The organism is Cellulosimicrobium sp. BMG9.23, from assembly GCF_059159985.1.
In genome coordinates this window covers 1-114,976 of the sequence record NZ_JBZGBZ010000010.1, presented here as the reverse complement: position 1 = coordinate 114,976, position 114,976 = coordinate 1, and the positions used below count along the sequence as shown (strand labels likewise).

Genomic DNA, 114,976 nt, shown 5'->3' with positions numbered 1-114,976 from the left:
ACCGTCTTGAGCTTCCCGCCGCGCGACGCGGGCATGACCGCGTACTTGAGCACCGCGAGGCGCATGACCGTGATGCCGAGCTCACGCACCAGGACGACGACCGGCACCCACCAGGGCAGCTCGCCGAGCGGCCACGCGAGCAGCACGAGCGCCGTGCCGATCAGGAGCTTGTCCGCGATGGGGTCGAGCAGCTTGCCGAGGTCCGTCACGAGCTCGTAGCGCCGCGCGAGATAGCCGTCGAGACGGTCGGACGCCGCGGCGAGGACGAAGGTCCCGGTCGCGACGAGCCGCCACGTCACGGAGTCTCCGCCGTCGACGAGGAGCGTCCACGCGAAGACGGGGACGAGGACGATCCGGATCATCGTGACGATGTTCGCGGAGTTCCACGGTGACGGGACGGCTGTGACCACGAACCCAGCCTAGGGGCAGCCGGGCGGTCGGCCGACCGCGGTACGCTCCCGCCCGTGCCACGCCACCAACGCCGCGGGACCCGGCGGCCGACGCGTGCCCTGGGCGCCGGTGTCGCGGTAGCGGTCCTCGCCGCCGCGGCCGGCTCGGGAGCCTCCGCCCTCGGCCGGGCCGCCGGACCTGCCCCGGCATCCGCGACGTCGCTCGCCGACGATCCCTCCGCCGGCGCGGCGGACGTCGCCCCCGAACCGGCCGTCGCCCCGGTACCTGATGCCGTCTTCACGATCGCCGCCACCGGCGACGTGCTCACGAACATGCCGGTGAACGTCTCCGCCCGGACGGCCGAGGGCTACGACTTCAGCCCACTTCTCGCGTCGCTCGACCCGTGGGTCCAGGGCGTCGACCTCGCGCTGTGCCACCTCGAGGTCCCGCTCGCGCCGCCGGGGACCGCGCCGAGCGGGTACCCGGTCTACGCCGCGCCCCCCGAGCTGGCGCGCGACCTGGCCGAGCAGGGCTGGGACGGCTGCTCGACGGCGTCGAACCACTCGGTGGACCGCTCGACCGCCGGGGTCGTGACGACGCTCGACGCGCTCGACGCCGCCGGGCTGGGTCACGTCGGGACGGCCAGGACCCCGGAGGAGGCCGCGGCACCGCAGCTCTACACCCTGACGCGGCACGGCCGGGACGTGACCGTCGCTCACCTCTCGGCGACCTTCGGCACGAACGGCCTCCCGATCCCCGCCGACGCGCCCTGGTCGGTCACGCTGCTCGACGCCGACGCTCTCGTCGCGAGCGCCACCGCGGCCCGCGCGGCCGGGGCGCAGGTCGTCGTCGTGAGCGTCCACGCCGGGGTGGAGTACACCTCGACGCCGAACGCGCAGCAGCTCGAGGTCGCCGCCGCGCTCGCCGGGTCCGGCCAGGTGGACCTGGTACTCGGGCACCACGCCCACGTCCCCCAGCCCGTGTCGCGCCTGCCCGGAGGGCCCGGCGGCACGGGCATGTGGGTGGCCTACGGACTGGGCAACCTCGTCTCCAACCAGGACGGCGACTGCTGCGACCCGCGCACCGACTCGGGCCTCCTGCTCACGGCGACCGTCACCCGGCCGGCCGACGGTCCGGCGTACGTGACCGGTGTCGACTGGACCCCGATCACGGTCGACCGGCGCGCCGGCCACCGCGTGCGGGCCCTCGTCGACGCGCTCGCGGCTCCCGGCGAGGGCAGCCTGTCGGTCGCCGCGCTGAGCGATCGTCTGGACCGGGTGCGCACCGCCGTCGGCACGGAGGCGCCGGAGCGGTCGCGGCCCTCAGCCCCTACCGGACCAGCGCCTCGGGTACGAGCCGGTCGTCGTCGATCACCCCGACCTGATCGAGGTGCGGTCTCGCTCAGCGCCAGCCCGGTTCGACGTCCGCACCGTCGTGGTACTCCTGCGCGACGGGCGGGCGATGACCGTCGGTGCCGTCGGAGTAGTCGCGCCCGGTGGCCGCGCCGCCCGGTGCGGCCGCCTCGGCCTGACCGTCGAAGACCTCCTGCGCGGGCTCGCCGCGGATCAGGGCGAGCGCTGACGGGAGCTCCTCCGGCGTGACGAGCACCTCGCGCGCCTTCGACCCCTCCGAGGGACCGACGATCTCGCGCGACTCCAGGAGGTCCATGAGCCGCCCCGCCTTGGCGAACCCGACGCGGAGCTTGCGCTGCAGCATGGACGTCGAGCCGAACTGCGACGTCACGACCAGCTCGGCCGCCTGCAGGAGCAGGTCCAGGTCGTCGCCGATGTCCTCGTCGACCTGCTTCTTCGTGACGGACTGCGCGACGTCCTCGCGGTAAACGGGTTTGAGCTGGGCCTTGACGTGCTCGACCACCGAGTGGACCTCGGACTCGGAGACCCACGCCCCCTGGACGCGCATGGGCTTGGCCGCCCCCATGGGCAGGAAGAGCGCGTCGCCCTGCCCGATGAGCTTCTCCGCGCCCGGCTGGTCGAGCACGACGCGCGAGTCGGCGAGCGACGACGTCGCGAACGCGAGGCGCGACGGGACGTTCGCCTTGATGAGCCCGGTGACGACGTCGACTGACGGGCGCTGCGTCGCGAGCACGAGGTGGATGCCCGCGGCGCGTGCGAGCTGCGTGATGCGCTGGATCGAGGACTCGACGTCGCGCGGCGCGACCATCATGAGGTCCGCCAGCTCGTCGACGACGACGAGCAGGTACGGGTACGTCGCGATCTTGCGCTCGGAGCCCGGGAGCGGCTTGACCTTCCCCGAGCGCACCGCGGCGTTGAAGTCGTCGATGTGCTTGTAGCCGAACGCCGCGAGGTCGTCGTAGCGCGCGTCCATCTCCCGCACGACCCAGTCGAGCGCCTCGGCGGCCTTCTTGGGGTTGGTGATGATCGGCGTGATGAGGTGCGGGATGCCCTCGTAGATCGTCAGCTCGACACGCTTGGGGTCGACGAGCACGAGCCGCACCTGCTCCGGCGTGGAGCGCATGAGGATCGACGTGATCATCGAGTTGATGAAGCTCGACTTGCCGGCGCCCGTGGCGCCCGCGACGAGGATGTGCGGCATCTTCGCGAGGTTGGCGACGACGTAGCCGCCCTCGACGTCCTTGCCGACGCCCATGACCATCGGGTGCTCGGTGCGCCGCGCCGCGGAGGATCGCAGGACGTCGCCGAGGACGACCGTCTCGCGGTCGGTGTTGGGGATCTCGATCCCGATCGCGGACTTGCCCGGGATCGGCGCGAGGATGCGCACGTCGGCGCTCGCCACCGCGTAGGCGATGTTGTTGGACAGCGACGTGATGCGCTCGACCTTGACCTTCGGTCCGACCTCGACCTCGTACCGGGTCACCGTCGGGCCGCGTGTGAAGCCCGTGACCTTCGCGTCGACCTCGAACTGCTCGAACGTCTGCGTGAGTGCCTCGACGACGCGGTCGTTCGCGGCCGAGCGCACCTTGTGCGGCGCGCCCTTGACCAGCGAGTCCTCGTTCGGCAGGAGGTACACGGTGTCGCCCTCGAGCATGGGCTGCACGCCGCGCGGCAGCGGCGCGCTCGGGGGCGGCGGAGCGGGGATGCCGCCCGGGCCGTCGTCGGGGGTGGCCGCGACGGCGCCGAGCCCGGTGGCCGCGGTGTCCTGCGCCGCGCCCGAGCCCGCGACCGGTCCGACTGCCGGGACGGCCTCGGTGGGCGCAGTCCCCGGGGCCGGGTCGTCCGCGCCCTTGCGACCCTTGCCCCGACGTGCCGCACCGTCCTCGTAGTCCAGGAAAGCTGCCGTCTCGAAGGCCTCGTCGCCGGCGAAGCCGCCCTCCGGCTTCTCGATCTCGGCGGCCTCCGCGGCCCGCTGGGCCTTCGTCTTGCGGGGCTTGCGGGGCCGTCGACCGGTCGGAGCGCCGTCCTCGCTGCCGTCGTGCCGAGACACGCCCGCGGCCAGCGGAAGCCCGTCCGCGTCCGTCTCCGCGTCCTCGTGGTGGTTGCCGGTGAGCGTGTCGTAGAGGCCACGCAGCCGGCTCGGGATGCGGTGGACGGGCGTCGCGGTCACGACGAGCAGGCCGAAGAACCCGAGGAGCAGGAAGATCGGGACGGCGAACCACTCGGTGAGGCCGGTCGTCACGGGCGTGGCGACGAGGTAGCCGATGATCCCCCCGGCGTCCTGCACCGCGGCGAAACCGCCGCGCGGGGCGGGCAGGTCCTCCGCGACGTGCACGAGGGAGCACACGGAGACGACGATCAGCGTGAGCCCGATCGCGACGCGCGAGTTCGCCTGCGCACGCTCGGGATGCCGCATGATCCGCACGGCGAGCCACAGGAGCAGGACGGGGACGGCGACCCCGGCGAGCCCGAACGTGCCCGCGACGACGGCGTGCACCACGTCACCGAACGTGCCGGAGATGCCCCACCACTCCCGGGCGGCCACGACCACCGCGAGGGCGAGCAGGAAGAACGCGACGCCGTCGCGTCGATGTGCGGGGTCCAGCTCTCTCGCTCCCTTACCGATCTTGCGGGTGACCGCCCCCACGCCGTGGGCCGCGCCGAGCCAGAGCCCGCGCAGCGCTCGCACGGGCCACGGGGGCTGCGACGCCGGTCGCCTCGCCGGCGCACGCCGGGTCGAGGTGCTCTGGCGACCGCCGCCCGCGCGCGACGCTCCGCGGGCCGTGGACGAACCGCCGCGCGACGCCGTCCTGGCGGTCGTGCTGCGGTTGGCCGCGGCCCGACGCGCTTGCGGGGACGTACGGGTCGCCATAGTGGTCCTAACCTACCCGTGGGGGACGACACGGGCGGGGACGCGCCCACGTGTGTCTGCGAGGGAGGTCGACATGACGGGTCCGGCACGGAGAGCTCCGGACGCCCGCCGCACGAGACCCCTCGTGGAGGTCGCGCGAGGTGTCCACGTCGCGACCTCGACGATCTGGACGACCACCTCCACCGTCGTCGTGACGCGCACCGGCGAGGCGCTGGTCGTGGACCCGGGCGTGACCGTCGCCGAGTGCGAGGCGCTCGCGGGCACGGTCGCGGCGCGCGGCTGGCGCGTCACCGCCGGGTTCTCGACACATCCGCACTGGGACCACGTGCTCTGGCACCAGGGCCTCGGCCGCGTGCCGCGGTGGACGACGGCGCGCGCGGCGGTCGACCTGCGGCGACGGCGGGGCGAGGTCCTGGCGGCGGCCCAGGCCGGCGCCCCCGGGCACGACCCCGCTCTCGTGGGCGTCCTCGACGCGCTCCCCGATGCCGCGGACGCCCTCCCGTGGCCCGAGGAACCGGTCGTCCCGCCTCGCGTCGTCGAGCACGACGCGCACGCGCCGGGCCACGCCGGGGTCGTCGTCGCGGGAGTCCTGCTCGCCGGCGACATGCTGTCCGACACCGAGGTGCCGCTCGTCGACACGAGCGCACCCGACCCGGTCGGCACGTACCGTGCCGCGCTCGACGTCCTCGAGGATGCGGGGCGCGACGTGCGGGTGCTCGTGCCGGGCCACGGCTCCCCCGCCGCCGGGCCGTCGGCCGTCGCTCGCCGGTTCGCCGCGGACCGCGCGTACCTCGACGCGCTGGAGCGGGCCGCGTCGGGCGGCCCCGCCGTCGAGGACCCCCGGCTGGCCGGCTACGTCGCCGACTGGCACACCGACCAGCTCGCGGCGCTGCGCTCCTGACGGCCGACGCGCTCGCGACGCGACGGCCGCGAGGTGTCACGCCGGGAGCAGGCCGAGCCCGAGCGTGACGACGCCTGCCGCGAGGACCGTGGCGCCCACCGGCAGCAGCACGACGGCGCGGTTGGGCACCTCACGCCCGGCACCGATCGCCGAGAGGAAGAACCCGGCGGGCATGACGATCGCGGCGACCAGGACTCCGGTCGCACCGAGCCAGCGCCAGAACCCGGTGAGATCCGTCGCCTCGGCGAGCAGGACGCAGACGAGCCCGAGGATGACGAGCACGCCGGCGTGCGCGTGCCCGGCGCGGAAGAACGACGTCTGGAAGCCGGTCGCGGCGACCTTGCCCGTGACCACCCGCACGAGGAACGCGCCGCCCGACTCGATGCCGACGACGGTGAGGAGGACGATGCCCGCGGTGATGCGGGCGGGGTCGGTGAGCTCGAGCACGGGGGACCTCCGAGGACGGCGGGACCTCGTCCGCCACTGCGGACGGGTTTGCGAACACTGTTATAGAACACCGTTCGCAAACCAGGGTCAAGGTCTCTAGACTTGGTCCGTGGCTCGCCCCCGACTGCACGACGACGCCCTGCGCGACCGCCTCCTCGACGTGGCGTCGCGCGCGATCTCCGAGCACGGCGAGGCCGCCGTCACCGTCCGGTCGATCGCGACCGAGGCGGGCACGAGCCCGTCCGCGGTGTACGCGCTGTTCGGCAGCCGCGACGACCTCGTCGCCGCTGTCTCCGCCGAGGGTTTCCGCCGGTTCGCCGCGTTCCTCGACGCCGTCCCGCGCACCGACGAGCCGGGCGCCGACCTCGCCGCGCTCGGCCTCGCGTACCGGGCCTTCGCGGTCAGCGACCCGCACTTCTACGCGGCCATGTTCGGGCGCGGCGTGCGTCCTGCGATCGGTGCCCCGGACGCCGTCGCGCAGCCCACGTTCGGCGTCCTGCGCGACGCCGTCGCGCGGGTCCTTCCCGGCGCCGGCCCGAGCCGGGTCCAGGACGTCGCGTTCGGTCTGTGGGGACTGGTGCACGGGCTCGCGTCGCTCGAGCTCTCCGGCCTCGTCCCCGGTGACGAGGCGGCACGCGAAGCGCACTACGCCGCGGCGACCGTCGCGGTCGGCCGCGCTCTCACCGCACCTGCGACGGCCTGACCCCGGAGCGCGGGTCGGGCCGAGGCACCCGGCACCCGCCCGACCCGCGCGCTCGTCGCCGTCAGGACCAGGGCGCCCCGGCCGGGTCGGGAGCCGCCGCGGCTCGCTGGCCGGCCGTGATCTCCCGGACCACCCGGACCCACATCACGAGTGCGAGGGCGACTGCGGCCGTACCGACCGTCTCGGCGACGGGCAGGATGGTGAACGTCTCGTACGCGCCGGCCGACGAGGACGACGTGAACTGGGCCTCGACGTTGGTCGCCAGACCGAAGAGCAGCCACCCGGCCCACCACCAGCCGAGGGCGACGCGCGGGTCGCGCACCGTGGCCGCGCGCACGTCGCGCACGACCTGGTACGGGAACCAGAACGCGACGACCGGCACGATCCACCCCAGCCAGGTCCATACCCGACTGCGTGCGTGGTGCGCCCTGGGCGAGACGGCCTCCGCGAAGGTGCGGCTCTGCCACAGCCACACGCACGTGACGATCGCCGCCGCGAGCTGCGCGGCCACGAGCACGCCGCCGACGGCGTCGCACGTCGTGAACACCTCGGCGCTCGGGATGCCGACCCGCGCCGCCTGCGCGAACTCTTCCGCCGCCGAGAACGACGTGAGCCAGGAGGCCGCCTGAAGCACCGTCACGGCCGCGGCCAGCACGATGCTCGCCGTGCCGAGACCTCCCGGCACCGTCGGGAGCGGCGTGTATCCGCCGTACGGGGCCCGGACGCCGTGCGCAGGCGGTGCGCCGTACGGGGCCTGCGCGCCGTACGCGGGCGGTACGCCGTACGCGGGCGGTACGCCGTACGCGGGCTGGGCGCCGTACGCGGGCGGACCGGGCGGAAGGTTTGGCGGCGGCCCCTGGGGCGGCCCCCCGTAGGACTCGTGGTGCGTCACTGCAGCCTCCTCGGGCTCGAGCGGGGCGCCAGCATAGCGATCCCGCCGAGCCCGAGGAGCACGTGTCCGGCGTCAGGCCTCCACGACCACCGGGACGATCATCGGTCGACGGCGCAGTCGGTTCGACACCCAGCGGCCGATGACGCGGCGCATCACCTGCTGGAGCTGATGCGTGTCCGTCGCCCCGCCGGCGATCGCATCCTCGAGCGCCTGGACCACGTCGGGCCGGATGCCCTCGAACACCGCGTCGTCCTCGGCGAAGCCGCGCGCGAGGATCTGCGGCCCGGCGAGCACCTTCCCGGTCGCGGAGTCGACCACGACGAAGACGGACACGAAGCCCTCCTCGCCCAGGATGCGGCGGTCCTTGAGCTCGGCGTCCGTGATCTCGCCGACGCTCGACCCGTCGACGTACACGTAGCCGCACGGCACCGCACCGACGACGGACGCCTTGCCGTCGACGAGGTCGACCACGACCCCGTCCTCGGCGAGCACGACCCGGTCCGCCGGCACGCCGGTGCGGACCGCGAGCGCCCCGTTCGCGACGAGGTGGCGGACCTCGCCGTGCACGGGCATGACGTTCTTCGGCTTGAGCACGTTGTAGCAGTAGAGCAGCTCGCCCGCGCTCGCGTGCCCGGACACGTGCACCTTGGCGTTGCCGCCGTGCACGACGCGTGCCCCGAGCCGAGTGAGGCCGTTGATGATCCGGAAGACGGCGTTCTCGTTGCCCGGGATGAGCGACGACGCGAGGATCACGGTGTCCCCCATGCCGACGGAGACCTTGTGGTCACCGTTCGCCATGCGGCTCAGCGCGGCCATGGGCTCGCCCTGCGACCCCGTGCACATGAGGACGATCTCGTCGTCGCGCAGCGAGTCGACCTTCTTGAGGTCGATGAGCACGCCCTCGGGCACGTGCAGGTACCCGAGCTCGGACGCGATGGTCATGTTGCGGACCATCGAGCGCCCGACGAGCGCGACGCGGCGGCCGTGGTGGTGCGCCGCGTTGAGGACCTGCTGGACGCGGTGCACGTGCGAGGAGAAGGACGCGACGATGATGCGCTTCTCCGACTGCGCGAAGACGTTGTCGAGCACGGGGCCGATCTCGACCTCGGGCGTGACGAAGCCGGGGACCTCGGCGTTGGTGGAGTCGACCATGAAGAGGTCGACGCCCTGCTCGCCGAGGCGTGCGAACGCGCGCAGGTCGGTGATGCGGCCGTCCATCGGGAGCTGGTCCATCTTGAAGTCGCCGGTGTGCAGGACCGTGCCGGCACCGGTGGTGACGGCGACCGCGAGCGCGTCCGGGATGGAGTGGTTCACTGCGACGAACTCGCAGCGGAACACGCCGAGCTGCTCGACCTGCCCCTCCTTGACGGCGAGCGTCACGGGCGCGATGCGGTGCTCCTTGAGCTTCGCCTCGACGAACGCGAGCGTCAGCTGCGACCCGACGAGCGGGATGTCGCGACGCAGGCGCAGCAGGTACGGCACCGCGCCGATGTGGTCCTCGTGGCCGTGCGTGAGGACGATCGCCTCGATGTCGTCCAGACGGTCGGCGATGTAGTCGAAGTCCGGGAGGATGAGGTCGACGCCCGGCTGGTTGTCCTCGGGGAAGAGGACGCCGCAGTCGATGACGAGCAGGCGCCCGTCGTACTCGAGGACGGCCATGTTGCGCCCGACCTCGCCGAGCCCGCCGAGGGCGACGATGCGCAGCCCTCCGGCCGGGAGCTCGGGAGGCAGGGAGAGTTCGGGATGGGGGTGGCTCATAGGGCCTCCTGTCGTGGCTGAGCCGATGGATCGATGTCTGGGTGGCCGCGCTACCGCGCGGCCGAGGCGACCGCGGGAAGCAGCCCCGCGGCCGCGAGGGCGTCGCGCACGAGCGCGACCTCCTCCTCGCTCGCCGCGACGTTGGGCAGCCGCAGGTGGCGGTTGTCGGTGATGCCGAGCAGCTCGACGGCGGCCTTGGCCATACCGGCCTGGAACCCGGCGCCGTTGAGCGCGTCGATGACGGGCACGGTGGTGAGGAATACCTCGAGGGCGCCGGCGTGGTCGCCCGCGTCGAACCGGCGGACGACCTCGGCGTACCGCGACCCGACCACGTGGGAGGCGACCCCGACGATGCCCGCCCCGCCGTGCGCGAGGAACGGGAGCAGCAGCGTGTCGTCCCCGCTGTACACGGCGAGACCGGTCGAGGCGGCGAGCGTGGCGGCCGCGTACACGTCGCCCGACGCGTCCTTCGTCGCGACGACCCGCTCGTGCGCGGCGACACGTGCATAGGTGTCGGCCGCGATCCGGACCGCGGTGCGGCCGGGGACGTCGTAGAGCATGACGGGCAGGTCGGTGGCGTCCGCGACGGCGACGAAGTGCCGGTAGAGGCCTTCCTGGTTCGGCCGCGAGTAGTAGGGCGAGACGACCAGCAGGCCGTCGGCCCCGGCCTCGGCGGCATGCTCGGCCATCCGCAGCGCGTGGTCCGTGTCGTTGGAGCCAGCCCCTGCGACGACCGCGGCCCGGTCGCCCACGGCCTCGACGACGACGCGCACGAGGTCCGCCTTCTCCGGGGCGTGGGTGGTCGGGGACTCCCCCGTCGTGCCGTTGAGCACCAGCCCGTCGTTGCCGTCGTCCACCAGACGCTCCGCGAGCCGTGCCGCCGCCTCGAGGTCGATGGCGCCGTCGGGCGTCATCGGGGTGATCATCGCGGTGAGGACGGCCCCGAACGGGCGCGCGGGGGTGGTGGGAAGGACCATGTGCACAAACTACCGTGCCGGACACCGCCGGGCGCTGCGCCGTCCGGAGGTTGGGGCGATACTCGGACCATGTCCCGTCCGGCGTCGGCGTCCCACCTGTCCCCCGCGCTCGTCGCGCACGTGCCCACGGGCCTGCTCGTGGACGGCCGCTGGGGACCGGCCGAGGGCGGGCGGACGTTCGAGGTCGAGGACCCGGCGACCGAGGAGTCGCTGTTCGACGTCGCCGACGCGAGCCCGGCGGATGCCCTGCGCGCCCTGGACGCCGCGCACCGGGCAGCGCCCGCGTGGCGCGCGACGCCGCCGCGCGAGCGTGGCGAGGTCCTGCGCGCCGTCTACGACCGGCTCGTCGCACGCGCCGACGACGTCGCGGCCCTCATCACGGCGGAGTGCGGCAAGCCGCTCGCGGAGGCCCGCGCCGAGGTGCTGTACGGCGCCGACTTCCTGCGCTGGTACGCCGAGCAGGCCGTCCGCGCGGAGGGTCTCGTACGCACGGCCCCGGCCGGCGGCAACCGGCAGCTGGTCCATCGCCGCCCGGTCGGCCCGGCCCTGCTCATCACGCCGTGGAACTTCCCCATCGCGATGGCCACGCGCAAGATCGGCCCGGCGCTCGCCGCCGGCTGCCCGGTCGTCATCAAGCCCGCACGCCTCACGCCCCTCACGACGGCGCTCGTCGCGGAGGTCATCCGGTCCGAGCTCGCCGAGCGCGGCCTGCCGGTGGGGGTCGTCAACGTCGTGCCCTCGTCGCGCGCGGCGGACGTCAGCGAGCCCCTGCTCGCCGACCCGCGCCTGCGCAAGCTGTCGTTCACGGGCTCGACGGCCGTCGGCCGCACGCTGCTGGAGAAGGCCGCGCAGCAGGTGCTGCGGACCTCGATGGAGCTCGGCGGCAACGCGCCGTTCGTCGTCTTCGCCGACGCCGACCTCGACGCCGCGGTCGAGGGCGCGCTCGTCGCCAAGCTGCGCAACGCCGGCCAGAGCTGCGTCGCCGCCAACCGCTTCCTCGTGCACGACGCCGTGGCGCGCGAGTTCGCGCAGCGCCTCGCCACCGCGTTCGAGGACCTGCGCGTCGGACCGGGCGCCGAGGACGGCGTGCAGGTCGGGCCGCTCATCGAGGCGAAGGCGGTGGACGCCGTCGAGGAGCTCGTCGGGGCGGCGTCCGACGGCGGCGCCCAGGTCCTCACCGGCGCGCGCCGGCCCCGCGACGTCGGGCACTTCTACGCACCCACGGTCCTGTCCGGCGTGGACCCCGACGCGCGCGTGGTCACCGAGGAGATCTTCGGTCCGGTCGCACCCGTGGTCGCCTTCGGCGACGACGACGAGGGCATCGCGATGGCCAACGCGACCGAGTACGGTCTCGCCGCCTACGCGTACACGACGTCGCTCGACCGCGCCGTCCGCGTCTCGGAGGAGATCGAGGCGGGGATGATCGGCATCAACCGCGGCATGGTCTCCGACGCGAGCGCGCCCTTCGGGGGCCTCAAGCAGTCCGGGCTGGGCCGCGAGGGTGGCGAGGCCGGGCTCGAGGAGTTCCAGGAGACGGTGTACGTCGCGCTCTGACCGCCGCGCCCTCTGCGACGGCCGTGGCGCGGACCTCGGGGACGGTTCACCGGAGCGTCGGCGCACGTTGGTAGCCTGACGCCGCCCTGCCTCGCCGAGCGCAGCGCACCCGCTCCCCCGCGCCGCCCGACCCTCCGGAGAGACCACGCCCGTGCCCGTCGCACACCCGCCCCGACCGCCCCGAACCTCCCGTCGCCGAGCGCGCGCGTCACGGCGGTCGGCTACATGATCTTCGCGTCCCGCTGGCTGCAGGCGCCGCTGTACTTCGGTCTCATCGTCGCGCAGGTCGTCTACGTGTGGCAGTTCCTCAAGGAGCTGTGGCACCTCATCGTGGGCGGCTTCACGGGCGAGCACGCGGTCGAGGACCCGGAGACGCACGAGATGGTCGCGCACGTCTTCGGCGCCGAGGAGATCATGCTCGCGGTACTCGGCCTCGTCGACGTCGTGATGATCTCGAACCTGCTCATCATGGTCATCGTCGGCGGGTACGAGACGTTCGTCTCGCGGATCCGGCTCGAGGGTCACCCCGACCAGCCGGAGTGGCTGAGCCACGTCAACGCGAACGTGCTCAAGACGAAGCTTGCGATGTCGATCATCGGGATCTCGTCCATCCACCTGCTGCGCACGTTCATCGACAGCCAGAACTACACGGGCACGCAGATGATGTGGCAGACGATCATCCACCTCGCGTTCGTCGTCTCGGCCCTCGCCCTCGCCGCGATCGACCGGATGTCCCTCACGGCGCACCAGCGCGCGGCGAACGCCGCCGCCGCGGGCGAGGGACCCGCGGACCCGCACGCGTGACGGAGCCGGAGGGCGTCGAGGACGCGGTCGAGGCCGCCGTCGAGGACGAGGTCCGCGGCGCCGTCCGGCAGGCCGTGTCCGTCTCCGTCGCGACCGGGCTCTACGGCGTCTCGTTCGGCGCGCTGTCGGTCGTCGCGGGGCTCGACGTCGCGCAGACGATGGCGCTGAGCCTGCTCATGTTCTCGGGCGGGTCGCAGTTCGCGCTCGTCGGCGTCGTCGGCGCGGGCGGCACGGCGGCCGCCGCGATCACCACCGCGGGTCTCCTGGGGGTGCGCAACAGCCTCTACGGCGCGCAGCTCGGGCCGCTCCTCGCGCTGCGCGCGTGGCAGAAGGTGCTCGGCGCGCAGCTGACGATCGACGAGTCCGCCGCCGTCGCGACGGCGCAGCGCTCGCGCCGTGCCGCACGCGTCGGCTTCTGGCTCACGGGCGCGGGGGTCTTCGTGCTCTGGAACCTCATGACCCTCGTGGGGGCGCTCGCGGGCGACGCGCTCGGTGACCCGCGCACCTGGGGACTCGACGCCGCCGCCGGCGCGGCGTTCCTCGCCCTCCTGTGGCCGCGCCTCGCGACGCGGGCCGTGCAGCTCACGGTCGCGGCCGCGGTCGTCGTCTCCGTCGTCCTCATCCCGCTCGTGCCCCCGGGCCTGCCCGTGCTCGCCGCAGCGGCCACGGCGATCGTCGTCGGGCAGGTCGAGGCCCGACGCCGCCCGCGGAAGGAGTCCTGATGTCCCCCGCCACCGTGTGGTTCGTCGTCCTCGCCGCCTCCGCGGTCTGCTTCGCGCTCAAGCTCGCGGGCCACCTCGTGCCCGAGCACTGGCTCGCCGACGAGCGCGTCGCCCGGATGGCCGCCCTCGTCACGGCCTCCCTCCTCGGGGCGCTCGTGGCCGTGCAGACGCTCGCCGCAGGGCAGGCGATCGTCGTCGACGCCCGGCTCCCGGCGCTCGCCGTCGCCGCCGTCGCGCTCGCGCTGCGCGCGCCGTTCATCGTCGTCGTGCTCCTCGCCGCCGCGACCGCCGCAGGACTGCGTGCGCTCGGCTGGGGCTGACCGTGCGCAGAGCTCGCCCGCCTAGGGTGGGTCCATGAGCCTCTTCCGCGAGACCGCCGACGTCTCCGTACGACCCGCGGTCCCCGGCGACGACGTCGCGATGACCGCGATCCAGGTGGGCGCGTGGCGTGCCGACCACCACGACGTGCTCGGCGACGACGTCCTCGACGCGCTGGACACCGTCCGCATGCGCGAGCAGTGGGCGGCCGCGATCTCGTCGCCGCCCGGTCCCGGATTCGGGGTGCTCGTCGCGTGCGACGGCGCCGACGTCGTGGGCTTCGCGGCCGTCGCGCCCGGCCAGCTCCTGGCGCTCGAGGTCGAGCCGCGGCACCAGCGCGGGGGCCACGGCTCGCGCCTGCTGGCCGCCGCCGTGGACCGGCTCCGGCGCGACGGCGCGAGCGAGGTCGTCACGTGGGTCCTCGACGGCGACGCCGGGCGCGAGGCGTTCCTCTCCGGCGCGGGGCTCGGACCGGACGGCCGGACCCGCACCCTCGCGACGGGCCTGCGGGACGTCGTCGAGCACCGGTGGGTCGCGGAGGTCTGACGGCCCGCCCTCGAAGGGCACGGGCAGCGGACCGGCCGGTCAGCGCGGACGAGTGCGGTACAGGCGCGCGGCCGAGCGCAGCGCCCCGCGGGCACGCTTCCGGTCCCCCGCGGCGTCGTACGCGAACGCGAGGTGGTACCAGGCCGCCCAGCTCTCCGGCTCGGCCTCGACCGCCGCCCGGTACGGACCGAACGCCTCGTCCGCGGCCGACCGGTCGATGCGTCCGCCCGGTGACCGCGGCAGGTCGTCGACGGGCAGCCGCCCGGAGCCGGCGAGCTCGTCCGCCATCCGCTGCACGGTCCCCGCGAGGAGGAACTCGCGCCCCACGAGGCCGACGACCAGGAGCGGCAGGACGAGCACGCCGGCACCGATCGCCATCGCGGCCGGCTCCCCGGTCCGGATCAAGGCAGCGGCGCGGCCCGCGACCTGCCACACGTAGAGCGCGAGCAGCGCGGTGACGAGCACCGCGCCGACGATCGCCTTCCACGGCCGGCGTGCCCGCGGCGCGACCGGGTCGCCGGCAGCGCCGGTCGCGTCGGGCAGGCCGTCGCGGCTCACGCGAGGTCCAGGACGTTCTCGAGGCCGACGGTCAGGCCCGGGCGCGACACGACCTCACGCACGGCGAGCAGCACGCCGGGCATGAACGACACCCGGTCGAACGAGTCCTGCCGGATGACGAGCTGCTCCCCGGGGTTGCCGAAGAGGATCTCCTCGTGCGCGACGAGACCGCGCAGCCGCACCGCGTGCACACGCACGCCGTCGACGTCGGCCCCGCGGGCCTCCCAGCCCGTCTCCGTGGCGTCGGGCGCGGGCCCGAGGCCCGCGTCGGCACGGGCCGAGGCGATCGCCGCGGCGGTGTGCCGCGCGGTGCCCGACGGCGCGTCGACCTTGTCCGGGTGGTGCAGCTCGATCACCTCGGCCGACTCGAAGTAGCGCGCGGCCTTGGCCGCGAACGTCATCGCGAGCACGGCGGAGAGCCCGAAGTTCGGGGCGATGAGGACGCCGAGACCCGGACGCCCGTCGCCTGCCGCGCGATCGAGGTGCTCGACGAGGCGGCCCCGGCTCTCGTCGGTCCAGCCCGTCGTCCCCACCACCGCGTGCACCCCGGCGTCGATGAGGGCGTGGACGTTCGCCTCCGTCGCGGATGGGACGGTGAAGTCGACCGCGACGTCCGCGCCGCCGAGCGTCGCGGCCGAGACCGTGTCGCCCGCGTCCAGTCGCGCGACGAGCTCGAGGTCGGGGGCGCCGTCGACCGCCGCGCACACGGTCGCACCCATGCGACCGGCGGCGCCGAGCACCGCCACCCGCAGCGGCCCGGCGGAGCTCTTCCCGATGGTGTCGTGCTCGCTGGTGCTCTGGCCGGTCGTGTTCTGCTCGCTCACGTGCGCCACCCTATCGGGCGCCCGGGCTCCGTCCGGGCCGCAGGGGACGACGACGGCCGCCCTCCCCGCAGGAAGGACGGCCGTCGTGACCAGGCGTGGAGGGAGCGCGCCCTCAGTCGCCGAACGGTCCGACGCGGACGACGGAACGAGCGCGCGAGGCGAGCTCGCCCGCCAGCTTGCGCACGTCGTCGGCCGTGACGGACCGGATCGCGTCGAGCGACTCCTCGAGGCTCAGCAGCTCGCCGTAGACGAGCTCGGCCTTGCCGAGCCGGCTCATGCGCGAGCCCGAGTCCTCGAGACCGAGGACCAGTCCGCCCGCGAGCTGGCCGATGCTGCGGTCCAGCTCGGCGCCCGTGATGCCGTCGTCGGCGAACCGGTCCAGCTCGCCGTGCAGCAGCGCGGTCACCTCGTCGACCTTCGACGGCGCGCAGCCGGCATAGAGGCCGAACGTGCCGATGCCGCCGTGACCGGACGCGAACGAGTACGTCGAGTACGCCAGACCGCGCTTCTCGCGGATCTCCTGGAACAGGCGCGAGCTCATGCCGCCGCCGAGGGCGGCGCTGAGCACCGACAGCGTGAAGCGGCGGTCGTCCGTGGCGGACAGGCCGGTGCCGCCGATGACGACGTTCGCCTGCTCGACCGTGCGCCGGATGGTCAGCTCGACGGCGTCCGTCCCGACCCCCACGAGCGCGGGGTCGTACGGGTCGCGCCGCGCCCGGGGTGCGGCGGACGCGTCGAGCGTCCATCCCCCGTCGGTCAGGGCGCGCGCCACCTGGTCCACGAGCACGTCGTGGTCGACGCCGCCCGCCGCCGCGACCACGAGGGTCTCGGGGCGGTAGTGCCACCGGTAGTGCTCCCAGACCGCGTCGCGCGGGACGGCGTTGATCGTGTCGGGCGTGCCGCCGATCGGCCGGCCCAGGGGGTGGCCGGCGAGGACGGCGGCGGCGAACTCCTCGTGGACGACGTCCGAGGGGTCGTCGTCGTTCATCGCGAGCTCTTCGAGGATGACGCCGCGCTCGGTCTCGAGCTCGTCGCCGTCGAGGCGCGCAGAGGTCACCATGTCCGTGATGACGTCGACCGCCATCGGGAGGTCGGTGTCGAGCACGCGCGCGTAGTAGCACGTGTGCTCCTTGCCGGTCGCCGCGTTGGCCTCGCCGCCGACGGCGTCGAACGCCTCGGCGATGTCCATGGCCGACCGGCGCGCGGTGCCCTTGAACAGCAGGTGCTCGAGGAAGTGGGTCGAGCCGAAGTGGCCGTCGGTCTCGTCGCGCGAGCCGACGCCGACCCAGGCGCCCATCGTGGCCGAGCGCAGGCCCGGCATCGACTCGGTGAGCACCCGGACCCCGCCGGGCAGGACGCTGCGACGGATGGTCGCACCGTCCTGCCCGGCGGTCAGCTCCGCCCCGGCCGTGCCGGCCGGGACGAGCGGAAGGTCCCAGGGCACGTCAGGCGTCCGCGCCCTCGACGGCCGGGGCCGCGTCGTCGGCGCCCTCTGCGGACTCCTCGACCACGGCGTGGAGCGAGAGCTTGCCGCGCGGGTCGATCTCGCCGATCTCGACCTGGACCTTCTGGCCGATGGAGAGCACGTCCTCGACGTTCTCGACGCGCTTGCCGCCCACGAGCTTGCGGATCTGGCTGATGTGCAGCAGACCGTCCTTGCCCGGGGAGAGCGAGATGAACGCGCCGAACGACGTCGTCTTGACGACGGTGCCGACGAAGCGCTCGCCGATCTCGGGGACGTGCGGGTTGGCGATCGCGTTGATCGCCGCGCGGGCGGCCTCGGCCGACGGGCCGTCGGTGGCGCCGATGTAGACGGTGCCGTCGTCCTCGATGGAGATGTCCGCGCCCGTCTCCTCCTGGATCTGGTTGATCATCTTGCCCTTGGGGCCGATGACCTCGCCGATCTTGTCGACCGGCACCTTCACGGAGATGACGCGCGGGGCGTTCGGGGACATCTCGTCCGGGACGTCGATCGCCTCGGCGAGCACGTCGAGGATCGTCAGGCGCGCGTCGCGGGCCTGGGTCAGCGCGCCGCCGAGCACCGAGGCGGGGATGCCGTCGAGCTTGGTGTCGAGCTGGATGGCCGTGACGAACTCGCGCGTGCCGGCGACCTTGAAGTCCATGTCGCCGAAGGCGTCCTCGGCGCCGAGGATGTCGGTGAGCGCCGCGTAGCGGGTCTCACCGTCCACGGTGTCGGAGATGAGGCCCATCGCGATGCCCGCGACGGCCGCGCGCAGCGGCACGCCCGCGTTGAGGAGCGACAGCGTCGAGGCGCAGACCGAGCCCATGGACGTCGAGCCGTTGGAGCCGAGAGCCTCGGACACCTGACGGATCGCGTACGGGAACTCCTCGCGGCTCGGCAGCACCGGCACGAGCGCGCGCTCGGCGAGGGCGCCGTGCCCGATCTCGCGACGCTTGGGGCTGCCCACGCGGCCGGTCTCACCGGTCGAGTAGGGCGGGAAGTTGTAGTTGTGCATGTAGCGCTTGCGCGTCTCCGGACCGAGCGAGTCGATCTGCTGCTCCATGCGGAGCATGTTGAGCGTCGTGACGCCCATGATCTGCGTCTCGCCACGCTCGAACAGCGCGGAGCCGTGCACGCGCGGGAGCACCTCGACCTCGGCCGACAGCGTGCGGATGTCCGCCAGGCCACGGCCGTCGATGCGCACGCCGTCCGTGAGGACGCGCTGGCGCACGAGCTTCTTCTGGAGCGAGCGGTACGCCGCCGACAGCTCCTTCTCGCGGCCGTCGAACCCGGCCTGGAGCTTGCCCACCATCTCGTTCTTGATCTCGTCGAGACGGTTCTCGCGGTCCTGCTTGTCCGCGATGGCGAGCGCGTCGCGCAGGTCCGCCGCGACCTCGGCCTCGACGGCCGCGAACGCGTCGTCCTGGTACTCGAGGAAGACCGGGAACTCGCGGACCGGCTTGGCCGACTGCGCGGCGAGCGATGCCTGCGCGTCGCACAGGGCCTTGATGAACGGCTTGGCCGCCTCGATGCCCTCGGCGACGACCTCCTCCGTCGGGGCGCCCACGCCCTCGTCCTTGATGAGGCCCCACGCGTTGTCGGTGGCCTCGGCCTCGATCATGGCGATCGCGACGTCGGTCGAGCCGTCGGCCGCGACGACGTTCCGCCCGGCGACGACCATGTCGAAGACCGCGCGCTCCTTGTCGGAGTACTTGGGGAACGCGACCCACTGGCCGTCGATCAGCGCGATGCGCACGGCGCCGACCGGGCCGGAGAACGGCAGGCCGGAGATCTGCGTCGACGCCGAGGCGGCGTTGATCGCGAGCGTGTCGTACGCGTCGTCCGGGTGGAGCGCGAGGACGGTGATGACGACCTGGACCTCGTTGCGCAGGCCCTTGACGAACAGGGGGCGCAGCGGGCGGTCGATGAGGCGGCAGGCGAGGATCGCGTCCGTCGAGGGACGGCCCTCGCGACGGAAGAACGAGCCGGGGATGCGGCCCGCGGCGTACATGCGCTCCTCGACGTCCACCGTGAGCGGGAAGAAGTCGAACTGCTCCTTGGGGTGCTTGCCGGCCGTGGTGGCCGACAGGAGCATGGTCTCGTCGTCGAGGTACGCGGCGACGGAGCCCGCCGCCTGACGGGCGAGGCGCCCGGTCTCGAACCGGACGGTGCGGGTGCCGAAGCGACCGTTGTCGATCGTGGCCTCGGCGAACTGGATCTCGGGACCCTCCATGGGTGCCCTCCCTTTCTCGAAGCGCCGCCCGGGTAGCCCTGTCGAGGGTTCCGGTCCGTGCCGTCGCGCGCGTGGCGCGCAGAGGGCTCCGGTCGCGCTCGACGCTCGGCGGTCTTCGATCGAGGTCCACGGCGGTGCCCGTCCGTCGTCCGGAGGACGACTCGAGACGGGGTCCGTGGGCCACTACCGAGGACCGAACGAGAGGCCGGCGGCGCAGTGGGTGTTCTACGGGTTCATCTCACCAGACCAGCCCGGTCCCCGCAGGGGACCGGGCTGGAGAGGGTGGTTCAGCGGCGCAGACCGAGACGCTCGATCAGGCTGCGGTAGCGGTTGATGTCGACCCTCTGCAGGTAGCCGAGGAGGCGGCGACGCTGGCCGACGAGGAGGAGCAGACCACGACGGCTGTGGTGGTCGTGCTTGTGCTCCTTGAGGTGCTCGGTCAGGTCCTTGATGCGCTGCGAGAGCATCGCGATCTGGACCTCCGGCGAACCGGTGTCGCCCTCGCTCGTCGCGTACTCGGTCATGATGCGCTGCTTCGTGGCAGTGTCGAGCGGCACGGTTCTCCTTCGGGTTCGTTGCGCGGCGCGTCAGGAGGAACTTCCTGAGGCTCTCTGGATCCGCGGCCGATCAGACGGCGCCACGATCTTACCAGGTGGACGCCTTCGCCCGGCCCGACCGGCGGCCCGACCGGCGGCCCGACCGGCGGCCCGACCGACAGTCCGACGCAGCACGACGGCGCGGCTCCCCGGGAGAGGAGGCCGCGCCGTCGGGCGTGGTGGTCGTCAGGTGGTCAGGTCACGACGCGTCGTCGTGGCCCGCGGTGCCGCCGCCGCGGAACTCCCCCGCGGCGTCGGGCAGCACGCCCGCGAACCGCAGCACGTCCGGCAGCGTGAGGACGAGCGAGCCGTCCTCGAAGTGCACGCCCTGCGCGGGCGTCCAGTGGTGGGTCGCGCGGAGGTACGACCGGTCGTCCTGGCGCAGCAGGTGGACGAAGGTCTCCGCGAGGATCCGGCTGCCGACGTCCCCGAGGAAGCTGCCGTCGCCCTGGAGCTCCGCCTCCTTGAGCACGTAGTACCACAGCGGGCTCCCGCCGCCGACGGAGCGCACCTTGTCCATGGCCTCGACGACCGGCTGCGGCGCGTTCTCCACGAGCCGCTCCGGCGACAGGGGCTCGAGACCGAAGGCACGGGCCACCGCCTCGCCGGTGGGCAGCCCGAGCATGTACCCGCGCAGCAGGTTGCGCTGCGCGAGCTGCTTCTGCAGCTCGCTCGCGATCGTCTGCGCGGTCGTCGGCGACTGCCCGGGCTCGAGCTCGATCTTCCCCTCCTTGATCATCGTCCCGAGCGAGGGCGCGAGGAACGTGTCGATCTTCTCCGCGGAGTGGAACGGGTTGGCGTCACCCTTGTCCACGAACTTCGACCAGTCGATCGGCCAGTTCGACGGGAGCACGGGGTTCGGCGGACCACCCTGGGTCAGGCCGCCACCGCCCGTGAACCGGAAGAGCTGCTCGAGCGTCGCGAGACCCGCGGGCCCGCCCGGTGTGAAGTTGACGTTGAAGTCGTACGTGTCGCGCACCATCGAGTGCCCGAAGCGGAACGCGGCGACCGCGAACTCGAGCGGCATCGCGATCGGGTGCCGCGGCCTGAAGAACGGGGCGTCCCCGAGCAGGATCGCGTCGAGCACGCCCGGCTTGGTGAGGGTGCGCAGGTAGTCGTTGACGACGAGCCACTGGTAGTGCCACCGCACGAGCTGGTTCGCCCGCTCGTACAGCCCGCGCTCGCCCGCAGCACGCACCCACGGCTCGAACTCCGCCACCCAGTCGACGACGGCGTTGTGGAACCGGATCATCGCGACGTGGAACTGTGCGACGACGAGGTTCTCGTCGTTGCGACCGTCCGGGATCAGGGGCCCTCGGTCGGCGCCGCGCGGGAGGTCGCGCTGCCGGTCGGGCTCCGGCGGGCAGAGCAGGAACGTGGGCCCCCCACCGGGGACGGCGAACGGCTCGAGGGGGATCCGCCCGAGCCGCAGCTTCGCGGAGCCCTCGACGAACGCCGCCTCGCTCCGGGTCGTCCCGTGGCCGGGATCGCCCTCGAACTTCGGACCGCTGCCGTAGAGCGAGTCGAGGTCGAGGGCGGGGTGCCTCGCGTTGCGCAGGCTCCTGACGACGACCTTCGGGTCGAAGACCCGGAACGGCACCCGGTCGATGTCCCCGAGCGCCTGGTTGCCGTCCGCGTCCGCGTCCTCGTCCGGACCGTTGGTGTTGAGCGTGATGTCGTGGTCGATGAACTGGCCCCAGTACGTGTACACGGCGGGGACGTGCGAGTTGCGGACCGCCGGACCGCCGCCGGGTGGCGGCGGGGGCGGGCTCACCATCGCGGTGCCGAGGGCCTTGAGGTGCTCGACGACGGCGGCCGTCGTGCCGTTGCCGTGCGCCAGGTGCGCGTTCGGGAACGTCGCGGCGAGCTCGGGGAAGAGGTAGTCGAAGGCGGTCGTCGAGTCGTAGCGGTGCTCGCGCAGGTCGCGGTAGACCGCGGCCTCCGCAGCGGGAAGGAGCGGCGCGTTCGACGTGGCGGGGTCGGTCGTCGCGCCGGGTGCGTCGTCGACGGCGGCGACGGTCGACCCGTGGCCGACGCTGCGCACCGTCCGGCCGATCGGGGTGGACGCCTGGTCGATCGAGTCGGGTGTGACGTCGTCGCCCGACGGGTTCTGCGGAGCCTCCATGGCTCTGCCTCTCTGAGAGCAGGGATGGAACGCTTGCGGACGTGCCCGGGGCTGTCGGGCGCCGTGACCGCGACCGGCACGCCACGTTCCGCGTGACGCACCTCACACGGAGAGGGAGCGGGCGGGGACCCGTCCGTGACACGGCGGCGAGCGGCCTGCTCGCGTGCCCTATCCGCGCCGCGGGGCGTGCGTCGCGATCGCGACCGCCGCGAGCGCCGCGACCGCCTGCACGACGACGAGGGCGGGCGTGACGACGCCGAGCAGCGCGGCGATCGTGAAGGGGACGAGGCTCAGCACGAGAAGGTCGGGGCCCTGGCGTGCGACCGCTGCGGCGTTCATCGGGATCGCGCCCATGGGCGTCGCGAGCAGCGGGCCGGACCAGTCCGGCGCGGGCCGCAGCGCGCCGCGCACAGCGCTCGCGCCGCACCCGACGCCGACGAGCGCGGCGAGCGCGAGCCACCCGGTGGAACCGGTGGCCAGCACGAGGGGGACGGCGCCGGCGACGAGGGCGAGGGTGGCGGTCGCCGCGGGGACGACGAGGCGCGCCGCCCGGACCGCGCGGGCGGACAGCGGCAGGGACGCGTCCAGCGCCGGCACCATCTCGGCGTGGCGTGCGCCGCCGGCGCCGAGCCCCGCCGCACGCATCCCCGCGAGGGCGACGACGATCGCGAGCCCGGGACCGGCCGCGAGGACGGGCACCTGGTGCGCGAGCACGAGCAGCGCGACGAGCCCGACGAGCTGCGTCCACGACGACGACGTGCGGACGAGCAGCGCCACGTCGGCGGCGACGACCGCGCTCCAGGGGCCCCGCACGGCACGGAACGCCCGGCCTCGGCGCGGCCGGCGGGGACGAGCACCGGCGTCGAGCGCGCGCCCGAGGTCGCGCGGGTCCACCGACAGCAGCGCCGCACCGAGCCGGTCGGACTCGCCGCTCCGGGCCGCGAGGACCGGCAGCCGGAGCCGGTCGACGCGCGACGACCAGAGCACGGCCAGACCTGCCGCGAGCGCCGCGAGGGTCACCGCGAGGGCCGTCAGGGTGGCCGAGGGTCCGAGGACGGGCAGGTGCAGCCCGGTGGTGACGAGCACGAGCCCGAGGACCGGGACGCCCGCCACGAGCGTGTCGCCCACGAGGACGGCCGTGCGCGACCCGCGATGCTGCACGAGGCCCGTGAGGGACACCACCACGACGGCGGCGGGCGCTCCCACGAGCGCGCCCGCGAGCACGCCCGTCGGTCCGGCGGCCGCGAGGAGTCCCGCGGCCGCCCCGCCGAGCGCGCCGGCGACGAGTGCCCACCCGACCGCCGCGCCGACCGACGGCAGGAGCAGCCCGCGGCGGTCGGCGGGCGTCGGCACCCACCAGTGCACCCCGGCGGTCCCGACGCCCGCGGGGCCGAGCCGCGCCGCGGTCGACGCCACCAGCCCGAGGAGGACGCACAGGACGAGCAGGACCACGACTCCCGGCGACGGCGGTCGGGCTCCACCGGTCCACGGGTCGAGGTCGCCCCCCAGGCTCTCGCCGAGGGTCCACGCCTGCTCGCTCGTCAGCGCGTCGCCCACCGCGGACACGGTGCCACCCACGAGCAGCCCGGCGAGCAGGACGGACACGACGACGTAGGCGACGTCGACGAGGAGCTGTCCGGGCCCGCGCCCCGCGTGCCGCGCGTGCCAGGTCGCGACACGGGCCGTGAGGCGCCGCAGCTCGCGGCCCGTGAGCTGCTCGTCGGGGGCCGTGCGCACGACCGGCGCGTCGACCGACGTCATCGGACCGCCGTGAGGACCCCGGCGAGGTCGTGACGGGCGACGTCGGTGCAGGCGTCCTCGCCGACGAGCAGCCCGCGCGCGCCCGTGCGGGCCGCGACCTCGGGGTCGTGCGTCGCGAGCAGCACCGCGACACCGCGCGCGGCCTCTGCGGCGATGAGGTCGGCCACGAGCCGGCGGGTGCCCGGGTCGAGACGCTGCTCGGGCTCGTCGAGCACGAGCACGTCGCGGGGGCGGACGAACGCGGTCGCGAGCAGCAGGCGGCGGCGCTGGCCGGACGACAGCTCGGTGGGCGCGGCGTCCGCGCGCGACGTGATGCCGAGCATCGCCATGACCTCGTCGACGGCGCCCCCCGCCTCCGCGACGCCGTGCCCGCGCGCGAGGAGCACGAGGTGCTCGCGCACGCTCAGGCCGGGGAAGTACGCGTCGTCGTCCCCGACGCCGGCCACGCGAGCGCGGAACGCGCGCTCGCGCTCGTCGACCGGTCGTCCGAGGACCTCGACCGTACCGCCGAGCGCGTCGAGACGGCCGAGCACGGTCTTGAGCACGGTCGACTTGCCGCTCCCGTTCGGGCCGACCACCGCGAGCACCTCCCCCGCCGAGAGCCTGAGGTCGACGGGAGCGCACACCGCAGCGTCCCCGTACCCCACGCGCAGGTCGCGCGCGACGACGGCCGCGTCCTCGCGCACGCGCCTCACTCCCCCCGGTCGGCGGCGAGCACGGTGCGGGCGCGCGCCACGTCGTCGTGCATCTGCGCGACGAGCGGCTCGACGCCGTCGAAGCGCAGCGTCGGCCGCAGGCGGTCGACGAGCTCGAGGACGACGTCCTCGTCGTAGAGGTCGAGGTCGGTGCGGTCGAGCACGTAGGCCTCGACGCGCCGCTCGAGGCCGTCGAACGTCGGGTTGGTGCCGATCGAGATCGCGGCGGGCAGCCGGACGTCCGGGTGCCCGGGGTCGGCGGCGGCGAGCTGTGGACGCTCGAGCCACCCGGCGTAGACGCCGTCCGCCGGGACCATGCCCGCGACCTCGCCGAGGTTGGCCGTCGGGAACCCCAGGTCGCGACCGCGCGCGTCGCCGTGGACGACGGCTCCCCGCACGCGGTGGTGGCGCCCGAGGATGCGTGCCGCCTCCCGGACGTCGCCCGCCGTGAGGAGCGCCCGCACGCCCGTCGACGACCAGCGGGCGTCGTGCCCGAGGTCGCCCTCGGTGACGGGGACGCCCTGGTGCTGTCCGACGTCGTCGATCGCGACGACCTCGAACCCGTGGCGCGTGCCCAGCTCGACCATCGTGGCGAGGGTGCCGGAGTTGTCCCGGCCGAACCGGACGTCGTGCCCGACGACGACGGTCCCCGCGTGCAGGCCGTCGACCAGGTACGTCTGCACGAACTCCTCGGGCGTCTGGCGCGCGAAGTCGAGCGTGTACTCGACGAGCAGGACCGCGTCGAGACCGGTGGCCGCGAGCAGCTCCATGCGGTCCGCGATGCCGGTGATGAGCTCGGGCGCCTCGTCCGGGCGGTGCACGACGGCGGGGTGCGGGTGGAACGTCACGGCGACGGCCCGGGCGTCGCGCGACCGGGCGAGGCCGACGATGCGGCCGAGGACCTGTGCGTGACCGCGGTGGACGCCGTCGAAGTTGCCGAGCGTCACGACCGTCGGGCCGAACCCCGACGGGACCTGGCTCAGGGCCGTCCACAGGTGCACGTGCGAGCTCCTCGGGTGTCTAGGGATCGGTCGCCCGGCCGGTGGCGTGCCGACGTGCTGCCGGGCGGGTGCTGCCGGGCGACGGGTGTCGCGAGGGTCAAGCCTGCCACGACGGGGACGGGTCGTCGTGACCGTGCGGGCCCTGCAGGACGGCCGGTCGTGTGGTCCGGGTCACGCGGGCGCGAGCACGAGGACGGGCCGCGCGAGGTCGGCGCCGCCGCGACGGGTGTCCTCGACGAGCGCGACGAGCGTGCCGTCGGGTGCCATCGCGGCCGTCGTGCCCGCGGCGCCCGACGCCGCGACCCACTGCCCGTAGGACAGCGCGACGGCCTCGGCGTCGGTGAGGTCGCGCACCGGGAACGTCGCGCGCGCCGCGTCGGCGAGCGGGACGGTGGCGAGGACCCCGTCCCGGTCCGCCTGCGCCTCGGCCTCCTCGAGGGTGACGGCGACGTCGAGGCCGTAGCCGCCGACCCGCGTGCGTCGCAGCGCCGTGAGGTGTCCCCCGACGCCGAGAGCTGCCCCGAGGTCCCGCGCGAGCGCGCGGACGTACGTGCCGGACGAGCACACGACGGTGACGTCGAGGTCGAGGACCGCGGGGGCGTCGTCGGGCAGGCCGCCCGCACCGGGCGCGACGACGCGCACGTCGTGCACGTCGAACCGCGACACGGTCACGGGGCGGGCCGCGAGCTCGACCTGCTCGCCCGCGCGGACGAGCGCGTACGCGCGCTTCCCGTCCACCTTGATCGCGCTCACGGCGCTCGGCGCCTGGAGGATGTCGCCCGTCAGCAGCGCCACCTCCGCGTCGATCGCGTCCCGCCCGACGCCGGACGTGTCGGCCCGGGCGACGACCTCGCCCTCGGCGTCGTCCGTCGTCGTGCTCACGCCGAGCCGCACGGTCGCCGCGTACTCCTTGTCGGCGCCGACGACGTACGTGAGCAGCTTCGTCGCCCGACCCACGCCGAGCACGAGCACGCCCGTGGCCATCGGGTCGAGCGTCCCGGCGTGCCCGACCTTGCGCGTGCCGGCGAGCCGGCGGACGCGACCGACGACGTCGTGGCTCGTCCACCCGCCCGGCTTGTCGACGACGAGCAGGCCGTCGGGCGCCGTCGGGCGCCGCGGCGGCGGCGCAGGCCGCTCAGTCCTCGGTGCGCTCATCGCCCTGCTCGGGCGTGCGGTACGGGTCCTCGTCGCCCGCGAAGGACTTGCCCTCGCGCAGCGCCGCGAGCTCGGCGTCGCGCCGCCGGGCCTCGATGAGCGCGGCGTCGAGGTGCGCCGCCGTCTCGGGCACGGAGTCCAGGTGGAACTCGAGCGTCGGCGTGAGGCGGATGCCCGTCTGCTTGCCGACCTCGGACCGGATGATCCCCTTCGCGCTCTCGAGCGCGGCGGCGGTCCCCTCCCGCTCCTCGTCGGTGCCGTAGACCGTGTAGAACACCGAGGCGTTCTGCAGGTCGCCGGTCACGCGCACGTCGGTGACGGTGACGAACCCGAGCCGCGGGTCCTTGATCCGCGTGTCGAGCATCTGCGCGACGATGACCTTGATCCGGTCGGCGAGCTTCCTCGCCCGAGGGTGATCGACCATGAATTTCTTCCTTTCATGCCGGGCGGCGCCGGCTCGAGTTCGTGACGACCGTACGCCGCGTCGTGGACGCCGGCCGAGCGGGGGGCGCACGCAGAGGACCGGGGCGCAGCAGGGCGGCGGCGGGTCGTGGTGGGTCTGGCGGGAGCCCACGAGGGACGAGCGGGCGGATGGTAGACCCGCCGCCGCCCTGCGGAGTCACGGCCCGGAGGTGAGCCAGCACCGCAGGTACGCCCGGGGGCGGCCACGAAACGTGACCGCCCCCGAGCACCGACGAACGTCAGGAACGCGGCTTCTCCCGCATCTCGAACGTCTCGATCGTGTCGCCGATCTGCAGGTCGTTGAAGGACCCGAGCCCGATACCGCACTCGTAGCCCTCGCGAACCTCGGTGGCGTCGTCCTTGAACCGCTTGAGCGACTCGACCGTGAGGTTGTCCCCCACGACCTTGCCGTCGCGCAGGACGCGCGCCTTGGCGTTGCGGCGGATCTCGCCGGACCGGACGATCGTCCCGGCGATGTTGCCGAACTTGGAGGAGCGGAAGATCTCGCGGATCTCCGCGGCGCCCAGCTGGGCCTCCTCGAACTCCGGCTTGAGCATGCCCTTGAGCGCTGCCTCCACGTCGTCGATCGCCTGGTAGATGATCGAGTAGAAGCGGACGTCGACGCCCTCGCGCTCGGCCAGGTCCTCGACGCGCTCGCCGAACTTCACGTTGAAGCCGATGATGATCGCGTTGTCGACCGTCGCGAGGTTGACGTCGTTCTGCGTGATGGCACCCACACCGCGGTGGATGACGCGCAGCTCGACCTCCTCGCCGACGTCGATCTTGAGCAGCGCGTCCTCGAGGGCCTCGACGGCACCGGACACGTCGCCCTTGAGGACGAGGTTGAGGGTCTCGACCTTGCCCTGCTGGAGCGCCTGCGTGAAGTCCTCGAGGCTGATGCGCTTGCGGCGCTTGGCCAGGAGGGCGGCGCGCTCGGCGGCCTCGCGCTTCTCGGCGATCTGGCGAGCGGTGCGCTCGTCGGGTGCCACGAGGAACGTGTCGCCCGCGCTCGGCACGGACGCGAGTCCGAGCACGAGGACCGGACGGGCGGGGCCCGCCTCGGTCACGGCGTTGCCGTGCTCGTCGAACATGGCGCGGACGCGGCCGTGGGCCGTGCCGGCGACGATCGCGTCACCGACGCGCAGCGTGCCGGACTGGACGAGCACGGTCGCGACGGCGCCGCGGCCCTTGTCCAGGTTGGCCTCGATGGCGACACCGCGCGCGTCCTTGTCGGGGTTGGCGCGCAGGTCGAGCGAGGCGTCGGCCGTGAGCAGGACGGCCTCGAGGAGGTCGTCGATGCCCATGTTCTGCTTCGCGGAGACGTCGACGAACATCGTGTCGCCGCCGTACTCCTCGGCGACCAGGTTGTACTCGGTGAGCTGCTGGCGGATCTTGGCGGGGTTGGCCCCCTCCTTGTCCACCTTGTTCACCGCGACGACGATGGGCACGTTCGCGGCCTGGGCGTGGTTGAGCGCCTCGATGGTCTGCGGCATGACGCCGTCGTCGGCGGCCACGACGAGGATCGCGATGTCCGTCACCTGGGCACCACGGGCACGCATGGCGGTGAACGCCTCGTGGCCCGGGGTGTCGATGAAGGTGATGGCGCGGTCGTTGCCCTCGTGCTCATGGCGGACCTGGTAGGCACCGATGTGCTGGGTGATGCCGCCGGCCTCGCCCGCGACGACGTCCGTCTGGCGGATCGCGTCGAGGAGCTTGGTCTTTCCGTGGTCGACGTGGCCCATGACGGTGACGACCGGCGGACGGGCCGCCAGCTCGTCGTCGCCCTCGGCCTCGAGCTCGGCGTCCAGGTCGATGGAGAACGACCCGAGCAGCTCGCGGTCCTCCTCCTCGGCCGAGACCATCTCGATGACGTAGCCGAGCTCGGACGCGAGCGTGCCGAACGTGTCCTCGTCGAGCGACTGCGTCGCGGTCGCCATCTCACCGAGGTGGAACAGCACCGTGACGAGGCTCGCGGGGTTGGCGTCGATCTTGTCGGCGAAGTCGTTCAGCGACGAGCCGTGGCGCAGGCGGACGACCGTCTTGCCGTTGCCGCGAGGAACCTGCACGCCGCCGAGCGACGGCGCCTGCATCTGCTCGAACTCCTGGCGCTTCGCCCGCTTCGACTTGCGCCCACGGACGGGACGTCCGCCGGCACGACCGAAGGCACCCTGGGTCGACCCGCGGCCTGCGCCACCGGGACGACCGCCGCCACCGGGGCGACCGGCGAAACCGCCGCCGGCGCCGGGGGCGCCGCCACCGCCACCGGGACGACCGCCGAAGCCACCGCGGCCTCCGCCGCCACCGCCACCGCCGGGACGACCACCGGGAGCGGGACGGTCGCCGGGACGGCCGACCGAGGTGCGGCCGGGCATCATGCCCGGGTTCGGACGGGGCCCGCCGGGACGCGGCGCGGGACGGGGACCACCGGGGCGGGGACCGCCCGGGCGCTCGCCACCACCGGCTGCGGCCCCGGCGTCGGTGCGCTCAGGACGGCTGCCCGGACGGGGCATGCCCTGGCTGGGCGCGAACGGGTTGTTGCCGGGGCGCGGGGCGCCGGGGCGGGGACCGCCCTGGCGCGGCATGCCCTGGCTGGGCGCGAACGGGTTGTTGCCCGGACGCGATGCAGCGGGCCGTGCGCCGGGACGCGGCGCGGGCGTGTTGGAGCCACCGCCCGGCTTGGGCGAGGCGGTCGGCTTCTGCGCGGGGGCAGGTGCCGGGGCCGGCGCGGGGGCCGGACGCTCTGCGGGTGCCGCCTTGGCCGCAGGGGCCTGCCGCGCGGGCGCCTCGGCGGCCGGGGCCGCCTCCGGCGCAGCGGCCGGGGCCTCCGGCGCGGGGGCCGGGCGCGGCTCCGCCTTCGGGGCGGGCTTGGGCGCTGCGGGCTTCGACGCCGCCGCGGGCGCCGGACGGGCGGCCGCAGGTCGGCTCGGCGCTGCTCCCCCGGCGGGGAAGGCGTCGCGCAGCTTGCGGACCACCGGCGGCTCGATGGTCGAGGATGCCGAGCGGACGAACTCACCGAGCTCCGTCAGCTTGGTCATGATGGTCTTGCTCTCCACCCCGAGCTCCTTCGCGAGCTCGTAGACGCGGACCTTTGCCACAACTCTCCTGTCTCGGCCCGCCCCGGACAGGGAGGACCGTCGTTAGTGCTGGGTGCTCATCGCTGGGTACTCATCGGGTGCCCATCGGCTTCTAACCCGCTTCCTTGTCGACGTGTCGTGCAGTGCGGCCGTGCGTGCGGCCACAGGGTGACCCGGCCCGGATCATCCGGGGTCCTGGTCGTGACGCGCGGTGTGTCCGCTCTCCTGCTGGGCCTCGATGACGGTGCGGACCGCGGCGAGGTCGAGCGGGCCTGCGTGTCGCAAGGCCCGCGGGACGGCCCGCCGGCGTTCCGCCGCCTCGAGGCACCGCGTCGTCGCGTGGAGCCACGCGCCGCGCCCTGGGAGCGACCGCCCGACGTCGAGCGCGAGCCGGGGCTCGTCGGTGCTCGTGCCGGACCGGTCGACGACCAGACGGAGGAGGACGGATCTCAGGTCGCGCTCCCGGCACCCGACGCACGTGCGGACCGGTCCCGACGCCGGAGTTCCGGGGGTCGGGGTGGGGTCCGTGGGCACGGTCGAGGCGCGGGCACGCGGCCCGGTCGATGACAGTCTAGCGCGCTGCCCCGCGGTACGTGACCGAGGCACCCTGCGCGCTACCGCTCCGCGGGCTCTCGACCCGCGGTCGGGGCGTCGCCGGCGGACGAGCCGCGGTCGGTGGGCGTCGCGCCCTCGCCGCCCTCGTCGGAGCGGATGTCGATCCGCCACCCGGTGAGCTTCGCGGCAAGTCGGGCGTTCTGTCCCTCCTTGCCGATCGCGAGGGAGAGCTGGAAGTCCGGGACCACGACACGGGCGGCGCGCGCCTCCGCGTCGACGATCGTGACGGACGACACACGGGCCGGCGAGAGGGCGTTCGCGACGAGACGTGCGGGATCGTCGCTGTGGTCGACGATGTCGATCTTCTCGCCCTGCAGCTCGGCCATGACCGCGCGGACGCGCGAGCCCATCGGCCCGATGCACGCGCCCTTGGCGCCGAGGCCCGGCACCGTCGAGCGCACCGCGACCTTGGACCGGTGGCCCGCCTCGCGGGCGATCGCCGTGATCTCCACGGAACCGTCCGCGACCTCGGGGACCTCGAGCTCGAACAGCTTGCGCACGAGGTTCGGGTGCGTGCGGCTCAACGTGATCTGCGCACCCTTCATCCCCCGCGCCACCTCGAGGACGTAGGCGCGCAGGCGCTCGCCGTGCACGTACTCCTCGGTCGGCACCTGCTCGTGCGGAGGCAGGACCGCCTCGGTCCCGCCGACGTCGACGAGCACGACGCGCGGGTCGCGGCCCTGCTGGATCACGCCGGCGAGGACCTCGCCCTCCTTGCCGCGGAAGGTGCCGAGGATCTGGTCGTCCTCGGCGTCCCGCAGGCGCTGCACGATGACCTGGCGCGCGGTGGACGTCGCGATGCGGCCGAAGTCCGCCGGCGTGTGGTCGAACTCGGGACCGTGCTCGACGGGGCCGCGCGGCGCGTCCTCGTCGTCGTCCTGCGACGGCGGCGCCGGCAGCTCCTCGCGGGCCCACACCGTGACGTGACCGCTCTTGCGGTCGAGCTCCACGCGCGCGCGGGCGTACGCGTCGGGCGTGCGGTGGTACGCGGACAGCAGGGCCTGCTCGATCGCGGCGACGAGGACGTCGAGGCTGATGTCCTTCTCGCGCTCCAGCAGCCGCAGCGCGCTCATGTCGATGTCCATCGATCAGACCTCCTCGTCGTGGGGACCGCGGCCCGCGGTCTCGTCGTCGGCTTCCGCCGTGTCGTCGGCGTCGAGCTCGGGCAGGTCGGCCTCGAGAGCGCGCTTCAGCTCGACCTGGACCTGCCCGCGCGCGACGTCCCCGAGGGGGACGACGCGGTCGGTCGTCGTGCCGCGCGGGCCGGCGACGTCGAGGTGCAGCCCCGCGTCGTCGACGGACCGGAGCCGGCCCTCGACGGACCCTCCGTCGGTCAGCACGAGCCGTACCAGCCGACCGCGCGCGCGCAGGAAGTGCCGACGCTCCGTCAGCGGCCGGTCGGTGCCGGGCGTCGAGACCTCGAGCGTGTAGGCGCCGGGGAGGGCGTCCAGCGCGTCGAGCGCGGTGGAGATCGGGCGCGTCGCCTCGGCCACCGCGTCCAGGTCGAGGTTGCCCTGCGCCTCCTCGGGGAGGTCGAGGACCACCCGGACCACGGACCGCGCACCGGCGCGGGAGACCGTGACGTCCTCGAGGAAGAGCCCTGCCTCGCTCACCACCGGCTCGAGTCCTCGCCGCACGCTCTCGCGGAGCGCGTCACCGCCCCTGCCGCCGGTCTCTCCAGCGGCCTGTCGGCCCGCCTGCCCTGCCATCACTCAGCTCCTGTCCGCTCCCACGCCGGGCACGGATACGACCGGTGTGTTGTTGTGCTGTCCTACGACCAGGGTCCAGCGTAACGACTCGCGCACCCGGAGCATGACATCATCGCCCCCGATGACACCCGACGCCACCGCTGCCCGCCCCGCACCCGGAGCCTCCGGGCGGGTAGCCCTGCGCAGCCCTCGGCCCTCCGTCCCCGGACGTCGCCACCGGCTCCCGGTGCTCGCCGCGCTCGCGCTCGTGGCGTCGCTGCTCGCCGCAGGCTGCGGTGTGCGGCTCGAGACCCCGGAGCCCACCGAGCCGAGCCCCGACGTGCACGAGGTCGTCCGCCGGACCGCCGTCGAGGACGCGCTCGCCGTCGAGGACCTCGCGGCCGCCGTGGCACCGACCGTCACCGACCCGACCGTGCTCGCAGCCCTGGACGAGGCGGGCCGCTTCGCCGAGCAGCACGTGCAGGCGCTCGGCGGCGTGTACTCCTCGGGCCTCCCCGTGCCGACGGAGACCGACGACGACGGCTCGACCGGACCGGTCGAGGTCACCACCTCGCCGGCGATCGGGGACGCGGGCGACGGGGCCGACGGGGACGACGGGGCCGGGAGCACTGAGGACGCCGGGAGCGGCGACACCGCGGGTGCCGACACGGGCGACGGGTCGTCCGACGGCGTCGCCGCGCCCACCACGGACGACGTCGTGACGGCGCTCGTCGGGGCGGCGCAGCGCACGCGCGCGTCCGCGGACCTGACCGAGGACGCTGAGCTCGCCCGCCTCCTCGCGTCGGTCGCGACGTCGGAGCACGTCTCGGCGCAGCGCCTCGCCGCCGCGACGGGTTCGGCGGCCGCGGCGGACCTGGACGTCGCCGTCGTCCCCGTCGAGGACGCCCCCTCGGGCGTCGGCGCCGCCGACCTCGCGACGCTCGTCGCCGGCGAGGACGCCGCCGGGTACGCCCTGGAGGTGCGCGGCGCGCAGGTGGACGGGGAGCCGCGCACGGCGGCCGTCGCCCGCGCCGCGCAGCACCGCGCGCGAGCCCAGGCGTGGGCGCTCGCCGCCGGGACCGACGGCACGGGCCAGGACCCGCGCCGGACCGCCTACGTCCTGCCCGACGACGAGGACGTCACGGCGCTCGCCCGCCGGCTCGAGACGGAGCTCACGGCGTCCTACGCGTCGCTCGTCGCGACCGCCGCCCCGGAGTCCCGGGGCGACGCGCTCGCGCTGCTCACCGACTCGTGGCTCGCCGCGCTCGCCTGGGGCGCGACCCCGGTGGCGTTCCCGGGCCTGCCGGAGCAGCAGCCCGCCTCCTGACGCACCCTGCCCCGGCGGTGCTCCAGCGGCGCCCCGGGTGACGCGCGGACGTCGCCGGTCAGACGAGCAGCGCGTCGACCTGCTGCACGACGCGCTCGACGGCGTCCGCCACCGCGACCTGCTCGGCCTCGCCCACGCGCGGCCGCACCTCGACGACGCCGTCCGCGAGACCACGGCCCACGACGAGCAGGAGCGGCACGCCGAGCAGCTCGGCGTCCTTGAACTTCACGCCCGGGGAGACCTTCGGGCGGTCGTCGTAGACGACCTCGACGCCGCGCGCCGCCAGCTCGGTCGCGAGGCGGTCGGCCTCCTCGAAGACGCTCGCGTCCTTCCCGGTGGCGACGACGTGGACGTGCGCCGGGGCGACGTGCGCGGGCCAGGCGAGCCCGGCGTCGTCGTGGTTCGCCTCGGCGAGCGCCGCGAGCACGCGGGTCACGCCGATGCCGTAGGAGCCCATCGTCACGACGACCTGCTTGCCGTTCTCGTCGAGCACCGTGAGCCCGAGCGCCTGCGCGTACTTGCGGCCGAGCGCGAAGATGTGACCGATCTCGATCCCGCGCGCGAGCTCGAGCGGTCCCGACCCGTCGGGGGCGGGGTCGCCCGCACGCACCTCGGCGGCCTCGACGGTGCCGTCGGCGGAGAAGTCGCGCTCGGCGACGAGGTCGAACACGTGGCGCCCGTCCTCGTTCGCCCCGGTGATCCAGCGCGTGCCCGCGACGACGCGCGGGTCGAGCAGGTAGCGGATCGAGTGCCGCACGGGCTCGCCGTCGGGCGCCTCGTCGCGCGCGTCGGGCGCCTCGCGCTGCACGTTGGGGCCGAGGACCTGCGGCCCGAGGTAGCCCTTGACGAGCTCGGGGTGCGCCGCGAAGTCCGCGTCCGTCGCGGGCTCGACCTCCGCGGGCTCGAACGCCGCACCGACGCGCTTGAGGTCGACCTCGCGGTCGCCCGGGAGCCCCACGACGACGACCTCGCGCCGCCCGTCGGGGTGCGTCACGGCGAGGACGACGTTCTTCAGCGTGTCCGCGGCGGTCCACGCCCGGTCGCCGCGGGGGTGGTGCGCGTTGGCGAAGTCGACGAGCGAGTCGATCGTCGGCGTGCCCGGGGTGTCCTCGACGTGCGCGGCGGGCGCGTCGGCGTAGTCGACCGCGTCGGGCACCGGAGTGACGACGGCCTCGACGTTCGCCGCGTACCCGCCCGCGGAGCGCACGAAGGTGTCCTCGCCGATCGCCGTCGGGGTGAGGAACTCCTCGGAGCGCGAGCCGCCCATCGCGCCCGAGGTCGCGGCGACGACGACGTACTCGAGCCCGAGGCGCTCGAAGATGCGCCGGTACGCGGCGCGCTGCGCCTCGTACGAGCGCTCGAGGCCCTCGTCGGACACGTCGAACGAGTACGCGTCCTTCATGACGAACTCGCGCCCGCGGATGAGCCCCGCGCGCGGCCGTGCCTCGTCGCGGTACTTCGTCTGGATCTGGTAGATCGTCAGCGGCAGGTCCTTGTACGACGAGTACAGGTCCTTGACGAGGAGCGTGAACACCTCCTCGTGCGTCGGCGCGAGGAGGTAGTCGCCGTCCTTGCGGTCCTTGAGCCGGAAGATGTTCGGCCCGTACTCCGTCCACCGCCCCGTCGCCTCGTACGGCTCCTTGGGCAGCAGCGCCGGGAAGTGCACCTCCTGCGCGCCCGCCGCGGCCATCTCCTCGCGGACGACGGCCTCCACCTTGCGCAGCACGCGCAGGCCGAGCGGGAGCCACGTGTAGATGCCGGGCGCGGCGCGGCGGATGTAGCCCGCGCGCACGAGGAGCCGGTGGCTCGCGACCTCGGCGTCGGCCGGGTCCTCGCGCAGCGTCCGGACGAACAGGGAGGACAGGCGCAGGACGTCGGCGGCGGCGGTGCTGGAGCGGCGCACGGGGACGGCGCCGGACGTGACGGAAGACATGCGCCCAACCCTACCGGCGGGGAGGATGGCCCCATGCCCGAGCTCCCCGAGGTGGAGGCCCTCGTCCGCTTCCTCGACGACCGTGCCACGGGACGCACCGTCGTCGCCGCAGACGTCGCGCAGATCGCGGCCCTCAAGACGTTCGACCCGCCCGTCACCGCGCTCGTCGGCGGCACCGTCGCGGGGGCGCGCCGGCACGGCAAGTGGCTCGACCTCGACGTGTCACCTCCGGCGGCGGGCCCGGGAGCACCCGGAGCGCCCGACGACGACCTGCACCTGGTCTTCCACCTGGCCCGGGGCGGGTGGCTGCGCTGGTCGGAGAAGGCGCCGACGACGCCCGTGCGCCCGCGGCTCGGTGGTGGCGGTGGGGGGAAGATCGCCGCGCTCGCGCTGCGCGTCCGGTTCGACGACGGCTCCGGCTTCGACCTCACCGAGGCGGGCACGCGCAAGCGGCTCGCGGTGCACGTCGTGCGGGACCCGGCCGAGGTGCGGGCGATCGAGACCCTGGGGATCGAGCCGCTCGACCCGGCCTTCACCCCCGAGGCGCTGGGCGCGCTCATGGCCGCGCGGAACCAGCAGGTCAAGGGTCTCCTGCGCGACCAGTCCTCGATCGCCGGGATCGGCAACGCCTACTCCGACGACATCCTGCACGCCGCGCGGACGAGCCCGTTCAAGCTCACGCGCTCGTTCGCGCCGGACGAGGTCGCCCGCGTGCACGCCGCGGTCGGCGAGGTGCTGGGCGAGGCCCTCGCGGCGTCGTCGGGCAGGCCGGCTGCGGAGCTCAAGGACGCGAAGTGGTCCGGGATGCGCGTGCACGGGCGGACCGGGCTGCCGTGCCCGGTCTGCGGCGACACGGTCCGTGAGGTGAGCTTCGCCGACCGGAGCCTGCAGTACTGCGCGACCTGCCAGACGGGAGGGCAGGTGCTCGCCGACCGTCGCCTGTCGCGCCTGCTCAAGTGACCTCGGTCAGAACAGGACGGTCGCGAAGGTGCCCACCTGCTCGAACCCGACGCGGCGGTACGTCGCGAGCGCCCGGGTGTTGTAGTCGTTGACGTAGAGCGAGACGACGGGCGGGCGCACCGACGACCCGGGCGGCGTCGCCCGGGCGAGCGAGACCACCGCCGCCATCCCGGGCGCGGCGAGACCGTGACCGCGGTACCGCGGGTCGACCCACACGCCCTGCACCTGGGCGACGCGATCGGTCACCGCGCCGAGCTCCGCCTTGAACACCACGTGGGTCTGCGCCCCCGCCCCCTCGACGCGCACGAACGACCGCCCGGCCGCGACGAGCGAACGCACCCGCTCCTCGTACGCCCGGCCGCTGCCCTCGACGGGCGAGTACCCGACCTCTTCGGTGAACATGCGCACGCACGCGGGGAGCACGACGGGTACCTCGGCCACGGTCGAGCGACGGACGGACGGGTCCGGGTCGACGTCGGGCGCGCGGTCGATGGCGAGCGACGGCTGGTCGGCGCGCACCTCGCGCGGCGCGGGCCACGTCTCCGCGAGGACGCCCCACAGCGCCAGGACGGCCTCGCGCTCCCCGACGACCGACGACGAGCGGCGGCCCGCGCGGTGCGCGAACGCCGCAAAGCCGGCCAGCGCGGCGCGGCGCCCGGCGTCGTCGAGCGTCGGAGGGACCACCGGGACGAGGTTGGCGCCAGCCCAGCACACGGCCTCGAGAGGGCCCTGCGCGGGGAAGCCCCACGCCTGCCCGCCCGCGGCCCGCAGGCCGACGCGCAGCGCGACCTCGAGGCGCGCAGCCGCAAGGACCGAGGCCACGGGGTCGGTCGCGCACACCCCGAGCGCCTCGGGCACGTCGGCGTCGGACAGCTCGCGCGCGTCCGATCCGGCCCGCGGCCGCAGGGCCGGGACCGACGGACGCCAGCGTGCCACCGTGGTCAGCCCACGGTGACGACCGGCGGACCGGCCTGCGCGTCGTTCTCCGGCGTCATCGTCTCGGCGATGCGCATCGCCTCCTCGATGAGCGTCTCCACGATGAGCGACTCGGGCACGGTCTTGACGACCTCTCCCTTGACGAAGATCTGACCCTTGCCGTTGCCGGACGCGACACCGAGGTCGGCCTCGCGCGCCTCGCCCGGACCGTTGACGACGCAGCCCATGACCGCCACGCGCAGCGGCACCTCCATGCCCTCCAGGCCGGCGGTCACCTTCTCCGCGAGCGTGTAGACATCGACCTGGGCGCGCCCGCACGACGGGCACGAGACGATCTCGAGCTTGCGGGGACGCAGGTTGAGCGCCTGGAGGATCTGGTTGCCCACCTTGACCTCCTCGACCGGCGGGGCCGAGAGGGACACGCGGATCGTGTCGCCGATGCCCTGGCTGAGCAGCGCGCCGAACGCGGTCGCGGACTTGATCGTGCCCTGGAACGCCGGCCCGGCCTCGGTCACCCCGAGGTGCAGCGGCCAGTCCCCCGCCTGCGAGAGCAGCTCGTAGGCGCGGACCATGACGACGGGGTCGTTGTGCTTGACGGAGATCTTGAAGTCGTGGAAGTCGTGCTCCTCGAACAGCGACGCCTCCCACACGGCCGACTCGACGAGCGCCTCGGGCGTCGCCTTGCCGTACTTCGCGAGCAGGCGCTTGTCGAGCGAGCCCGCGTTGACCCCGATCCGCAGCGACGTGCCGTGGTCCTTCGCCGCCTGGGCGATCTCCTTGATCTGGTCGTCGAACTGCCGGATGTTGCCCGGGTTGACGCGCACGGCCGCGCACCCGGCCTCGATCGCCGCGAAGACGTACTTCGGCTGGAAGTGGATGTCCGCGATGACGGGGATCTGCGACTTCTTCGCGATCACCGGCAGCGCGTCCGCGTCGTCCTGCGTCGGGCACGCGACGCGCACGATGTCGCAGCCCGACGCCGTGAGCTCGGCGATCTGCTGGAGGGTCGCGTTGATGTCCGTCGTCTTCGTCGTCGTCATCGACTGGACGCTGATCGGCGCGTCGCCGCCCACCTCGACCTTGCCGACCTTGATCTTGCGGGTCGGGCGTCGCGGCGCGAGGACCGGGGGCGGGGCGGCAGGCATTCCGAGGCTGATGGGTACGCTCACGCCCCCTAGTATCCCCCGCGCCGGTGCCCGACGGCGCACGTCGGGCGGGTCCGACAGGTCACCTTCCCGGCCGGTCCGGCACATCTCCGCGGTCCCTCCACGCAGCGTGCCTCCACGGCCCATCGATCAGGCCGCGGCCGCGTGCTCGGGTCCGCGGTGGGGTCGGACCGCGTGCTCGGACTGGCGCGCCGTCACTCCGGTCGTTCGTCCTCGCTCTGAGGAGCGCGCCTCTGACGTCCTTCGCACACGGCCCGACCCCACCGCTCGTCCTGCCCGTCACCACGAGCCAGGCTCCGCCGAGAAGTGAGCTCTCGCCCCGTAACCCGTCGATTCCGGGGCCGAGACTCACTTCTCGGTCGCGGGGCCACGGCGACCCGACCACCCGACCCGGCCCATGAGCGCCATCGGCCCGAGCACACGACCCGACCCACGGGCGCGACCCGCGCCAGCGGCTACGCGAGGCGCACCGGGTCGACGATGTCGGCGAGGATGAGGAGCGCGCCGACCCCGATGAGGACGACGAACATCACGTACGCGACCGGCATCATGCGCGCCACGTCCGCAGGTCCCGGGCGCGGGAGGCCGCGGACGCGAGCGACCGTGCGCTTGGCGCCCTCGTAGAGCGCGTTGACCACGTGCCCGCCGTCGAGCGGCAGGAGCGGGATGAGGTTGAACACGAACAGCGCGACGTTGAGCGCGGCGAGCAGGAGCAGGAACTGCTGGACCTGTGCGACGACCTCGCTGTCGCTCCCCGCGATGTCGACCGCGACCTGTCCCGCGCCGACGATGCTCGCGACGCCGTTCGGGTCGCGCGGCGCGTCCGTGAACGTGGCGTGCACGGCGTCGGCGACCTTGACCGGGAGCGTCACGACGATCGCCGCCGTGCCGCTCACCTGCTGCCACGTGGCCTCGAGCGCGGTGCCGACCCCGAGCGACTGCCGCTCGGCGGTCGGCGTGAAGCCGACGAAGCCGGCAGGCTTCGTCACGGGTTCGCCCGCGTCGTCGACCACGGGGCTGCCGTCGTCGGCGACCACCTGACGCTGCACCTCGACGGGCGTGATCGTCAGGGTCACGTCCTCGCCGCCGCGCTCGACGACCACGGGGACGGTCTCGTCAGCGGCCCCGCGGATCATGCCGGAGAGCTGGTCCCACGAGGTCACGGGGGCGCCGTCGAAGGACACGATCGTGTCGCCGGGCTCGAGACCTGCCGCCGCGGCCGGCGACTCCGGGTCCCCCGCCGCGCACTGCGCCTGCTCGGCGGTCACGGTCCCCGAGACGCACGGCGTGACGCTCGCGACCGTCGTCGTGGCGGCAGGCAGCCCGATGCCGACGAACACGATCAGGGTCAGGACCACGGCGATGAGCAGGTTCATGAACGGGCCGCCGAGCATGACGACGACCTTCTTCGGTGCGGACAGGTTGTAGAACGCCCGGTGCTCCTCGCCGGACCGGATCTCCTCGGTGCTCGCGTCGCGCGCGTCGGCGACCACCTGGGAGAAGAAGCCCTGGCCGCGCGGGCGTGCGCCGGCCGGTGCGGGCGGCATCATGCCGACCATGCGGACGTAGCCGCCGAGCGGGATCGCCTTGACCCCGTACTCGGTCTCGCCCTTCTTCCGCGACCACAGCGTCGGCCCGAAGCCGACCATGTACTGGCTCACGCGCACGCCGAACTTCTTCGCGGGCACCATGTGGCCCACCTCGTGCAGGGCGATGGACACCACGAGCCCCAGCACGAAGACGGCGACGCCGATCACGACTGCCATGCGTTCCTCAACCCGTCCCTCGACCTGTCGCTCACCGACCGGTCCTCGTTCCTCGGTGCCACCAGGCCGGGCTCAACGCCGGTCCAGCAGCTCGTTCGCGCGCGTCCGCGCCCAGTCCTCCGCGGCGGACACGTCGTCCAACGTCACGCGGTCCGCCGCGGTTCCCTCGTGGGCCGCGAGCACGCGCTCGACCGTCGTCACGATGTCACCGAAACCTGCACGTCCGCTGAGGAACGCGGCGACCGCCTCCTCGTTCGCCGCGTTGTACACCGCAGGGTGGGTCGCGCTGGCCGCGACGGCCGCGCGTGCGAGGCCCACGGCGGGGAACGCGGCGTCGTCAAGCGGCTCGAACGTCCACGACGTCGCGCGCGTCCAGTCGCACGGCGGGGTCACGACGTCGAGACGCTCGGGCCAGCTCAGGCCGAGCGCGATCGGCAGGCGCATGTCCGGGGGCGACGCCTGGGCGATCGTCGAGCCGTCGACGAACTCCACCATGGAGTGCACGACGGACTGCGGGTGCACGACGACCGTGATGTCGTCGACCGGCACGTCGAAGAGCAGGTGCGCCTCGATGAGCTCGAGGCCCTTGTTCATGAGGCTCGCCGAGTTCACGGTGACCACCGGCCCCATCGCCCACGTCGGGTGTGCGAGCGCCTGGTCGACGGTCGCGGCCTTCACGTCATCCGCGGCCCAGCCGCGGAACGGCCCGCCCGACGCGGTGAGGACCAGCCGTCGCACCTCGCCGCGCGCCCCCGAGCGCAGGCACTGCGCGATGGCGGAGTGCTCCGAGTCGACGGGCACGATCTGGTCCGTGCGCTGCTGCGCGGCGCGGACGAGCGCGCCGCCCGCGACGAGCGACTCCTTGTTGGCGAGTGCCAGGGTCGACCCGCCGCGCAGCGCGGCGAGCGTCGGGCCGAGACCGACGGACCCGGTGACACCGTTGAGCACGACGTCGCTCCCCCGGCCCGCGAGCTCGGCGGCGGCCTGCGGCCCCGCGAGCAGCTCGGGTGCCGCGCCGCGACCCGCGAACGCGTCGCCGAGCGCCGCCTCGAGCGCACCCGCCCGGGTCGCGTCGGCCACGGCGACCGCCGCGACGCCCAGCTCGGCGGCCTGGCGCGCGAGCAGCCCCACGTCGCCGCCGCCCGCCGACAACGCGTGGACACGGAAGCGCCCCGGGTGGGACCGGACGACGTCGATCGCCTGGGTCCCGATCGATCCGGTCGACCCGAGGATCGTCAGGGAGCGGGGCGCGGTGGACGGGCGGTCGGGCATGGCCACCATCTTCCCAGGTCTCCTGGACCCCGCGGCACCGGCCGCAAGCCGCGGCCCGTGGTCGCGGCGGCGCTGGTCGCGCGGGTCAGACCGGTCACCGCCGGGCAGGGCTCGTCCACTCCAGCGTGTACCGGAAGAACAACCGACGCCGGACCCGCGCGCCTGGCAGCAGGCTGCGTGCCGCCCGCACGATCTCGTCGACCGAGCGAGCCGCGGCGCGCACGGGCATCCCCGGCGTGCCGACACCGGGGCCGCCCGGGCGCGCACGGCGCGGGTGCTTGACCAGCCCGACGATCGGGTTGAGCACCGCCGACGCCACGTCCACGAGGACGTCGCGCGGCGAGGCCACGCGCGCGAGGCCGACGACGAGCAGCCTGCCGCCGGGCGCGAGCAGGTCCCGAGCTCGTGCGAGGGCCTCCTCGAGGTCGAGGTGGTGCAGGACGGCGACCATCGTCACGACGTCGTACGCCTCCGGCGCGGTGCGCTCGTCGGTGCGGCCCCCTGCGCGCAGCACGTCCGCCGGCGAACCGACGGCGTCGAACGCCATCCGCCGGACCGTCACGCGCGGGTCGCTCGTGTACCGGGCGCTCGCGGTCGCGGCCATCCCTGCGTCGGGGTCGATGCCGTGCACCGCTTCGACGCGCCCGCGCAGGACCCCGAGCAGAGCACCCGCCCCGCACCCCACGTCGAGAGCCAGACGAGCACCGCGGGGCACGCGGCGCGCGACCCAGGGGTGGAAATGCTCGTTGTGGTTCCAGGGATGGCGGGAGTTGACCGCCTCGAGCCACGACACCGCCCGCCGGACGACCGGGTGCACCGAGGTGCGCGGGTCGGCCGTCACGAGACGGCCGTCGGCCCGACCGGGCCCGCCGCTGCCCGGGCCGCCCGGATCCGACGCTGCGTCACTCGACGCCGAGCAGCACCTCGATGGCCCGCGCGAAGAACGCGTCGACGGCGCCCTCGGCGTAGCCGTCGCGGCCGCGCGCACGCCCGAACGTCGCCGAGCGGATCTCCGCGGCCGTGATCGGGACCTGGCGGTCGAAGTAGGCCACGAGCCGGTCGCAGAGGTCGTCGACGTCGTCCATGTCGTACGCGGGCTTGCCGCGCTCGGCGGGCGCGAACTTCTCGCCGTCGGGACGCCCCAGGCGCCCGTACAGCGTGCGGGCACGCTCGGCGAGAGCGTTCATCCAGGCCTGCTGGCCGTGCGCCGCGACGTACTCCGCACGCTGGCGGGCGATGAACGCGCCCTCGAGACGGTCGAGCGCGGCGTCCACCTCGTGCGTGTCGTAGCCGCCCCGGATCAGGTCGAACACCGACGTCTGGATCTCGGTGCTCGTCAGCCGGTCCGACGCACGTCCCTCGTACACGTCACGTGCGTGCTCGAAGAAGTCGTCGACCTCCTCCGGGTCGTACCCGTTCCGGGTCTTCGAGACCGTGGTGAACAGCGAACTCACTCGTCCTCCTCTGCAGCGAGCTGCCCGCAGGCGCCGTCGATGTCGCTGCCGCGGGTGTCACGGATCGTCGTCGGGATCCCGTGCCCGCGCAATCGTGCCACGAACTCCGCCTCGACGGCAGGGTCGCTCGCGGTCCAGATCGACCCCGGCGTCGGGTTGAGCGGGATCGGGTTGACGTGCACCCACCCGCGGCCGCGCGCGTTGAGCTTCTCGCCGAGCAGGTCGGCGCGCCACGCGTGGTCGTTCATGTCCTTGATGAGCGCGTACTCGATGCTCACGCGGCGACCGGTGACTTCGAAGTACAGCCGCGCGGCGTCGAGCGTCTCGTCGACGCTCCATCGCGTGTTGATGGGCACGAGCTCGCTGCGCAGGTCGTCGTCGGGCGCGTGCAGCGACAGCGCGAGCGTCACCGGGATGCCCTCGTCGGCGAGCTTGCGCATCGCCGGGACCAGGCCGACGGTCGAGACCGTGATGTTGCGGGCCGACATGCCGAGACCGTCCGGGGCCGGCGCGACGAGACGGCGCACGGTGCCCATGACGGCCTTGTAGTTCGCCATCGGCTCGCCCATGCCCATGAACACGAGGTTGTTGAGGCGGGTCGGTCCGCCCGGGATCTCACCGTCGGCGAGCGACCGCCCCGCCGCGCGCACCTGCTCGACGATCTCCGCGATCGACAGGTTGCGGGTGAGCCCGAGCTGTCCCGTGGCGCAGAACGGGCAGGCCATGCCGCAGCCCGCCTGGCTCGACACGCACAGGGTCGTGCGCTGCGGGTACCGCATGAGCACGGACTCGACCTTGGCACCGTCGAACAGGTGCCACAGCGTCTTGACGGTCGTGCCGCCGTCGGCCTCCATGCGGCGCGCGGCCGTGAGCAGCGGGGGGAAGAGCGCGTCCGTGAGGACGTCGCGCGACGCCTTCGGCAGGTCTGTCATCGCCTCCGGGTCGCGCGTGAGGTGCGCGTAGTAGTGCGTCGCGAGCTGCTTGGCCCGGAACGGCTTCTCGCCCAACGCGACGACGGCCTCGCGGACCTCCTCCGGCGCGAGGTCGGCGAAGTGCCGCGGCGGCTTGCCGCGCCGGGGCGCCGACATGACGAGCGGGAGCGACGTCGACTCCGCCGAGGGGCGGACCGAGCGGGCGGGGGGCGGAGCGGGCGGGCGGACGGTCATGGAAGGGTCCAAGCGTGGGGGGCGGGGCGCGCCGTGGTCACACGGCCATGGTGAGCAGCACGTAGACGAACGGTGCGGTGAGGAGCATGGAGTCCAGGCGGTCCAGGATGCCTCCGTGACCGGGCAGGAGCGACCCCATGTCCTTCAATTCTAGGTCGCGCTTGATCATCGACTCGGCGAGGTCGCCGATCGTCGCCGTGAGCGGCGCGAGGATCCCCAGCGCGACGCCCACGAGCGGGCTCGCACCGAGACCCAAAACCGCGCCGACGACGCCGACCGCGGTCGCGAGGACGAAGGACCCCGCGAGGCCCTCCCACGACTTCTTCGGGCTCACCGACGGCGCGAGCGGGTGCCGCCCGAACAGCACGCCCGCGACGTACCCGCCCACGTCGTTCGCGACCGCGAGCAGGATGAACAGGAGCACCTTGACGCGGCCGTCGTCCTGGGCCAGGAGCAGCATGACGAATCCCGCCATGAACGGCAGGTACGCCGCTGCGAACGTGCCCGCGGCGGCGTCGCGCACCGCGGCCGTGCCCGACCCGTCGATGACGCGCCAGACCACGACGCCGGCGACGGTGAGCATGAACGAGACGAGCAGCGCCTCGGGACCGGAGTAGTACGACGAGACGAGGATCCCGACGGTCCCGACGAGCAGGGGCAGCACGGGGACGTGCAGGTCGCGGCGCTCGAGAGCCTTGGCGAGCTCCCAGACGGCCGCGCCGACGGCGAGGACGGCGAGGGCGACGAACGGCTCCGGCCGGAACGCGAGGCTCGCGGCGACGACGACGAGGAGGCCGAGGCCCACGGCGATCGCCGCCGGGAGGTTGCGCCCGGCGCGCGGCGCGCGACCGCCGGCCGCGCCCCCGGTCTCCGGACCGACGGACCGCCCCGCGGACGGGTCGGCACCGGCGGTGGACGGGAAGATGTCTGACATGGGCACGGTGCTCGTGAGCCGGACGGCTCAGACCTCGAGCAGCTCGGTCTCCTTGCCGACGAGGAGCGCGTCGATCTGGTCCACGTGCTGCTTCGTCAGGCCCTCGAGCTCCTTCTCCGCACGCGCGACCTCGTCCTCGCCGGCCTCGCCGTCACGCGCGATGCGGTCCAGCTCCTCCTTCGCGCGGCGCCGCACGTTGCGGATCGAGACGCGCGAGTCCTCGGCCTTCGACTTCGCGAGCTTCACGAAGTCCCGACGACGCTCCTCGGTGAGGGCGGGGAGCACGACCCGGATGATGTTGCCGTCGTTCGACGGGTTCACCCCGAGGTCGGAGTCGCGCAGCGCCTTCTCGATCGCCGACATCGCGCTCTTGTCGAACGGCGACACGATCATCGTGCGGGCCTCGGGCGTCTGGAACGAGGCGAGCTGCTGCAGCGGGGTCGGGGCACCGTAGTAGTCGACGGTGATCTTGCTGAACATCGAGGGGTTGGCCCGGCCGGTGCGGATGGTGGCGAAGTCGTCCTTGGCCACCTCGACCGCCTTGTCCATCTTCTCCTCGGCCTCGAGGAGGGTCTCGTCGATCACCCAGTGCTCCTTCGTTCGGTCGGTCACATCTCGTCGTCTGCGAGCTGTTCGTCAGCTCGCCGTGACCAGTGTCCCAATATTCTCGCCGACGAGAGCCCGGGTCACGTTCCCCGGCTCGCCCATGCCGAAGACGCGCATGCGCACGTCGTTGTCGCGGCACAGGCTCAGGGCCGTGGCGTCCATGACGCCCAGGTCCTTCACGAGCGCGTCCGTGTACGTGAGGTGGTCCAGCTTCTCGGCCGTCGGGTCCTTGCGCGGGTCCGCCGTGTAGACGCCGTCCACGCCGTTCTTGCCCATGAGGACCTCGTGGCAGTGCGTCTCGAGCGCGCGCTGGACGGAGACGGTGTCGGTCGAGAAGTACGGCATGCCCGCCCCGGCGCCGAAGATCACGACGCGTCCCTTCTCGAGGTGCCGGATCGCGCGCAGCGGGATGTACGGCTCGGCGACCTGGCCCATCGTGATCGCGGTCTGCACGCGCGTCTTGACGCCTGCCTGCTCGAGGAAGTCCTGGAGCGCGAGGCAGTTCATCACCGTGCCCAGCATGCCCATGTAGTCCGCACGCGCACGGTCGAGGCCGCGCTGCGACAGCTCGGCCCCGCGGAAGAAGTTCCCGCCGCCCACGACGATCGCGACCTGGACGCCCTGGGCGACCGCGTCCGCGATCTCCCGGGAGACGCGCTGGACGACGTCGGGCGCGAGCCCGATCTGCCCCCCGCCGAAGGTCTCGCCCGAGAGCTTGAGGAGGACGCGACGCGTGGTCACGTCGGAGCCGTCACGGGTCTGGTCGGCTGTGGTCACTGTCGCCACCTGTCCTTGGTCGTCGCCCGGTGGGGCGTGCGGGTCGAGTCGTCGCGGGGACGGCTCATGGTCGGGGCCTGCTGCAGGGCGGCACCTCGTCGGGAGCCCGGGTGCGGCATGGCCCGGCCCTCCCGCGACGAGCGGGAGGACCGGGCCTGCGAGGACGTCAGGCGCCGACGCGGTAGCGCACGAACTCCGTGATCGTGCCGCCGGCCGCGGCCACGACCTGACCCACGGTCTTCTTGGGGTCCTTCGCGAGCGGCTGGTCCACGAGGACGACGTCCTTGAAGAAGCCGTTCAGGCGGCCCTCGACGATCTTCGGGAGCGCAGCCTCCGGCTTGCCCTCGTTGCGCGAGGTCTCCTCGGCGATGCGGCGCTCGTTCTCGACGGTGTCCGCGGGGACCTCGTCGCGCGAGAGGTACGTCGGCGACATCGCGGCGACGTGCTGGGCGACGTCCTTCGCCACGGCCTCGCCGGCCGCGTCGGTCGCCACGACGACGCCGATCGACGGCGGCAGGTCGCGAGCCGTGCGGTGCAGGTACGCGGTGACGCGCTCGCCCGCGACCCGGGTCACGCGGCGCAGGACGATCTTCTCGCCGAGCGTCGCGGCCTGGTTGTCGATGACCTGCTGGACGGTCTCGCCGTCGGCGTCCGCGGCGAGCGCCGCGTCGGCGTCACGCGCGCCGGCCTCGGCAGCGGCCTTGAGGACACGGTCGGCGAGGCTGATGAACGTCTCGTTCTTCGCGACGAAGTCGGTCTCGGAGTTGAGCTCGACGAGCGTCGCGACCTGGCCGCCCTCGACGTCGCGGATGTCGACGGCCACGAGGCCCTCGGAGGTCGAACGGCCCTCGCGCTTGGCGACGCCCTTCAGTCCCTTGACGCGGATGATCTCGAGCGCCTTGTCGGCGTCGCCGCCGGCCTCGTCGAGAGCCTTCTTGACGTCGAGCATGCCGGCGCCGGTCCGCTCACGCAGCGCCTTGATGTCAGCGGCGGTGTAGTTCGCCATGGTGGGTCCTCACTCGTGGTGTGTCACGGGTACGTGCTGGGTGGTGCTGACGAGTGCCGGCCGGACGTCGCACGTCCAGGCGCGCCCCGGGACGTCACTTGGACTCGTCGGTCTCCGTGGCCTCGGCGACGGGGGCCTCCTCGGCCGGAGCCTCCTCGGCGGCGGGCGCCTCGGCGGCCTCCGCGGCGGGGGCCTCCTCAGCAGGAGCCTCCTCGGCAGGGGCCTCTTCAGCAGGCGCCTCCTCGACGGCCTCGGCAGCGGCCTCGACTGCCGGCGCGGCGTCCGCACCCGGCGCCACGGCCTCCGCGGCGCCCGAGGCCCCCTCGGTGGCGGACGCGTTCGGGGCGGCCTCGTCGGACTCGAGCTGCTGCTCGGCACCGGCGAGGAGCTCGCGCTCCCACTCGGCCAGGGGCTCGGCGTCGGCACCGGCCTCGGCCTCGGCGCCCGAGCGACCGGAGTGGCGCTGGAGCAGACCCTCGGCGGCGGCGTCCGCGATCACGCGCGTGAGGAGCGTGACCGAGCGGATCGCGTCGTCGTTGCCCGGGATCTTGTAGTCCACGACGTCCGGGTCGCAGTTGGTGTCGAGGATCGCGACGATCGGGATGTGGAGCTTGCGCGCCTCGTCGACCGCGAGGTGCTCCTTGTTCGTGTCGACGATCCACACGGCGGAGGGGACCTTCGCCATGTCACGGATGCCGCCGAGCGTGCGCGCGAGCTTGTCCTTCTCGCGGCGCAGGACGAGGAGCTCCTTCTTGGTGAGCGACGAGCCGGCGACGTCGTCGAAGTCGATCTCCTCGAGCTCCTTGAGGCGCTGGAGACGCTTGTGCACCGTGGTGAAGTTGGTGAGCATTCCACCGAGCCAGCGGTGGTTCACGTACGGCATGCCGACGCGCGCGGCCTGCTCCGCGACGGGCTCCTGCGCCTGCTTCTTGGTGCCGACGAAGAGGATCGAACCGCCGTGGGCGACGGTCTCCTTGACGAACTCGTAGGCGCGGTCGATGTACGACAGCGACTGCTGGAGGTCGACGATGTAGATGCCGTTGCGCTCCGTGAGGATGAACCGCTTCATCTTCGGGTTCCAACGGCGGGTCTGGTGCCCGAAATGGACACCGCTCTCGAGGAGCTGGCGCATGGTCACGACGGCCATGACACGTCCTTTCACCGTGCGGCCCGGGATCATCCCGGTGCACGCACGCTCTGGGCGGCCCCCTCGCGAGGTGGGCCGCGTTGCGGTTGGTCGGTGCGGACCACGGCGGTTCGCACCCCTGGCGCCACCCGAGCCGACGCCCGCTCGCTCGCACGAGCAGGACCGACGCCGGACGCGGCCCGCAGCACCCGACAGCAGCCGGGAAGAGGCGGGACGTGACGCGCGAAGTCGACCGACGAGACCTGCCGCCTCCCCGTCCGGCACCCGAGGGTACGAGACGGTGTGTCGAGGTGGCTCACGGTCGTGCCGATCGCGCGGTCCAGTCTACCCGACCCCGTGCCGCAGGACGGACGGCCGGGCCGGGCGCACCAGGACCGGGCGACCGAGGGTCCGCGGTGCGACGCCTCAACGGTTCGAGCCTCGGCACTGGCACCCACGGGGCGGCGCGGGGCCGGCGTGCGTCGGGCCGGTGTGCGCGGCGCCAGCGCACGGGGTCGGCGCGCGGAACCGCGGGCCCCTGGGTCGACCACAGGGTGCCCCTCACGACCGTCGTGGTCCACAGGACCGTTCCGGCAGCCCACACGCCGTGGCCGAGAGATCACGCTGTCCGGATGAGACCTCCCCGCGCCGCGGAGCACCGCGTCGCCGCCCACCGCACCGCTGCCTCCCTCGTCGCGTCCCGAGGAACCCCGCGCCTGCGCGGAGTCCTCGTCGCGCTCGTCGTCGCGCTCGCGCTCCTGGCGTCCGTGCCCGGACCTGGTGCCGGTGCGGCACCGGCGCCACGGGAGGACGTCTGGGTACCGCCGCTGGACCGGTCGCTCGACGCGCTGGGCGTGCTCGCACCCTTCGACCCGCCCGCCCGGGACTGGCTGCCCGGGCACCGCGGCGTCGACCTCGCGGCGTCGCCGGGCGAGGCGGTGCGCGCGCCGTCCGCGGGGGTCGTCACCTTCGCGGACCCGTCGCGGGGCGCGGCGTCGTCGTGGTCCTGCACGACGACGGTCTGCGGACCTCGCTCGAACCCGTGGTCGGAGACGTACGACCCGGCGCCCGCGTGGCCACCGGTGACGTGGTGGGGACGACCGAGGTGCCGGGCCCGGACGGCGCGACCGCGTCCCAGCACGGCGGCCACTGCGCCGCGACGTGCGTGCACTGGGGGGTGCGGCGCGGCGACCGCTACGTGGACCCGCTCGCCCTGCTGGGCGACCGGCCGCCGATCGTGCTCCTCCCGCTGACCTGACGGCAGACACGGCCGGTCCGCCACGGTCCGGGGCCGCGCTCACGCACGCGGGAACGCCTGCTCGAAGGAGCTGCGCAGCCGCTCCGCCGTGACGTGCGTGTAGCGCTGCGTCGTCGCGAGCGACGAGTGCCCGAGGATCTCCTGCACGCTGCGCAGGTCCGAGCCGCCCGCGAGGAGATGGGTCGCGGCACTGTGGCGCAGGTCGTGCGGGGCGACGTCGTCCACGCCGGCTGCCGCCGCGAGCCGGTGCACCGCATCACGGACCTGGCGCTGCCCCCACCTGCCACCGCGGTCCCCGACGAGGAGCGCCGCACCCGAGCGGTCCGTGACGAGCGCCGGACGCCCCTCGTCCGACCAGCGCCTGACGGCGCGTGCCGCCGGGACGCCGAACGGCACGACACGCTCCTTGGAACCCTTGCCCAGCACGCGCACGGTCCGCAGGTCCAGGTCGACGTCGTCGACGTCCACGCCCGCGAGCTCGCCCACGCGGACCCCGGCGCCGTAGAGCAGCTCCGCGGCCGCCCACTCGCGCAACCGGGCAGGATCCCCCTCGTCCGCGGCCGCCCGGGCCACGTCGAGGAGGTGTGCCGCGGCGTCGACGGTGAGGACGGTCGGCAGCGTGCGCGCCACGCGAGGGCTGGCGAGCCGTGCCGCCGGGTCCGCCGCGACTCGACCGGTCGTGCGCGCCCAGTCGAAGAACGCCCGGGCCGCTGCTCCGCGCCGGGCGAGCGTCGTGCGGGCGAGACCCCGCTCGGAGAGCGCGGTGAGCCACGAGCGCAGCACCGCGAGGTCCACGGCGGCGAGCGTCACCGCCCCGTGGCGGACCGCGTACCGCAGCAGGCCGTCGACGTCGCCGACGTAGGCCCGCACGGTGTGCACGGACGTCCCCCGCTCGACCTTCAGGTACGTGGCGAACTCCTCGAGCGCGACCTGCATGCCGTGCGGCAGCGGGATCCGGACCTGGGCCTCCCCCGTGACGTGCGGCGCCGGCCCCGGCACCGCGCCCTGCTGTTCCTCTCCGTCATGCACTTCCCCAGTGTGCCGCGGCGACGCAGCGCCCCGCCGGAGGCTCGCCCCCCGCCCCGGGCACGGTCCTGCACCGGCCGGCGCGGTCGCGGCCCTCCGTCAGGGCCGGGACCGCGCGTCGCCGCGCCGCCAGCCGCCCGGCACGCGATCGGCGAGGCCCACCAGCTCGAGCCGGCCGAGCGCCGCGATCGTCTCCGGCACGGCGAGCCCTGCCGTCCGCGCGAGGGACTCCACCGGTTTGCCGGAACGCAGCGGCAACGCCTCCCACGCTCGCGTCTCCACCGGGTCGAGGCCGTCGTGGGGCGCGTCCCGCACCTGCCCCGACGGCGGTCCGGACGGCGCCGCGTCCTGACCGAGCGACCCGGCGAGCTCGGCGACCTCGTCGGCGTCGGTGACGCACACCGCGGCCCCGTCGCGCAGGAGCCGGTGACACCCCGAGGACGCCACCGACGTCACGGGCCCCGGCACCACTCCGACAGGACGGGAGAGCTCGGCCGCTCGCGCCGCGGTGCTCAGCGAGCCCGAGCGCCACGCCGCCTCGACGACCACGGTCGCCGACGCGAACGCCGCGATGAGGCGGTTGCGCAGCAGGAACCGGACACGGCTCGGCACCGAGCCGGGCGGGACCTCGGACACGACGGCGCCGCCCGAGTCGGCGACGGCGTGCAGGAGGTCGACGTTCCCCGCCGGGTAGAACCGGTCGACACCACCCGCGAGGAACGCGACCGTGGCACCCTCCGCCGCGAGCGCGCCCCGATGGGCGGCCGCGTCGATGCCGTAAGCGCCTCCGGAGACGACGGTGAAGCCGCGACCGGCCAGACCTGTCGCGACGTCACCCGTCACGTACCGGCCGTAGTCGGTGCAGGCGCGAGCGCCCACGACCGCGACGGACCGCCGGGAGAGCGCCGCGAGGTCCGGCGCGCCACGGACCCAGAGACACAACGGGGCCGAGGCCCCGAGGTCGTCGAGGCGCGTCGGCCACCCCACGTCGCCGGGCACGACGAGGGTCCCGCCGAGCCGCGCGAGCACCCGCAGCTCGCGCCGCGGGTCCAGCCCCTCCAGGCGTGGAGCCCAGCGCGAGAGGGCACGCAGCACCCGCGCGACCGGGGCGGCCGGGCGACGGTCGCTCGCGACGTCCCATCCGCCACGCACCCCGTCGTCGAGGCGTGCCCCGTCCCCGGGGTGCGGACCGTCGTCGAGTCCCGCGCGGTCGGCCCACGATGCGTCCGAAGCGGAACCGACGAGGGCGGCGAGGTTCCTCGCGGACGCCCCGCCCCCACGCTCGAATCTCGCGTCGTCGCGAGCTCCGGCCGCCACGACGAGGGACCTGCGCGCCTCGGCGGGGTCGCCCGCGGCGTCGTACACCCACGCGAGGGCGTCGGACGCGCCGAGCGCACGGACGAGCGCTCCCGCGATCTCGTCACCCGGTTCGGCGAGCCGCGACCAGGCCGCGCGGGCGAGGCGCTCGTCGGCGACGTCGAAGACCGGCCGACGGCTCGCCGTCGTGCCCTCCCGCCCCTCACGCACGATAGCCCCGCGTCCGGAGTGCGAGCCCGGCACCGACGTCGGCCCGGGACGGGGCGTCGCGACCGGCGAGATCGGCCACGGTCCACGCGAGCCGCAGGACGCGGTCCGCGCCGCGCAGACTGAGCGTGCCGCGGTCGAGCGCCGTGTCGACGTCTCGCAGGAGGCCCGGGTCCGGCCCGAGGCGGTCCCGCAGCCACGTCCCGGGGACCTCGGCGTTCGTCCGCCACCCGGTCCCGGCGAGACGCAGGGCGGCGGCCTCCCGGGCGGTGCGCACGCGTGCGGCCACGGTCGCGCTCGACTCGGGCAGGACGTCCGACGCCCGCTCGACGCGCGTCACCGGACGCACCTCGACCTGGACGTCGACGCGGTCGAGCAGCGGGCCCGAGAGCCGTCCGAAGTACCGCCGCTGCGCGACGGCGCTGCACGTGCAGTCCAGCCCCTTGCCCACGCTCCGGCCGCACGGGCACGGGTTCGCCGCGAGCACGAGCTGGAACCGGGCGGGGTACCGCGCCGAGCCCGCCGCGCGGTGGATGACGAGCTCCCCGTGCTCGAGCGGCTGGCGCAGCGTCTGCAGCACGCGCGCGCCGAACTCGGGCGCCTCGTCGAGGAAGAGAACGCCCCGGTGCGCTCGCGAGGCAGCGCCCGGCCTCGGGACCCCCGTGCCGCCGCCGACGATCGCCGCGGGGGTCGCGGTGTGGTGCGGGTCCTCGTACGGCGGCCGGCGGACGAGCCCGCCACCGGGGTCGAAGACGCCTGCGACGGAGTGCACGGAAGTGACCTCGACGGCCTCGCTCTCCGTGAGGTCGGGGAGGATGCCGGGCAGTCGCGCGGCGAGCATCGTCTTGCCCGCGCCCGGCGCTCCGACGAGCAGCAGGTGGTGTCCGCCGGCGGCGGCGACCTCGAGCGCGTGCCGGGCCTCGTCCTGACCGAGCACGTCGGACAGGTCTCCGTCACGCCTGCGTGACACCGCGGGACGTGCGAGCACGACCGGGTCGACGACTCCTGGCCCGTCGAGCTCGGCGCCGTGCAGCCGGGCGACGTCCGCGAGGCTCACGGCGCCGACGACGCGCGCACCCGGGACGAGGCTGGCCTCGGCGACGTCGGCAGCAGGCACGACGACATCGCGGAAGCCCGCGTGGACCGCGGCCGCGACGGCGGGCAGCACCCCGCGCACCGGCTGCAGCCGGCCGTCGAGACCGAGCTCGCCGAGGTGCACGACGCCCTCGACCGCCGAGGCGGGCAGGAGCTGCGCCCCGGCGAGCGTCGCGACGGCGATGGCGAGGTCGAACCCGGTCCCGGACTTGGGCAGCGCGGCCGGGGACAGGTTCACGGTGATCTTGCGCTGCGGCCACGTGAGGCCCGACGACGCGACGGCGGCCCGCACCCGGTCGCGCGACTCGCTGAGCGCCGTGTCCGGGAGCCCGACGAGCACGAAGCCCGGGACCGACGCCGCGAGGTGCGCCTGGACCTCGACGACGTGCCCGGCGAGCCCCACGAGCGCCACGGCCCGGGTGATCCCGAGCCCCATCAGGCGCTCACCCCCACGAAGTGCTCGACGTGCGCGGCCCCGGCGCGTTGCACGAGCACGGCCACGACGTCGATCCGCACCGACCGTGCCCGGACGTCGTGCGTCGCGAGCCACTCCCCGGTCAGGCGGCGCAGCCGCGCGAGCTTGAGCGGCGTGACGGCCTGTGCGGGATGCCCGTAGGCGGTCCCCCGGCGGGTCTTGACCTCGACCGCCACGACGACGTCGCCGTCGAGCGCGACGACGTCGAGCTCTCCCCCGCGCCCGCGCCAGTTGCGGTCGAGCAGGGTCCAGCCCGCGTCCACCAGGTGGGCCGCAGCCACCCTCTCCCCGTACCGCCCGACGGCGTCCTTCGCTCCCATGGCTCACCTCCGCGCACCACGATGGTGCCCGGCACGGCCCGGCCGCCAGGCGTCGGGAGCCCGGGTGTGGACCAGGTGACCGGACGCGGGCCTGTGGACGGCCAGGACCGCCGGGAACCCACGGCAGCGGCTCAGGACGCGACGGCTCAGCTCGTGACGGCCGGGCCCGGGGGCCTACAGCTGGAGCTCGGCCTTCGCCAGCTCCTCGACGTTGACGTCCTTGAAGGTGACGACGCGCACGGACTTCACGAACCGTGCCGAGCGGTACACGTCCCAGACCCACGCGTCGGCGAGCCGCAGCTCGAAGTACACCTCGCCGGCGGCCGAACGCACCTGGAGGTCCACCTGATTCGCCAGGTAGAAGCGACGTTCGGTCTCCACCACGTACGAGAACAGGCCCACCACGTCGCGGTACTCGCGGTACAGCGCGAGCTCCATCTCGGTCTCGTAGTTCTCGAGGTCTTCGGCGCTCACGTCTCCATCATGGACCATCCGGACGCCCGCGCAGGCCCGGCGCCGCTCAGCTGGTCGGGAGCGAGGCGTCGGGGTCGAGCTCGAGCGCGACGACCGGCGGCCCGTAGACGAGGGCAGCATCCGACCTGCCCGGCGCTCCCTCCGGTCCCGCAGCGTCGAGGAGCGGCGACAGCTCGTCGCCCCGCTCCGGCAGCCGCCAGCTGCGCCGGTGCTGCGGGGTGGGGCCGTGCTCGCGCAGCGCCTCCACGTGCGTCGAGGCGCCGTAGCCCTTGTTCTGGTCCCACCCGAACACCGGGTACTGCCGCGCGAGCCGCGTCATGAGCGCGTCCCGCTCGGTCTTGGCCAGCACGCTGGCCGCGGCGACGGACGCGCACTGCAGGTCGGCCTTGACGAGCGTGCGCACGCGCGGGTCGGCGACCGCGTCGTCGACGTGCGGGTCGAGCTCGAAGGCCTCGAAGAGGTCGACGGCCGACGGCCGGCTCAGCCAGTCGTGCTTGCCGTCGAGGAGGACGGCGTCGATGTCCCCCACGGTGCGGCGCACCTGGGCGAGCGCGCGGCGCCCCGCGAGACGCAGGGCGCCGACGATCCCGTGGGCGTCGATCTCCGCGGGTCCGGCGTGCCCGACGGCCCACGCGTGCGACCAGGCGCGCGCGAGCGGGACGAGCGCCTCCCGCGCCGAGGGCGTGAGGAGCTTGGAGTCGGTGAGCCCCGGCGGGCACGGCTTCGTCGCCAGGTCCACGACGACGACGCCCACGGAGACCGGCCCGGCGAGCGCACCTCGCCCGACCTCGTCCATCCCCGCGACGTACCGCGCGCCGTCGCGCAGCATCGCGCGCTCGTGGCGCAGGTCCGGCCGACGTCGCGTGCCGCCACCCGGCGCGGAGGCTGCCCGAGGGCTGCTGCGCCGGGGCGCCGCGACCGTCCCGCTCGTCACGGCTCTTGCTCCGGGACGTCGGCGAACACGTCGCCGGGGTTGCGCAGCAGGCCCGCGTGGGACAGCGGCCAGACCTTGACGAACGCGGTGCCGACGACGTTGCTCATCGGCACGTACCCGCCGCCCGGCTTGCCGGTGTTGTAGCGCGAGTCCTGCGAGTTCTGCCGGTTGTCCCCCATGACGAAGAGCATGTCGTCCGGAACCGTCCGGTCGAACGGGTCCTGGCTGGGCACCGAGCCGGGCTTGATGTACGTCTCGTCGATCGGCACGCCGTTCACGCTCACGCGACCTTCGGCGTCGCAGCAGACCACGTGATCACCGGGCGTCCCGACGACGCGCTTGATGAGGTGCTCACCCGTGTCCTGCGGCAGCAGACCGATGAACGTCAGAGCAGCCGTCGCAGCCTCCGTCAGCGCGCTCTGCTCCTGCGGCACCGCCGGGGGCAGCCACCCACCCGGGTCCTTGAACACCACCACGTCGCCCCGGTGCACGTCGAACACGCCCGGCACGAGCCGCGAGACCATCACCCGGTCACCCTCGACGAGCGTGTCCTCCATCGACGCGCTCGGGATGAAGAACGCCTGGACCAGGAACGTCTTGATGAGCAGCGAGAGGATCAGCGCACTCACCACGATGATCGCCGTCTCCCGCAGGAGCGACGACCTGCGCGCCGGACGCTCGGACGGGGGCGCCGCCTCCCCGTCGGGCCCCTCGCTGGGCTCGAGGCGCGCGTCGGCCGCCGCCCCGAGGGGGGTGCCGGCGGCGTCGTCGACCCCGCCCGTCCCAAGCTCGGGTCGGGCGTCGGATCGAGGGCCGCGGGTGGGGGCGCTGTCGGTCACGCGTTCACCTTGCCACCTTCGGGCGGCTTCCGGGAAACGGACCGGGAATCGGGACGGTCCGTCAGACCCTGGGACGCCGAACGGGCGGCCGCCCCCAGGGGGCGGCCGCCCGTTCGCGACTGCGGTCGGTCAGCGCGTCTCGCGCTTCTCCTTGATCTTCGCCTTCTTGCCGCGAAGCTGACGCAGGTAGTAGAGCTTGGCGCGGCGGACGTCACCGCGCGTGACGACCTCGACCGACTCGATGGAGGGCGAGTGCACGGGGAACGTGCGCTCGACGCCGACACCGAAGCTGATCTTGCGGACCGTGAAGGTCTCGCGGACGCCGTGGCCCTGGCGCGCGATGGTCACGCCCTGGAACGCCTGGATGCGGGAGCGGTTGCCCTCGACGACCTTGACGTTGACCTTCAGGGTGTCACCGGGACGGAAGTCCGGGACGTCGGAACGCAGGGATGCTGCGTCGACGCTGTCCAGCGTGTGCATGATGGTTCTCCTCGCCCGCCACAGGTCGGTACGCGTGCTCGTGGCCCAGGGCGACCCGGGCTGATCTCGTCAGGACGGTGCGCGTCATGCCGTCGATCTCATGTCGTGTCCCGGACGTCCCCTGTGGCAGAGTCCGGGAGTCGGCGCGCACCGAGGGCCCATTCTGCCACACCGCGGGGCCGGGGAGTCAGCCGTCCTGTTCGAGCCGATCCTCACGGGGCGACCAGCCCGACTCGGCGAGGACCTCGAGGTCATGGCGGTCGAGCGCCGCGAGATCGAGGACCCGGACCATGTCGGGCCGCCGCGCGGCCGTGCGCCGCAGCGCCTCGTCCCGCCGCCACCGGTGGATCCGCGCGTGGTGCCCGGAGAGCAGGACGTCCGGGACCTCGAGGCCCTCCCACACCGGCGGCTTCGTGTACACGGGGTACTCGAGCAGCCCGGCCGCGCCGTGCGACTCCTCGACGAGCGACTCCGGGTTCCCGACGACGCCGGGCAGCAGCCGCGCGACCGCCTCGATCATGACGAGGGCCGCGACCTCGCCCCCGTTGAGCACGTAGTCGCCGATCGACAGCTCGCTCACCCTGCCGCCGGCGGCACGGTGGCGCTCGGCGACGCGCGCGTCGATGCCCTCGTAGCGCCCGCAGGCGAAGACGAGGTGCCCCTCCCCAGCGAGCGTCTCCGCCGTGCGCTGGGTGAAGGTCTCGCCCGACGGCGTCGGCACGACGAGGTGCGGCCCCGCCCCTCCGGACGGCGCGACGTCGGGCCCGTCCGCGGGCCGCTCCGTCTCCGCGACGTCCGCGATCGCCCGACCCCACACGTCGGGCCGCATGACCATGCCTGCGCCGCCGCCGAACGGGGTGTCGTCGACCGTGCGGTGCCGGTCGGTCGTCCAGTCGCGCAGGTCGTGGACGCGCAGGTCGAGGATGCCCGCCGTCCGGGCCTTGCCCACGAGGGACAGGTCGAGCGCCGCCAGGTAGTCGGGGAAGATCGTGACGACGTCGATCCGCACGTCAGTCCTCCTCGGGGGTCGCGACGTCGAGCCGGTCGGCGTCGGACGCGAGCAGACCACCCGGCGGGTCCAGCACGACGCGGCCCCCGGGGACGTCGACGACCGGCACGATGGCGCGCACGAAGGGGACGAGCGTGCGGGTCCCGTCGGGCTCGCGCAGGACGAGCAGGTCGTGCGCCGGCGCCTCGTCCAGGCCCTCGACCCGTCCGAGCTCCGTGCCGTCCGTCGACTCGGCGCGCAGACCGGCGAGCTCGTGGGAGTACCAGGCGTCCTCCTCGTCGGACTCCTCGACCTCGACCACGAGCTGGGTCCCTCGCAGTGCCTCCGCGGCCGTGCGGTCGCCGACGCCCTCGAACCGCACCAGCCAGCGCCCCTGGTGCACGCGGACCGACGCGACGACGAGCGGTCCGGCGTCGGCCGGCTCGGTCGGGAGCGCGGCGCCGACGGCGAGCCGGGTCTCCGGGTCGTCGGTGCGCAGGTCGAGCGCCACCTCGCCCCGCAGCCCGTGCGCCTTGCCGACGCGGGCGACGGTGAGCTGCATGGTCGTGCTCCTCTGGTCGTGTGATGGGACGGCCCGTGCTCGGCCCGTCCGTGTCCCGGACGGGGTCCGGGAGCGAGAAGACCCGGCCCACCTCGCGGCGGGCCGGGTCTTCGAGTCCCTCGCGGGACGTGGTCCTTCGGCGCTCAGCGGCGGTCGACGTCGACGACGTCCACCCGCACGGGCCCGTCGGTCGCCAGGGCCCCGATCACCGTGCGCAGGGCGCGCGCGGTGCGTCCGCCCCGACCGATGACGCGCCCGAGGTCGTCGGGGTGGACCCGGACCTCGAGCAGGTCACCGCGACGCAGCGTCTTCGAGCCCACCCGGACGTCGTCCGGGTTGTCCACGATGCCGCGCACCAGGTGCTCGAGGGCCTCGGCGAGCATCAGGCCTCGTCGCCGGCGGGTGCGGTCTCGGCGGAGTCGGCGGCCTCGGGTGCGGGCTCCGACTTCTTCTGCGCGGCCTCGGCCTTGACCTTCTCCGCGTCCGCGGCAGCAGCCTCGATCGCGGCGGCCGGGTCGGCCTTCTCGCCCTTGACCCGGAGGGTGCCCTCGGCGCCCGGCAGGCCCTTGAACTTCTGCCAGTCGCCGGTGATCTTGAGGATCGCGAGGACCTGCTCGGTCGGCTGCGCGCCGACACCGAGCCAGTACTGCGCGCGGTCCGAGGTGATCTCGATGAACGAGGGCTCCTCGGTGGGGTGGTACTTGCCGATCTCCTCGATGACGCGACCGTCACGCTTGGTGCGCGAGTCCGCGACGACGACACGGTAGTACGGCGCCCGGATCTTGCCGAGACGCTTCAGACGAATCTTGACGGCCACTGTGGTGGTCACTCCTGGTTCTGGTTTGGGTGAACCCGTGCTCGTCCGGTGGGGACCAGGACGTCGGTGGGGTTCAGGACACGACGAGCGCGGAGAGAGGGGCCGGGCACGCCGAGTACCGGGCCATTGTGCCAGACCGCCGGGGGCCCGGCCAACCCGGCTACCGCCGCACGATCTCGCCCCGCAGCACGACGGCGGTCGGTGCGCGCAGGACCTCGACGTCGAGCCGCGGGTCCGCGGGGTAGACGACGAAGTCGGCGGAGGCGCCCTCGACGAGCGACGTGAAGCCGAGGTACTCGCGACCCTGCCAGCTCGCGGCGGCGACGACGGCGGCGGGCGGGATGCCGGCGGCGACGAGCTCGGCGCACTCGTCGGCGAGCCGGCCGTGGCCGATCGTCCCGCCCGCGTCGGTCCCGACGAGGAGCTGGATCCCGGCGTCGTGCAGCGCGCGCGCCTGCTCGTACCGGCGCGCGTGCAGGCGGCGCAGGCGCGCGGCGAACCTCGGGTAGCGGGCGTCCGCCTGCCGGGCGATGTCCTCGAAGCGCCCGACCTGCAGCAGGGTGGGCGTGACGGCGATGCCGCGCTCCGAGATCTCGTACATGAGGTCCGGGTGGATGCCCGTGCCGTGCTCGATCCCGTCGACACCGGCGGCGAGCAACGACGGGATCACCTCGTCGGAGAACGCGTGCACCGTGACGCGCGCCGCCTCGGCGTGCGCGACGGCGACGGCCTCCGCGAGCACGTCGTCGGGCCACAGCGGACGCAGGTCTCCCTCGTCGCCCAGGTCGCGGTCGATCCAGTCGCCGACGAGCTTGACCCACCCGTCCCCCGCGCGCGCCTCGCGGCGCACGGCCTCGGGGAGCTGCGCGGGGTCGTCGAGCTCGAGCCCGTAGTGCCGCAGGTAGCGCTTCGGCCGCGCGAGGTGGCGGCCGGCGCGCACGAGGCGGGGCAGGTCGCGCCGGCCGTGGACCCACCGCGTGTCGGCCGGGGACCCGGCGTCGCGGACGAGCAGCACGCCGCTGTCGCGGTCCGCCAGCGCCTGGGCCTGAGCCGTGGCGGTGTCGACCGCTCCGTCCGGACCGAGCCCGACGTGGCAGTGCACGTCCACGAGACCCGGCAGCACCCAGCCCTCGAGGTCGACCATGTTCGTGCCCTGGGCCGAGGGACGGGTCAGGCTGACGCGACCGTCCTTGACCCACAGGTCGCCGACCTCCCGGTCGTCACCGATGAGGACATGGCCGCGGACGTGCAGCGTAGGGCCTTCCAGCGCGGACATGCGGCTCCAGGGTGGGGATGGTCGGGACGTGCGGTCAGCGGCCGAGGAGCTTCTCGAACCCCGGCGGCAGCTCGAGGTCGTCGGGGACCTGCGGCGCCGCCGGGTTCGCTCCCGTGCCCACGCCGAACGCCGACCCCGCGGGCGACGCCGGGCGCACGACCTCCCCCGCAGCACGGGCCGCCGCGGCGCGCTCCTGCTCCGCACGCTTCGCCGGGTTGCCCGACTTCCCCTTCGCCTTGCGCTGCGGGACCTGACGCCCGCGGGACTTCTTGCCGCCCATGCCCGGCAGGTTGCCCATGCCCGGCATCCCGGGCACGCCCCCGCCACGACCCATCTGCCGCATCATCTTCTGCGCGCCCGCGAACCGCTCGAGCAGCTGGTTGACGTCGGACGTCCGGACCCCGGATCCCCGCGCGATGCGAGCCCGCCGCGAGCCGTTGATGATCTTCGGGTTCTCGCGCTCGGCGGGGGTCATCGAGCGGATGATCGCCTCGATGCGGTCGACCTCGCGCTCGTCGAAGTTCTCGAGCGCCTCCCGCATCTGGCCCATGCCGGGCAGCATGCCGAGCATCTTCTTCATCGAGCCCATGTTCTTCATCTGCTGCATCTGCACCAGGAAGTCCGCGAGGGTGAAGTCCTGACCCGTCTCGAGCTTCTCCGCCATCTTCGCGGCCTGCTCGGCGTCGAACGCCTTCTCGGCCTGCTCGATGAGCGTGAGCACGTCACCCATGTCGAGGATGCGCGACGCCATCCGGTCCGGGTGGAAGGCCTCGAAGTCGGTGAGCTTCTCACCCGTCGAGGCGAAGAGGATGGGGCGGCCCGTGACGCCGGTGACGGACAGCGCCGCACCGCCGCGCGCGTCGCCGTCGAGCTTCGTGAGCACGACGCCCGTGAAGTCGACGCCCTCCTCGAAGGCCTTCGCCGTGGCGACCGCGTCCTGACCGATCATCGCGTCGATGACGAAGAGGATCTCGTCCGGGTTCACGGCGTCGCGGATGTCCGCGGCCTGCTGCATGAGCACGGAGTCGAGGCCCAGACGGCCCGCGGTGTCGACGATGAGGACGTCGTGCTCGCGCCGGCGCGCGGTCTCGAGACCGTCCCGCGCGACCGCGACCGGGTCGCCGATGACGTCGTCGACCTCGACGTCGCTCTGGTTGCCCGGGTGCGGCGCGAAGACCGGGACGCCCGCACGCTCGGCCACGACCGAGAGCTGCGTGACGGCGTTCGGCCGCTGGAGGTCGGCCGCGACGAGGAGCGGTGTGTGCCCCTGCTCGCGCAGGTGCAGAGCGAGCTTGCCCGCGAGAGTCGTCTTGCCCGCGCCCTGGAGGCCGGCGAGCATGATCACCGTCGGCGGGGTCTTCGAGAACCGCAGCCCCCGGCTCTCGCCGCCGAGGATCGCGACGAGCTCCTCGTTGACGACCTTGACGACCTGCTGCGCCGGGTTGAGCGCCCCTGAGACCTCAGCCGACAGCGCGCGCTCGCGCACGGTCGCGGTGAACTCCCGGACGACTGGCACGGCGACGTCGGCGTCGAGCAGCGCGCGACGGATCTCCCGGATCGTCGCGTCGATGTCCGCCTCGGACAGCCGACCCTTCGCCCGCAGGTTCTTGAAGGTCGATGTCAGTCGGTCCGACAGCGTGTTGAACACCGCGTCATCCTCACCAGTCGCCGGTCGTCTCGGGAGCGGACGCGCACCACCCGGCTCCGTCTCAGCGAGAGGGCACGGTACGGCGCGTCCGCGAGGGTCAAGCCTACCCGGGCGCTCGGGGCCCGGCGTCGTCGTCCGCCCTGAGCACCCGCATCGTCGCACCGACGAGGTCGTCGACGAGCCGGGCGCGCCACGCGGTCCACGCGTTCGGGCCGAGCGACGAGGCGTCCGCCTCCGTGAGCGCCCGCAGGACCTCGAGGAGCTCCGGCCGGTGGTCGACGGCCGCGGCGAGCTCGGTCACGGTCGCGGGGTCGTCCGGGTCCTCGCTCACCGCGAGCCGCGAGAGCGTGAGGTGGTGTCGCACGAGGCGCTCGACGTCGGACACCACGCCCGCGTCGAACCCCATCCGTCCGAGGATCACGGGCACGAGACGCGCTCCCTCGACCGAGTGGTCCTGCGCCCCCGCGCGCTTGCCGATGTCGTGGAGCACCGCGGAGAGCACGAGCAGGTCCCCCCGCGCCACGTCCTTGCGGTCGCGCGACGCCCGGGCGACGACCTCGACGAGGTGACGGTCGACGGTGTGCCGGTGCACCGCGGCCCGCTGCGGGCGGTTGCGCACGCCGGCCCACTCCGGGATCCACGTCGTGACCACGCCGGCGAGGTCGAGCGCCTCCCACACACCCACCTGCGCCTGCCCCGAGCCGAGCAGCGAGAGGAAGGCCGCCCGCGCGGCCTTCGGCCACGGCTCGGGGACCGGCGGGCACTCGGCGAGGCTCGCGACCGACACCGGGGAGAGCGTCAGACCGGTGCGCGCCGCGGTCGCGGCCGCGCGGAGCGACAGGAGCGGGTCGGACGCCGGGTGCGCGTCGACGGCGAGGACGAGCTCGCCGTCGTGCTCCACGAGACCGTCGCCCACGGAGCGCAGGCGCGGCGCGGCACGACGACCACGGATGAGCACGGGACGGCGCGAGACCGAGGGCCGCTGCAACGCCTGGCGGGCGCGGCGGACGGTCGAGTCGAGCGCGTACGAGATCTCGCGACCCGCCTCGGCGAGGCTCGCGAGGAGCTCGTCGGGGTCGTCGTAGCCGGCGACGTCGGCCACGTCGTCGAGGTCCGCGAGCAGCAGCCGGCTCGTGTGCCGGCCCGTCACGACCTGCAGCGTGTCCCGCACGTCGAGCAGGTGGGCGTAGGCACGGTCCACGGACCCGTGCGGGCGGTCCGTGAGCCACGTCGCCGCGAGCGCCGAGAGGACGACCGCGTCCCGGATGCCGCCGCGCGACTCCTTGAGGTCGGGCTCGATGAGGTAGGCGAGCTCGCCGGAGCGCTCGGCCCGGTCGCGGGTCGAGGACAGGAGCTCCGGCAGCCGACGGCGTGACGCCGACCGCCAGTCGGTGAGGACCGCCGACGACGCGCGGTGGACGACGAGGGCGTCGCCGGCGACGGCGCTCACGTCGAGCCAGCCGACAGCGGCCGGGACGTCCTTCGAGGCCACCTGGCGGCACTGCGAGAGCGACCGCACCGAGTGGTCGAGGTCGACGCCCGCGTCCCAGAGCGGGTACCAGAGACGCTCCGCGACGTGGGCGATCTCCTGCGCGGAGTGCGTGCGCCCGTCGTGCACGAGCACCAGGTCGAGGTCGCTCGCCGGGCCCATGTCCCCGCGGCCCAGGCTCCCGACCGCAGCGAGCGCGATCCCGTCGGGAGCGACGTCGTCCGTCGCCTCCTTCCACAGCGTCGCGAGGCTCGTGGTCACGAGGTCGACGACGGCGGCACGGCGCGCGACGCCGCTGCGGCCGCGACCGCTCATGGAGCGGGCGAGCTCGAGCGTGCGAGCGCGGAGGTCCCGCACCCCGTCCGGGTGCGGGACCTCCGTACCGTGCTCCGCCGATCCCCCCGCGACCCCGCCCGTGGTCGGGGTGTCGGCGTGGTCCGTCATGCGCGGATCAGCGTCCTCACAGGGCGCCGGGGCCGTGCTCGCCCGTGCGCACCCGGGCGACGTCCTCCACCGGGACCGTCCAGACCTTGCCGTCGCCGATCTTGCCGGTCTGCGCCGCCTTGACGATGACCTCGGTGACCACGGCCGAGTCGGCGTCGTCGACGAGCACCTCGATGCGGACCTTGGGGACGAGGTCGACCGTGTACTCGGCGCCGCGGTAGACCTCGGTGTGGCCCTTCTGGCGGCCGTACCCGCTGGCCTCGCTGACGGTCATGCCGCGCACGCCCGCTGCCTCGAGCGCCGACTTCACGTCGTCGAGACGGTGCGGCTGGATGATTCCCGTGACGAGCTTCATGCTCGCACCTCCTTGATGACGCTGCCCTGGGGGATGTTCTCGTACCCGGTCTCGCCGTGCACCGCGAGGTCGATGCCGCCGACCTCGGCGTCCTCGCTGACCCGCCACCCGACCGTCGCCTTGAGGGCGATCGCGATGACGAAGGTGACGACGAAGGAGAAGACGAGGGCGACGACAGCCACGATCACCTGCGTCGCGAGCTGCGTCACGCCGCCGCCGTAGAAGAGGCCGTTGAGCGCTCCCTCGGGGTACCAGGCAGAGTTCTGGTCGGTGGCGAAGAGGCCGATGAGGACGGTGCCGACGAGGCCGCCGACGAGGTGGACGCCCACCACGTCGAGCGAGTCGTCGTAGCCGAAGCGGTACTTCAGCCCGACGGCGAGGGCGCACAGGACGCCGGCGACCAGGCCGATCGCGATCGCGCCGAAGGTGTCGACCGCCGCCGCGGCCGGGGTGATGGCGACGAGGCCCGCGACGACGCCCGAGGCGGCACCGAGCGACGTCGCGTGCCCGTCGCGCAGCTTCTCCGTGACGAGCCAGGCGAGCATCGCGACACCGGTCGCGACGAGGGTGTTGAGCCACGCGCGGCCCGAGACGGCGTCGGCGCCGAACTCCGAGCCGGCGTTGAAACCGAACCAGCCGAACCACAGCAGCGCGGCGCCCAGCATGACGAACGGCAGGTTGTGGGGCCGCATGGGCTCACGACCGAAGCCCTTGCGCTTCCCCACGACCAACGCCAGTGCGAGCCCCGCGATGCCGGCGTTGATGTGGACGACCGTGCCGCCTGCGAAGTCGATGGGCGTCGACAGCCCGCTCGTGATGCCGTCGGCGCCGAGGAGGCCGCCGCCCCAGACCATGTGCGCCAGGGGGATGTAGACGAGCGTGACCCAGATCGCCGTGAACGCGATCCAGGTGCCGAACTTCACGCGGTCGGCGATCGCGCCGGAGATGAGGGCGACGGTGATGATGGCGAACGTCGCCTGGTACCCGACCGCGACGAGCGCCGGCACGCCGGTCGCCGCCATGAGGCTGTCCTCGTCGGTCATGCCGGCGAGACCGAAGTAGTCGAACGGGTTGCCGATGATCCCGCCGAGGTCGCTGCCGAACACCCCGGAGTAGCCGTAGAGGACCCAGACCAGCCCTGCGACCCCGATGGCGCTGAAGCTCATCATCATCATGTTGAGGACGCTCTTGCCGCGCACCATGCCGCCGTAGAAGAACGCCAGACCTGGCGTCATCAGCAGCACGAGAGACGCGGACGTGAGCATCCACGCCGTGTTCCCAGTATCCAGCTCGAACATCGAACCGCCCTCTCTCCTCGCACTCCGACCCGTCCGGCCGGCCGAGGTCAACGTTCGAGGGCGAGCGTTTCCGACGGACGGTCGTCGTGTTACGTCCGCGTGACACGACGCTCGCGCCGGTAAACGTTGTGTTACCGGTGCCCGCTGGCTGAGACGGGACCCGGATCCGTGACCTGCCCGTGATCCCCCGCGGCAGCGGGCGGCGGACGGCGGACGAGGGCCCGGCGGCGGTGGACGGCGGCCGCTCAGCCGCCCAGGAGCCCGTCCACGAACTCTTCCGGGTCGAACGGCGCGAGGTCGTCGGGACCTTCCCCGAGCCCGACGAGCTTCACCGGGACCCCGAGCTCGCGCTGCACCGCGACGACGATGCCGCCCCGAGCCGTGCCGTCGAGCTTGGTGAGGACGATCCCGGTCACGCCGGCGACCTCACCGAACACCCGCGCCTGGTTGAGCCCGTTCTGGCCAGTCGTCGCGTCGAGCACGAGGAGGACCTCCGACAGCGGCGCCTCCTTGGTGATGACGCGTCGGATCTTGCCGAGCTCGTCCATGAGTCCGGCCTTGTTCTGCAGACGGCCCGCGGTGTCGACCAGGACGACGTCGGCGCCCTCGACCCGCCCACGGCGCACCGCGTCGAACGCGACGGCCGCGGGGTCGGCGCCGTCGCGGTCCGCGCGCACGGTCGGCACGCCGACGCGCGCGCCCCACGTCTGGAGCTGGTCGGCGGCGGCAGCACGGAACGTGTCCGCCGCACCGAGGACGACGCTGCGGTCCTCCGCGACGAGCACGCGGGCGAGCTTGCCGACGGTCGTCGTCTTGCCCGTGCCGTTGACGCCGACGACCAGCACGACGGCCGGGACCTGCCCGTCCTGCGTCGTGGTGGGGGTGGTCGCGAGCGACCGGTCGAACGTCGGGTCGACGAGCGCGACGAGCTCGTCGCGCAGCAGGGACCGCACGTTCTGCGCGTCGCGCACGCCGAGCACCCGCACCTTGGTGCGCAGGCTCTCGATGAGCTCGCCGGCCGGGCCTGCACCGACGTCGGCGAGCAGGAGCGTCTCCTCGAGCTCGTCCCAGTCGTCCTCCGAGAGGTGGTCGCGCGACAGGACCGAGAGCAGCCGGGCGCCGAGCGGCGAGCCGGAGCGCGCGAGCCGCTCGCGCAGCCGGACGAGGCGCCCCCCGACCGGTTCGGGGCGCTCGACCGCAGGGGCGGAGGGCGTCTCGGGCTCGGCGACGACCGTGTCGCGGTCGAGCACCGCCGTCCCGGCGGCTCCTCCCGGCTCGTCGTCGGCGTGCTCGGCGGCCCGCGGCGTCGTGACCCCCGTCGGCCGTGGTGCGGGCCCGGCACCGGGCGCACCGCGACGCCGGCGGACCGAGATCGCGCCGCCCGTGACGAGGCCGACGACGACGAGGAGGCCGAGAAGGATCCAGAGAGGAAGGAGGTCGTTCACGCGGGCAGTCTCTCAGACGGTCGTCGTGCCGTCGTCCGTGGCGTCGTCCGGCGAGGAGGAAGCCGGCAGCGTCGCGCTCCGCGACCGCTCGGCGTGCGCGTGCAACGGACGGGTCGCCCGCTCGCGCGCGCGGTGCAGGACCTCCGTGAGCTCCTCGGCGTCGACGTACGCCCGCGACGAGACCTCGGTCGCGGTGAAGAACTCGTCCATCGTCGAGTCGACCGGCTTGGGCATGCGGACGGTGCCGACGTGGCGCGCCTCCTGCGGGCCGCGCGGGCTGCGCCCCGGGCGCAGCCCCGCGCGGAAGTTCCGCCAGAACCCCCCGATGCCCTGGTCGTCGGTCGCCGCCGACTCCGACCGGGCGACGACGCTCGCGAAGAGGAACACGACAGCGGCGGCGCCGAGCGCGATCCCGAGCCACACGAACATCCACACCATGGCTCCCAGTATCCGGGGCAGGAGGGTGGGAGCGAACCGGCGCGCGGGAGAGCCGCCGATCAGCACCACATCTTCACAAGCCGCGGAATTGCAACGTTTTCTCGATGATTGTCCGGTCCGTGCGGACGCAGCCGTTTCGTCCAGGACGCCCTCGCGGTGACCAGCAGATCATGCCGGCTGCGGCTCGCGCGCCTCGCGCAGGCGCTGGCTGATGACGGTGGTGACCCCGTCGCCGCGCATCGTCACGCCGTACAGGGCGTCGGCGATCTCCATGGTCCTCTTCTGGTGCGTGACGACGATGAGCTGGGAGTCCTCCTGGAGCTCCTTGAAGATCTCGAGGAGCCGTCCCAGGTTCACGTCGTCGAGCGCCGCCTCGACCTCGTCCATGACGTAGAACGGCGACGGCCGTGCCTTGAAGATCGCGACGAGCAGCGCGACGGCCGTGAGCGAGCGCTCTCCCCCGGACAGCAGAGAGAGCCGCTTGACCTTCTTGCCCGCCGGTCGCGCCTCCACCTCGATGCCGGTCGTGAGCAGGTCGTCGGGGTCGGTGAGGACGAGCCGCCCCTCGCCGCCCGGGAACATGCGCGCGAAGACCCGCTCGAACTGCTCCGCGGTGTCCCGGTAGGCGTCGGCGAAGACCCGCTCGACGCGCTCGTCGATCTCGCGGACGATCTCCAGCAGGTCGGCACGCGACTTCTTGAGGTCCGCGAGCTGGTCCGCGAGGAACTTGTGCCGCTCCTCGAGCGCCGCGAACTCCTCCAGAGCGAGAGGGTTGACCTTCCCGAGCCGGCCGAGGTCGCGCTCGGCGGCCTTCAGCCGCCTCTCCTGGGCAGCGCGGTCGTAGGGCACGGTGCTCGGCTCGTCGTCCGCGTCGGCGGCCGCTCCCGTGACCGGGACCGGGCGGTGCGGGCCGAGCTCGTCGACGAGCACGTCGGGATCGAGGCCGAGCTCCTCGACGCTCCGCGTCCGGAGCTGCTCGATGCGCAGCTGCTGCTGCGCGCGCGCGACCTCGTCGCGGTGCGCGACGTCGGTCAGCTCGCGCAGTCGCGTCGCGAGCTCGTCGACGACTACCCGTGCCGCGGTGACGGCGGCGTCGTGCTCGGCCCGGGCGGCCTCGGCCGCGTCCCGCTCGTCGCCCGCCCGGGCGAGGGAGCGCTCGAGGGCCGACAGCGCGCGCGCGGCGCCGTCACGCACGGTGGCGGCCCGGCCGGCCTGGCGGGCCCGGACCTCCTCGCGCCGTGCCGCGCGCTCGCGCGCGTCGCGTTCGGCCGCGGCCGCGCGCGCCAGCGCCTGGGCGCGGCCGGCGACGGCGCGTGCACGCTCCTCGCTCGTGCGCAGCGCGAGCCGCGCCTCCGTCTCGCGTGCCCGCGCCGCCACGGCTCCCGCCGCGAGCCGGTCGCGCTCGGCGCCGGCGTCGGTCAGGGCGTCCTCCGACTGCTCGGGCGCGTCCTGCGCGACGTCGAGCCGCTCGACGAGCTCGGCGAGCGCCGTCCGCGACTCGTCCAGCCCGTCCGACGCCCGTGCGAGCGTCGTCCGTGCTCTCTCGGCCTCGGCGGCGGCCGACCGCGCGGCGGCGCCGAGGTGCCCGAGCTGCTCGGCGACCGCCGCGAGCTGGGCGTCCGACTCGTTGAGCCGTTCGAGCGTCTCGTCGTGGCGCCCGCGCGCCGCCGCCTCGTCCTCCCGGGCGGAGACGAGCGCGAACCGGGCGCGCTCGGCGCGGGCGGTCGCGTCGCCGTGGGAGACCCTGGCCTCGTCGAGCGCAGACTGCAGGTGCAGGACGCTCGGCGCCGACGCGCTGCCGCCCCAGGCACGCCCCGACGCGAGCAGGTCTCCCGCACGGGTCACCGCCACCAGGTCCGGTCGCGTCGCGAGCAGCGCACGCGCTTGTGCGAGGTCGTCGACGACGGCTGCGTCCGCGAGCAGCGCGGCCACGACGCGTCCCAGCCCGCCGCTCGCGGTGACGACGTCCGCGGCCCACCGGGCGCCGTCGGGCAGGGACGGCCTCGCCGCCGGCCCTCGGTCGCCCTCGTCGCTCGGCCCTCCGGCGACCACCAGCCCCGCACGGCCGGCGTCCTCGGTCCGCAGGTACCGCAGCGCGTCGACCGCGGCGTCGACGGACTCGACCGTGACCGCGTCGGCCGCCGGACCGAGGGCTGCCGCGATCGCGTCCTCGTACCCCGTCTCGATGCCGAGCATCGCCGCGAGCGAGCCGACGACGCCGACCTGGTCGGCCGCGAGCAGCGCCCCGGCGCCGTCCTTGCGGTCGAGGCTCAGCTCGAGCGCCTCGATGCGCGCGCTCCACGTCGCCCGCTCCTGCTCTGCGCGGCTCGCCTGCTCCTCGAGCGCGGCGACGGCGGCAGCCGTGCGCTCGACGTCGTCGGCCGCGGCCTCGTGCTCGGCGTCGAGCCCTTCCTCGCCCTCCTCGACGCCCACGACCTGGGTCTCAAGCATGGCGAACTCGGTGCTCGCCTGCGCACCCCGGCGCTCGGCCTCGGCGAGCGACTCGCGCAGGCGGCCGATCTCCGCCTCGGCGGCCTCCACGCGCGTGCGCTGCGCGGCGACCTGGCCCGCGAGGCGTGCCAGGCCCTCGCGCCGGTCGGCCGCACCGCGCAGGAGCGTCGCGACGGCGCGCTCCGCCTCGCCCGCGGCAGCCTCCGCCTCCTCGCGCTCCGCGACGGCCGCCTCGAGGGCCCCACGGGCACGGGCGACCTCGTCCTCGAGCTCGGCCTCGGTGACCCGCACCCGCTCCGCCTGTCGCTCGAGGTCGTCGGGGTCCTGCCCGCGCTGTGTGGGCTCCGGGCGCCCCAGGAGGCGCAGCCGCTCCTCCGCGAGCGTCTGCGTCCCGCGCAGCCGCTCGCGCAGGGACGACAACCGGTACCAGACGTCGGTGGCCGCTCCGAGCGCCGGGGCCGCCGCGGCGGCGTCGCGCTCGTGCGCCGCGAGCCGGTCCCGGGCAGCGGCGAGCTGCCGTTCGACGTCGCTCTGCTGGGCTCGCAGCGCGGTCTCGTCCGCGATCTCCTGCTCGAGGGTCGCCGTGAGCTGGGCCAGGTCGTCGGCGAGGAGGCGGGCACGGGCGTCGCGCACGTCGGCCTGGATCGTCGCGGCCTTGCGAGCGATCTCCGCCTGACGCCCGAGCGGGCCCAGCTGACGCCGCACCTCGGTCGTGAGGTCGGCGAGCCGCGTGAGGTTGGCCTGCATGGCGTCGAGCTTGCGGAGCGCCTTCTCCTTGCGCTTGCGGTGCTTGAGGACGCCGGCGGCCTCCTCGACGAACCCTCGCCGGTCCTCCGGCGTCGCGCGCAGCACCGCGTCGAGCTGCCCCTGCCCGACGATGACGTGCATCTCTCGCCCGATGCCCGAGTCGGAGAGCAGGTCCTGGATGTCGAGCAGTCGGCACGGCGACCCGTTGATCGCGTACTCGGAGCCGCCGCTGCGGAACAGCGTCCGGGAGATCGTCACCTCGGTGTAGTCGATCGGCAGCGCGCCGTCGGTGTTGTCGATCGTCAGCGCGACCTCGGCGCGCCCGAGCGGCGGCCTGCCGGTCGTGCCGGCGAAGATGACGTCCTCCATCTTGCCGCCACGCAGCGTCTTCGCGCCCTGCTCCCCCATCACCCAGGCGAGCGCGTCGACGACGTTCGACTTCCCCGACCCGTTCGGCCCGACGACGCACGTCACGCCGGGCTCGAAGCTCAGCGTCGTCGCCGAGGCGAACGACTTGAAGCCCCGGAGCGTCAGCGTCTTGAGGTGCACGGCCCGAGCCTAGACCGGCCTCCCCACGATCCCGCGCATCTGCGCGGCTGCGAGCGGCAGGCAAGGTCAGGTCACGGACCGCCCGAAGTCCCGGCCCCGAACCCGGGGTTGTGCGCCACCGCCGGTGCCGAACCCCGGCTTGTGCGTCACGGTCATGCGCCGAACCCCGGGTTGTGCGTCACGAAGACGTCCTCCTGACGCACAACCCGGGGTTCGGCAAGGACGGTACGACGTCGACACGGAGCCGGGGTGGGGCGTGGTGGCGAGACGCGCTACGAGCCGACGCCGGAGCCGGGGGTGGGGCGGGTCGTGGTGGGTCTGGCGGGAGCCGCGAGGAACGAGCGGCGGATGGTAGACCCGCCCCGCCCCCGGCGCAGGTGTCGGCGGAGGCGAGGCGAGCGGCGGGTGCTACCCCGAGCGAACGACGAGGAAAGTCAGCCCAGCTCGGGGAACCAGAGCGCGATCTCGCGCGCGGCGGACTCGGGCGAGTCGGAGCCGTGGACGAGGTTCTGCTGGACCTTGAGGCCCCAGTCACGACCGAGGTCGCCGCGGATCGTGCCGGGCGTGGCGTCGGTGGGATTCGTGGCGCCGGCGAGCGAGCGGAACCCGGGGATGACGCCCTGGCCCTCGGCGACGACCGCGAGGATCGGGCCCGACAGCATGAAGTCGACGAGCGGCTGGTAGAACGGCTTGCCCTCGTGCTCGGCGTAGTGCGCGGCGAGCAGCTCCGGGGTGGCGTCGAGCAGCCGGACGGCCGCGAGCGTGTAGCCCTTGGTCTCGATGCGGCGGAGGATCTCGCCGGACAGGCCCCGGCGGACGCCGTCGGGCTTGACGAGGACGAGGGTGCGTTCGATCGTTTCGGTCACGGCGGGTGCGACGTCGGTCATGGCGGCGAGCCTACCGGGGGACGCCGTCCGTCCCCGAACCGTCCGGACGGCTCAGTCGGCGTTCGGGGCCGTCTCGGGGTTCTCGGCGTCGTACGCGGCGCGCTCGCGGTCGATGCGGCCGCCGAGTCGCAGGGAGACGATCCACAGGGCGACGAAGATGCCGCCCACGACGAACATCATCGGGACGACGAGCCCGAACCCGAGGACGGGGACCTGCACGACGGTGCCGCCGACGTAACCGCCGGGTGTGCCGACCATGCGGGACAGGACGACGAGCACGACGAAGAGCACGCCCCCGACGATCCAGATCGACGCGGGGGTCGGCAGCTCGAGCGGCCCGCGCGAGTAGGGGATGTCGCGCAGGCCGTAGGCGACCAGGGTCGCGAAGACGACGAGGAACGCCTCGAGCAGGAGCGTCGTCGACGCGAACTGCTCCTTCGCGGACTTCTTGGGCTTGATGCGGTCGCCCGGGGACGGGCGCACCGGCCCCGCCGCGCGGCCGTGGCGGGACGGCTGCGGGGCGGGGGCCGGCGACGACGGGGTGGAGCTCACCCGGTCAGGATACCGGCGCGTCGTCGCGCGGCCGGTCCGCCGACGGTGTCTGCGACGCTGCGCGACCCGGCGCCGCGTCCGCCGCGGGCTCGCTGCCGACGACGGCCACGACCGGCTCGTCCTGCGCGGCGTCGTCGGCCGCCGGACGTGCCTGCCCCGGGTCGGCGACGGCCTCGCCGCGCGCGACCATCCCCGCGACGTCCGACAGGCGGACTTCCTTGAGGAACAGCGCGAGGACGAACCCGACGAGGACGAGCGGCACGAGGTACCAGAACGCCGGGGCGAGCGCGTCGGTGAAGGCGTCGACGACGCCGGTGTGCACCGGCTCGGGGAGCGCCTGGACCATCTCCGGCGTGAGGGACGAACCCTCCGCGCCCTCCGGGACGCTGCCCGCGGGCAGGCCCGCGAAGACGCCCTCGAGGTTGTCAGCGAGGCGCGACGTGAAGATGGTCGAGAACAGCGCGGTGCCCACGGCGGCGCCGATCTCGCGGAAGAAGTTGTTGGCGCTCGTCGCGGTGCCGAGCTCGTGCGGGTCGACGGAGTTCTGGACCGCGAGGACGATCGTCTGCATGACGAGGCCCATGCCGGCGCCCATGACGAAGATCATCGCGCCGAAGAGCACCATGGACATGTCGCCCGTGATCTGCGTGAGCCACATCATGCCGAGCGCGGTGATCCCGAGGCCGGCGATGGGGAACATCCGGTAGCGACCCGTCTTGGTGATCGCGATACCGGAACCGATGGCGGTGAGCATCACGCCGACCATCATCGGCAGCATGAGGAACCCCGACTCGGTCACCCCGGCGCCGGTCGACATCTGCAGGAACGTGGGCAGGAACGCGAGCGCCGAGAACATGCCCATGCCGAGCACGAGACCGATGAGCGTCGCGATGGTGAAGGTCGGGTTCTTGAACAGGTGCAGCGGGAGGAGCGGCTCCTCGGCGCGGTTCTCGACCACGATGAACGCGGCGATCGAGACGACGACGGCCGCCACGAGCCCGAGCAGCCACGGGTCGGACCAGTCGTAGCCGCGCGACGAGGTGAGCGACTCCCAGCTCGTGACGAGGACGATGCCGGACGTCGCGACGACCATGAAGAAGATGCCGGCGACGTCGATCTTGCGGCCGGAGCGGTGCGAGGGGAGCTTGAGCGCGACCCAGCCGACGATGAACGCGGCGATGCCGATGGGGACGTTGATCCAGAAGGCCCAGCGCCAGCCCGGGCCCTCGGTGAACCAGCCGCCGAGGAGCGGGCCGATCACGGCCGCGATGCCGAACAGGGCGCCCATCGGGCCCATGTACTTGCCGCGGTCCTTGGCGGGCACGATGTCCGCGATGATCGCCTGGGAGAGGATCATGAGCCCGCCACCGCCGAGACCCTGCACGCCGCGCCACGCGACGAGCTCGGGGAACGACTGCGCGAAGCCCGCGCCCGCGGAGGCGACCGTGAACAGGCCGATCGCGACGAGGAACGGCCAGCGCCGTCCCCACAGGTCGCCGAACTTGCCGTAGAGCGGCATGACGATCGCGATCGCGAGGATGTACGCGGTGATGACCCAGCCCTGGTGCTCCACGCCGTGGAGCTCACCGACGATCGTGGGCATGGCGGTGCCGACGATGGACTGGTCGAGCGAGGACAGGAACATCGACGCCATGAGGGCGCCGAAGATCACCCACACGGTGCGCGGGGTGAGCACGACGAGCGGCTTGCCGCCGTCCGGCGGGGCCGCGGGCGAGGCGGTCTGAGGGCTGGCCATGGGAGTTCCACTTCGGTCGGGACGGGTTGCACGCGCCGGCGGGCGCGCGGGCCCGTCGTCGGGGATGGTGCGTCGGCCGGCGTGCTGCCGGCCGTCGGTCGTAGGACCGCGCGGAGCACGGTCAGCCGTGGGGCGGGGTCGGTCGTCGTGCGGGGTCAGTCGTGCGGTGCGGGGTCAGTCGTGCGGTGCGGGGTCAGTCGTGCGGTGCGGGGGAAAGGAGCGAGCGGAGCTGTGCCACGACGTCGTCCAGGTGGTCGGCCGGGCCGCCCTCGCCGCCTCGCTTCTGCCACTCGAGCGCGCTCACGCGCAGCAGTGTCATCACGACGAGGGCGAGCAGCTCCGGGTCGGCCGTGTACGCCTGGGCGAGGCGACGCGCGGCGAAGAGCTCGACCAGCCCGGCGCGGTGCTCCTCGACCCACCCGACGTGGCGCACGAGGAGCCGCGGCTCGCGCGTCACGAGCTCGAGCGTGCAGTGCATCCGCTCGGGTGAGACCCCCTGGTGCCCGAACACGTCGGCCACGAGCACGGCCAGGTCGTCGAGCAGGGTCCCGGTCGGCCCGCCCGCGACGAACGCGGCGGCGACCTCCGGTCGGATCTCGAACGGCTCGAGGCCGAGCACGGCGTCGTCCTTCGACGGGAAGTAGTTGAAGAACGTGCGGGGCGAGACCCCGACCGCGTCGCAGATGTCCTCGACCGTCACGGCGTCCAGGTCGCGGTCGAGGACGAGGCGCTGGGCGGCCTCGACGAGCTCGTCGCGCCGACGCTGCTTCTTGCGGGCGCGCAAGCCGCCGGCGGTGTCGGGAGTCGACGAGGTCGCAATCACCCGCCGATTATTGCAGTCAGCGCAATTTTGCATCAACTGCAAAAGTGCGTGACGTCGATCACATGCCCGGTCAGGCCTCTCCGAACCCACCCTCGACCGCACCGACGACCGCGTCCAGCGCCTCGCGCGCCTGCGGCCCGTCCGCCGTCACCGCGAGCTCCTGCCCGCCCGTGGCGCCGAGCTTCATGAGCTCGAGCACGCTCGCGCCGTTCACGCCGTCGATCGTGACCGCGGCGTCGTAGCCGGCGATCAGGCGCGCCAGGACGGCGGCCGGACGCGCGTGCAGGCCGAGCGGGTTGCGCAGGGTCACCCGGGCGGCGGCCACGCCGTCCGGCACCTCGTCGGTGCTCGGGGCCGCGTCGTCCGAACCTGCCCGGGGCGCGGCGTCGGCTGCGGCCGGGGCGAAGGTGCTCCCCGCGTGCTCCGCGGAGGCGAGGACCGCCGGGACGTCCCCTCCCCCGTGCGCGGTCACGGCCGCCGCGACCGCACCCTCGACGAACGGGGCGTCGGCGAGCGCGACGCGGCCGTCCAGCCCGTCCTCGAGGTCGAGCACGGACTCCACCGTCATCACGGCGGACCCGAGGTCCGCGAGGATCACCACGCCGTCCGCCACCGCCAGCGCCTCCGACACCGCGCCGGAGACCCGGTCGTAGCTCGTCCCGAGCCCGCCGTCGTCCGTCCCGCCGGCGGCCAGTAGCTCTACCCCCGGAGCCATCTGGGCCGCGAGCTCGACCGCGCCCTGGGCCAGCCGCTGGGAGTGGGAGACGAGGACGAGGGCGACACGGGCGCGCGCGGGCGCCGGACCACCGCCCGCCACGCTCAGGCCGCCCCGCGAACGTCCGCGGCTGCGTCCCGCGCGGCCTCGAGCAGGATCGCCGTCGACGTCGCACCCGGGTCCTGGTGGTCGGCGCTGCGCTCACCGAGGTAGCTCGCGCGACCCTTCGTGGCCACGAGCGGCACGGTCGCCTCGGCGCCGGCCCGCGCCGCGCGCGCCGCGGCGTCGAGCACCTCGGTGGTGGTCGCGCCGTCGTGCGCAGCGGCCTCGGCGGCGTCGACCGCGGGCTGCCACGCGTCGACCATGGTCTTCTCCCCGACGACGGCCTTGCCCCGCGCGGTGATGCCCTCCAGCGCGCCCTCGAGCAGGGCGACGACGCCCTGGGCGTCGAGCTCCGCGAGGCCCGTGACCTTGGCCGCGCGCAGGTACGCCGTGCCGTAGAGCGGGCCGGAGGCGCCGCCGACCGACGACATGAGCGTGGTCGCGACGAGCTTGAGGACGTCCCCGATCTGCTCCGGGGTCTGCGTCACGTCGAGCTTCGCCACCACGGCGCGGTAGCCACGGTCGAGATTCTCGCCGTGGTCGCCGTCCCCGATCTGTCGGTCCAGCTCGGTCAGCTCGTCCTTCGACGCCGCGATTCGCTCGGCGCTCAGCCGAGCCCAACGGTCCGCCCAGGCCACGTCCAGCGTCATGCCCCACCTCTCCTTGCCGCAGAACCGGCGGAACCGCCGGCTCCGGAGACCGCTCGCGTCGCGGGCGGGCGCCCGCCGAGCGGCGCCACGGCCGTCGGCAACCGGACTGTCACCAGTGCAGCGCAGGCGTGCGGACGGGAGCGTCCCACAGCGTGGTGAGCTCGTCGTCCAGGCGCAGCACGGTCACCGACGCCCCCTGCATCTCCAGCGACGTGACGTAGTTGCCCACGAGCGACCGCGTGACGCGCACGCCGCGCTCCTCGAGCAGTCTCCTCGCTCGACCATAGACGACGTACAGCTCCGACAACGGGGTACCGCCCATTCCGTTAACGAACAGCAACACGTCCTCGCCGCTCGCGAGCCCGAGGTCGTCGGCGACCGGGTCGAGCAGCATCTGCGTCACGTCGTCGGCCGGGGCGAGGGGGATGCGGTGGCGACCCGGCTCCCCGTGGATGCCGATGCCGATCTCCACCTCGTCGTCGCCGAGGTCGAAGCTCGGGCGCCCGACGTGGGGCACCGTGCAGGCCGTCAGGGCGACGCCCATCGAGCGGACGTTCGCGACGACGCGTCCCGCGATCTCCGTGACGGCGCCGAGGTCGTCGCCCCGCTCGGCCGCGGCGCCCGCGATCTTCTCGACGCACACCGTCCCCGCGACCCCGCGGCGGCCCGCCGTGTACAGCGAGTCCTCGACCGCGACGTCGTCGTTGACGAGGATGCTCGTGACCTGCGTGCCCTCGGCCTCGACGAGCTCGACCGCGGTCTCGAAGTTGAGGACGTCGCCCGTGTAGTTCTTGACGATCGCGAGCACGCCCGCGCCCGAGTCGGCCGCGAGCACCGCGGGCACGATCTGGTCCGGCGTGGGCGACGTGAACACCGCACCCGGCACCGCGGCGTCGAGCATGCCGGCGCCGACGAAGCCCGCGTGCAGCGGCTCGTGGCCCGATCCCCCGCCCGAGACGAGCCCGACCTTTCCGGCCACCGCACCACCGGCGCGCGTGACGAACGGCGGCGAGAGGTGCACCTCGACGAGATCGGCGTGCGCGAGGCCGAAGCCTGCCAGGGACTCGGCGACCGCGTCCTGCGGGTCGTTGAGCAGCTTCTTCACGGTGGTTCCTCCGTCGTCGGTCGGCGGCGTGCCGGGCCTGCCCCGCCCGACGGCGCTGGGACCATCAAACACCCGGGCGACAGGCCGCGCGCGCCACGGTGTCAGCCGCGTCCGAGCAGGATCCGTGCGTCGGCGACCGTGACGACGGAACCGGTCACGAGGACACCGGTCCCCGTGCCCACGCCGACGGGATCGGCGGCCTCCGCGAGGTCGACGGCGATCTGGAGCGCCTCGTCGAGCCGTTCCGTGCTGCGCACGCGGTCCTCGCCGAAGACCTCCGCGGCGAGCTCGGCGAGGTCGGTGACGTCGGCCGACCGGTCGGAGCTGTTCCGGGTGATGACGACCTCTGCCAGGACCGGCTCGAGCGCGACGAGCAGCGACTCGGCGTCCTTGTCCCCCATGATCCCCACCACGCCGACGAGGTGCCGGAAGTCGAACGCCTCGTCGAGCGCGGCGACGAGCGCCTCGGCCCCCGCGGCGTTGTGCGCGGCGTCGACGAGGACGGCCGGGCTGGACCGCACGACCTCGAGGCGGCCCGGCGACGTGACGTCCGCGAACGCCGTCTCGACGAGCCCACCGTCGAGCGACCGTCCCCCCATCAGGGTCTCCACGGCGGTCAGGCCCAGCAGCGCGTTGTGCGCCTGGTGCGCGCCGTGCAGCGGGAGGAAGATCTCGGTGTACAGCGCGACGGGGGTGCGCAGGTCGACGAGCTGGCCTCCCACGGCCACGTGACGCTGCGCGACCTCGAGGTCGACGCCCTCGCGCAGGACCCGCGCGCCGACCTGGCGCGCGCGGTCGAGCACGACCTCGAGCACCTCGGGCTCCTGCTCCGCGACGACCACGGTGGCACCGTCCTTGATGATGCCCGCCTTGTTCCCCGCGATCTCCTCGAGCGTGCTGCCGAGCCACCGCTCGTGGTCGTGCGCGACGGGCGTGACGACCGCGACGTCGCCGTCGACGACGTTCGTGGAGTCCCACGTACCGCCGAGGCCGACCTCGACGACCGCGACGTCGACCGGCGCGTCGGCGAAGGCCGCGAGCGCCATCACCGTGAGCACCTCGAAGAAGCTCAGGCGCGGCCCGCCCGCCTCCTGCGACTCGCCGTCCACGACGCCGACGTACGGGGCGACGTCCTCCCACACCTCGACGAACCGGCGCGCGGAGAGCGGCTCGCCGTCGACCTGGATGCGCTCGGTGACGCTCGTCAGGTGCGGGCTCGTGAACAGCCCGGTCCGCAGCCCGTGCTCGCGCACGAGCCTCTCGGCCATGCGCGCCGTCGAGCTCTTGCCGTTCGTCCCCGTGAGGTGGACGACCCGGTACGACCGCTGCGGGTCGCCGAGCAGCTCGAGGACGCGCCGGACGCGGTCGAGCGTCGGGTCGATGTCGTGCTCGGGAGCACGCGCCATGATGTGGCCGTACACCTCGCGCAGCGACTCCTGCGCGGCGGCGTCCTCCGCGGCCTCGCGCGCGGTGGCCGCGGACTTCTTGCCGGTCGGCCGCCTGTGGTCCCTGGCGCTCACGCCGTCACCCCGTCCTTCTCGCTGGTCCCCTGGTCGTCGGCCTTCTCGACGCGCACCGCGCGCTGGTCCGTGGGCGAGGTCTCGACCACGACCTCGACCGCGAGCGTCTCGCGCGCCACCAGGTCGCGGTGCTCGGTGACGGCAGCGACCCACTCCCCGGGGACGTCGAGCGACAGGCGGATCCGGTCGGCGACGTCGAGGCCCGCGGCCTTGCGCGCGTCCTGGACGTCGCGGACCACGTCGCGCGCGTACCCCTCGGCGAGGAGCGCGTCGTCGAGCGCGAGGTCGAGCACGACGAAACCGCCGCCGGGCAGCACGGCCGCGGCGACCGTCGGGCCGCCGTCCGCGTCGGACCCGCCCTCGCGCGCGGCGACGACCGTCGCGAGCTCGTACTCGCCCTCGACGAGCGGCACGTCGCCGTCCGGCGTCGTCACGACGACGCTCCCGTCGTCCTCCTGGCGCCACGCCCCGGCCTTCGCGGCCTGGATCGCGGCCTGCACGCCGCGGCCCAGGCGCGGGCCGGCCTTGCGGGCGTTGACCGCGAGGCGCTGCGTGACGCCGAACCGCTCGGCCGCGTCGGAGTCCGTCGACCCGAGGTCGACGGCCTTGACGTTGAGCTCGCGCGCGAGCAGGTCGGTGTACGGCGCGAGGGCAGCGGGATCGTCGACGACGACCGTCAGGCGCGCGAGCGGCTGGCGCACCCGCAGCTGGTGCGCCTTGCGCAGGCTGAGCGCGGACGACGCCACGGCCCGGACCTCGTCCATCGCGGCGACGAGCGCGTCGTCGGCGGCCAGCCCGGCGTCCGCCCCCTGGCCGTCGACCGTCGGCCAGTCGACGAGGTGCACGGACCTGCCGCCGGTCAGACCGCGCCAGACCTCCTCGGTGAGCAGCGGCGCGAGCGGCGCCATGACGCGCGTGAGGGTCTCGAGCGCGGTGTACAGCGTGTCGAACGCGTCGGCGTCCTCGGCCCAGAACCGGTCGCGCTGCGTGCGCACGTACCAGTTGGTGAGGACGTCGAGGTGCTCGCGCACGGTCTCGCACGCGCCCGCGATGTCGTACGCGTCGAGCTGCGCCGTGACGCGCACGACAAGGTCGTGCGTCCGCGCGAGCAGGTACCGGTCGAGGGCCGCCATCCCCGCCACGCGCTCGGGCGTGACCTTCTGCGCGACGTAGCCCGCGCCGTCGGCGCAGCTGTTCGCGTAGAGGGTGAAGAAGTAGTACGTGCTCCACAGCGGCAGCAGCACCTGGCGCACGGCGTCGCGGATCCCGTCCTCGGTGACGACGAGGTTGCCGCCGCGCAGGATGGGTGAGGCCATGAGGAACCAGCGCATCGCGTCGGAGCCGTCGCGGTCGAAGACCTCGTTGACGTCCGGGTAGTTGCGCAACGACTTGCTCATCTTGCGCCCGTCGGAGCCCAGCACGATCCCGTGCGAGATCGCGGACCGGAACGCGGGCCGGTCGAACAGCGCCGTCGACAGGATGTGCAGCATGTAGAACCAGCCGCGCGTCTGGCCGATGTACTCGACGATGAAGTCCGCGGGGTTGTGGTGCGCGAACCAGTCCGCGTTCTCGAACGGGTAGTGCACCTGCGCGTAGGGCATGGAGCCGGAGTCGAACCACACGTCGAGCACGTCCTCGACGCGGCGCATCGTCGAGCGGCCCGTCGGGTCGTCCGGGTTCGGGCGCGTGAGCCGGTCGACGTAGGGGCGGTGCAGGTCCGGCCGGCCCTTCTCGTCGCGCGGCAGCGTGCCGAAGTCGCGTTCGATCTCCTCGAACGAGCCGTAGACGTCGATGCGCGGGTGCTGCGGGTCGTCGGACTTCCACACCGGGACCGGGCTGCCCCAGAACCGGTTGCGCGTGATCGACCAGTCGCGCGCGTTCTCGAGCCACTTCCCGAACTGGCCGTGCTGGATGTGCTCGGGCGTCCAGGCGATCTGCTCGTTGAGCTCGAGCATGCGGTCCTTGAAGGTCGTCACCGCGACGAACCACGACGACACGCCCATGTAGATGAGCGGCTGCCGGCAGCGCCAGCAGTGCGGGTAGGAGTGCGCGTACGACTCGCGGCGCAGCAGGACCGTGCCCGGGCTCGTCGCGCCGAGGGCGACCTCGGGCATCTCCTCGCCGTCGCGACCCGGCTGCTGCCGTGCGGCGTCGTGGCGCGTGCGGCCCTTGAGGTGGTCGATGATCAGCGCGTTGGCGTCGAACACCTGCAGGCTCTCGTAGTCGACCACGGGGAACGTGAACTTCCCGTCGGGGCCCACCGGCAGCACCGGCTCGATGTTCTCGCGGTCCGAGACGACCTTGTCGTCCTCGCCGAACGCGCCGGCGCCGTGCACGAGGCCGGTGCCGTCCGTCGTCGTGACGAAGTCCGCCTCGACGACGCGGTGCGCGTTCGCGTGGCCCGCGTAGTAGGAGAACGGCGGCGTGTAGGAGCGGCCCAGGAGGTCGGTGCCCTTGAGCCGCTCGACGACCTGGGTGGTGACGTCGCCCTCGGCCCCGTCCGCGCCGGGGTCCGTCAGCTCGCGCGCGTACGCCTGGAGCCGCGCCTCGGCGAGCACGTAGCGCTCCTTCACGCCCGTCGCCGACGACTCGACGACGACGTAGTCGACGTCCGGGCCGACCATGACGACGAGGTTGGACGGGAGCGTCCACGGCGTCGTCGTCCACACGAGCGCGAGCTCGCCCGTCACGAGGCGCAGACCCACCGTGACGGCCGGGTCCTGGCGGACCTGGTACACGTCCTCGTCCATGCGCAACTCGTGGTTCGACAGCGGCGTCTGGTCGTTCCAGCAGTACGGCAGCACGCGGAAGCCCTCGTAGACGAGGCCCTTCTCGTGCAGGGACTTGAACGCCCACATGACCGACTCCATGAAGGTGGGGTCGAGCGTCTTGTAGTCGGCGTCGAAGTCGACCCAGCGCGCCTGGCGCGTGACGTAGTCGCGCCACTCGCCGGTGTACTTGAGCACCGACGCGCGGCACGCGTCGTTGAACCGCTCGATCCCCAGCTCGAGGATCTCCTCCTTGGTCTTGATCCCGAGCTGGTCCATCGCCTCGAGCTCGGCCGGCAGTCCGTGCGTGTCCCACCCGAAGCGACGCTCGACGCGCCTGCCGCGCATCGTCTGGTAGCGCGGCACGACGTCCTTCGCGTACCCGGTGAGCAGGTGGCCGTAGTGCGGGAGCCCGTTGGCGAAGGGCGGGCCGTCGTAGAAGACGAACTCGTTGCTGCCGTTCTCCCCGGCGGGGTGGCGCTCGACCGACGCGCGGAACGTGTCGTCCGCGTCCCAGTACGCGAGCACCTCGCGCTCGATCGCCGGCAGGTCCGGCGAGGCGGGGATGCCGAACGACGCGCCGGCAGGGGTCTCGACGGCCGGATCTGGGGCGGGCGAACGGTGCAGCGGGTAGGCCATGGTCTCGAGGCTCCGATGAGTGGTGGTCCGGGTCGTGCTCTCCTGCGAGGACGACGTCCCTGCCCCGAGGGGAGGGTGCCGCGGTACCACCTCGCTTGCCGGCGCGTGCGCGCCGACCGCTCGTCGAAGGCTGTGACGGGCCTGCCCCGTCCGGTTCTACTGAGGACCTGCTCGCCTACGCGTGCGCGACGGCGCGGGTCCCGTTCTTCCGGAGGCTCACCGGTGATGGCCGGGTCGATGCCTGTGCGTCCATGGTAGCGGGGGCGTGCAACCCGGCCCGCCGCTCGGTCGGCGCGGCGGCTCGAGGACGGCGGCGGGCGCTGTACGCGTCGATGTCGCGCGCGACGAGCCACTCGACCGTGAGGGGCGGGGTCGATGCCGGGGTATCGGCCGGGCTGGGGGCGTAGGTGCCGGGGAGGTACATGGTGGTCTCGCGTCCTTCGGTGACGGGCGTCAGGGATGCAGACCGGTTCCGCGTGGGCGAGTCATCGATGACTCGCCGAGGAACCCGGCGACCGTCGCGCCCCTGCGCTCCGTGCCCGACGGGTTCGTCGGGCTACCGAGAGGGAGGGACGGGAGGCTGCTCGCGGACACCTGGTCGGCTGCGCGTGGCGCCGCGAGCCGTCAACAACAGGACGAGGCCGGGGCGACCTGCGGGCGCGCGGCGACGAGCAGGAGGCTCGTGGGGCGCGCGGTGGAGGTCACGCGCACATGCTGCCATCAGCCGACGCGGACGTCCACCTCGTGCCAGCCGCTCGCGCCGTCGGGTGCCGGGGCCGCGACGTCGGACGTCTGCACCTCACCGTCCGCGTCGGTCGCGCGCACGGTGAGACGGTGGTCGCCGGCGTCGGCGTCCCACGCGAACGACCACTGCCGCCACGTGTCCGCGCCGACCGTCTCGGCGAGCGTCGCGGGCTCCCACGGGCCGTCGTCGACCCGCACCTCGACGGCCTCGATGCCGACGTGCTGCGCCCACGCGACGCCGGCGACGGTCACCTCGCCCTCGTCCACCGCGGTGGATGCCCGCGGCGTGTCGATGCGCGACGCGAGCTTGATCGGGCCGCGCTCGGACCACCCGCGGGTCGACCAGTAGGCGACGTCGTCGGCGAACGTGGTGACCTTGAGGTCCGTCACCCACTTCGTCGCGGACACGTAGCCGTACAGGCCCGGGACCACCAGCCGCGCCGGGAACCCGTGCTCGGCAGGCAGGGGCTCGCCGTTCATCCCCACCGCGAGGAGGCACTCGCGCCCCTCGTCCTGGAGCACCTCGAGCGGGGTGCTCGCCGTCCACCCGTCGGCGCTCGTCGACAGCACCATGTCGGCGCCGTCCCGCACGCCGGCGCGCGCGAGGAGCTCGCGGACCGGGTAGCCCAGCCACAGCGCGTTGCCGACGAGGTCGCCCCCGACGGAGTTCGAGACGCACGTGAGCGTCAGGTGGTGCTCGACGAGAGGGAGCGCGAGGAGCTCGTCGAGCGTGATCTCGAACGGCTCGTCGACGAGGCCGGAGACGCGCAGGGTCCAGGAGTCCGGGTCGACCTGCGGCACGCGCAGCGCCGTGTCGATGCGGTAGAAGTCGTCGTTCGGGGTGACGTAGGGCGCGAGGCCCGGAACGCCGAGGTCGGCGCCGGCCGGGACGGCAGGAGCCGCGACCGACGGGGCAGGCAGCCGCAGCGCCTCCCGGGCCGCGGTCACCGCACGGGACCCGGCCGACACGGCACGCGACGTCGCGAGTGCGACCACGCCCGCTGCGACGGTCAGACCCGTCACGAGGAGGAACCGGCGCCGGTCGGGCCCGGTCGCGGCCGGGACGTCCGCGCCGGGTGACGTCGTCCCCACGCCGCTGTCCAGCAGCGCGGCCGGCCGCAAGGTCCCGAGCGCGGCGCGCAGCAGGAGGACCGCGAGGCCGACGCCGACGACGCTCGGCAGTGCCCAGGCGAGGCTCGCGCCGGGGCGCACGACGGCGACCACCGCCGCCACCGCCCCCACGACCACGAGCAGGACCGCGCCCCACGGTGGCCGGCGCAGCTCGAGCCACCCGGCGAACGCGGCACCCGCGGCGAGCACGAGGACCATCGTGCCGATCAGCACCGTCTTGTCCGCCGTGCCGAACGTCTCGACCGCCCAGTCCTTGAGGGGTGCGGGCACGGAGTCCACGACGCCGGCTCCCGCGGCGAACAGCGGACTCGAGCCGGGGGCCACGAACGACGCCACGAGCTCCGCGACGGCGAACCCGGTGGCCGCTGCGGCGACACCGGCGAACGCGGCCCACAGGCCGGAGCGTGGTCGAGGTACGGGCTGCGTCGTCGTCACGCCTCAGGGTGCGCTCTCGCGGCGTGCCGGCGCCACCTCGTCCGTGTCCTGCACCGCAACCGTCAGGAACCCGTAAGAGCTCGTGCTCACCCGCAGCTGCGCGGCGGCCCCTCGACGACGAGCGTGGGGCGCCTACGCGGCCGGTCGCGGCACGCGCGCGAGGTCCGACTGCCCCAGCCACGTGGGCAGGCTGCGCCGCGCGGCGCTCGGGCCGTCGAGCACCACGTCTCCGCGGCGCAGCGCGCGCTCCCACGTGGTGTCGCCGCGCCATACGTGAGTCAGGGCGCGCAGGCCGGAGCGGACGACGACCGCCGGGTCGAGCCCGGGGTCGACGTCGCACAGGTCCGCGTCGCCGTCGCGCACGACGAGCCACCAGCGCGCGACCCGCGCTTCGACGTCGTCGAGCCGGAACTCGACGGCCGTGGGCTCACTCGGCCAGGACGACACGGGCACGGTGCGCCGCACGTCCCAGAACAGCAGGTGCGGGTCGAGGTCCTCCTCGCCGAGCTCGCTGATCCACCGCGCGCCCCACGCACCGAGCGACTCGACGACGGGGCGCAGCTCCTCGCCAGCGACCGTCAGGCGGTACCTCGACCGGCCGCCGATCTCGGAGCGCCGGACCACGCCTGCACGTTCGAGCGTGCGCAACCGCTTTGCCAGGAGTGCCGGCGACATCTTCGGGTTCCCTCGCCGGAGCTCGTTGAAGTGCGTGCTCCCGGCGAGCAGCTCGCGCACGACGAGCAGCGTCCACCGCTCGTCGAGCACCTCCATGGCCTTGGCCACCGGGCAGAACTGGCCGTACGTCGCCATCGCCGTCTCCCTCGTCCGCCCCGCGTCCGCACATCCAGTCGACACCCGGAGGGCGGGTCCGCACCAGCCTCGTCGAGAAGCAGGGTGGTACAGATCCAGCACTGGATGCCCACCTGGAGGGAGCGCGACGCTGTTCGGACGTGACCCACCACGGTCCGCCACCGCGGACGGAAGAGCAGGAGACACGCATGACCGACACCGTCGTCCTCTCGGACCTCAAGACCCGGCACCGCGCGATGTGGGCGTCCGGGGACTACCCCGCGGTCGCGGCGGAGGTGGTGCACGCCCTCGGCGAGGACCTCGTCACCGCGTGCGGCGTGCACGCCGGTCAGCGCGTGCTGGACGTCGCGGCGGGCACGGGCAACGCGGCGATCGCGGCGGCAGCGCGCGGCGCGGACGTCGTCGCGTCCGACCTCACCCCCGAGCTGCTCGACGTCGGGCGCCGGCTCGCGGCCGAGCGCGACGTGGAGCTCGCGTGGCAGCAGGCCGACGCGGAGGACCTGCCGTTCGAGGACGCGTCGTTCGACGTCGTCCTTTCCGCCATCGGCGTGATGTTCGCGCCGCACCACCAGGAGGCCGCGGACGAGCTCGTGCGCGTCACGCGGCCGGGCGGGACGATCGGCCTCGCGAGCTGGACGCCCGGCGGGTTCATCGGGCAGATGTTCGCGACGATGAAGCCCTTCGCGCCCGCTCCCCCGCCCGGGGCGCAGCCTCCGCCGCTCTGGGGCGACGAGGCGCACGTGCGGTCGCTGCTCGGCGACCGCGTGACCGACGTCCGCGCCGAGGTGCGGACCCTGCCCGTCACGCTGTTCGCGGACGGCGAGGCGTTCCGCGCCTACTTCGCCTCCCGGTACGGGCCCACCATCGCCGTGCGCCGCAGCCTCGAGGGTGACCCGGACCGGCTCGCCGAGCTCGACGCGGCGCTGCGCGATCTCGGCGCGCGTCACCTCGACGCCGACGGTGCGGGACCACGAGCGATGGGCTGGGAGTACCTGCTCCTCGTGGCGACGCGGGCCTGACGCTCCGGCGGGGTCGGACGCCCCCGGCAGCAGGCCCGGTGGCCAGCAGTCCCGGTCAGGCGTCCCGGTGCGCGGCCTCGCGCGCCGGGACGCCCTTCGGCTCAAGCGGGGCGCGCCACAGCGAGTAGGTCGACGCCTGCGCGACCGGCCGCAGGATCAGCGAGTCGATGTTCACGTGGTGCGGCCGGGTGACGGCGAACGTCACGACGTCGGCGACGTCGTCGGCGGTGAGCGGGTCCTCGACGCCCGCGTACACGGCGTCCGCCCCGGACTGGTCGCCGTGGTAGCGGTTGAGCGAGAACTCGGGCGTGTGCACCAGCCCGGGAGCGATCTCGATGACGCGGATCGGCTCACCGACCAGCTCGAGCCGCAGCGTCCTCGCGACGCCGAGCAGCGCGTGCTTCGACGCGACGTAGCCGGACCCGCCGACGTACGTGTCGTGGCCGGCGGTCGACGTCATGAGGACGATGTCGCCGCGGCGCGACGCGCGCAGCAGCGGGAGGAACGCCTTCGTCACGCGGACCGTCCCGAGCACGTTCGTCTCGAACATGTCGCGCCACTCGTCGATCTCCGCCTCGTCGACGTGGTCGACGCCGAGCCCGAAGCCCGCGATGTTGAGCAGCGCGTGCACGGGTCCGCGCGCGGAGGCCTCGGCGACGAGACGCGCGACGTCGTCGTCCGACGTCACGTCGCCGACGACGGGGTGCGCGCCCGTGCGCTCAGCCACGTCCGCCAGGCGGTCCGCACGCCGCGCGAACGCGACGACGTCCCAGCCGCGGGCCCGCAGGAAGCGCACGCACGCCTCGCCGATGCCCGACGACGCGCCGGTCACCACGGCGCGCAGGGGTGAGGTCGTCGGGACGTCGGCAGGCAGGTTCACGAGCTCGGTCACGACGGACACTCTGCCACGCGACGACCGACCGGACCGCCCGCATGCGTCGGACCGGCCCGCGCGTCGCCGTCGGACGCCGTCCGTCACCGTCCATCACCCACCGCCTGGCGGCCGAGCGCTGTGTAGGGTGGACGGTGGACCGCGGGCCGCTGATCTGGCCCGCCGGAGCGATCCCTTCCTGGGCCGCGGGTCCGCAGGACGCGAGATGGCGCGTCGAGCACCGTACCGAGCCGGCACCGGCGTCCCCGTGGGACGACTGCCGTGCGGCTCGGACCCGCCTCGTCCCCGGAGATGCATTCATGCCGTCACGCCACCCCTCGTCCGCCGTCCTCCGTCCCCGCCGTGACCGTCGTCGGGGCGTCGCCGTCACGACGTCCGCCGCTGCCACCGCGGTCGCCGTCCTGCTCGCGGCGTGCTCGTCCGGGACCGCCGGCGGGGGCGACCCGACGGCGGCGGGCGACGCTGCGCCGTCGGGCAGCGACAGCGGCGCCGCTGCCGCGTCCACGCAGTACCCGCTCACCCTCGACGACTGCGGGTTCGAGGTGACGTTCGACGCCGCGCCCGAGCGCGTCGTGACGATCAAGTCGAGCACCACGGAGATGCTGCTCGCGCTCGGCCTCGGTGAGCGGATCGTCGCGTCGGCGTTCCTCGACGGGCCGGTCCCCGACACGCTCGCCGACGCCGCGGCGTCGGTCCCCGCCGTGGCCGAGCCGCTGTCCGACCAGGTGCCCGGCGCCGAGGCGGTCCTCGGCCTCGAGCCCGACCTCGTGTACGCGGGCTGGGAGTCGAACCTCACCGCCGACGGCGCGGGCGACCGCGAGACGCTCGCGCAGCTCGGCGTCGCGACGTACGTCTCCCCCGCCGCGTGCAAGGCGCCCGCGTACATGCCCAACCCGCTGACGTTCGACGACGTCTTCGCCGAGATCACCGAGGTCGGCGAGATCTTCGACGCCCAGGGCGCGGCCGCTGACCTCGTCGCAGAGCAGCGCGCAACCCTCGACGGCGTCACGCCCGACGACCGCGGGCTCACCGCCCTGTGGTACTCCTCCGGGGACGACATCCCGTACGTCGGCGCCGGCATCGGCGCTCCGCAGATGATCATGGACGCCGTCGGCCTGGAGAACGTCGCCGCCGACGTCGAGGACACCTGGACGTCGTACGCCTGGGAGGAGGCGATCGCCGCCGACCCCGACGTCCTCGTGCTCGTCGACGCGGCGTGGAACACCGCGGAGGCGAAGATCGAGCGCCTCGAGTCGAACGCCGCGACGGCCGAGATGACCGCGGTCCGCGAGGGTCGCTACCTGACGATCCCGTTCCCGGCGACGGAAGCCGGCGTGCGCAACGTCGACGCCGTCGTGGACCTCGCCGCGCAGCTGGAGGCACTCGACCTGTGACCGTCGTCGACCGCGTGCCCGGCTCCCCGCACGCCGGCCCGCCGAGAAGGGGGTTTCCGCCCCGGAATCACGCGGATCCGGGGCGGAAGCCCACTTCTCGGCGCGCGCGCCGCGGTGCCGCGTGGTGGGTGCCCGTGGGGGTGGGCGCGCTCGTCGTGACGGTGCTCGTCGCGGTGACGATCGGCCCGGCCGACCTCGCCGTGGGCGACGTGTGGCGGTCGATCGCGTCCCATCTCGGGCTGGGCGGGCTCCTCGGTCTCGAGCCGCTCGGCGCGCTGCAGGACGGGATGGTCTGGCAGCTGCGCCTGCCGCGCGTGCTCACCGCGGCGGCGGTCGGGGCGGGGCTCGCGGTGTGCGGGGTCGTCATGCAGTCGCTCACCCGTAACCCCCTCGCGGACCCGTACCTGCTCGGGCTGTCGTCGGGCGCGTCCCTCGGGGCCGTGCTGGTGCTCGTCGTGGGCTGGACGATGCTGCTTCCCGTCGCCGCGTTCGGCGGGGCGGTCGTCGCGCTCGTCGCGACCCTCGCGCTCGCCGGCGCCGTCGGCACCCTGACACCGAGCCGCACGGTCCTCGCCGGGCTCGCCGTGAGCCAGCTCGCGGCCGCCGCGACGAGCTTCGTCATCTTCTGGTCCGCGACCGGCGACTCCTACCGCGAGATCCTGTCGTGGCTCATGGGGTCCGTCGCCGGAGCGACGTGGACGTCGGTGGCCGTCGCGGGGATCGCGACGCTCGTGCTCGGCACGCTCCTCGCATCGACGGGGTCCGTGCTCGACGCGTTCACGTTCGGCGACACCGCGGCGTCGGCCCTCGGGGTGGACGTCCAGCGCGTGCGCTGGGTCCTGCTGGTCGGCGTCGCGCTGCTCACCGGGGCGCTCGTCTCGCAGTCGGGCTCGATCGGGTTCGTCGGGCTGATCCTGCCCCACGCGGTGCGGCTCCTCACGGGCGCCCGGCACCGGCTGCTGCTCCCGCTCTCGGCACTGTTCGGCGCGTCGTTCCTCGTGTGGGCCGACACGCTCGCGCGCACGGTCTTCGCCCCGCGCGAGCTGCCCGTCGGGATCGTCACCGCCGCGATCGGCGCGCCCGTGTTCGCGCTGCTCCTGTGGCGCGGGAGGAGCACAGCATGACCGAGACCCGCACGACGACGTCCGGCTCGCCGTCCACGCCCTCCGCCCCGGCACCGGCGACGTCCACTCCCATCGACAGCGACGCCGTCGCCGCGCACGATGACCGGCACGGTGACGGGCAGGTTGACGGGCACGGTGACGCTCGAGGCGACGGCCTCGATGCGGCCCGGGTGTCGTGGTCCGTCGCCGGTCGACTGATCCTCGACGGCGTCGACGTGACTGCGCCGCCCGGGACCGTGAGCGGGCTGCTCGGGCCCAACGGCTCGGGGAAGTCGACGCTCCTGCGCGTGCTCGCGGGGGTCCAGGCACCGTCGGCCGCATCGGAGGCATCGGAGGCATCGGAGGCATCGGAGGCATCGGACGCATCGGACGCCTCGGCGCCGTCGGCACCGGACGGCGCGCGGGCGCCTGCCCACGTCCGGTTCGACGGCGACGACCTCCTCGGACTCTCGCGGCGCCGTCGGGCACGGGTGCTCGCGCTGGTCGAGCAAGACGCGACGACCGAGCTGCCGCTGACCGTGCTCGACGCGGTGCTCCTCGGCCGCATCCCCCACCGTTCGCTGCTCGCGGGCGACTCCGCGCACGACCGCGAGGTCGCCCGCGCTGCGCTCGCGACGGTGGGGATGGAGGCGTTCACCGAACGTGAGGTCGCGACCCTCTCCGGTGGTGAGCGCCAGCGCGTGCACATGGCGCGTGCGCTCGCCCAGGAGCCGGCGCTGATCCTGCTCGACGAGCCGACCAACCACCTCGACATCGCCGCCCAGCTCGACGCGATGCGCGTGCTGCGACGCCTCGCCGACGACGGCGTGACGGTGCTCGCAGCGCTCCACGACCTCACCCTCGCAGCGCAGACGTGCGACCACGTGGTGCTGCTGTCCGCCGGTCGCGTGGTCGCCGCCGGGGACGTCCACGACGTGCTCGTGCCCGACGTGCTCGAGCCGGTCTACGGCGTGCGGTGCGACGTGCTCGTGCACCCCCGCACGGGGCGGCCGGTCCTCACGTTCTCGCCGCGGGACTGACCCCCCCGGGGGGTCGCGACCCTCAGAAGCCGCGCAGCCTCTCCGGCCGGATGCGCACCGTGACCGAGTAGTCGGCGTGGAAGCCGTCGGGCGTCATACTGAGGCCCTCGATGTCGGCGGCGTACTTCTCGTCGTAGGCGGCGCGCTCGCCGGGGGTGAGCCCGGCCTCGTCGATCGTCGCGGCGCCCGTGAGCACGACGACGTCCCCGCCCGAGCGGGTGCTGTTGAGGTGGACCGCCACGCGGGGACTCGCCCGGACGTTGCGCAGCTTCGCGGTGCGCGGCTGGCTCTGCAGGACGACGTCGCCGTCGGCACCCCCCAGGAACCACACGGGGGTGGGCTGGGGTGTGCCGTGCGGGTCGACGGTCACGAGCCAGACCACGCGCTCGGCGGTCAGGCGCTCGGCCGCGCGCCTGCCCAGGTCGGTGTCCCGGTCGATCACGGCGCTCATGCCGCGCTCCCGAGCCGCGGCAGCTCGATCGCCGGGCAGCGGTCCATGACCATGTCGAGGCCGGCGTCCCGCACGCGTCGCGCGGCGGCCTCGTCGATCACGTCGAGCTGGAACCACACGGCCTTCGCGCCGATCGCGACCGCCTGGTCCGCGACGTCGCCCGCGAGCTCGGACCGCACGAAGACGTCCACGACGTCCACGGGGAACGGGATGTCGGCGAGCGACGCGAACCCCCGCTCGCCGTGGACCGTCTCGGCCGACGGGTGCACGGGGACGATCCGCTTGCCGTGCTGCTGCAGCACGCGCGCGACCCCGTACGCCGCACGTGCGGTGTTGTTCGACAGGCCGACGACGGCCCAGGTCTCGGTCTCCTCGAGGACCCGGCGGATCGTGTCGTCGTCGGTCGGCAGGTTCGTCGCGTGCTCTCCGTTGATCATGACGTGCTCAACGGTCGCGCCCGCACCGGCATTCCGACGCCGCCGCTCCATCTAGTCGTCGAGGCCTCCCATCGTGAGGTTCACCGTCGTCCCCGTGAGCCCGCTGGCCCGGTCGGACGCGACGAAGGCCGCGACCTGCGCCATCTCGGCGAGCGTCATGAGCCGCCGCGGGTGCGTCCTGCTCGCCAGCCGTTCCTGCCAGGCCTCCCAGGTCAGCCCGGTCGCCTCGGCGCGAGGCTCGAACGCCTCCCGGATGGTGCTCGACTCCGGCATGGCCTGCGGCCGCAGGCCGACGACGCGGACACCGTACGGCGCGAGCTCGGCGGACAGGTCCCGCGTCAGGGCCTCCTTCGCGGCCATCGCCGGCCCGTAGCCACCGACCAGCGGGGTGCCGGTGCGTGCCAGCAGAGCCGTCACGGTCATGATCACCCCGGACCGTCGTGGCACCATCCGGCGGGCCGCGAGCCGCGCCGTGAGGAGGTACGACGTCGCGTAGTCTCCGACGACCTGCCGGAACCGCTCGGCCTCGACGTCGACGAGCGGGATCCCGACGACCGTCCGGTCGGGGATCCCCACGGCGTTGAACGAGACGTCGACCCGCCCCGAGGCCTCGACGACCGATCGGAGATGGTCGTCCACCGCCCGCTCGTCGAGCGCGTCGACCTCTGCGACGTCCGCCGTCCCGCCGCGCTCGACGAGGTCCCTCGCGACCTCCTCGACCGGCGCCCGCCGGTGGCCGGTGAGGTGCACGACTGCACCCTCGCGCGCGAAGGCTCTCGCCACCGCTCCCCCGATAGCACCCGCGGCCCCGTAGACCACCGCGACCTTGCCTGCCAGCAGCCTGCCGTCCGTCGTCGTCGCCGACTCGATCCCCGCGAGCGACTCGTCGCTCGTCACCCTCTCGTCCGCCAGCATGGTGTCTCCGTTCCTCAGGGACGCCGGGCGCACCGGGCCCCGTGTCCGCGGATCGACGGCGGTGCGCCGTCCTCTGGACAGACACCGCGCGGGCGCGAAAGTGGGCGCGCCCGGTCGGCGTCGTCGGTGCCTCTTCCCCGACGCGTGCCAGACTCGGGGAACCGGGCACCACGGCCCGGACCACGGTCACGAGGGTGGCGCGATGGACGACGCGACAGACCTGCTCTCGAGAGCGCGCACGGGGGACGGCGAGGCGTTCGGCGCGCTGTGCGGGCCGCACCGGGGCGAGCTGCGGGCCCACTGCTACAGACTGCTCGGGTCGTTCGAGGACGCCGAGGACGCGCTCCAGGAGACGTTGCTCGCGGCGTGGCGAGGTCTCGCAGGGTTCGAGGGCAGGTCGTCCCTGCGCACGTGGCTCTACCGGATCGCCACGCACCGGTGCCTGAACGCCCGACGCGCGGCGAACCGCCGACCGGCGCGAGCGTGGGACGTGCCCGGTGTCGTACCCCCTGAGCCGACACGTCTCGGCGAGGTCACCTGGCTCGAGCCCTTCCCCGACGCGCTGCTCGCAGGATTGCCTGACACGCCGGCGGGTCCCGAGGCGCGCTACGAACGCCGGGAGTCGATGTCGCTCGCTTTCGTGGCCGCCGTCCAGCTTCTGCCGCCGCGCCAGCTCGCCGTCCTCGTGCTGCGCGACGTCCTCGGGTTCCCCGCCCGCGAGGTGGCCGAGATGACGAGCACGACCGTCGGCGCGGTGACGAGCGCCCTCCGGCGCGCGCGCGGCGCCCTGCGCCACAGGGTGGACGACCACCACGACGCGCCGCCGACCCCGGGGTCGCGGCGCGAGGCGGCTGTCGTCGAGGCGCTCGTCCGTGCCTACGAGGCGGCTGACCTCGACGCGCTCGTGTCATTGCTGACCGACGACGTCGTGGTCTCCATGCCGCCCATGCCGTTCGAGTACGTCGGGCGTGACGCCGTGACCGGGTTCTGCGACGCGATCTTCCGCGCAGGTCGACGTTTCGACCTCGTGGGCACCCGCGCGAACGGCCAGCCGGCCTTCGGCACCTACCTCCGGTCCCCGGCCACGGCGGAGCGGACGGGGACCGGGCTCCTCGTCCTCTCCCTCGCGGGCGACCACGTCCGGGCGATGACCCGGTTCGACGCGGCCGTGCTCCCCACCTTCGGTCTGCCGCGCACGCTGGGACACCAGCCGCCGGAGCCGGTCCGCTGACGGCTCAGGCGACGGCGAACACGAGGAGTGCCGTCGCGACGGCCCCCGCGGCGGTTCGCGCATGGTTCCAGGCGAGCCACCGGGGGACGAAGGTCAGCCACTCGGCCGCCGGGTCGGTCGCCGCGTCGAGACGGTTGTTCAGGGGCACGTTCCCGACGGCGGTGATCCCGAGGATCCCGACGAGCGCGACGACCGCACCCGCGAGCGCCCACCCGGCGTGGGGCTCGCCGCCGACCAGGCCGACGACCGCCGCCGCCGCGGGCAGCAGCACCGACGCCGCGAGGAGGAGCATGAGCGGCGGACGGACCGCGGTCACGTTGATCGACCGCATGGCCGCGGCGCCCGCCGCGGGGTCGAGCCGCCGCAGACCGGCCATGACGAACGCCGAGAAGGCATAGAGCACGCCACCCGCGAGCCCCGTCGCGACCGCCGCCGCGACGACGAGGACCTCGAACGCGCTCATCGCTCCCCCGCCGCGTCGCGGGCCCCGACGGACCAGGCGGCGGCCTCGCGCGCCGCGAACTCGCCGAAGTCCCGCGGCTCGCGGCCGAGCGCCCGCCGGACGCCGTCGGTCAGGTGGGCGCCGCGCCCGTCGAGCACCTCGACGAACAGGTAGCGCATGAGGTCGACGACGTCGTCCGGCAGCCCCGCGGCTGTCAGCCCGCCCGTGAACTCGTCCATCGAGATCGGCACGAAGGCCACGTCCCGGCCGCTCGCCGCGGCGATCTCGGCGACGGCGTCCGCGAACGTGAGCAGGCGCGGCCCGGTGAGCTCGTAGACCTGCCCCGCGTGGGCGTCGTCGGTCAGGGCGGCGACCGCGACGTCGGCGACGTCCTCGAGATCGACGAACGGCTCGACGACGTCGCTCACCGGCAGCGCGAGCGTCCCCTCGAGCACGGGATCCAGGAGGAAGCTCTCGCTGAAGTTCTGGTCGAAGAAGGCGCACCGGACGACGACACGACCCGGGAAGACCTCCGCGACGGACGACTCGGCACGCTGCGCCTCGGTCTCGCCACGCCCGGAGAGCAGGACCAGGCGCTGCACCCCGGTGCCGTGCGCGAGCGCGGCGAACCGGGTGACCGTCTCGGGTGCGCCCGGGACCGCGAGGTCGGGGGCGTACGCGACGTACACGGCCTCGACCCCGTCGAGCGCCGGCGCCCAGGTGGTGTCGTCGTCCCAGTCGAACCGGGCGGCGCCGGCACCGCTGCGTGAACCACGTCGCACCGGGAGGCCGCGCGCGTCGAGGCGGTCGGCGACGCGGCGCCCCGACTTCCCGGTCGCGCCGAGGACGAGGACCGTCCCGGGCGCAGGGTCGGGGACGGGGGACGCGGTCTCGCGGTCCTCAGGGCGGACCGTCGTGGTCGGGCTCGTCGAGCTCATGGCGTTCTCCTGTCGGTGGTTCGTGCGGTGACGAGTGCCAGTCAACCCGAGGTCGGGCGAGACGCTCCATGGCCGAGCCGCTCGTCGGCATGTGCGATCGTCTCGATCGCGAGATAGCGACACCCCGCCGAGATAGTGGTCCCCGACCGTCCTGGCGGGGGTCGTCGCGCGGCACGTCGCTATCTCGCGGCTCCGTTTCTCCGTACGCTGGCGAGATGGACGTGGTCTCCGGACTGCTCGACGGACCTCGCGCGCGCGGCGCATTCCTCCTGCGCAGCCATCTGCGCGCGCCGTGGGGCCTGCGCATCGAGGACGAGGCGCCCCTGACGATCGTGCCGGTCCTTCGCGGCTCGGGCTGGGTCGGGCCCGCGGACGGCGAGACACGGCACGGGGGCGGCGCTCCCGACCCGGGCGTCCTCGTCGAGGAGGGCGACGTCGTCCTGTTCCGCGGCCCCGACCACTACGTCGTCGCCGACTCCCCCACCACCGCGCCCCAGGTCGTCATCGGCCCGACCGAGGTATGTCGCGCGATCGACGGCGGTCCCTCCCCCATGACCGTGCTCGGCGTGCGCTCGTGGGGCAACGACCCCGACGGCGAGACCGTCATCGTCACCGGGACCTACCCGCTCGACGGCGAGGTGGGCCGCCGGATCCTGCGGGTGCTGCCCCAGCGCGTCGTGCTGCGGCGGGGCGACGTCGACGCGCCCCTCGTCGAGATGCTGGCGCGCGAGGTCGTGCAGGACCTGCCGGGCCAGGAGGCCGTGCTCGACCGCCTGCTCGACCTCCTCCTCATCTCGTGCCTGCGGACGTGGCTCTCCGGACCCGACGCGCCGGGCTGGTACCGCGCCGACGCCGACCCCGTCGTCGGCGCCGCCCTGCGCCTCATCCACCACGACCCGGCGCACCCCTGGACGGTCGAGTCGCTCGCGCGCGAGGTCGGGCTCTCGCGCGCCGCGTTCTCGCGACGGTTCACCGAGCTCGTCGGCGAGCCGCCCATGACCTACCTCACGGGGTGGCGCCTCGACCTCGCCGCGGACCTGCTCCTCGCGGACGACGCGACCCTGTCGTCGGTGGCGCGCGCCGTCGGGTACGGCACGCCGTTCGCGCTCAGCGCGGCGTTCAAGCGCGTGCGGGGCGTGAGCCCCGCGGTCCACCGCGAGCGCGCCGGGGCCGCCTGACCGGACCGCGTCCACCCCGGCCCGCGCTGCAGGCACGACGAGGGCCCCCGAGGTCGGAAGGAGTCCAGGACGGCCGGCGCGCTCACCGCTCGACGGGCACGAGCGCGACGTCGCGCAGCACGCCGTCGTCGACCTCGGCCGTGAGGTACGTGCCGACCGGCTGACGTCGGCGGTCCGTCGGCGAGCCGGGGTTGAGCAGCCGCATCCCGCCGGGGGTCACGGTGTCCCACGGGATGTGGCTGTGCCCGAAGACGAGCAGGTCCGTGTCCGGGTACGCGGCGTCAGCGCGGCGCTCGCGCCCGTCCTTGCCCCCGGTCTCGTGCACGACGGCGACGCGCAGCCCGTCGACCGTCGTCCGCGCCACCTCCGGGAGCCGGGCGTGCAGCTCGGGTCCGTCGTTGTTGCCCGCGACGCCGACGAGCCGCGCCGCGCGCGCCTCGAGCTGGTCGAGGAGCGCGACGTCCACCCAGTCCCCGGCGTGCACCACGACGTCCGCGGCGTCGACCGCGCGCCACACCTGGTCGGGCAGCGCGCGGGCACGCGCGGGCACGTGCGTGTCGCTGAGGAGGAGCAGTCGGGTCGGCACCCGGTCACGATAGGTCGCGCGACCGCCACGTGCCGCGCGACCATGGGGCATGCCGATGCCGCACTGGGTCACCCGGACGAACAAGCACGTGCTCAACCCCGTCATGCTGCGCGTCGCGACGGGGATCGGCCCGATGGCGGTGGTCCGGCACGTCGGGCGGCGCAGCGGACGCGAGTACCGCACGCCCGTGTTCGCGTTCGCCTACCGCGAGGGCGAGCACGTGCGCGTCGTGTTCGCCCTCACGTACGGTCCCGACGTCGACTGGGTGCGCAACATCGACGCCGCCGGGTCGTTCGTGCTCGAGCGACGCGGCGTCGACTACGCGGTCGACGACGTCCGCCGCCTCAGCGGGGAGAGCGGCCTCGCGCTCCTGCCGGGCTGGACGAGCGCCGTCCTGCGGCGCACGGGCGTCGACGAGTTCCGTACCGGACGGCTCCGTACGCTGCCCTGACCGGAGGCACGGAACCACCGCCCTCGTCGATGCTTCCGCCGGCTTCCGCCGGCTCCCGCCGGGCTCAGCAGTCCCTGTGGCCCGTCGCGCACCACTCGTGCCCGACGTCGACGACGAGCCGGGACCCGGGACCCGGACCGGCCAGGACGAACGCGCGGAAGGGCAGCCGCGCCCGCACGCCGAGCCCGACCGTCGTCACGCCCTCGAAGCTGCCGGCCCACGCGACGTGCCGGAAGGTGCGGTAACCGGAGGTGTCGACGAGCGTGCCTCCCGGACCGACGAAGAACGCGTCGGTCGGGACGACGCCGACGCGTGCCACGACCTCCAGCCGCGCTCCGCCCCGGACCGGCACGACGGCCCCCGAGCCGTCCACGACGACCTGGTTCACGTAGCGCACCGACCATCCGGTGAGCGGGCGGTCGACATCGAGCACGAGCCGGTCGAAGCATCCGTGGCGCCCGGCGCGGACGTCGGTCAGCCGACCGGCGGACATGCCGGGCGCGCTCTTCGCGAGCGAGCCCCAGACCTGCCCGCAGTACGGATGGGCCGCCGCCGCGGGGGCCGTGACGACGCTCCCCGTGAGCAGTCCTCCCGCGAGGAACAGCGACAAGACGGACATCCAGACGAGCACTCGACGGCGCATGGCGTACTCCTTCGTACCCCTCCCACGGTCCTCCGGCAGGCGTGACCTGTCAACGCCCTGACGGACGCGCGCGGGGCGCCGAACGGACCGGTGCGCGGTCGGTCGATCCGGCCCTGGGGCCGCCTCCCCGCGGGGCTGTCATCATGGGACGCATGGCACGCGACCTGTGGATCACCGGAGACCCCGAGACCGATGCGCTCCTGTCGAGCGACCCGTTCGCGCTGCTCGTCGGCATGCTGCTCGACCAGCAGTACCCGATGGAGCACGCCTTCGCCGGCCCGCGCAAGATCCGCGACCGCCTCGGCTCGATCGACCCGCACGCCGTCGCGGACGCGGACCCCGACGCGTTCGTGACCCTCGCGACCACGCCGCCGGCGATCCACCGCTACGGCCGATCGATGGCGGCACGGGTCCAGGCGCTCGCCCGCGCGGTGGTCGACGACTACGACGGCGACGTCACGCAGGTCTGGACGCGACGCGGCGCCGACGGCGCACCGACGGGCGCCGAGGTGCTCGCCCGGCTCCGCGCGCTCCCCGGGTTCGGCGAGCAGAAGGCCAAGATCTTCCTCGCGCTCCTCGGCAAGCAGCGCGGCGTCGAGCCGGCCGGGTGGCGCGAGGCCGCCGGGAGCTACGGCGACGACGGGTCGCGGCGCTCGATCGCCGACGTGACGAGCGCCGAGTCGCTCACCGAGGTCCGCGCGTTCAAGAAGGAGCAGAAGGCGGCCGCCAAGGCCGCGAAGGCCTGACGCCCGCTACTGTCTCCGGGTGACGTCGACACCCGCCGCGCCCTCGCTCGCCCCCGCGACCCGTACGCTGCTCACGCTCGCCGCGGGGGTCGTCGTGCTCGCCGGTCTCTACGCGGCCAACGACGTGGTGGCCCCGATCCTCCTCGCCGCGGTGATCGTCATCATCTGCCACCCGGTGCGCTTCGGCCTCGAGCGGAGGGGGTGGCCACGGTGGGCCGCCACGACCGCCGTGATCGTCGTCGCGTACCTCATCCTCGCCGCGCTGCTCGCGATGCTCGTCTTCGCGGGCTTCCAGTTCGCCGACCTCGTGCAGTCGTACCTGCCCCAGCTGCAGCAGGCGATGCGCGACCTCGTCGACCAGCTCGCCGCGCTCGGGATCGACACGGACATCGCCGACGCCGCGACGTCGTGGCTTGAGCCGTCACGCCTCCTCTCCCTGGCCGGGGGCGTGAGCAGCACGGTGCTCGGCATCGCGACGGCCTTCTTCTTCGTGCTCGCGTACGCGATCTTCATGGCGGCCGACGGCGCGCGGTACTCGACGGCGTCCCAGGTCTTCGGCGCGAGCCAGGCCGGGCCGGTCGACCGCGCGACGCGGTTCAGCGGCGGCGTGCGCCGCTACTTCGTCGTCAACGCGTCGTTCGGCGCGGTCGTCGCGGTCATCGACGGCATCGCGCTGACGATCCTCGGCGTCCCGGCGCCCGTCGTGTGGGCGATCCTCGCCTTCGTCACGAACTTCGTGCCCAACATCGGGTTCGTCCTCGGTCTCGTCCCGCCGGCGATCATGGCGTTCGTCGTCGGGGGCTGGCAGCTCGCGCTCGCCGTCGTGGCGGTCTACTGCGTGGTCAACGTCGTCCTGCAGGTGCTCGTGCAGCCCAAGTTCGTGGCCGACGCCGTGAACCTGAGCCTCACCCTGAGCTTCGTGTCCGTCGTGTTCTGGACGTTCGTCATCGGGCCGCTCGGTGCGATCCTCGCGATCCCGCTCACGCTGCTCGTCCGGGCTCTGCTGCTCGAGGGTGATGCGCGGTCCGGCTGGTTGCGCTGGCTCTCGGGCGACGACGTCGCGGCGGGCACGGCCCCGACGAGGCCGCCCGAGGAGCCCGAGGAGCCCGAGGAGCCCGAGGAGCCCGAGGAGCCCGAGGAGCCCGAGGAGCAGACGACTGACGAGGTTGCGCCTGAGCTCGTGACGGCCGAGCACGCGGCGCAGGACGATGCCGGCTCCGCGCCGTCCGACCCCGAGAAGGGGTGACGAGCCCGCCGAGACGTCCTAGCCTGGCGGAGGCGGACGATCCCGCCCGCTGGTCATCGGCCTTGGAGGCATCGTGGCGCACGGCGACATCACCCACATCGACATCCCGGTCAGCGACACAGGCCGGGCGACCGCCTTCTACGGCGAGCTCTTCGGCTGGCAGATCGCCGAGATCCCCGGCTTCGAGGGCTACCCGATGTGGCAGGCACCGAACAAGATCAGCGGTGGCGGGCTCGCCCCGCGCTCGGAGGGCTTCACGCAGCCGCGCAGCTACGTCGAGGTCGACTCGATCGACGAGGCGCTCGCCACGGTCCGCAGGCTCGGCGGGACGGTCACCATGGAACGCTCCGAGATCAGCCCGACCTCCTGGTGGGCGGCGTTCACCGACCTCGACGGCAACGCCATCGCCCTCTACGAGGGCACGACGGACGCCGGCTGACGCCCGACGCGGTGGCGCGCCGGCGACGTCCCCCGCAGCCGTCGGAACGCGACGCTCAGCGCGAAGGCGTTGGCGTAGCCCACACGGTGCGCGACGGCGTCGACCGTCAGGTCGGTCGTGCGGAGCAGGTCGGCGGCGAGCGTGATCCTCCACTCCGCGAGGTACCTCATCGGGGGCTCGCCGACCAGGGTCGTGAAGCGGCGCGCGAACGCGGCGCGGGAACAGCCGGCGACGTCGGCGAGCGTCGCGACCGTCCAGGGTTTGGCGGGGTGCGCGTGCATCGCGCGCAACGCCGGACCCGCGAGGGCGTCCCCCTGTGCGCGATACCAGCCCGGGGCGGGCGCGCCCGGGCGCGCGAACCAGGCGCGCAGCGTCGTGACGAGCGCCATGTCGAGGAGACGGTCGAGGAGGACCTGCTGGCCTGGCCCGCCGCCGTCCACCTCGTGCGCCAGCAGCTCCAGCACCGGGCCCCGTGCGTCGGCAGCGGGGACCAGGACGACCTCCGGCAGCGCGTGCAGCAGCCGCACCGACACGTCGGCGCTCACGCGGTAGGTGCCGCTCGCCACGACGGCGACACCGTCGCGGTCGGCCCCGCGGGTGCGCCACCGGCGCACCGTCTCGTCGGTGACGTCGACGCCGTCCGTCGTGCTCAGGCGGTCGTCCGGCAGCACCAGGACGTCCGGCGCGGTGCCCGGGGCGTCGCAGACGGTGTAGGGCCGCGGACCCTTGACGATCGCGACGTCCCCCGTCCCGACCCGGGTCGGCTCCCCCTCGTCCGGCACGACCCAGGCGTGCCCGCGCAGCGCCGTGACCAGCGCGAGAGCGGCGCCGTCGGCGATGCGCAGCCCCCACGGCGGCTCGAGGACCGCCTGGCAGAACGCCGCGGTGCGAGCGCGGACGCCGTCCAGGAGATCGCCGAACGGATCCATACGGCACACGGTAGACGCAGGGACACGGTCGTGCGCGTCCCGGACATGGACTGTGCCCACGCGGCCCGGTGGACTGGGACCGACGCCGGGCGCGAGGCCCGGGGAGACCGAGGAGGACACGATGTACACGATCACCGGAGCGACAGGTCACGTCGGAGGGGCTGCCGTCGCAGAGCTCGTCCGCTGGGGTGCGGCGGTGCGCGTCGTGGTCCGCGACCCCGCCCGGTCCGACGACTGGACGGGACACGGAGCTCACGCGGTGGTGGCCGACCTCGGGGACCGTGCGGCGCTGGCCCGAGCGCTCCGCGGCAGCGACGGGGCGTTCGTCCTCCTTCCCACCGACCCGACCGCCGGCGACGCCGAGCACCGGGCGCTCGCCGACTCGATCGCCGGAGCCGTCGGCGACAGCGACGTCCCGCACGTCGTCGTGCTGTCGTCGGTCGGCGCCGACCTGGCCGAGGGCACCGGGCCGGTCCGGTGGCTGCACCACCTCGAGCTCGGGCTGCGCCGCACCGGCGCGACCCTGAGCGTCGTCCGCTCCGCGCACTTCCAGGAGAAGGTGGAGGACGTCCTGCCGGACGCCCTCACCGCCGGCGTCTACCCCGTCCTCGACGACGACCCGGACGTCACGCTGCCGATGGTCGCGACCCGCGACGTCGGGGCGTTCGTCGCGCGCACGCTGCTCGCACCACCGCGAGCCAGCGAGGTGGTCGACCTCGACGGACCCGCGTACAGCGAGCGCCAGGTCGCCGAGCTGCTGGGAGCGGCGCTCGGGCGGCCGCTCGAGGTCGTGGTCGTCCCGCGGGCCGACCGCGTGCCGACCCTGACCGCCTCGGGCGTCCCCGAGACCTTCGCTCACGAGCTCGTCGCCCTCGCCGACGCGGGCGCACAGGGCCTCCTCCGGCCCCGCGGCGACCGGGTGCACCGGTGCACGACCCCGCTGGAGGTCACGCTGCGGCACGTCCTCGCCGCGGCCCTCGCTCCGGCACCGGCACCGGCATCGGCGGGATGACCACGGTGGAGGGCGGCAGGGCCGACAAGGCCGACAGGGCCGACAGGGCCGAGGCACCGACGCTGCGGCGGGCGACTTCGACGGTCGTCATGACCGGCGGCACCTCGGGGTTCGGGCTGGTCGCCGCACGACGGCTCGCGGAGCCCGAGCACGCGCGGGTGCTCGTCGGGGCTCGGGGGGCGACAGCGGAGGGCGAGGCCGTCCCGCTCGACCTGGCACGGCTGGGCTCCGTCCGCCAGTTCGCCGCCGCGACGCGGGAGCGTCTCGGCGACGAGCGCATCGACGCGCTCGTGCTCAACGCGGGCGTCATCCGGCCGAGCGCCCACGAGCGGACCGTCGACGGCTTCGAGACGACGTTCGCGGTGAACCACCTCGCGCACTACCTGGTGCTCCGCCTCCTGCTGCCGGTGCTCGCCGACGGCGCCGTCGTCGTGCTGACCACGAGCGGCGCGCACGACCCCGCGACCGGTGCGGCGCTCGCACCGCCGCGGCACGCGGACGCGCCGCTGCTCGCGTTCCCCGAGCGCGACCCGGACCGCGACGGCCGGCCGCGCCGGGCCGGGCAGCACGCGTACACGGCGTCGAAGCTGTGCACCGTCCTCACGGTGCGGGCGCTGCGCGGCGTCGACGACGTGCGGTCGCGCGGGGTGCGCGCCGTCGCGCTCGACCCGGGCCAGGTGTTCGGCACGGGCCTGGTCCACGACCTCCCCCTGCGGCTGCGGGCGGCGTGGTCCGTCCTCGGCACGCCGGTCGGTGCGCCGCTGCGGTGGTTCGACCCGACCCTCAACACCCGCGACGCCGCGGGGACGGCTCTCGCCGCGCTCGCGCTCGGGCACGTCGCCCCGCCGCCGGGGCGCTCGTACGCGGCGCTGCGACGGGGCCGGCTCACCTGGCCGGACCCGTCCGAGGCGGCGCGCGACGACGCGCTGGCCCGTCGTCTCTGGGACGACAGCGCGCGCCTCGTGGGCCTGGCGGGCTGACGCCGACGGCGCGACGTGCAGCTCGTCAGCCGCCGAGCACCCGGCCGTCCGGGTCGCCGGGCCGCCGCGGACGCAGCGATACTGGCGCCGGCCACGGCAGGGCGTACCGCGCGACGGGGACGTCGATCGCGCCGAAGTCGTCCGTCTGGACCACGACCCCGTCCGGCGTCACCTCGACGAGGCGCACGCGCAGCGCCTCACCCCCGTCCTGCTCGAGCGTCCAGACGTCGGCGAGCCACGACAGCCCGGTCGCCTCGAGCGCCTCCTCGGCGGCGAGCCAGTCGACCGGCCCGGTCAGGTCGTGCCCGAGCAGCGACACGGCGACCCACTCGTCGCCCTCGGGGCGGATCCAGCCCACGGGCTCGCGGTCGTCAGGTCGGCGGTGCTCGATCCAGGAAGAGGGCAGCATCCGGGCAGGCTAGGCGCTCGCTCGCCTCACGGCCAGGCCTTTCGCCCCTCCTCGCTCCCCGGTTCGGACTGCGCGTCGGCCTGCGGCCCCGCCCCGCTCTCGCGGAACGCCTCGGCGAAGCCGTCGCGGTACCCCTCCGCATACCCGCTCTCGCGTCCCCGCGCGGTCGCCTCGGCGCTGCCCTCGCGGAACAGGTCGTCGGCGGAGGGCCGCACGAGCACCCGCGCGCCGGGACCGTCGTCGGCGGTCACGTGCGCACCGAGCCCCCGGACGACGGCGACCGGCCGGCCGTCGGACTTGCCGCGCACGACCTCGCTCGCCGACGCGATCTCGTCGGCGACAGCGGTCACGGTGACCGACAGCGGCCGCCCGTGGGCGTCGACGCCGCCCCGCAGGTCGTCGACGACCGTGACCCCCGCGGCGCCGATCGCAACGTCGACGAGGCCGTCGCGCCACGCGCGGCCCATCGTGTCGGTCACGACGACGCCCAGGCGCTCGACGCCGAACCGGCCACGCAGCGCGGCGCGCAGCGAGCGGGCGGAGGCGTCCGGGTCCAGCGGCAGGAGCAGGACCGTCCCCTCGGGCGTGTTCGACGCGTCGACGCCGGCGGCCGCCATGACGAGACCGAGCCGGTTCTCCACGATCCGCAGCGGCGGGAGGCCCGGGCGTGCCCGCGTCGCGACGACCCGCACGGTCTCGTCGGTGATCGCCTGCTCGCGGTCGGCGGCGGCGACGACGCGGCCCTCCGCCTTCGACACGATCTTGCTCGTCACGACGACGACGTCCCCCTCCGCGAGCGGTTCCTCGCCCGCGAGCGCGTCCCCAGCGAGGAGGTCGCCGACGAGCGCGGCGAGGTCGTCGCCGGGCCGCACCTCGCCCAGGCCCGACGGCGCCCACACGACCAGGCGGGCCGACGCGCCTGCCTGCGGCGCGCCGTCGGGCACGGGACCGGGAGCGGTCACCGGGAGAGCTTCGGCAGGACGTCGCGGCCGAACGTCTCGATCCACTCGCGCTGGTTGCGACCCACGTTGTGCAGGTAGATGCGGTCGAAGCCGAGGTCGACGAACTTCTGGATGTAGGCCCGGTGCTCGTCGGGGTCCGCCGAGATGACCATGCGGCCCTCGAAGTCCTCGGGGCGCACGAGCTTGGCCATCTGCTCGAAGTCGTGCGGCGAGCGGATGTCGGCCTTCGGGAACTTCATGCCGCCGTTGGGCCACTCGTGCATCGCGTTGGCGAGCGCCTCCTCGTCCGTCTCCGCCCACGAGAGGTGGAGCTGGAGCACCCTGGGCATGGCCTGCGGGTCACGGCCGGACTCGCGGACGCCGTCGTCGAACTTTCCGAACAGCATGGAGATCTTCTCGAGCGGCGCCCCGACCGTGATGAGCCCGTCGGCGTGGCGACCCGCGCGCTTGGCGGTCACCGGACCCGCGGTGGCGACGAGGATCTCCGGCGGGACCTCCGGCATGGTCCACAGCCGCGTGGACTCCATCTTGTAGAACTGCCCGGCGTGCTTGACGTCCTTGCCCGCGAGCGAGGCCGTGAAGAGCTTCTTGATGACGTCGATCGCCTCGAACATGCGGTTGATGCGCTCGGGCGCCTCGGGCCAGTAGCCCGCCACGACGTGCTCGTTGAGCGCCTCGCCCGAGCCCAGGCCGAGCCAGTGCCGGCCCGGGTACATCGCGGCGAGCGTCGCGGAGGCCTGCGCGACCATCGCGGGGTGCCAGCGGAACGTCGGCGCGGTGACGCCCGGACCGAGGTCGCCGGACGTGCGCTCGCCGAGCGCGGTCAGGACGTTCCACACGAACGACGACTGGCCCTGCGCGGGGACCCAGGGCTGGAAGTGGTCGGCGGCCATCGTGCCGGAGAAGCCGTGCTCCTCGGCGTAGGCCGAGAGCTCGACGGCCTCGGTGGGGTGGAACTGCTCGAGCATCGCGGCGTAGCCGATCGTCAGACCCATGGGAACGACCCTAGTACCCGCCCGTCGTGGGTCGCAGGGCGCACGACGCACGGACCGTCGCCCGGCCGAGCAGCGACCTGCGGCCGCTAGCCTCGCGGGGTGATCCCCACCCCTCAGGACCGGGCCGCCCTGGACACGAGCGCGCTCGTCGACCCCGTGGACCGGGCGGCCGTACGCGCTTACCAGAGTTCCCTGCGGCGCCGGGCGAAGGAGTCCCGGACTCCCGGCGCGACGTCGGTCGCGTCCCGCGTGCTCGGCGTGGTGCTCCGCGGGGCGCTCCTCGCGGTCCTGCTCGTCGTCGTGGCCGTCTGCCTCGGCGCCCTGTACACGCTCCTGCTGGTGGGCCTCCACGCCGAGCCGGTCGCCGCGGCGCTGACCACGGCCGGCACGGTCCTGCTCGTCGTGCTGGTCGTCGTCGGGATCCGGCGGTCCTCCGCGCACCAGGGCGAGCTCTCCTACCGGCTGAGCCGGTTCGCGGCGGCCAACGGGTTCGACTTCGTCTCCCGCATCGACGACCCCGACCTCAACAGCGGCGCGTTCGACGTCGGCATCATGCGGCGTGCGACCGACGTCGTCCGCACGCGCGGGCCGCACCCCGTGGAGGTGGCGACCTACCGGTACAGCGCGGGCCACCGGTCGGGCGAGCCGTTCGCGTGGACGTACGCCACGACGTCGCTCGACCGGCCGTGGCCGCACGTCGTGGCCGAGACGCTGCCCGCACGGAACACCCGCGGGGCCCGGGCCCTGCGTGGTGTGGAACGCGTGTGGGAGCTGCCGCTCGACGGGCCGTTCGGGGACCGCCACCGCGCCTACGGGCCACCGCGGTCCCCGGCGAGCACGGCGGACGACGTGCTCGGACCCGACGTCGAGCTGCTCGTCCGCGGCCGGGTGCCGCTCGCGGCGGAGGTGGTCGGCGACCGGCTGTTCCTGTTCAGCGAACGCCCGCTCGACCTGCTCGACCCCGCCGTCTGGGAACGGCTCCTGGGCGCGGCCGAGCACGTGGCCGCGCGCCTGTCACGGACCGGCGGGCCGTCCTGTCCGGAGGCGGCGGACGGCGGGGAGTGAAGGCCCCGCCCGGGGCGCGAGACGTCGTCGGGCACGGCCTGCGCATCTGGGAGAATGGGCGACCATGAGCGACTTCCCGACGAACGCGCCCGACGGCGCGGCAGAACCCGCTGCAGCAACGACCCCCACCGCCGGTCAGGTAGCCGGCGACGTCGTCCGCGCGGTGGTCACGGGAGTACCCGACCGCGTGAGCATCGACGGCCTCGAGGACCTGCACGGCGCTCGCTGGGCCGAGCAGGGGACGTACGCGTTCGACCGGACGAAGACCCGCGAGCAGATCTACTCGATCGACACCCCGCCCCCGACGGCGTCCGGGTCGCTCCACGTGGGCCACGTCTTCTCGTACACGCACACCGACGTCGTCGCCCGCTACCAGCGCATGCGCGGGCTCGAGGTGTTCTACCCGATGGGCTGGGACGACAACGGCCTGCCCACCGAGCGGCGCGTGCAGAACTACTACGGCGTGCGGTGCGACCCGACGCTGCCCTACGTCGAGGGCTTCGTGCCCCCGCAGGAGGGCGGCGAGGGGAAGTCGTCGAAGACACCGGACGTCCCCGTCAGCCGACGCAACTTCATCGAGCTGTGCGAGCGCCTCACCGTCGAGGACGAGAAGCAGTTCGAGGCGGTCTGGCGCCGCCTCGGTCTCTCGGTGGACTGGGCGCAGACGTACCAGACGATCGACGCGCGGTCGCGCACCGCGGCGCAGCGCGCGTTCCTGCGCAACCTCGCACGCGGCGAGGCCTACCAGGCGCAGGCGCCGGGTCTGTGGGACGTGACGTTCCAGACCGCGGTCGCGCAGGCCGAGCTCGAGGCGCGCGAGTACCCCGGCCACTTCCACAAGGTCGCCTTCCACCGCACCGACGACGGCGCGGACACGGGCGAGGTCGTGCACATCGAGACCACGCGTCCCGAGCTGCTCGCGGCGTGCGTCGCGCTCATCGCGCACCCCGACGACGAGCGCTACCAGCACCTGTTCGGCACGACCGTGCGCTCGCCGCTGTTCGACGTCGAGCTCCCCGTCCTCGCGCACCCTGCCGCGGAGCCGGGCAAGGGCGCCGGCATCGCGATGTGCTGCACGTTCGGCGACCTGACGGACGTCCAGTGGTGGCGCGAGCTGCAGCTCCCGACCCGCTCGATCATCCAGCGCGACGGGCGCATCGTGCGCGAGACGCCGGACTGGATCACGTCGCACGCCGGTCAGGGGCTCTTCGCCGAGATGGCCGGCAAGACGACGTTCTCCGCGCGCCAGGTCGTCGTCGACGCCCTGCGCGACTCGGGCGACCTCGTCGGCGAGCCCGTGCCGACGCAGCGCATGGCCAACTTCTACGAGCGGGGCGAGAAGCCGCTCGAGATCGTCACGTCGCGCCAGTGGTACATCCGCAACGGCGGCCGCGACTGGACGACCGCGGACAGTGCGCGCCGCGACCTGCGTGGCGAGCTGCTGCAGCGGGGCAAGGAGCTCGCGTTCCACCCCGACTTCATGCGCGTGCGCTACGAGAACTGGGTCGGCGGCCTCAACGGTGACTGGCTCGTCTCGCGGCAGCGCTTCTTCGGCGTGTCCATCCCGCTGTGGTACCCCGTGCTCGAGTCCGGCGACATCGACCACGACCACCCGATCGTCCCGTCCGAGGGCGTCCTCCCGGTCGACCCGTCGACCGACGTGCCCGCCGGGTACACCGAGGACCAGCGAGGCGATCCGGGCGGCTTCGTCGGCGAGAACGACATCATGGACACGTGGGCGACGTCGTCGCTGACCCCGCAGATCGCCGGCGGCTGGGAGGTCGACACCGACCTGTTCGAGCGCGTCTTCCCCATGGACCTGCGCCCCCAGGGCCAGGACATCATCCGCACGTGGCTCTTCTCCACCGTCGTGCGCTCGCACCTCGAGCACGGCTCGCTGCCGTGGAAGAACGCGGCGATCTCGGGATGGATCCTCGACCCCGACCGCAAGAAGATGTCGAAGTCCAAGGGCAACGTCGTCACGCCGATGGGCCTGCTCGAGGAGCACGGCTCGGACGCGGTGCGCTACTGGGCCGCCTCGGCACGCCTCGGCACGGACGCCGCGTTCGAGGTCGGCCAGATGAAGATCGGCCGCCGCCTCGCGATCAAGATCCTCAACGCGTCGAAGTTCGCGCTCTCGTTCGGCGTCGACTCCGAGACGGGCACCGGCGAGATCGTCCTGGACCCGGCGGCCGTCACCGAGACGCTCGACCGCGCCATGCTCGCGGGCCTCGCGTCGGTCGTCGAGCGCGCCACCGAGGCGTTCGAGGCGTACGACCACACGCGCGCGCTCGAGACCACGGAGACGTTCTTCTGGACGTTCTGCGACGACTACCTCGAGCTCGTCAAGGACCGCGCCTACGGGGCCGGCGCCGCCGCGTCGGAGGTCTCGCCCGAGACCCGGTCGGCGCGCGTCGCGCTCGCCGTCGCGCTCGACACGCTGCTGCGCCTCTTCGCGCCGTTCGTGCCGTTCGCGACCGAGGAGGTCTGGTCCTGGTGGCGCGCCTCCGAGGGCTCGATCCACCGCGCGCCGTGGCCCACGCCCGACGTCGCGCGCTCGGCCGCGGGCGACGCCGACCCGGCCGTGCTCGCCGCCGCGGGGCACGCGCTCGCCGCCCTGCGCAAGGTCAAGTCCGAGGCCAAGGTGTCGATGCGCACGCCGATCCTCGCCGCGACCGTCGCCGTGCCGGGCGCCTCGCTCGCCGGCGTCGAGGCGGCGGTGGTCGACGTCCGCAACGGCGGTCGCGTCACGGGCACGCTCGACCTGGTCGAGGCGACCGAGGGCCAGGGCGACCCGGCCGTCCAGGGCGGGATCGTCGTCGTCTCCTCGGAGCTCGGCGAGCCCGAGGCCCGCAAGAAGGCCTGACAGCACCACCCTGACCCACCGCACGACGGGCCCCGACCGACCAGGTCGGGGCCCGTCGTCGTCGGCGCCTCGCCAGAAAGAGCGCCGCGCGAGGCGGACCGAGCGACGAGGCAGACCGAGAGGCACGGCGGACCCGAGCGACGAGGGGAGGCGCGAGGGGGCGGCGGCGGGTCGTGGCGGGTCTGGCGGGAGCCGCGAGGGACGAGCGGCGGATGGTAGACCCGCCGCCGCCCCCTCGTGGCTCCCCGGACGCAACCACGCCCGACGAGGCGACAGTCAGATGATCTCGCCGCGCAGCCGCGAGCCGTCCCCGGACATCGTCGCCGCGACCTCGCGCGGCGTCCCCTCGTCCGTCCAGCGCAGGGTCGCCCCGACGCCCTCGATGAGCTCGACGCTGCCCTCGGGGGCGAACGTCAGCCCGGCGTCCTGGCCGATCGCCGCCCGCACGAGGGCTACGGTGGCGGGAAGCTTCTCGAGCCCCTCGGTGACCCCCAGGTCCTCGATGGCCTCGCGGCTCGCCGCGATGTGCAGCGGGCTGGGACCGATCCACAGCGAGCGACCGTCGAGCGCCGTGTCCTGACCGTACTCGTCGGCGAGGACGAGCTCGGAGACCTGGCCGCGAGCGAGGACAGCCACGACGTCCTCGACCGACGTCACGGCGCCCGACTCGCGGCCCTGCTCCTGGCGGTACTCGGCGAGCACCTTCTCGCGCCGTCGCTCGCGGAAGCTCTCGAGAGCGTCGCTGACGTGCGCCTCGAACGCCGCCTCGTTGATCCCGGCGCCGCGTCCGCCGCCCGGCACCTCGACGACGAGCTCCTCGACCGGTCGCTTGAGCGCTCCGCGCAGGAGCGGCACCGCACGGACGTCACCGGTGAGCAGGATGAGCTCGGGCCGGTGCTCGGCCACCTGACGCTCGAGCTCGGCCGCCACCACCTCGGCGTTGCGCTCCCACGAGTCCTCGGCGCGCGACTCGATCCGCTTCTGCGACAGCCCGCCGGTGCTGACCTTGTTGATGACGTCGTGGCCGCCCTCGACGCTCTCCGGCTCGTGGTACGGGAGGTGTCCGCCCGCGACCGACCACGTGAGGTCCGCGCCCTGGCGGTCCACCACGACGCGCACGTAGTCCACCGACTCGTCGGCCGCGCGTGCGGCCTGGAGCAGGGCCGGGACGGGGCCCCAGGCTCCCTTGGTCTGTGCGGGCGGGTCCTTGAGGACCCGGTCGACGAGGATCCCCGTGTCGTCGGCGATCAGCACGCGCCCGTGCAGGCCCGCGACCCTCGTCGGCCGCAGGACCACCTCCTCGAGGTCGTCGAGCACCGCGTCGGGTGCTCCCTCCTGGCGGAGCTGGCGGCGTACGCCCTTCCACCGGTTCTCGACCTCGCGGTCCGCGGCCTCGTTGGCCCGTGTCGCGTCGATGTACACCGTCGCGAAGGGGCCCGGGTGGCCGAGGAGAGGCTTGAGCCAATCGATCTTCATGCGAACACCTCATGACGTCCGTCGGCAGACGGGCGGGCCTCACCACGGACCGCGGCGGCCCGCCCTCGGTCCCCACCAGGGTCCGTCAGATCGGCAGGCCCCGCCACCGCGCACCCGCGGACCGGGAAGGGCTCAGGAGTACGTGTCGAGGACGGGGACGGAGCCCCCTGCGGAGGCGTGCTCCGCGGCGATGTGCTCGTGGTGACGGATGACTTCGTGGACGATGAACTCGCGGAACGCCTCGGCGAACTCCGGGTCGAGACCGGCCGTCGACGCGATGCCGGTGAGCCGCTCGATCTGCTGCCGGTCCCGGGTGGGGTCGGCGGGTGGGAGGCCGCCCGTGGCCTTGAGCTCGCCGACCCGGCGCGTGAACTTGAAGCGCTCCGCGAGCAGGTGCATGAGTGCCGCGTCGATGTTGTCGATGCTGGCGCGCAGCGTGAGGATCTCGGGAGGGATCTCGTGCGCGCCCGACGGCGCGGGCTGCTCGGGGTTCGTCGTCACCCCCCGATCCTAGGTCCGCCCGTGCACCGGCCCGACGTCGGTCCACGGCGCCCTGGCCGTGACGCCTGCAACCCGGGACGATGGAACGCGGTACCGCGAGTACGGAGTAAAGTGGCACGCCGTCCCACCCTGACCGTCCCACTCAGCGGAGAGTCCTCATGACGGAACACGTGTCGCCGAGCCTCGTCGAGGTCTCCCCCCGCGCGACCATCAGCACGCTCCTGCTCGACCGCGTCGCGCGTGCCGCGTCGGCCCCGATGATCGAGCGACGCGACGCGCCGGGCGCCGCGTGGACGACGATGACGGTCCAGGAGTTCGCCGACGACGTCCTGGCGGTGGCGCGTGGCCTCGTCGCGCGCGGCGTCGCGGCGGGCGACCACGTCGCGATCATGTCGTGCACCCGCTACGAGTGGACCCTGCTCGACTTCGCGGCCTGGGCCGTCGGCGCCGTACCCGTCCCGGTGTACGAGACGTCGTCGCCCGACCAGGTGCAGTGGATCTGCTCCGACGCCGACGTGCGGCTCGCGATCGTCGAGACGCCCGAGCACGCCGCGGCCGTCGCGGCCGTCCGTGACGACCTGCCCGGCCTCGGGGACGTCCTCGTCATCGACGACGGTGCCGTCGACGCGCTGCGGGCGGCCGGTCGTGACGTCCCGGCGGAGGAGGTCGACCGCCGCCGGTCCGCCCAGTCCGCCGACGACCTCGCGACGATCATCTACACGTCCGGCTCGACGGGGCGCCCGAAGGGCGTCGAGCTCACGCACCGCAGCTTCGTCCACCTCGCGACGAACGGTCGTGCAGGCCTCGCGGAGATCCTCGACTCCCCTGGCGCGCGCACCCTGCTGTTCCTGCCGCTCGCGCACGTCTTCGCGCGGTTCATCCAGGTGGTCGTGGTGGCGGCCGACGCGGTCCTCGCGCACAGCTCCGACACGAAGAACCTCGTCGCCGACCTCGGGACGTTCCGGCCGACGTTCCTCCTCGCGGTCCCCCGCGTCTTCGAGAAGGTGTACAACTCGGCGGAGCACAAGGCCCGGGCCGGCGGGAAGGCGAAGCCGTTCCACTGGGCGGCCAAGGTCGCGATCTCGTACTCGCGCGCGCTGGACACCCCGCGCGGCCCGTCGCTCCCGTTGCGGGTGCAGCACGCCGTCGCGGACCGTCTCGTCTACCGCACGCTGCGCGACGCGATGGGCGGCCGGCTCACCCACTCGATCTCCGGCGGCGCGCCGCTCGGTGAGCGCCTCGGGCACTTCTTCCGCGGCGTGGGACTGCGCATCCTCGAGGGCTACGGACTCACGGAGACCACCGCGCCCACCGCGGTGAACCTCCCCGGGCTGACGAAGATCGGCACGGTCGGCCCCGCGTTCCCCGGGACGGCCCTGCGGATCGACGCCGACGGCGAGCTCCTCGTCAAGGGCGACCACGTCTTCCGGGGCTACCGCAACCGACCGGACCTCACCGCCGAGGCGCTCCAGGACGGCTGGTTCCGCACGGGTGACCTGGGCTCGTTCGACGCCGACGGCTATCTCCGGATCACCGGGCGCAAGAAGGAGATCATCGTCACCGCAGGCGGCAAGAACGTCGCTCCGGCGGTCCTCGAGGACCGCCTGCGGGCACACCCGATCGTCAGCCAGGTGGTCGTCGTCGGCGACCAGCGGCCGTTCATCGGTGCGCTCGTCACGCTCGACCACGAGATGCTGCCCGGCTGGCTCTCGACGCACGGACTGCCGGCGATGGACGTCGCGACGGCCGCGAAGGACCCGCAGGTGCTCGCCGCGCTCGACAGCGCCGTCACGCACGCGAACGAGGCCGTCTCCCGCGCCGAGTCGATCCGCAAGATCACCGTCCTCGACACGGACTTCACCGAGGAGAACGGCTATCTCACGCCCTCGCTCAAGGTGAAGCGCGCGCGCGTCATCGGTGACTTCGCCGCCACGATCGACGACCTCTACGGCGCGAAGGTGGGCTCCGACGCCTGACGTGAGGTCCGGAAGAGGGCGGGTCGGGGTGGTGCGCGCGCCGTCGTGGTGGGTCTGGCGGGAGCGACGCGAGGGACGAGCGGCGCGGATGGTAGACGGCGCGCGCACCACCCCGCCCCGACCGAGGCATCCGGGCCCAGGCGGAACTAC

At 74.0% G+C, this 114,976-nt stretch carries 104 protein-coding genes and 1 pseudogene (1 of these 105 cut by a window edge); 26 read left to right on the top strand and 79 right to left on the bottom strand.

Translation table 11 applies throughout. The features are described from left to right. A protein-coding gene (gene pgsA / locus AC4H2G_RS18200) for a CDP-diacylglycerol--glycerol-3-phosphate 3-phosphatidyltransferase (protein WP_494367142.1) crosses the window boundary here: on the bottom strand, positions 1-410 show its 5' portion. Its footprint begins 211 nt before the window's first position; the window shows 410 of its 621 coding nt (coding positions 1-410); its start codon is at positions 408-410; its stop codon lies beyond the left edge, outside the window. Positions 411-722: 312 nt separating this feature from the next. Between pgsA and AC4H2G_RS18195 the strand changes: the two are divergent. Further along, a pseudogene (locus AC4H2G_RS18195) lies at positions 723-1,388 on the top strand (CapA family protein); the annotation flags it as partial. Positions 1,389-1,791: 403 nt separating this feature from the next. Here the strand turns inward: AC4H2G_RS18195 and AC4H2G_RS18190 are convergent. Further along, positions 1,792-4,452 (bottom strand): FtsK/SpoIIIE family DNA translocase, encoded by a 2,661-nt coding sequence (locus AC4H2G_RS18190; protein WP_494367141.1) that lies wholly within the window; start codon positions 4,450-4,452, stop codon positions 1,792-1,794. 256 nt (positions 4,453-4,708) lie between these two features. Here AC4H2G_RS18190 and AC4H2G_RS18185 point away from each other — a divergent pair, with 256 nt between their 5' ends. Further along, positions 4,709-5,536: an MBL fold metallo-hydrolase gene (locus tag AC4H2G_RS18185; RefSeq protein WP_494367140.1), complete on the top strand. Its 828-nt coding sequence runs from the start codon at positions 4,709-4,711 to the stop codon at positions 5,534-5,536. Positions 5,537-5,572: 36 nt separating this feature from the next. On the opposite strand, the gene AC4H2G_RS18180 is transcribed toward AC4H2G_RS18185, so the two are convergent. After that, the gene (locus tag AC4H2G_RS18180; RefSeq protein WP_494367139.1) at positions 5,573-5,983 is read right to left on the bottom strand and encodes a hypothetical protein; all 411 of its coding nucleotides are present in this window, start codon (positions 5,981-5,983) and stop codon (positions 5,573-5,575) included. A 109-nt stretch (positions 5,984-6,092) separates the two neighbouring features. Between AC4H2G_RS18180 and AC4H2G_RS18175 the strand changes: the two genes are divergently transcribed. Continuing rightward, on the top strand, positions 6,093-6,686 hold the full coding sequence (locus AC4H2G_RS18175; protein WP_494367138.1) for a TetR/AcrR family transcriptional regulator: 594 nt from the start codon (positions 6,093-6,095) through the stop codon (positions 6,684-6,686). Between the two features lie 61 nt (positions 6,687-6,747). Here the strand turns inward: AC4H2G_RS18175 and AC4H2G_RS18170 are convergent, their stop codons facing one another. The 3 genes from AC4H2G_RS18170 to dapA form a co-directional block, all read right to left on the bottom strand. Then, positions 6,748-7,578 carry a DUF4328 domain-containing protein gene (locus tag AC4H2G_RS18170; RefSeq protein ID WP_494367137.1) on the bottom strand — a complete coding sequence of 277 codons (831 nt, stop codon included), beginning with the start codon at positions 7,576-7,578 and terminating at the stop codon, positions 6,748-6,750. Between the two features lie 72 nt (positions 7,579-7,650). Then, entirely contained in the window at positions 7,651-9,336 is a 1,686-nt protein-coding gene (locus AC4H2G_RS18165) for a ribonuclease J (RefSeq protein WP_494367136.1), read from the bottom strand. A gap of 50 nt (positions 9,337-9,386) precedes the next feature. Then, complete coding sequence (gene dapA / locus AC4H2G_RS18160) at positions 9,387-10,313, bottom strand: 4-hydroxy-tetrahydrodipicolinate synthase (protein WP_494367135.1); 927 nt, start codon at positions 10,311-10,313, stop codon at positions 9,387-9,389. 69 nt (positions 10,314-10,382) lie between these two features. Between dapA and AC4H2G_RS18155 the strand changes: the two genes are divergently transcribed. The 5 genes from AC4H2G_RS18155 (at position 10,383) to AC4H2G_RS18135 (ending at position 14,257) form a co-directional block, all read left to right on the top strand. Continuing rightward, a complete protein-coding gene (locus tag AC4H2G_RS18155) occupies positions 10,383-11,867 on the top strand; it encodes an NAD-dependent succinate-semialdehyde dehydrogenase (RefSeq protein ID WP_494367134.1) in 1,485 nt (494 codons plus the stop codon). 225 nt (positions 11,868-12,092) lie between these two features. Further along, positions 12,093-12,671, top strand: a complete 579-nt coding sequence (locus tag AC4H2G_RS18150) for a TIGR00645 family protein (RefSeq protein WP_494367133.1) — start codon at positions 12,093-12,095, stop codon at positions 12,669-12,671. Continuing rightward, complete coding sequence (locus AC4H2G_RS18145; protein ID WP_494367132.1) at positions 12,668-13,393, top strand: AzlC family ABC transporter permease; 726 nt, start codon at positions 12,668-12,670, stop codon at positions 13,391-13,393. Before AC4H2G_RS18150 ends, AC4H2G_RS18145 begins: the two co-directional genes overlap by 4 nt. Then, positions 13,393-13,713, top strand: a complete 321-nt coding sequence (locus tag AC4H2G_RS18140; protein WP_494367131.1) for an AzlD domain-containing protein — start codon at positions 13,393-13,395, stop codon at positions 13,711-13,713. The genes AC4H2G_RS18145 and AC4H2G_RS18140 overlap by 1 nt, the downstream gene beginning before the upstream one ends. 34 nt (positions 13,714-13,747) lie before the next feature. Next, the gene (locus AC4H2G_RS18135; protein ID WP_494367130.1) at positions 13,748-14,257 is read left to right on the top strand and encodes a GNAT family N-acetyltransferase; all 510 of its coding nucleotides are present in this window, start codon (positions 13,748-13,750) and stop codon (positions 14,255-14,257) included. A 39-nt stretch (positions 14,258-14,296) separates the two neighbouring features. Here AC4H2G_RS18135 and AC4H2G_RS18130 read toward each other — a convergent pair whose 3' ends face one another. The 15 genes from AC4H2G_RS18130 to rimP form a co-directional block, all read right to left on the bottom strand. Further along, complete coding sequence (locus AC4H2G_RS18130; protein ID WP_494367129.1) at positions 14,297-14,815, bottom strand: hypothetical protein; 519 nt, start codon at positions 14,813-14,815, stop codon at positions 14,297-14,299. Continuing rightward, positions 14,812-15,555 carry a 4-hydroxy-tetrahydrodipicolinate reductase gene (dapB, locus tag AC4H2G_RS18125; protein ID WP_494367243.1) on the bottom strand — a complete coding sequence of 248 codons (744 nt, stop codon included), beginning with the start codon at positions 15,553-15,555 and terminating at the stop codon, positions 14,812-14,814. The genes AC4H2G_RS18130 and dapB overlap by 4 nt, the downstream gene beginning before the upstream one ends. 196 nt (positions 15,556-15,751) lie before the next feature. Next, positions 15,752-17,083, bottom strand: a complete 1,332-nt coding sequence (locus AC4H2G_RS18120) for a M16 family metallopeptidase (RefSeq protein ID WP_494367128.1) — start codon at positions 17,081-17,083, stop codon at positions 15,752-15,754. 1 nt (position 17,084) lies between these two features. Beyond that, complete coding sequence (locus tag AC4H2G_RS18115) at positions 17,085-19,334, bottom strand: polyribonucleotide nucleotidyltransferase (RefSeq protein WP_494367127.1); 2,250 nt, start codon at positions 19,332-19,334, stop codon at positions 17,085-17,087. Positions 19,335-19,621: 287 nt separating this feature from the next. Continuing rightward, positions 19,622-19,891, bottom strand: coding sequence for a 30S ribosomal protein S15 (gene rpsO, locus AC4H2G_RS18110; protein ID WP_494367126.1), 270 nt, complete (start codon positions 19,889-19,891; stop codon positions 19,622-19,624). Positions 19,892-20,129: 238 nt separating this feature from the next. Then, positions 20,130-22,055, bottom strand: coding sequence for a peroxidase family protein (locus tag AC4H2G_RS18105; protein ID WP_494367125.1), 1,926 nt, complete (start codon positions 22,053-22,055; stop codon positions 20,130-20,132). 168 nt (positions 22,056-22,223) lie between these two features. Next, entirely contained in the window at positions 22,224-23,816 is a 1,593-nt protein-coding gene (locus AC4H2G_RS18100) for a DUF6297 family protein (RefSeq protein ID WP_494367124.1), read from the bottom strand. Beyond that, positions 23,813-24,502, bottom strand: coding sequence for an ABC transporter ATP-binding protein (locus AC4H2G_RS18095; RefSeq protein ID WP_494367123.1), 690 nt, complete (start codon positions 24,500-24,502; stop codon positions 23,813-23,815). The genes AC4H2G_RS18100 and AC4H2G_RS18095 overlap by 4 nt, the downstream gene beginning before the upstream one ends. A 5-nt stretch (positions 24,503-24,507) precedes the next feature. Further along, positions 24,508-25,512 (bottom strand): bifunctional riboflavin kinase/FAD synthetase, encoded by a 1,005-nt coding sequence (locus AC4H2G_RS18090; RefSeq protein ID WP_494367122.1) that lies wholly within the window; start codon positions 25,510-25,512, stop codon positions 24,508-24,510. A gap of 171 nt (positions 25,513-25,683) precedes the next feature. Then, complete coding sequence (gene truB, locus AC4H2G_RS18085) at positions 25,684-26,667, bottom strand: tRNA pseudouridine(55) synthase TruB (protein WP_494367121.1); 984 nt, start codon at positions 26,665-26,667, stop codon at positions 25,684-25,686. Next, the gene (rbfA, locus tag AC4H2G_RS18080) at positions 26,648-27,091 is read right to left on the bottom strand and encodes a 30S ribosome-binding factor RbfA (protein WP_494367120.1); all 444 of its coding nucleotides are present in this window, start codon (positions 27,089-27,091) and stop codon (positions 26,648-26,650) included. The genes truB and rbfA overlap by 20 nt, the downstream gene beginning before the upstream one ends. Positions 27,092-27,368: 277 nt before the next feature. Further along, positions 27,369-30,224, bottom strand: coding sequence for a translation initiation factor IF-2 (gene infB / locus AC4H2G_RS18075; protein WP_494367119.1), 2,856 nt, complete (start codon positions 30,222-30,224; stop codon positions 27,369-27,371). A 162-nt stretch (positions 30,225-30,386) separates the two neighbouring features. After that, on the bottom strand, positions 30,387-30,737 hold the full coding sequence (locus tag AC4H2G_RS18070; protein ID WP_494367118.1) for a YlxR family protein: 351 nt from the start codon (positions 30,735-30,737) through the stop codon (positions 30,387-30,389). A gap of 80 nt (positions 30,738-30,817) precedes the next feature. Further along, positions 30,818-31,903, bottom strand: a complete 1,086-nt coding sequence (nusA, locus tag AC4H2G_RS18065; protein WP_494367117.1) for a transcription termination factor NusA — start codon at positions 31,901-31,903, stop codon at positions 30,818-30,820. A gap of 3 nt (positions 31,904-31,906) precedes the next feature. Further along, entirely contained in the window at positions 31,907-32,527 is a 621-nt protein-coding gene (gene rimP, locus AC4H2G_RS18060; protein ID WP_494367116.1) for a ribosome maturation factor RimP, read from the bottom strand. A gap of 121 nt (positions 32,528-32,648) precedes the next feature. On the opposite strand from rimP, the gene AC4H2G_RS18055 reads away from it, so the two are divergent. Beyond that, positions 32,649-33,833 carry a DUF4439 domain-containing protein gene (locus AC4H2G_RS18055; protein ID WP_494367115.1) on the top strand — a complete coding sequence of 395 codons (1,185 nt, stop codon included), beginning with the start codon at positions 32,649-32,651 and terminating at the stop codon, positions 33,831-33,833. A 58-nt stretch (positions 33,834-33,891) separates the two neighbouring features. On the opposite strand, the gene AC4H2G_RS18050 is transcribed toward AC4H2G_RS18055, so the two are convergent. Next, positions 33,892-35,766 (bottom strand): proline--tRNA ligase, encoded by a 1,875-nt coding sequence (locus AC4H2G_RS18050; RefSeq protein WP_494367114.1) that lies wholly within the window; start codon positions 35,764-35,766, stop codon positions 33,892-33,894. 33 nt (positions 35,767-35,799) lie between these two features. Between AC4H2G_RS18050 and AC4H2G_RS18045 the strand changes: the two genes are divergently transcribed. Next, on the top strand, positions 35,800-36,726 hold the full coding sequence (locus AC4H2G_RS18045; RefSeq protein ID WP_494367113.1) for an Fpg/Nei family DNA glycosylase: 927 nt from the start codon (positions 35,800-35,802) through the stop codon (positions 36,724-36,726). 6 nt (positions 36,727-36,732) lie between these two features. On the opposite strand, the gene AC4H2G_RS18040 is transcribed toward AC4H2G_RS18045, so the two are convergent. From AC4H2G_RS18040 to rpsB, 12 genes are all read right to left on the bottom strand, one after another. Next, positions 36,733-37,662 (bottom strand): GNAT family N-acetyltransferase, encoded by a 930-nt coding sequence (locus tag AC4H2G_RS18040; protein ID WP_494367112.1) that lies wholly within the window; start codon positions 37,660-37,662, stop codon positions 36,733-36,735. 5 nt (positions 37,663-37,667) lie between these two features. Then, positions 37,668-38,807: a flavodoxin-dependent (E)-4-hydroxy-3-methylbut-2-enyl-diphosphate synthase gene (gene ispG, locus AC4H2G_RS18035; RefSeq protein ID WP_494367242.1), complete on the bottom strand. Its 1,140-nt coding sequence runs from the start codon at positions 38,805-38,807 to the stop codon at positions 37,668-37,670. A gap of 476 nt (positions 38,808-39,283) precedes the next feature. Then, positions 39,284-40,594, bottom strand: a complete 1,311-nt coding sequence (locus tag AC4H2G_RS18030; protein ID WP_494367111.1) for a M50 family metallopeptidase — start codon at positions 40,592-40,594, stop codon at positions 39,284-39,286. Between the two features lie 72 nt (positions 40,595-40,666). Then, on the bottom strand, positions 40,667-41,866 hold the full coding sequence (dxr, locus tag AC4H2G_RS18025) for a 1-deoxy-D-xylulose-5-phosphate reductoisomerase (RefSeq protein ID WP_494367110.1): 1,200 nt from the start codon (positions 41,864-41,866) through the stop codon (positions 40,667-40,669). A gap of 94 nt (positions 41,867-41,960) precedes the next feature. After that, positions 41,961-42,707: a class I SAM-dependent methyltransferase gene (locus AC4H2G_RS18020; protein ID WP_494367109.1), complete on the bottom strand. Its 747-nt coding sequence runs from the start codon at positions 42,705-42,707 to the stop codon at positions 41,961-41,963. Positions 42,708-42,768: 61 nt separating this feature from the next. After that, positions 42,769-43,320, bottom strand: coding sequence for a DivIVA domain-containing protein (locus AC4H2G_RS18015; RefSeq protein ID WP_251150665.1), 552 nt, complete (start codon positions 43,318-43,320; stop codon positions 42,769-42,771). Beyond that, entirely contained in the window at positions 43,317-44,486 is a 1,170-nt protein-coding gene (gene rlmN / locus AC4H2G_RS18010; protein ID WP_494367108.1) for a dual-specificity RNA methyltransferase RlmN, read from the bottom strand. The genes AC4H2G_RS18015 and rlmN overlap by 4 nt, the downstream gene beginning before the upstream one ends. Positions 44,487-44,523: 37 nt before the next feature. Beyond that, the gene (locus AC4H2G_RS18005) at positions 44,524-45,420 is read right to left on the bottom strand and encodes a phosphatidate cytidylyltransferase (protein ID WP_494367107.1); all 897 of its coding nucleotides are present in this window, start codon (positions 45,418-45,420) and stop codon (positions 44,524-44,526) included. 27 nt (positions 45,421-45,447) lie between these two features. Beyond that, a complete protein-coding gene (frr, locus tag AC4H2G_RS18000; protein ID WP_494367106.1) occupies positions 45,448-46,005 on the bottom strand; it encodes a ribosome recycling factor in 558 nt (185 codons plus the stop codon). Between the two features lie 51 nt (positions 46,006-46,056). Continuing rightward, positions 46,057-46,803: a UMP kinase gene (pyrH, locus tag AC4H2G_RS17995; RefSeq protein WP_494367105.1), complete on the bottom strand. Its 747-nt coding sequence runs from the start codon at positions 46,801-46,803 to the stop codon at positions 46,057-46,059. Between the two features lie 166 nt (positions 46,804-46,969). Next, positions 46,970-47,809 (bottom strand): translation elongation factor Ts, encoded by an 840-nt coding sequence (tsf, locus tag AC4H2G_RS17990; RefSeq protein WP_494367104.1) that lies wholly within the window; start codon positions 47,807-47,809, stop codon positions 46,970-46,972. Positions 47,810-47,903: 94 nt separating this feature from the next. Continuing rightward, positions 47,904-48,956, bottom strand: a complete 1,053-nt coding sequence (gene rpsB, locus AC4H2G_RS17985; protein ID WP_494367103.1) for a 30S ribosomal protein S2 — start codon at positions 48,954-48,956, stop codon at positions 47,904-47,906. Between the two features lie 1,051 nt (positions 48,957-50,007). Between rpsB and AC4H2G_RS17980 the strand changes: the two genes are divergently transcribed. After that, a complete protein-coding gene (locus AC4H2G_RS17980; protein ID WP_494367102.1) occupies positions 50,008-50,193 on the top strand; it encodes a hypothetical protein in 186 nt (61 codons plus the stop codon). A 39-nt stretch (positions 50,194-50,232) separates the two neighbouring features. Here the strand turns inward: AC4H2G_RS17980 and AC4H2G_RS17975 are convergent, their stop codons facing one another. The 31 genes from AC4H2G_RS17975 to AC4H2G_RS17825 all read right to left on the bottom strand — a co-directional run bounded on the left by AC4H2G_RS17975 (position 50,233) and on the right by AC4H2G_RS17825 (position 86,504). Continuing rightward, positions 50,233-51,129 (bottom strand): tyrosine-type recombinase/integrase, encoded by an 897-nt coding sequence (locus AC4H2G_RS17975; protein ID WP_494367241.1) that lies wholly within the window; start codon positions 51,127-51,129, stop codon positions 50,233-50,235. Between the two features lie 189 nt (positions 51,130-51,318). Continuing rightward, positions 51,319-52,746 (bottom strand): DNA-processing protein DprA, encoded by a 1,428-nt coding sequence (dprA, locus tag AC4H2G_RS17970; RefSeq protein ID WP_494367101.1) that lies wholly within the window; start codon positions 52,744-52,746, stop codon positions 51,319-51,321. Continuing rightward, positions 52,739-54,274 carry a YifB family Mg chelatase-like AAA ATPase gene (locus tag AC4H2G_RS17965; RefSeq protein WP_494367100.1) on the bottom strand — a complete coding sequence of 512 codons (1,536 nt, stop codon included), beginning with the start codon at positions 54,272-54,274 and terminating at the stop codon, positions 52,739-52,741. The genes dprA and AC4H2G_RS17965 overlap by 8 nt, the downstream gene beginning before the upstream one ends. Then, entirely contained in the window at positions 54,274-54,633 is a 360-nt protein-coding gene (locus AC4H2G_RS17960) for a YraN family protein (RefSeq protein ID WP_494367099.1), read from the bottom strand. The genes AC4H2G_RS17965 and AC4H2G_RS17960 overlap by 1 nt, the downstream gene beginning before the upstream one ends. 174 nt (positions 54,634-54,807) lie before the next feature. Next, entirely contained in the window at positions 54,808-55,107 is a 300-nt protein-coding gene (locus AC4H2G_RS17955) for a DUF2469 domain-containing protein (RefSeq protein ID WP_024840525.1), read from the bottom strand. 46 nt (positions 55,108-55,153) lie between these two features. Continuing rightward, positions 55,154-56,041: a ribonuclease HII gene (rnhB, locus tag AC4H2G_RS17950; RefSeq protein WP_494367098.1), complete on the bottom strand. Its 888-nt coding sequence runs from the start codon at positions 56,039-56,041 to the stop codon at positions 55,154-55,156. Next, positions 56,038-56,880 (bottom strand): signal peptidase I, encoded by an 843-nt coding sequence (gene lepB / locus AC4H2G_RS17945; protein WP_494367097.1) that lies wholly within the window; start codon positions 56,878-56,880, stop codon positions 56,038-56,040. Before lepB ends, rnhB begins: the two co-directional genes overlap by 4 nt. A gap of 129 nt (positions 56,881-57,009) precedes the next feature. Next, on the bottom strand, positions 57,010-57,360 hold the full coding sequence (gene rplS, locus AC4H2G_RS17940; RefSeq protein ID WP_494367096.1) for a 50S ribosomal protein L19: 351 nt from the start codon (positions 57,358-57,360) through the stop codon (positions 57,010-57,012). Between the two features lie 187 nt (positions 57,361-57,547). Continuing rightward, positions 57,548-58,369 (bottom strand): tRNA (guanosine(37)-N1)-methyltransferase TrmD, encoded by an 822-nt coding sequence (trmD, locus tag AC4H2G_RS17935; protein ID WP_494367095.1) that lies wholly within the window; start codon positions 58,367-58,369, stop codon positions 57,548-57,550. Between the two features lies 1 nt (position 58,370). Next, positions 58,371-58,910 carry a ribosome maturation factor RimM gene (gene rimM / locus AC4H2G_RS17930; RefSeq protein ID WP_494367094.1) on the bottom strand — a complete coding sequence of 180 codons (540 nt, stop codon included), beginning with the start codon at positions 58,908-58,910 and terminating at the stop codon, positions 58,371-58,373. 143 nt (positions 58,911-59,053) lie between these two features. After that, positions 59,054-59,293, bottom strand: coding sequence for an RNA-binding protein (locus AC4H2G_RS17925; protein ID WP_251150651.1), 240 nt, complete (start codon positions 59,291-59,293; stop codon positions 59,054-59,056). Continuing rightward, positions 59,293-59,727, bottom strand: coding sequence for a 30S ribosomal protein S16 (gene rpsP / locus AC4H2G_RS17920; RefSeq protein ID WP_494367240.1), 435 nt, complete (start codon positions 59,725-59,727; stop codon positions 59,293-59,295). Before rpsP ends, AC4H2G_RS17925 begins: the two co-directional genes overlap by 1 nt. Positions 59,728-59,887: 160 nt before the next feature. Further along, positions 59,888-61,003, bottom strand: a complete 1,116-nt coding sequence (locus tag AC4H2G_RS17915) for an amidohydrolase family protein (RefSeq protein ID WP_494367093.1) — start codon at positions 61,001-61,003, stop codon at positions 59,888-59,890. Positions 61,004-61,037: 34 nt separating this feature from the next. Then, positions 61,038-62,651, bottom strand: a complete 1,614-nt coding sequence (ffh, locus tag AC4H2G_RS17910) for a signal recognition particle protein (RefSeq protein WP_494367092.1) — start codon at positions 62,649-62,651, stop codon at positions 61,038-61,040. A gap of 103 nt (positions 62,652-62,754) precedes the next feature. Continuing rightward, positions 62,755-64,584, bottom strand: coding sequence for a [protein-PII] uridylyltransferase (locus AC4H2G_RS17905; protein WP_494367091.1), 1,830 nt, complete (start codon positions 64,582-64,584; stop codon positions 62,755-62,757). A gap of 16 nt (positions 64,585-64,600) precedes the next feature. Next, positions 64,601-64,939, bottom strand: a complete 339-nt coding sequence (locus AC4H2G_RS17900; protein ID WP_251150647.1) for a P-II family nitrogen regulator — start codon at positions 64,937-64,939, stop codon at positions 64,601-64,603. Continuing rightward, on the bottom strand, positions 64,936-66,237 hold the full coding sequence (locus tag AC4H2G_RS17895) for an ammonium transporter (protein WP_494367090.1): 1,302 nt from the start codon (positions 66,235-66,237) through the stop codon (positions 64,936-64,938). Before AC4H2G_RS17895 ends, AC4H2G_RS17900 begins: the two co-directional genes overlap by 4 nt. Before the next feature lie 245 nt (positions 66,238-66,482). Beyond that, complete coding sequence (gene ftsY / locus AC4H2G_RS17890; RefSeq protein WP_494367089.1) at positions 66,483-67,682, bottom strand: signal recognition particle-docking protein FtsY; 1,200 nt, start codon at positions 67,680-67,682, stop codon at positions 66,483-66,485. A gap of 12 nt (positions 67,683-67,694) precedes the next feature. Further along, positions 67,695-68,120 carry a hypothetical protein gene (locus AC4H2G_RS17885; protein ID WP_494367088.1) on the bottom strand — a complete coding sequence of 142 codons (426 nt, stop codon included), beginning with the start codon at positions 68,118-68,120 and terminating at the stop codon, positions 67,695-67,697. A gap of 168 nt (positions 68,121-68,288) precedes the next feature. Continuing rightward, positions 68,289-71,867 carry a chromosome segregation protein SMC gene (smc, locus tag AC4H2G_RS17880; protein ID WP_494367087.1) on the bottom strand — a complete coding sequence of 1,193 codons (3,579 nt, stop codon included), beginning with the start codon at positions 71,865-71,867 and terminating at the stop codon, positions 68,289-68,291. Between the two features lie 434 nt (positions 71,868-72,301). Further along, a complete protein-coding gene (ndk, locus tag AC4H2G_RS17875) occupies positions 72,302-72,754 on the bottom strand; it encodes a nucleoside-diphosphate kinase (protein WP_494367086.1) in 453 nt (150 codons plus the stop codon). Between the two features lie 51 nt (positions 72,755-72,805). Next, positions 72,806-73,306 (bottom strand): DUF4233 domain-containing protein, encoded by a 501-nt coding sequence (locus AC4H2G_RS17870; RefSeq protein WP_494367085.1) that lies wholly within the window; start codon positions 73,304-73,306, stop codon positions 72,806-72,808. Positions 73,307-73,310: 4 nt separating this feature from the next. Further along, positions 73,311-75,062: an MDR family MFS transporter gene (locus AC4H2G_RS17865; RefSeq protein WP_494367084.1), complete on the bottom strand. Its 1,752-nt coding sequence runs from the start codon at positions 75,060-75,062 to the stop codon at positions 73,311-73,313. 193 nt (positions 75,063-75,255) lie between these two features. Further along, positions 75,256-75,885, bottom strand: coding sequence for a TetR/AcrR family transcriptional regulator (locus AC4H2G_RS17860; RefSeq protein ID WP_494367083.1), 630 nt, complete (start codon positions 75,883-75,885; stop codon positions 75,256-75,258). Positions 75,886-75,955: 70 nt separating this feature from the next. Continuing rightward, positions 75,956-76,702 (bottom strand): dihydroxyacetone kinase phosphoryl donor subunit DhaM, encoded by a 747-nt coding sequence (dhaM, locus tag AC4H2G_RS17855; protein ID WP_494367082.1) that lies wholly within the window; start codon positions 76,700-76,702, stop codon positions 75,956-75,958. Positions 76,703-76,704: 2 nt separating this feature from the next. After that, positions 76,705-77,352 (bottom strand): dihydroxyacetone kinase subunit DhaL, encoded by a 648-nt coding sequence (gene dhaL / locus AC4H2G_RS17850; protein ID WP_494367081.1) that lies wholly within the window; start codon positions 77,350-77,352, stop codon positions 76,705-76,707. A gap of 109 nt (positions 77,353-77,461) precedes the next feature. Beyond that, positions 77,462-78,457 carry a dihydroxyacetone kinase subunit DhaK gene (dhaK, locus tag AC4H2G_RS17845; protein ID WP_494367080.1) on the bottom strand — a complete coding sequence of 332 codons (996 nt, stop codon included), beginning with the start codon at positions 78,455-78,457 and terminating at the stop codon, positions 77,462-77,464. Between the two features lie 101 nt (positions 78,458-78,558). After that, positions 78,559-79,977, bottom strand: a complete 1,419-nt coding sequence (locus tag AC4H2G_RS17840) for a bifunctional folylpolyglutamate synthase/dihydrofolate synthase (RefSeq protein WP_494367079.1) — start codon at positions 79,975-79,977, stop codon at positions 78,559-78,561. Next, entirely contained in the window at positions 79,974-83,384 is a 3,411-nt protein-coding gene (gene ileS / locus AC4H2G_RS17835) for an isoleucine--tRNA ligase (RefSeq protein ID WP_494367078.1), read from the bottom strand. The genes AC4H2G_RS17840 and ileS overlap by 4 nt, the downstream gene beginning before the upstream one ends. A 720-nt stretch (positions 83,385-84,104) precedes the next feature. Beyond that, the gene (locus AC4H2G_RS17830) at positions 84,105-85,694 is read right to left on the bottom strand and encodes a molybdopterin-dependent oxidoreductase (protein ID WP_494367077.1); all 1,590 of its coding nucleotides are present in this window, start codon (positions 85,692-85,694) and stop codon (positions 84,105-84,107) included. A gap of 132 nt (positions 85,695-85,826) precedes the next feature. Continuing rightward, complete coding sequence (locus tag AC4H2G_RS17825) at positions 85,827-86,504, bottom strand: winged helix-turn-helix transcriptional regulator (RefSeq protein WP_494367076.1); 678 nt, start codon at positions 86,502-86,504, stop codon at positions 85,827-85,829. 188 nt (positions 86,505-86,692) lie between these two features. On the opposite strand from AC4H2G_RS17825, the gene AC4H2G_RS17820 reads away from it, so the two are divergent. Beyond that, complete coding sequence (locus AC4H2G_RS17820) at positions 86,693-87,523, top strand: class I SAM-dependent methyltransferase (RefSeq protein ID WP_494367075.1); 831 nt, start codon at positions 86,693-86,695, stop codon at positions 87,521-87,523. Positions 87,524-87,578: 55 nt separating this feature from the next. Here the strand turns inward: AC4H2G_RS17820 and AC4H2G_RS17815 are convergent, their stop codons facing one another. Further along, entirely contained in the window at positions 87,579-88,415 is an 837-nt protein-coding gene (locus AC4H2G_RS17815) for an SDR family oxidoreductase (RefSeq protein WP_494367074.1), read from the bottom strand. Between the two features lie 299 nt (positions 88,416-88,714). Between AC4H2G_RS17815 and AC4H2G_RS17810 the strand changes: the two genes are divergently transcribed. The 3 genes from AC4H2G_RS17810 to AC4H2G_RS17800 all read left to right on the top strand — a co-directional run bounded on the left by AC4H2G_RS17810 (position 88,715) and on the right by AC4H2G_RS17800 (position 91,952). Beyond that, a complete protein-coding gene (locus AC4H2G_RS17810) occupies positions 88,715-89,809 on the top strand; it encodes a putative F420-0 ABC transporter substrate-binding protein (protein WP_494367073.1) in 1,095 nt (364 codons plus the stop codon). A gap of 128 nt (positions 89,810-89,937) precedes the next feature. Further along, positions 89,938-90,933 (top strand): putative F420-0 ABC transporter permease subunit, encoded by a 996-nt coding sequence (locus AC4H2G_RS17805; protein ID WP_494367072.1) that lies wholly within the window; start codon positions 89,938-89,940, stop codon positions 90,931-90,933. Then, positions 90,930-91,952 (top strand): ATP-binding cassette domain-containing protein, encoded by a 1,023-nt coding sequence (locus AC4H2G_RS17800; RefSeq protein WP_494367071.1) that lies wholly within the window; start codon positions 90,930-90,932, stop codon positions 91,950-91,952. The genes AC4H2G_RS17805 and AC4H2G_RS17800 overlap by 4 nt, the downstream gene beginning before the upstream one ends. Positions 91,953-91,974: 22 nt before the next feature. Here the strand turns inward: AC4H2G_RS17800 and AC4H2G_RS17795 are convergent, their stop codons facing one another. The 3 genes from AC4H2G_RS17795 to AC4H2G_RS17785 are packed head-to-tail and all read right to left on the bottom strand — an operon-like array spanning position 91,975 to position 93,755. Continuing rightward, positions 91,975-92,403, bottom strand: coding sequence for a TIGR03667 family PPOX class F420-dependent oxidoreductase (locus AC4H2G_RS17795; RefSeq protein WP_494367070.1), 429 nt, complete (start codon positions 92,401-92,403; stop codon positions 91,975-91,977). Beyond that, on the bottom strand, positions 92,400-92,840 hold the full coding sequence (locus AC4H2G_RS17790; RefSeq protein WP_494367069.1) for a CoA-binding protein: 441 nt from the start codon (positions 92,838-92,840) through the stop codon (positions 92,400-92,402). The genes AC4H2G_RS17795 and AC4H2G_RS17790 overlap by 4 nt, the downstream gene beginning before the upstream one ends. Before the next feature lie 51 nt (positions 92,841-92,891). Further along, positions 92,892-93,755: an SDR family NAD(P)-dependent oxidoreductase gene (locus tag AC4H2G_RS17785; RefSeq protein ID WP_494367068.1), complete on the bottom strand. Its 864-nt coding sequence runs from the start codon at positions 93,753-93,755 to the stop codon at positions 92,892-92,894. A 202-nt stretch (positions 93,756-93,957) separates the two neighbouring features. Between AC4H2G_RS17785 and AC4H2G_RS17780 the strand changes: the two genes are divergently transcribed. Continuing rightward, a complete protein-coding gene (locus AC4H2G_RS17780; protein WP_494367067.1) occupies positions 93,958-94,986 on the top strand; it encodes an RNA polymerase subunit sigma-70 in 1,029 nt (342 codons plus the stop codon). 4 nt (positions 94,987-94,990) lie between these two features. Here AC4H2G_RS17780 and AC4H2G_RS17775 read toward each other — a convergent pair whose 3' ends face one another. Both AC4H2G_RS17775 and AC4H2G_RS17770 read right to left on the bottom strand, forming a co-directional pair. Beyond that, a complete protein-coding gene (locus tag AC4H2G_RS17775; RefSeq protein ID WP_494367066.1) occupies positions 94,991-95,449 on the bottom strand; it encodes an anthrone oxygenase family protein in 459 nt (152 codons plus the stop codon). Further along, positions 95,446-96,366 (bottom strand): Rossmann-fold NAD(P)-binding domain-containing protein, encoded by a 921-nt coding sequence (locus AC4H2G_RS17770; protein ID WP_494367065.1) that lies wholly within the window; start codon positions 96,364-96,366, stop codon positions 95,446-95,448. Before AC4H2G_RS17770 ends, AC4H2G_RS17775 begins: the two co-directional genes overlap by 4 nt. 215 nt (positions 96,367-96,581) lie before the next feature. Between AC4H2G_RS17770 and AC4H2G_RS17765 the strand changes: the two genes are divergently transcribed. Then, positions 96,582-97,544, top strand: coding sequence for an AraC family transcriptional regulator (locus AC4H2G_RS17765; RefSeq protein WP_494367064.1), 963 nt, complete (start codon positions 96,582-96,584; stop codon positions 97,542-97,544). Positions 97,545-97,626: 82 nt separating this feature from the next. Here the strand turns inward: AC4H2G_RS17765 and AC4H2G_RS17760 are convergent, their stop codons facing one another. Continuing rightward, positions 97,627-98,130 (bottom strand): metallophosphoesterase family protein, encoded by a 504-nt coding sequence (locus AC4H2G_RS17760; RefSeq protein WP_494367063.1) that lies wholly within the window; start codon positions 98,128-98,130, stop codon positions 97,627-97,629. Positions 98,131-98,179: 49 nt separating this feature from the next. Between AC4H2G_RS17760 and AC4H2G_RS17755 the strand changes: the two genes are divergently transcribed. Continuing rightward, positions 98,180-98,581, top strand: a complete 402-nt coding sequence (locus AC4H2G_RS17755) for a PNPOx family protein (RefSeq protein ID WP_494367062.1) — start codon at positions 98,180-98,182, stop codon at positions 98,579-98,581. Between the two features lie 64 nt (positions 98,582-98,645). On the opposite strand, the gene AC4H2G_RS17750 is transcribed toward AC4H2G_RS17755, so the two are convergent. Beyond that, positions 98,646-99,224 carry an AMIN-like domain-containing (lipo)protein gene (locus tag AC4H2G_RS17750; RefSeq protein ID WP_494367061.1) on the bottom strand — a complete coding sequence of 193 codons (579 nt, stop codon included), beginning with the start codon at positions 99,222-99,224 and terminating at the stop codon, positions 98,646-98,648. A 152-nt stretch (positions 99,225-99,376) separates the two neighbouring features. Here AC4H2G_RS17750 and AC4H2G_RS17745 point away from each other — a divergent pair, with 152 nt between their 5' ends. The 3 genes from AC4H2G_RS17745 (at position 99,377) to AC4H2G_RS17735 (ending at position 101,655) form a co-directional block, all read left to right on the top strand. Further along, on the top strand, positions 99,377-99,970 hold the full coding sequence (locus AC4H2G_RS17745; RefSeq protein WP_494367060.1) for an HhH-GPD-type base excision DNA repair protein: 594 nt from the start codon (positions 99,377-99,379) through the stop codon (positions 99,968-99,970). Between the two features lie 19 nt (positions 99,971-99,989). Beyond that, complete coding sequence (locus AC4H2G_RS17740) at positions 99,990-101,216, top strand: AI-2E family transporter (RefSeq protein ID WP_494367059.1); 1,227 nt, start codon at positions 99,990-99,992, stop codon at positions 101,214-101,216. Between the two features lie 73 nt (positions 101,217-101,289). Further along, positions 101,290-101,655: a VOC family protein gene (locus AC4H2G_RS17735; RefSeq protein ID WP_494367058.1), complete on the top strand. Its 366-nt coding sequence runs from the start codon at positions 101,290-101,292 to the stop codon at positions 101,653-101,655. On the opposite strand, the gene AC4H2G_RS17730 is transcribed toward AC4H2G_RS17735, so the two are convergent. Continuing rightward, positions 101,628-102,584 carry an AraC family transcriptional regulator gene (locus AC4H2G_RS17730; RefSeq protein ID WP_494367057.1) on the bottom strand — a complete coding sequence of 319 codons (957 nt, stop codon included), beginning with the start codon at positions 102,582-102,584 and terminating at the stop codon, positions 101,628-101,630. The genes AC4H2G_RS17735 and AC4H2G_RS17730 overlap by 28 nt on opposite strands. Positions 102,585-102,705: 121 nt before the next feature. Here AC4H2G_RS17730 and AC4H2G_RS17725 point away from each other — a divergent pair, with 121 nt between their 5' ends. Further along, positions 102,706-103,596, top strand: a complete 891-nt coding sequence (locus AC4H2G_RS17725; protein ID WP_494367056.1) for an NmrA family NAD(P)-binding protein — start codon at positions 102,706-102,708, stop codon at positions 103,594-103,596. Next, entirely contained in the window at positions 103,593-104,576 is a 984-nt protein-coding gene (locus AC4H2G_RS17720; RefSeq protein ID WP_494367055.1) for an SDR family NAD(P)-dependent oxidoreductase, read from the top strand. Before AC4H2G_RS17725 ends, AC4H2G_RS17720 begins: the two co-directional genes overlap by 4 nt. A gap of 25 nt (positions 104,577-104,601) precedes the next feature. On the opposite strand, the gene AC4H2G_RS17715 is transcribed toward AC4H2G_RS17720, so the two are convergent. From AC4H2G_RS17715 to AC4H2G_RS17705, 3 genes are read right to left on the bottom strand one after another with little or no spacing between them, the layout of a single operon-like run. Beyond that, positions 104,602-104,985 (bottom strand): hypothetical protein, encoded by a 384-nt coding sequence (locus AC4H2G_RS17715; protein WP_494367054.1) that lies wholly within the window; start codon positions 104,983-104,985, stop codon positions 104,602-104,604. Positions 104,986-105,011: 26 nt separating this feature from the next. Further along, positions 105,012-105,947, bottom strand: a complete 936-nt coding sequence (gene cofE / locus AC4H2G_RS17710; RefSeq protein WP_494367053.1) for a coenzyme F420-0:L-glutamate ligase — start codon at positions 105,945-105,947, stop codon at positions 105,012-105,014. After that, positions 105,944-106,942, bottom strand: a complete 999-nt coding sequence (locus AC4H2G_RS17705; RefSeq protein ID WP_494367052.1) for a TIGR03557 family F420-dependent LLM class oxidoreductase — start codon at positions 106,940-106,942, stop codon at positions 105,944-105,946. The genes cofE and AC4H2G_RS17705 overlap by 4 nt, the downstream gene beginning before the upstream one ends. A gap of 99 nt (positions 106,943-107,041) precedes the next feature. Here AC4H2G_RS17705 and AC4H2G_RS17700 point away from each other — a divergent pair, with 99 nt between their 5' ends. After that, positions 107,042-108,007 (top strand): hypothetical protein, encoded by a 966-nt coding sequence (locus AC4H2G_RS17700; RefSeq protein ID WP_494367051.1) that lies wholly within the window; start codon positions 107,042-107,044, stop codon positions 108,005-108,007. Between the two features lie 64 nt (positions 108,008-108,071). Continuing rightward, positions 108,072-110,873: a valine--tRNA ligase gene (gene valS, locus AC4H2G_RS17695; protein WP_494367050.1), complete on the top strand. Its 2,802-nt coding sequence runs from the start codon at positions 108,072-108,074 to the stop codon at positions 110,871-110,873. A 276-nt stretch (positions 110,874-111,149) separates the two neighbouring features. Here valS and AC4H2G_RS17690 read toward each other — a convergent pair whose 3' ends face one another. Both AC4H2G_RS17690 and AC4H2G_RS17685 read right to left on the bottom strand, forming a co-directional pair. Further along, positions 111,150-112,349 (bottom strand): baeRF2 domain-containing protein, encoded by a 1,200-nt coding sequence (locus AC4H2G_RS17690; protein WP_494367049.1) that lies wholly within the window; start codon positions 112,347-112,349, stop codon positions 111,150-111,152. 132 nt (positions 112,350-112,481) lie between these two features. Beyond that, positions 112,482-112,850 carry a chorismate mutase gene (locus AC4H2G_RS17685; protein WP_494367048.1) on the bottom strand — a complete coding sequence of 123 codons (369 nt, stop codon included), beginning with the start codon at positions 112,848-112,850 and terminating at the stop codon, positions 112,482-112,484. A gap of 158 nt (positions 112,851-113,008) precedes the next feature. Between AC4H2G_RS17685 and AC4H2G_RS17680 the strand changes: the two genes are divergently transcribed. Next, the gene (locus AC4H2G_RS17680) at positions 113,009-114,826 is read left to right on the top strand and encodes an AMP-dependent synthetase/ligase (RefSeq protein ID WP_494367047.1); all 1,818 of its coding nucleotides are present in this window, start codon (positions 113,009-113,011) and stop codon (positions 114,824-114,826) included. The last annotated feature ends 150 nt before the right edge of the window (positions 114,827-114,976 follow it).

Coding starts and splice junctions, on each gene's coding strand:
- AC4H2G_RS18185 (WP_494367140.1), top strand. CDS start 4,709: ATGACGGGTCCGGCACGGAGAGCTCCGGACGCCCGCCGCACGAGACCC.
- AC4H2G_RS18165 (WP_494367136.1), bottom strand. CDS start 9,336: ATGAGCCACCCCCATCCCGAACTCTCCCTGCCTCCCGAGCTCCCGGCC.
- dapA (WP_494367135.1), bottom strand. CDS start 10,313: ATGGTCCTTCCCACCACCCCCGCGCGCCCGTTCGGGGCCGTCCTCACC.
- AC4H2G_RS18155 (WP_494367134.1), top strand. CDS start 10,383: ATGTCCCGTCCGGCGTCGGCGTCCCACCTGTCCCCCGCGCTCGTCGCG.
- AC4H2G_RS18150 (WP_494367133.1), top strand. CDS start 12,093: ATGATCTTCGCGTCCCGCTGGCTGCAGGCGCCGCTGTACTTCGGTCTC.
- AC4H2G_RS18140 (WP_494367131.1), top strand. CDS start 13,393: ATGTCCCCCGCCACCGTGTGGTTCGTCGTCCTCGCCGCCTCCGCGGTC.
- AC4H2G_RS18135 (WP_494367130.1), top strand. CDS start 13,748: ATGAGCCTCTTCCGCGAGACCGCCGACGTCTCCGTACGACCCGCGGTC.
- AC4H2G_RS18115 (WP_494367127.1), bottom strand. CDS start 19,334: ATGGAGGGTCCCGAGATCCAGTTCGCCGAGGCCACGATCGACAACGGT.
- AC4H2G_RS18105 (WP_494367125.1), bottom strand. CDS start 22,055: ATGGAGGCTCCGCAGAACCCGTCGGGCGACGACGTCACACCCGACTCG.
- AC4H2G_RS18100 (WP_494367124.1), bottom strand. CDS start 23,816: ATGACGTCGGTCGACGCGCCGGTCGTGCGCACGGCCCCCGACGAGCAG.
- truB (WP_494367121.1), bottom strand. CDS start 26,667: ATGAGCGCACCGAGGACTGAGCGGCCTGCGCCGCCGCCGCGGCGCCCG.
- rbfA (WP_494367120.1), bottom strand. CDS start 27,091: ATGGTCGATCACCCTCGGGCGAGGAAGCTCGCCGACCGGATCAAGGTC.
- nusA (WP_494367117.1), bottom strand. CDS start 31,903: ATGGACATCGACATGAGCGCGCTGCGGCTGCTGGAGCGCGAGAAGGAC.
- rimP (WP_494367116.1), bottom strand. CDS start 32,527: ATGGCAGGGCAGGCGGGCCGACAGGCCGCTGGAGAGACCGGCGGCAGG.
- AC4H2G_RS18055 (WP_494367115.1), top strand. CDS start 32,649: ATGACACCCGACGCCACCGCTGCCCGCCCCGCACCCGGAGCCTCCGGG.
- AC4H2G_RS18050 (WP_494367114.1), bottom strand. CDS start 35,766: ATGTCTTCCGTCACGTCCGGCGCCGTCCCCGTGCGCCGCTCCAGCACC.
- AC4H2G_RS18045 (WP_494367113.1), top strand. CDS start 35,800: ATGCCCGAGCTCCCCGAGGTGGAGGCCCTCGTCCGCTTCCTCGACGAC.
- ispG (WP_494367242.1), bottom strand. CDS start 38,807: ATGCCTGCCGCCCCGCCCCCGGTCCTCGCGCCGCGACGCCCGACCCGC.
- AC4H2G_RS18030 (WP_494367111.1), bottom strand. CDS start 40,594: ATGGCAGTCGTGATCGGCGTCGCCGTCTTCGTGCTGGGGCTCGTGGTG.
- dxr (WP_494367110.1), bottom strand. CDS start 41,866: ATGCCCGACCGCCCGTCCACCGCGCCCCGCTCCCTGACGATCCTCGGG.
- rlmN (WP_494367108.1), bottom strand. CDS start 44,486: ATGACCGTCCGCCCGCCCGCTCCGCCCCCCGCCCGCTCGGTCCGCCCC.
- AC4H2G_RS18005 (WP_494367107.1), bottom strand. CDS start 45,420: ATGTCAGACATCTTCCCGTCCACCGCCGGTGCCGACCCGTCCGCGGGG.
- tsf (WP_494367104.1), bottom strand. CDS start 47,809: ATGGCGAACTACACCGCCGCTGACATCAAGGCGCTGCGTGAGCGGACC.
- rpsB (WP_494367103.1), bottom strand. CDS start 48,956: ATGGCCGTCGTGACCATGCGCCAGCTCCTCGAGAGCGGTGTCCATTTC.
- AC4H2G_RS17975 (WP_494367241.1), bottom strand. CDS start 51,129: ATGCAGGTCGCGCTCGAGGAGTTCGCCACGTACCTGAAGGTCGAGCGG.
- AC4H2G_RS17965 (WP_494367100.1), bottom strand. CDS start 54,274: ATGGGGCTCGGGATCACCCGGGCCGTGGCGCTCGTGGGGCTCGCCGGG.
- AC4H2G_RS17960 (WP_494367099.1), bottom strand. CDS start 54,633: ATGGGAGCGAAGGACGCCGTCGGGCGGTACGGGGAGAGGGTGGCTGCG.
- rplS (WP_494367096.1), bottom strand. CDS start 57,360: ATGCACACGCTGGACAGCGTCGACGCAGCATCCCTGCGTTCCGACGTC.
- rimM (WP_494367094.1), bottom strand. CDS start 58,910: ATGCAGCTCACCGTCGCCCGCGTCGGCAAGGCGCACGGGCTGCGGGGC.
- AC4H2G_RS17925 (WP_251150651.1), bottom strand. CDS start 59,293: ATGCTCGCCGAGGCCCTCGAGCACCTGGTGCGCGGCATCGTGGACAAC.
- AC4H2G_RS17915 (WP_494367093.1), bottom strand. CDS start 61,003: ATGTCCGCGCTGGAAGGCCCTACGCTGCACGTCCGCGGCCATGTCCTC.
- AC4H2G_RS17905 (WP_494367091.1), bottom strand. CDS start 64,584: ATGACGGACCACGCCGACACCCCGACCACGGGCGGGGTCGCGGGGGGA.
- AC4H2G_RS17900 (WP_251150647.1), bottom strand. CDS start 64,939: ATGAAGCTCGTCACGGGAATCATCCAGCCGCACCGTCTCGACGACGTG.
- AC4H2G_RS17895 (WP_494367090.1), bottom strand. CDS start 66,237: ATGTTCGAGCTGGATACTGGGAACACGGCGTGGATGCTCACGTCCGCG.
- AC4H2G_RS17885 (WP_494367088.1), bottom strand. CDS start 68,120: ATGGTGTGGATGTTCGTGTGGCTCGGGATCGCGCTCGGCGCCGCCGCT.
- ndk (WP_494367086.1), bottom strand. CDS start 72,754: ATGACCGACGTCGCACCCGCCGTGACCGAAACGATCGAACGCACCCTC.
- AC4H2G_RS17865 (WP_494367084.1), bottom strand. CDS start 75,062: ATGGCCAGCCCTCAGACCGCCTCGCCCGCGGCCCCGCCGGACGGCGGC.
- dhaL (WP_494367081.1), bottom strand. CDS start 77,352: ATGACGCTGGACGTGGCCTGGGCGGACCGTTGGGCTCGGCTGAGCGCC.
- ileS (WP_494367078.1), bottom strand. CDS start 83,384: ATGGCCTACCCGCTGCACCGTTCGCCCGCCCCAGATCCGGCCGTCGAG.
- AC4H2G_RS17825 (WP_494367076.1), bottom strand. CDS start 86,504: ATGGCGACGTACGGCCAGTTCTGCCCGGTGGCCAAGGCCATGGAGGTG.
- AC4H2G_RS17820 (WP_494367075.1), top strand. CDS start 86,693: ATGACCGACACCGTCGTCCTCTCGGACCTCAAGACCCGGCACCGCGCG.
- AC4H2G_RS17810 (WP_494367073.1), top strand. CDS start 88,715: ATGCCGTCACGCCACCCCTCGTCCGCCGTCCTCCGTCCCCGCCGTGAC.
- AC4H2G_RS17800 (WP_494367071.1), top strand. CDS start 90,930: ATGACCGAGACCCGCACGACGACGTCCGGCTCGCCGTCCACGCCCTCC.
- AC4H2G_RS17795 (WP_494367070.1), bottom strand. CDS start 92,403: ATGAGCGCCGTGATCGACCGGGACACCGACCTGGGCAGGCGCGCGGCC.
- AC4H2G_RS17790 (WP_494367069.1), bottom strand. CDS start 92,840: ATGATCAACGGAGAGCACGCGACGAACCTGCCGACCGACGACGACACG.
- AC4H2G_RS17785 (WP_494367068.1), bottom strand. CDS start 93,755: ATGCTGGCGGACGAGAGGGTGACGAGCGACGAGTCGCTCGCGGGGATC.
- AC4H2G_RS17780 (WP_494367067.1), top strand. CDS start 93,958: ATGGACGACGCGACAGACCTGCTCTCGAGAGCGCGCACGGGGGACGGC.
- AC4H2G_RS17775 (WP_494367066.1), bottom strand. CDS start 95,449: ATGAGCGCGTTCGAGGTCCTCGTCGTCGCGGCGGCGGTCGCGACGGGG.
- AC4H2G_RS17770 (WP_494367065.1), bottom strand. CDS start 96,366: ATGAGCTCGACGAGCCCGACCACGACGGTCCGCCCTGAGGACCGCGAG.
- AC4H2G_RS17765 (WP_494367064.1), top strand. CDS start 96,582: ATGGACGTGGTCTCCGGACTGCTCGACGGACCTCGCGCGCGCGGCGCA.
- AC4H2G_RS17755 (WP_494367062.1), top strand. CDS start 98,180: ATGCCGATGCCGCACTGGGTCACCCGGACGAACAAGCACGTGCTCAAC.
- AC4H2G_RS17750 (WP_494367061.1), bottom strand. CDS start 99,224: ATGCGCCGTCGAGTGCTCGTCTGGATGTCCGTCTTGTCGCTGTTCCTC.
- AC4H2G_RS17745 (WP_494367060.1), top strand. CDS start 99,377: ATGGCACGCGACCTGTGGATCACCGGAGACCCCGAGACCGATGCGCTC.
- AC4H2G_RS17730 (WP_494367057.1), bottom strand. CDS start 102,584: ATGGATCCGTTCGGCGATCTCCTGGACGGCGTCCGCGCTCGCACCGCG.
- AC4H2G_RS17725 (WP_494367056.1), top strand. CDS start 102,706: ATGTACACGATCACCGGAGCGACAGGTCACGTCGGAGGGGCTGCCGTC.
- AC4H2G_RS17720 (WP_494367055.1), top strand. CDS start 103,593: ATGACCACGGTGGAGGGCGGCAGGGCCGACAAGGCCGACAGGGCCGAC.
- AC4H2G_RS17715 (WP_494367054.1), bottom strand. CDS start 104,985: ATGCTGCCCTCTTCCTGGATCGAGCACCGCCGACCTGACGACCGCGAG.
- AC4H2G_RS17705 (WP_494367052.1), bottom strand. CDS start 106,942: ATGGGTCTGACGATCGGCTACGCCGCGATGCTCGAGCAGTTCCACCCC.
- valS (WP_494367050.1), top strand. CDS start 108,072: ATGAGCGACTTCCCGACGAACGCGCCCGACGGCGCGGCAGAACCCGCT.
- AC4H2G_RS17690 (WP_494367049.1), bottom strand. CDS start 112,349: ATGAAGATCGATTGGCTCAAGCCTCTCCTCGGCCACCCGGGCCCCTTC.
- AC4H2G_RS17680 (WP_494367047.1), top strand. CDS start 113,009: ATGACGGAACACGTGTCGCCGAGCCTCGTCGAGGTCTCCCCCCGCGCG.